Here is a 109,534-nt window from a genome sequence, read left to right on the forward strand (position 1 = left end):
CAGTAGTGAAACGACGCATCGCCGATGGTAGTGTGGGGTTTCCCCATGTGAGAGTAGGTCATCGTCAAGCTTCTATCCCCAAACCCCCATCCGCTCACGCGGGTGGGGGTTTGGCCTTTCTGGGCGAGAGAAAAATCACAGGCTCTGGTTACGCAGGCATGCGAACAACAAGTGCATGCGTTAGGCTTGCGCCTGCTGTTCGCCACGTTGTCGATGAACTAGCTTGATAGCGGGCGCTGACCTTGCTGCCGTGCAAGGACGCCTCGCCCTGCTGTGAGGAATGGAGCTTTCCTGCATGACCGAGCTGAGCACAGCCAAGACCCGCCGCACCACCAACTGGTCTGCCATCTGGATATTGCCGCTGATCGCATTGCTGATCGGCGGCTGGCTGGGCTGGAGGGCTTACAGCCAGGCCGGTATCGAGATCGAGATATTCTTCCCGTCCGGCGATGGTATCCAAGTCGGCAAGACCGAGGTCATCTACAAGGGCATGTCGATCGGTAAGGTCGTCGACATGGTACTGGATGACCATGCGCAAGAGCGCGGCGTCAAAGTCACGGTTGAGATGGATAAGCAGGTGGAGAAGCACCTGCGCAGCAACACGCGCTTCTGGCTGGTCAAGCCCAGCGTGACTTTGGCCGGTATCACCGGATTGGAGACCCTGGTTTCGGGCAACTACATCACCGCCAGCCCCGGCGATGGCACGCCAACCCGCAAGTTCGTCGCCCTCACGGAGCAGCCACCGCTGGCCGACACAGTGCCAGGGCTGCATCTGACCCTTAAGGCCGAGCGCCTGGGTTCGCTGAATCGCGATAGTCCGGTGTTCTACAAGCAACTCCAGGTCGGGCGGGTGAAGAGTTACCGCCTCGCCGAGGATCAAAGCACGGTCGAGATCAGGGTGTATATCGAGCCCGAGTTCGCCAGCCTGGTGCGTAAACACACGCGCTTCTGGAATGCCAGTGGTGTGACCATCGATGCCGGCCTGTCCGGAGTCAAGTTGCGTACCGAGTCGCTGGCCAGCATAGTCGCCGGCGGCATCGCCTTCGCCACTCCGGAGCACCGCAAGGATAGCCCTGCCACCGACCCGAGTATTCCTTTCCGTCTTTACGAGGACTTCGATGCCGCTCAGGCCGGCATCAAGGTCGCGCTGAAGCTGCAGGACTTCGAAGGCGTCGAGCCTGGGCGCACCCCGGTGATGTACAAAGGCATTCAGGTCGGCTCCCTGAAGACCATCAAGATCAACGAGGATCTGTCCAGCGCCTCGGTCGACCTGATGCTCGATCCGCGTACCGAGGACTACCTGACCGAGGGCGCCGAGTTCTGGATGGTCAAGCCATCCATTTCCCTGGCCGGGATCACCGGCCTGGAGGCGCTGGTCAAGGGTAACTACATCGCCATCAAACCGGGTGAGAAGGGCAAGCCGCCGCTACGTGAGTTCGTCTCTCGGGCCAAGGCGCCACCGCTGGACATCGATGCTCCTGGCCTGCACCTGGTGCTGTTCGCCGATACCCTGGGCTCGCTGGAGGTCGGTAGCCCCATCCTCTATCGCCAGGTCAAGGTCGGCACCATCCAGAGTTTTCAGTTTTCCCGTGATCGCAAGCGCGTAGTTCTTGGTGCCCATATCGAGCCGGAGTACGCCAGCCTGGTAAACAGCTCCACACGCTTCTGGAACGCCAGCGGTATCACGCTGAAGGGTGGGATCTCCTCTGGTATCGAGGTCAAGAGTGAGTCGTTGCAGACCCTGCTGGCAGGTGGGGTGACTTTCGAGACGCCGGATCTACAGGCGCCGGTCAATCGCAAGATTCAGCGCTTCACTCTGCACGACAGCCGCGAGATGGCCATGCAGGAAGGCGTTGCCATCCAGATCAAGGTGCCGAGCGGCGATGGTATCAGCCCGGGAACGGCGATCCGTTTCAAGGGCATCGATGTCGGCAAGGTGGAAAGCGTCGAGCTGACCGATGACCTGCAGGCCGTCCTGCTCAATGCGCGTATCACCAAGGCCAGCGGCCGTATCGCAACGGTCGGGACCGAGTTCTGGGTGGTCAAACCCGAACTGGGACTGGTGCGCACTGCCAATCTCGAGACCCTGGTCAGTGGCCAGTATCTGGAGGCATTGCCGGCGTCCAAGGCCGGCAAGCCGCAGCACTATTTTGAGATTCGCCCGCAGGCGCCGGTTGCCGAGGTGCGCGAAGAAGGGTTGCGGATCACCCTCAGCACGGCGCGGCGCGGCTCGATCAAGCCTGGAGTGGTGGTCAGCTATCGCGAGGTGCCGGTGGGCAAGGTCAGCCACTTCGAACTGGGGCCAACCTCCGATCGGGTTCTGATCCATGTGCTGATCGAGCCGCGCTATGCACCTCTGGTGCGCAGCGGCAGCCGCTTCTGGAACGCCAGCGGTATCGGTGTCGACGCCGGCTTGTTCAAGGGGCTCAAAGTGCGCACCGAATCCCTGGAGGCACTGCTCGAGGGCGGGATCGCCTTCGCCACGCCGGACAACGCCGTGATGGGCGGTCCGGCGCAGCCCGGCCAGACTTTCGCCCTCAATGACGAGGTCAACGAGGAATGGCTGAAGTGGGCGCCGAAGATAGTACTGGAGCAGTAGAGTGATTCAGCTTGGGTTAAGTCGGCTTGGCTATCGTGGCTCCCGTCGAAACCAATCACTCCCGACGGAGAATCAAGATGAATAAGCTGACCGCCCTTTTCGCCATCACCACTCTCGCCGCCACTGCCGGCATCGCCCAGGCCCGTGACCTCGGTCCGGACGAAGCCCTCAAGCTGCGCGACGCCGGCACCATTCAGAGCTTCGACAAGCTCAACGCCGCTGCCCTGGCCAAGCACCCCGGCGGCCAGGTCAGCGAGACCGAGCTGGAAGAAGAGTACGGCCGCTACATCTACCAGGTAGAAGTACGCGACACCCAAGGCGTGAAGTGGGATCTGGAGCTGGACGCCAGCAATGGCCAGGTGCTGCAGGATCACCAGGACGATTGATCCCATCCCCAAGAAAAAGGGCCGCATCAGCGGCCCTTTTCGTTTGCGCGAAGGAATCAGGCCAGCTCGGCCTGCTGCTCCTCGGTGACCTTGGTAGTCTCGCGACGCCTGATGAACTTCCAGTCCGCCTCGTCGATGTAGATGCCGTTCGGCCCGCTGCCGCCTTCCAGGTCGATGGCCACGTGGGCCGAGACCTGCGGTTTCACCGAGGCCAGGATCGGCACGAAGCCGAGCTGCAGGCTGGTCTCGATCAGCGCCTGCTGGTTGCGCTCGTCGATGTCCGCCGCCTCGTCGAGGTAGTAGGGCAGGCGCACCTTGCCGGCCTGCTCGCGGTCCATCAGGTGCAGCAGCAGGTACATGTTGGTCAGCGCCTTGATGGTCATGGTGGTGCCGTTGGAGGCGGCACCATCGATGTCGGTGTGCATCACCGGCTGACCGCCGACCTTGGTGATCTCGAAGGCCAGCTCGAACAGGTCCTTGAGGCCCAGCTGGTTGCCGTTGGCCGCCACCAGGCGCGACAGGTAGTCCTTGGCCTCTTCGTTCTTCGCATCCTGCTCGGCGCTCTGGCTCAGGTCGAACACCGACAGGGTCTCGCCTTCCTCGTACTGGCCGGCGCTGTGGATGATCTGGTCGATGTGCTTGAGCGCGTCGCGGTTGGGTGCCAGGACGATGCGGAAGCTCTCCAGGTTGGAGACCTGACGCTTGTTGATCTCGCGGTTGAACAGCGCCAGCTGGTGTTCCAGGTTGTCGTAGTCGCTGCGGATGTTGCGCAGGGTCCGGGCGATATCGGTGACCGCGGCTCGACGGGCCTTGGCCAGGGTCAGCGCCTCGTCCTGGCGGTGCGCATAGGCGTTGACCAGCAGCTGCAGGCGGCGCTCCGGGTCATCCTCGCTGTCGAACTTGGCCACGCCCTTGAGGCGTACCTGCGCATACAGCGCGTCGATCTGGCCGTCGATGCGCTGCAGCGCCTGCCAGCTGTCCTGGTAGTCGTTGAGCAGCGGCAGCAGGTTGTCCAGGCTGTCGTCGACCGGCTCCATGAACGGCGTGCCGAAGGGCAGGTCAGCTGGCAGCAGCTGGCGACGGCGCAGGGCGTCTTCCAGGGTGCGTTCCTTGGCTTCCAGATCGGCCAGTTGGCGGCCGACCAGCTGCAGCTTGGCGGACAGCTGCTGCACGCGCTCGGTGAAGGCGTCCGATGCGCGCTTGAGTTCGTCCTGGGCGGCTTCGGCCTCGGCCAACTGCTCCAGCTTGGCCGGCTCCTCGGCGGCCAGGGTCTGGCTCTTGCGGAAGTCCTCCAGCGCTTTCTGGGCATCGAGCACGGCCTGGTACAGCTGCTCGGCCTGGGCCTTGCTGGCGGCGCGGTCGTTGGCCACCGCCTGCTGGGTCTTCAGTTGCTTCAGCTCGCGCTCCAGGCGGTCCTTCTGGTCGCGCAGGGCGGCGCGATCGGCCAGCGCCTGCAGGGCGGGCGGTTCGATGTGCGAGAGGTCGATGGACAGGCCCGGCACGGCGAAGGTGTCGCCCTTGAAGCGGTCCAGCACGGCCTCGACGGCCTTGACCCAGTCGTCGCCCTCGGCCTGGATGCCTTTCTCGCCCAGCGGCAGGCTGAACAGCTGGCCGTTGAACAGACGCATCAGGCGGTCGACGTCGGCCTGGCTGAACTCCTCGCGCAGTCGCGAGTAGCTGTTGTTGTCGGCATGGTCGAGCTGCTGCTTGACCGACTTCAGGCGCTTCTCCAGGTCGCGCAGGCGCTCGTCCAGGTCCTCGGCGGAGAACTGGCGCGATTGCGCCAGGGCGCCGGCCAGCTCGTCGTGGGCATCCTTGGCGGCGAGCAGCTGCTCCTCCAGCACCTTGGCGTCGGTGACGAGGGCGAAGCGGTTCTTCAGCACCGACAGCTCGCCGAGCCAGCGCTGGATCTCGCTGATTTCGCGCTCCAGGCGCATCAGCTCGGCGGTACCGCCGCGCTGCTCGTTCTGCAGGCCGTCCTGCTCGCGCTTGTAGTGCTCGGCCTGGATCACCAGCTCTTCCTTGCGCGCGCCGGAGTAGTCCTGCCAGGCGCCGAGCAGGTTATCCAGCAGCGGCGAGAGGCGGTGCAGCTTGCCGCGCAGCACTTCGCGCTGAGCCACGCCTCCAGACAGTGCCTCGACCAGCGGGCCGGCGGCGACCAGGGCCTGGTAGTCCTGCTCCATGCGCCGCACGTCGCGGAAGGCTTCCTCGGTCGCGGCGATATAGTCGACGCTGCCCGAGCGCAGGCTGTGCTCGAAGGCGTCGAGGAACAGCTGCTTGAGCTTGGCCGCGGTGATCTCGCGCATATGCAGCAGGTTGATGAACAGGGCGCGGAAGGTCTTCAGGCTCTGCTCGCTGGTGGAGCGCAGCGGGATCAGGGTCAGGTCCAGCGGGATGCTGGTGTGGCCGCCGACCAGCAGGCGGCGCAGTTCCTCGGGCTTCAGTTCATAGGGCGTGATGCCGGCCTGGCCGAGGTTCTTGAACAGCTCGCGCTGGCGCAGGCAGACGCCGTCCTGCTGGTAGTGCTCCAGGTGCAGCTCGCCCTGGTAGGCAAAGAATTGGTGGCCAAAGCCGCCGCCCGGGCCGCGGCCGGCTACGCCGATCACGTGCGGGCCGTGGGGCAGGGCGACCTCGACCAGGATGTAGCTGGTGTCGCTGGCGAAGTAGAACTTGCGCGAGGCCTCCAGGCTGTACTTGCCGAAGCTCATGTCGGACATGCGCGCGAGGATGGGGAACTGCAGCGCGTTGATCGACGCCGACTTGCCCAGGTTGTTGGCGCCGTAGACCGACAGCGGGTTCTCCAGCGGGAAGATGCCGAGGCTGTAGCCGGCGGTGTTCAGCAGGGCGAAGCGGCGGATGCCGTAGCGTTCCTGGCTCATGCGTCGATCTCCTGGGCGTCACGTTCCTCGGCCATGGCGCGGGCCAGGGCCTCTTCCTCGGATTCTTCGGCGGTCTCGGGTAGCGGCTCGATGCGCACGATGTCTTCTTCGGCGTCGTCGACCACCAGCTCCGGCGTCGGCAGCGGCAGGTTGCTGTGCAGGCTGGCGGCCAGGTCGCGGTCCTGCTGCACCGACAGGCACACATCGAGGAATCGGTGCATCGGTGCGAGGAAGCGGTACACGCCGTTGTCCTCGCTGGCGAAGCCGAGCTGGGCCAGGCGGCGCATGACCTTCTCTTCCAGCTCCTCCTGGGTGGTGACCTCGGCCTGCAGGAACAGGTCCTTGTACTTTTCCAGCAGCGGTGGCAGCTCGTCACGACCAAGGCTGCCGCCGTCGAGCACGGCCAGCGGGTCGCGGCCCTGGTCGGCCAGGTGCTCGACCAGGATGAAGGTGAACAGCGCCAGGCGCTGGGCGGTCTTGTTGACCTGCGCGCCCATCTGCTCGGGAACGAAGTAGTAGAAGCCGCGGCTGTCGCACACCAGCTCGTAGCCGAGTGACTTGAACAGCGCGCGGTAGGCGTCCTGCTGGTTGGACAGCTGGGTGTACAGCTCGGGGGCGGCACGGCTGATGTGGTAGCCCTTGAACAGCTCGCGGAAGATCGGCGCGAGCTGGGTGAGTTCTTTCAGATCGATATTCATGCGGAGGTCCCGGCCGGCTTGATCAGGGCATAGGAGCTCAGGCTGACCTGATGCTCGCGGGTGAGGTAGTCGCGGCGCTCGAGGCGTTCGCGCTGGAAGCGGCCGTCACGCGACAGCCGCGAGAACCAGTAGAGGAGTTCGTCGGTGGCGCCTTCCGGCTCCTGCTCCAGCAGCCAGACCATCAGGTCCGGCAGCGGCAGGGCCTGCTCGCAGCGCTCGATCATCTCGCGCGCGGTGCGTGGCGCCTTGGGCGGTACACCCTTGCGCGAGCCGCTGGCGCGCGGGAACTGGTTAGGCTTGGGCTGGAAGCGGGCCAGGGCGTAGACGTAGCTCTCGACCTGGCTGGCGGTGCCGAGGAAGGTGCTCTGCGGCCGGGTGAACAGCGGCATCGAGGCCTGCGGCAGGGCGTCCAGGCCCTTCTTGCGGATCACCGACAGGGCCAGCGCGGCTCCGCGGGTCACGGCGTTGTGCCGGCGTGCTTCCTCGCGCAGCGGTAGCAGCAACTCGCGGGCCTTGCGCAGGGTCAGCTGGGCGACGGTCTGCATCTCCAGGATGCGTGCGTGGGTGCGCAGCAGCAGGTCGTCGTCGACCAGTTGGCCGAGGCGCTGCTGTTCGCCGAGCAGGCGCAGCAGCACCTGCTCGACGCGGCGCACGCCTTGTTCGAAGGCGCCGTCGGCGGAGACCAGCTGGATCATCGGCTCGACGTATTCGTCCCAGGTCGCCAGCACCTCGGCGTAGCGCTGGCGCAGCGGAATCTGCCGGTCAGAGGTCTTGGCCCGCTCGGCCACGCCGACCAGGGCCTGCTCGTCGTTGGCCAGCTTCTTCAGTACGTCGCGCACGCGCATGTCGAGCAGGCGCAGCTGGCGCGCCAGGTCGTTGCCGTCGCGCACTTCGAAGGCGTCCTGGATATAGCCGGCCAGACGCTCCAGGTGGCGCAGGTAGGCCTCGATCTCCAGGCACAGGCCAAGGCGGTGCTCACGCCGCAGGTAGGCGAGGAAGTCGTGGATCTGTGCGTTCAGCTCGAAGCGGTTGGGGCTCTTGGCCACCGGCACCAGGATGTCCAGGCGGATCCACTGGTCGAGCAGGGCGGTGATGTCGGCGGGGCTGCCCTCGGGCAGCTGCGTGCCGAGCTGGTTGCGCAGCTCCACCAGGCTCAGGGTGCCGGTGTCGAAGCGCTCGCACAGCGGTTCGAGCAGCGTCCAGTGCTCGGCGAGGGCGCGCAACACGCGCTTGGGGTCGATCATGGGCGGGGTCGGTCCGTCGCAAAAGCCCGGATTGTACTGGAAAGGGCCTATGCATGACCGTCACTCCATCGGCCTTTTCCCGGGGGCCGATTCAGTCCACAATTCGCGCCTGATTCCGTCCGTCCTGGAAGCCACTCTTGATCGAAGAAGTCCGCCGCCGCGCCTATCTGACCGCCATGCAGGTGGCCAGCTGGTTGCCGCGCGTGGATCTGCCGTTCGCCGCGCCCTCGCGTGCAGAGTTGCTGCAGCCGTTACCCGAGCCGGAAGTCGCGCCGGTTGTGCCCGTCGCCGCGCCGGTGGTCGAGGGCAAGGCTGCGGCGGAGCCGTCGCGCCCGGTCATCGAAGTGCCGCGCCCGTCGGCCGCTTCCAAGGTGTTTGCCAAGCCGGAGGCCAAGGTTGAGCCGGAGCAAGCGCCGGTGGCCGAGGCCAAGCCGGTGCTGCCGCCGCCGCGCTTCGCCCTGCAGCTGCTGCGCGCTGGTGATTGCGCGTTGCTGGTCGAGTTGGCCACCGGCGAACCGTTCCAGAGCCGCGACCCCTCCTACCTGCTGCTCAAGGACCTGTTGCGTGCCGCCGGCCTGCCGGATGCCCCGCAGCAGGTCGGCGATGGCTCGCCGATTCGCTGGCCGTTGCTCACCCGCGGCAACCTCGACCAGGGTCCGGACGCCGCCCGCGACTACGTGCAGGGCGTGCTGGCCGGTCAGCTGGAGGCCGAGCCCTGCCGCTGTCTGTGGCTGATCGGCCTGCCCGCCGTGCGCTTCGCCGGGGAGGCGGATGCCGAGGCCTACAACCGCGAGCTGCAGGTCGAAGGTCTGGGCGCTGCCTGGGCGCTGCCGAGCCTGGAACTGCTGATGGACGAGCCCGAGCGCAAGGTCGAGGTCTGGCGTGCCATGCGCCGCATCATGCCGCGCTGGAAGCAGCCGTCGTGAGTGCCGCCATCCACTTCCGCCCGATGACCGAGGCGGACCTTGACCGCGTGGTGCAGATCGAGAATGCGGCCTTCAGTCATCCCTGGAGCCGCAACCTGTTCGCCGATGGCCTCAAGTCCTATGACTGCTGGCTGATGTTCGACGGGGATGAGCAGATCGGCCACGGCATCATCCAGATCATTCTCGACGAGGCGCACCTGCTCAACATCACCGTGCGTCCACAGAGCCAGGGCCGTGGGCTGGGGTTGCAGTTGCTGGAGCACTTGATGCAGCGCGCCCGCCAGCTCGGCGCGGGCGAGTGTTTCCTCGAAGTGCGTGCCAGCAACCAGAGTGCCTACCGCCTCTACGAGCGTTACGGCTTCAATGAAGTCGGTCGCCGGCGTGACTACTATCCGGCCGCCGGTGGGCGCGAGGATGCCCTGGTGATGGCCTGTACGCTGTTCGATTAGGCCCGGGCCGCCACATGCCCAGATGGCTTCGGCGCTTTTCCGCATGGCGTGATCGTTCATGAGTCGTGCCGCGCTGCTGGCCTGGGCCGGCCTGGCGCTGGCCAGCCTGTTCTGGGCTGGCAATTCGCTGGTGGCGCGCGCCTTCACCGGGGCGATTCCGCCGCTTTCGTTGGCCTTCTGGCGCTGGGCCATAGCCCTGGTCATCCTCCTGCCGCTGGTCGGTCCCTCGCTCTGGCAGCATCGTCAGGTGCTGCGCAGGGCCGGCTGGCGCCTGTGGCTGCTGGCGGCGCTGGCCATCACCGCCTACAACTGCCTGCTCTATACCGCCGCGCTCAGTACGGCGGCGATCAACCTGAGCCTGGTCAGCACCTGCCTGCCGCTGGCGACCTTCATCGGTGCCGGCTTGCTGCTCGGCGAGTGGCCGGTGCGCAGGGCCTGGGTTGGCCTGCTGCTGGCCCTGTTCGGCTTGCTGTGGCTGATCTGCCAGGGCGACTGGCGAGTGCTGGCCAGCCTGTCGTTTGCCGAGGGCGATCTGCTGATGGTGCTCGCCACCCTGGACTGGGCGCTCTATTCGCTGCTGTTGCGTCGCTGGAACGCCTACTTCCAGCTGCCACCCTTCACCCTGCTCGGCGCGCTGGTGTTGCTCGGCCTGCTCATGCTGGCACCGTTCTACGCCTGGGAGTTCTGGCAGGGGGCGCGCTTCGAACTCAGTCCGGCCAATCTCGCCGCCATCGGCTACACCGCTCTGTTCGCTTCGGTGGTTGCCTATCAGCTGTGGAACATCGGCCTGCGCGAGCTGGGCCCTTCACGCACCGCCATGAGCAACTACCTGATGCCGGTGTTCACCGCCATTCTCGGCTGGCTGCTTTTGGGCGAGAGCCTGCAGGGCTATCACTGGGTCGGTGGCGCGCTGATTGTCAGCGGGTTGTTGCTGGCAGGGAGAGGGCGCGGGCAATAGTAGAATTGCCCGGCCAGAAACGACAAAGGGCTAGCTTTCGCTAACCCTTTGTTTTGTATGGTGGCTACACCGGGACTTGAACCTGGGACATCAGCATTATGAATGCTGCGCTCTAACCGACTGAGCTATGTAGCCGAGTGGCGCGCATTATTCTCTTGTCGATGCCGGCTGTCAACCCCGTCTGGCGGATAAATTGATGCCTTATCAAGCGCTTAGGCGTGATGCCCGGGAGAATGAAAAGCCCCGCGCTGGCGGGGCTTTCGAGGGGGCTTAGACGTTGAAGCGGAAGTGCATCACGTCGCCGTCCTTGACGATGTAGTCCTTGCCTTCCAGGCGCCATTTGCCGGCTTCCTTGGCGCCGGCCTCGCCCTTGTACTGGATGAAGTCGTCGTAGGCCACTACTTCGGCGCGGATGAAGCCCTTCTCGAAGTCGGTGTGGATCACGGCGGCGGCCTGCGGGGCGGTGGCGCCGATGCGCACGGTCCAGGCGCGCACTTCCTTGACGCCGGCGGTGAAGTAGGTCTGCAGGTTGAGCAGCGAGTAACCGGCGCGGATCACGCGGTTCAGGCCCGGCTCTTCCATGCCCATGGATTCGAGGAACATCTGCTTTTCCTCGTCCTCGTCCAGCTCGGCGATCTCGGCCTCGATCTTGTTGCACACCGGCACCACGATGGCGCCTTCTTCCTCGGCGATGGCGCGGACCACGTCCAGGTGCGGGTTGTTGTCGAAGCCGTCCTCGGCGACGTTGGCGATGTACATCACCGGCTTGCTGGTGAGCAGGTGGAAGCCGCGGATGACCAGCTTTTCCTCGGGGCTCATGTTCTTCATCAGGCTGCGCGCCGGCTTGCCTTCGCTGAAGTGGGGGATGAGTTTCTCCAGGATGGCCTTCTGCGCCAGGGCCTCCTTGTCGCCGCCCTTGGCGTTGCGGGCGACCTTCTGCAGCTGCTTCTCGCAGCTGTCGAGGTCGGCGAAGATCAGCTCGAGGTCGATGATCTCGATGTCGCGCTTGGGGTCGACGCTGTTGGCCACGTGGATGACGTTCTCGTCCTCGAAGCAGCGCACCACGTGGGCGATGGCATCGGTCTCGCGGATATTGGCGAGGAACTTGTTACCCAGGCCCTCACCCTTGGAGGCGCCCGCCACCAGGCCGGCGATGTCGACGAATTCCATGGTGGTGGGGATCACGCGCTCGGGCTTGACGATGGCGGCCAGGGCGTCCAGGCGGCTGTCAGGCATGGGCACGATGCCGCTGTTCGGCTCGATGGTGCAGAAGGGGAAGTTCTCCGCGGCGATGCCGGATTTGGTCAGGGCGTTGAACAGGGTGGACTTGCCGACGTTGGGCAGGCCGACGATGCCGCAGTTGAATCCCATGGTGTATCCCTCGCGGAGATGAAGTCGTGAAAAGGGGTCAGGCTTTCTGGCTGTGCAGCTTCTGCATCGCCTTGGTCCAGTCGCCGGCGAGCATTTCGGGCAATACGCCGAGGGCATTGTCGATGCTCTTGTCCAGCAGCTCCTGCTCGCTGCGCGGGGCGCGGCCGAGGACGAAGCCGGAGACCAGGCTGGCGTGGCCGGGGTGGCCGATGCCCAGGCGCAGGCGGTGGAAGCCGTTCTGGTTGCCGCACTGCGCGATGATGTCGCGCAGGCCGTTGTGGCCGCCGTGGCCGCCGCCGGTCTTGAGTTTGGCGACGCCGGGAGGCATGTCGAGTTCGTCGTGGGCCACCAGCATGGCGTCGACCGGGATGCGGAAGAAATTCGCCAGCGCCGCCACGGCCTGGCCGCTGCGGTTCATGTAGGTGGTGGGGATGAGCAGACGAACGTCGCGACCCTGATGGCTGAACTTGCCCACCAGGCCGAAATACTTCTTGTCGAGGGCGAGGCTTATGCGTTGGCTGTCGGCCAGGCGCTCAACGAAAAGGGCCCCTGCGTTGTGCCGGGTCTGGTCGTATTCGGGGCCTGGATTACCCAGGCCGACGATCAGTTGGATGGCAGTCACGTCAGGAGCCCTTTTACCGGAAGGGGCGGGCGAGTATTACTCGGCGCCTTCTTCCTTCACGCGGGAAGCGTGGATGTTGGCGACTGCCAGGTCGTTGCCGTGGGCCAGGGCCACCAGCTCGACGCCCTTCGGCAGCTTGAGGTCGGACAGGTGAACGATCTGACCGACTTCAACCTTGGCCAGGTCGACTTCGATGAATTCCGGCAGGTCTTGCGGCTGGCAGGAAACTTCGACTTCGGAGATGGTGTGGGACACTTCACCGCCCTGCTGCTTGACACCAACGGAGCTGGCTTCGTTGATGAAGTGCAGCGGAACGTGAGCGCTCAGCTTCTGGCCGGCAACGACGCGGACGAAGTCGGCGTGCATCACGTAGCCTTTGGCCGGGTGGCGCTGCAGGGCCTTGATCACCACGTTCTCGGTGGCGCCGGCGATGTTCAGGGCCAGCACGTGGCTGAAGGCGGCTTCGTTTTCCAGCAGCTTGGCCACTTCTTTGGCCAGCAGGCTGATGGATTGCGGGGCTTTGTCGCCGCCGTAAACTACGGCAGGCACCATGGCGACGTTACGACGCAGGCGGCGGCTCGCACCTTTCCCCAGGTCGGAACGCACTTCGGCATTCAGGGCAAACTCAGTCATTGCATTTCTCCAAAATAACCAAACCGCCCTCAGCGCTTGCGACCAGCGTGTGGACGGTTGGGCAAAAAGCCCCGCACGCGGCGGGGCACTTGTCGCTCAGGCCTGTTCCGCTTAGCGGAACATCGCGCTGATCGATTCTTCGTTGCTGATGCGGCGAACCGCTTCGGCGATAACCGGGGCCATGTCCAGCTGGCGGATGCGCGGACAGGCCTGCGCCGCGGCGGACAGCGGGATGGTGTTGGTCACCACCAGGGCGTCCAGCACGGAATTTTCCAGATTCTCGATGGCGCGGCCCGACAGCACCGGGTGGGTGGCGTAGGCGTAGACCTTCGAGGCGCCGTGCTCCTTCAGCGCCTTGGCGGCGTGGCAGAGGGTGCCGGCGGTGTCGACCATGTCGTCGACCAGCACGCAGGTGCGGCCTTCGACATCGCCGATGATGTGCATGACTTCGGACTGGTTGGCCTTCTCGCGACGCTTGTCGATGATCGCCAGGTCGACGCCCAGGCTCTTGGCCACGGCACGGGCGCGAACCACGCCACCGATGTCCGGGGAGACGATCATCAGGTTCTCGAAGCGCTGATCCTGGATGTCGTCGGTCAGCACCGGCGAGCCGTAGATGTTGTCCACGGGGATGTCGAAGAAGCCTTGGATCTGGTCGGCGTGCAGGTCGACGGTGAGCACGCGGTCGATGCCGACCACGGTGAGCATGTCGGCCACCACCTTGGCGCTGATCGCCACGCGGGCGGAGCGCGGACGACGATCCTGGCGGGCATAGCCGAAGTAGGGGATGACCGCGGTGATACGAGTGGCCGAGGAGCGGCGGAAGGCGTCGGCCATCACCACCAGCTCCATCAGGTTGTCGTTGGTCGGTGCGCAGGTCGGCTGGATGATGAAGACATCCTTGCCGCGCACGTTCTCGTTGATCTCGGCGCTGATTTCGCCGTCGGAGAACTTGCCTACGGAAGCATCGCCCAGGGGGATATGCAGCTGGCGCACGATGCGCCGGGCCAGATCGGGGTTGGAGTTCCCCGTGAAGACCATCATCTTGGACACGCGCAGTACCTGCCTGGGAGTGGGCCCGATGAATTAAAAAGCTGTTCAAAAAGGCCGGCTTTCTGAACAGCTTTCGAGTGTATGGCAGGGGCGGCTGGATTCGAACCAACGCATGGCAGGATCAAAACCTGCTGCCTTACCGCTTGGCGACGCCCCTAGAGTATTAGTCGAATGCTGGGAGGTTAATGGCAGGGGCGGCTGGATTCGAACCAACGCATGGCAGGATCAAAACCTGCTGCCTTACCGCTTGGCGACGCCCCTGTATCGCGTCCCGCATTCACTTCCGAGTTACCGTTTCGAGCTGGCGATGCAACGGAGACCGATTGCAGCCGCGAGCGACGAAGCTCGGTAGGGTGGCCGGAAGTTGGCGCGAGACTTTATCAGCATCGGCCTGGTTTGGGAAGCTCCCAAACACGCAAGCTCCGGTTCCGGTCATCTTGGCTGCAACAAATTTGTTGAGCGTTTTCAGGGCGTTACGTACTTCTGGGTAACGCTTCTCGACAACCGGCTGACAGTCGTTACGACCGCCCCCCTCGGGAAGGCTGCGAACTGTAATGGCGGGGGTATCACGTGTCAACTCGGGGTCGGCAAAAACTTCCGCCGTGCTGATGCTGACCTGCGGCATGGCGACCAGGAACCAGGGTTCGGGCAGTTCCACCGGCTGCAGCTGCTCGCCGACGCCCTCGGCGAAGGCCGCGCGGCCGCGCACGAACACCGGCACGTCGGCGCCCAGGGCAAGGCCCAGCTCGGCCAGGCGCTCCTCGCCCAGGTCGGTGCGCCACAGGTGATCGAGGCCGACCAGGGTGGTGGCGGCATCCGAGCTGCCGCCGCCGATGCCGCCGCCCATGGGCAGGCGCTTGTCCAGCCAGATATCGGCGCCCAGGCGGGTGCCGGAAGCCTCCTGCAGGCGCCGTGCGGCGCGCACGATCAGGTTGGCGTCGTGCGGCACGCCGGGGATCTCGGTGTGCAGGCGGATCTCGCCGTCGGTGCGCAGGGCGAAGCCCAGCTCGTCGCCGTGGTCGAGGAACTGGAACAGGGTCTGCAGCAGGTGATAGCCGTCGGCGCGGCGGCCGAGGATATGCAGCATCAGGTTGAGCTTGGCCGGGGCAGGCAGGATCAGTTCGGCGTGGGCGGGGATGGCTTGGTTTGTCATATGCAGAGCTGGAATGCCGAGTGGGTGTTTCCCCTCTTCCGTCTACGGGAGAGGGGTAGGGGAGAGGGTTCTTGGCGCAGCCCCCTCTCCCTGGCCCTCTCCCCGAGGGCAGAGGGAATAATCGGTGCGAGCCTGGCGCTTACTGGCCCAGCTGGCGCGGCTGCCAGTCCTTGATCACTAGGGTGATGTCGAGATCCTTGCCATGTAGCTTGATGCGCTCGGGCAGGCGGTAGCCGTTCTGCTCGACATAGCTGAGGTACTGCAGCTGCCAGCCATCCTGCTCCAGGCGCGCCAGCTGGCTCTGCGTGTCGAGGGTGACGCGGCTGCGGCTGTCCGGCGCGGGCAGGCCGCGTACCCACCAGAACAGGTGGGAGACCGGCAGGCGCCAGCCCAGCTGTTCCTCTAGCAGGGCCTCGGGCGATGCGGCTTCGTAGCGGCCCTGGTTGGCCACCTCCAGCAGCACGGCGCCCTCGCGGCCGGTGAGGCGGGCGGCGCCGCGGCCTAGCGGGCCGGACAGGCGGATGTCGTAGTAGTCCTGGCGCTGCAGCCAGAACAGCGTGCCGCTGCCGGAGTCCTTGGGTGCGCGGATGCCGACCTTGCCGCTGATCTGCCAGCCGTCGAGGGCGGCGACCCGGGTCTTGTGCGCCTGCCAGCGCTTGGCGTCGCCCTGGCCCTCGACGGATTCGCGGCTGGTGAGGCCGGCGCAGCCGGCGAGGAGGGCGATCAGGCTGAAAACGATGAGGTGACGAAGCATGGATCAGAGTTTCTCGGAACCGGTCAGGCGTTGAATGGTGGAGCGCAGGATGGCGCTGTCGGGCTGCGCCTCGAGGGCGCTGGCCCAAACCTTGCGGGCTTCGCGTTGGCGGCCCTGGGCCCAGAGCACTTCGCCCAGGTGGGCGGCGACCTCGTGGTCGGGGAACTTGGCCAGGGCGGCGCGCAGGTAGCGCTCGGCTTCCTCCAGGTTGCCCAGGCGGTAGTTGACCCAGCCCAGGCTGTCGAGGGTGGCGGCGTCCTCCGGATTGAGGCGGTGGGCCTGCTCGATCAGCGCCTTGGCCTCGTCATAGCGGGTAGTGCGGTCGGCCAGGGTGTAGCCGAGGGCGTTGAGCGCGGTGGCGTTGTCCGGCTCGCGCGCGATGATGTCGCGCAGGTCGCGCTCCAGTCCGGCCAGGTCGCCGCGCTTTTCGGCCAGCATGGCGCGGGTGTAGAGCAGGTTGGTGTCGCCGGGGAACTGTTCCAGCGCCCTGGCTATTACCTGCCAGGCCTCCTCGTGGCGCTGGCGGTTGGCCAGGGCCTCGGACTCCAGTAGGTACAGCTGGATGGCGTAGTCGGGCTGGCTGTCGCGGCTGCGGCCCAGGCGGCTGCTGGCCTCGGCGGCGCGGCCCTGCTCGAAGAGGATCTCGGTCTGGCGTACCTGGGCGGCGAGGAAGTCGTCGCCGGGGCCGACCATGCCGTATTCGATCAGGGCGCTTTCGGCATCGCCGCGCTGTTCGTAGATGCGCCCCAGGTTGAAGTGCGCGGCATCGCTGTGGGCGCCGCGCTCGACCAGCTCCTCCAGGTAGACGGCGGCTTCGTCCCAGGCCTGGTCCTCCAGGCACACCAGGGCCAGGGAGTAGCGCAGGTCATCGTCGTCGGGGAAACGCTGGAGCAGGCCGGCGAATTCGCTCTTGGCCTCGTCCAGGCGACGCAGTTCGACCAGCTGGCGGGCGTAGGCCAGGCGCAGGCGCTTGTCCTCGGGGTGCTGCGCGATGCCGTTCTCCAGCAGCGGGATGGCCTCCTTGCCGCGGTCCAGGCCCTGCAGCAGGCGGGCGCGCAACAGCAGCGGGGGAATCTCCTCCTCGCTGGCGGCGTGCGCTTCGAGCAGCTCCAGGGCCTCCTCGGCGCGGCCGTCCTGGTGCAGCAGCAGGGCCTTGCCGAACAGCAGCTGGCCGTTTTCCGGGTACTTCCGCAGCAGGCGGTCGAAGCTCTGCAGCAGGCCGGCGCGGGTGTCCGGGTCGGTCTCGGCGGCGGACAGGGCGAGGAAGTCGAAGTGGGTGTCGCCCTGGCCCCGCAGGACCTTCTCCATATATTCCATGGCTTCGTCGTAGCGGCCGGCACGGGCCAGCTGCACGGCGGCGGCGCGCTGGGCGTCGAGGCTGTCCGGGGCGCTCTTCGACCAGATCAGCGCGCTGTCCAGGGCCGCCTGCTCGGCGCCCAGGTACTCGGCGATGCGGAAGGCGCGCTCCGCCACGCCGGGGTCTCCGGTGGCATTGGCCTGCTGCACGTAGTTGCCGAGGGCGATGTCGAAGCGGTTGCGCTGTCCGGCCAGCTCGGCGGCGAGCAGGGCGTACAGGGTCTCCTCGCTGAACGAGGCGTACTGCTTGGGCTTGGCCGGGGTCGGGGTGGTCGCCGCGTCTTCCACCGGCGGGGTGCCGTCCGGGACAGGCGCCAGGCTCTGGCAGCCAGCGAGCAGGAGGGAGGCGGTCAGCAACGCGAGGGATTTGTTCATGAGGGCAAGCTTGCGGTCCGTGGCGTGGCAGCATCATGACACAAGCGGCGGGCGCAAGCCCACCGCGGCGCCGGTGATTGGCCGGGGATGGCGGGCGGGTCAATTTGTCGCAACAGTTGTTCTCCCTCGGGTGACGTAGGACAATCGCCCGCTATCTCCGATTCCCCCTTAGCGACCCTGCATGGCCTTCCTCGCCCTCGGCATCAATCACAAGACCGCCTCGGTGGACGTCCGCGAACGCGTGGCCTTCACCCCCGAGCAGCTGGTCGAGGCCCTGCAGCAGCTCTGTCGCGTCACGCCCAGCCGCGAGGCGGCGATCCTCTCCACCTGCAACCGCAGCGAGCTGTACCTGGAGCAGGACCAGCTGTCCGCCGACGAAGTGCTGCGCTGGCTGGCCGAGTACCACCGCCTCAATCTCGATGAGCTGCGTGCCTGCGCCTACATCCACCAGGACAACGACGCCGTGCGCCACATGATGCGCGTGGCCGCCGGGCTGGATTCGATGATCCTCGGCGAGCCGCAGATCCTCGGCCAGATGAAGTCCGCCTACGCCGTGGCGCGCGAGGCCGGCACCGTCGGTCCGCTGCTCGGTCGTCTGTTCCAGGCCACGTTCAGCACTGCCAAGACCGTGCGTACCGATACCGCCATCGGCGAAAACCCGGTGTCGGTGGCTTTCGCCGCCGTCAGCCTGGCCAAGCAGATCTTCGCCGACCTGCACCGCAGCCAGGCGCTGCTGATCGGCGCCGGCGAGACCATCAGCCTGGTCGCCCGCCACCTGCATGACCAGGGCGTGAAGCGCATCGTGGTGGCCAACCGCACCCTCGAGCGCGCCAGCCAGCTGGCCGAGCAGTTCGGCGCCCACGCCGTGTTGCTGGCCGACATCCCGCAGGAGCTGGCGCACAGCGATATCGTCATCAGCTCAACCGCCAGCCAGTTGCCGATCCTCGGCAAGGGCGCGGTGGAACGCGCACTCAAGCAGCGCAAGCACAAGCCCATGTTCATGGTCGACATCGCCGTGCCGCGCGATATCGAGCCGGAGGTGGGCGAGCTGGACGACGTGTACCTCTATACGGTGGACGATCTGCACGAGGTCATCGAGGAAAACCTCAAGAGCCGCCAGGGCGCCGCCCAGGCCGCCGAGGAGCTGGTGGCCGCCGGCGCCGAGGAGTTCATGCAGCGCCTGCGCGAGCTGGCCGCGGTGGACGTGCTCAAGGCCTACCGCCAGCAGGCCGAGCGCCTGCGCGACGAGGAGCTGGCCAAGGCCCAGCGCCTGCTGGCCAACGGCAGCAGTGCCGAGGAAGTGCTGGCGCAGCTGGCCCGCGGCCTGACCAACAAGCTGCTGCACGCGCCCAGCGTGCAGCTGAAGAAAATCTCCGCCGACGGTCGCTTCGAAGCGCTGGCCGTGGCCCAGGAACTCTTTGCCCTCGACGAGGGCCCGAGCAAGACATGAAAGCCTCCCTGCTGAAGAAACTCGACATCCTCCACGACCGTTTCGAGGAGCTCACCGCGCTGCTCGGCGATGCCGAAGTGATCAGCGACCAGAACCGTTTCCGCGCCTATTCCAAGGAGTACGCCGAGGTCGAGCCGGTGATCGTTGCCTACCGCGAGTTCCGCAAGACCCAGGGCGACCTCGAGGGCGCCCAGGCGCTGCTCAAGGACGGCGACCCGGAAATGCGCGAGATGGCCGAGGAGGAAGTGGCCCAGGCCAAGGAGGCCCTGGTCGCGCTGGAAGACCGCCTGCAGCGCATGCTGCTGCCCAAGGACCCCAACGACGGCCGCAACGTGTTCCTGGAAATCCGCGCCGGCACCGGTGGCGACGAGGCGGCGATCTTCTCCGGCGACCTGTTCCGCATGTACTCGCGCTACGCCGAGCGCCAGGGCTGGCGGGTCGAGATTCTCTCGGAAAACCTCGGCGAGCACGGTGGCTATAAAGAAGTCATCAGCCGGGTGGAGGGCGACAACGTCTACGCCAAGCTCAAGTTCGAGTCCGGCGCCCACCGCGTGCAGCGCGTGCCGGAGACCGAGTCGCAGGGGCGCATCCACACCTCGGCCTGCACCGTCGCCGTGCTGCCGGAGCCGGACGAGCAGCAGGCCATCGAGATCAACCCGGCCGACCTGCGCGTGGACACCTACCGCGCCTCCGGTGCCGGCGGCCAGCATGTGAACAAGACCGACTCGGCGATCCGCATCACCCACCTGCCCACCGGCATCGTCGTCGAGTGCCAGGAGGAGCGTTCGCAGCACAAGAACCGCGCCAAGGCCATGGCCTGGCTGGCGGCCAAGCTGCAGGACCAGCAGGACGCCGCCGCGCACAAGGAAATCAGCGAGACCCGTCGCCTGCTGGTGGGCTCCGGCGACCGCTCCGAGCGCATCCGCACCTACAACTTCCCGCAGGGCCGGGTCACCGACCACCGCATCAACCTGACCCTGTATTCGCTGAACGAAGTGTTGGGCGGGGCGGTGGAGCAGGTGATCGAACCGCTGCTGCAGGAATACCAGGCCGACCAGCTGGCGGCCCTGGGCGACTGACCGCATGCCGAGCCTCGCCGCGCTGCTGGACCAGGCCGAACTGCCGGACTCGCCGACGGCGCGGCTGGATGCCGAGCTGCTGCTGGCCGCCGCCCTGGGCAAGCCGCGCAGCTACCTGCGCACCTGGCCCGAGCACGAGCCGGGCGCCGAACAGCTGGCCGCCTTCGCCGCCCTGCTCGAACGCCGCCGCGCCGGCGAGCCGGTGGCCTACATCCTCGGCCACCAGGGCTTCTGGAGCCTGGACCTGGAAGTCGCGCCGCACACCCTGATTCCCCGTCCCGATACCGAACTGCTGGTGGAGACCGCCCTGCAGCTGGCGCCGGCCACCCCGTTGCGGGTGCTCGACCTGGGCACCGGCAGCGGCGCCATCGCCCTGGCCCTGGCCAGCGAGCGCGGCGGCTGGCAGGTGACCGGGGTGGACCGCATCGCCGAGGCGGTGGCGCTGGCCGAGCGCAATCGCCAGCGCCTGGGGCTGACCAATGCCGTGTTCCGCCAGAGCAGCTGGTTCGACGGCCTGGCCGGCGAGCGCTTCGGCCTGATCCTGAGCAATCCGCCCTATATCGCCGCTAGCGACCGCCACCTGGGCGAGGGCGATGTGCGCTTCGAGCCGCTCAGTGCCCTGGTGGCCGGCGCCGACGGCCTGGACGATATCCGCCAGATCGTCACCCAGGCGCCGCAGCACCTGGAAGCCGGCAGCTGGCTGCTGCTGGAGCATGGCTACGATCAGGCCGCGGCGGTGCGCGGGTTGCTCGCCGCCGCCGGTTTCACCCGCGTGGACAGCCGTCGCGACCTGGGCGGTCACGAGCGCATTTCCCTGGGGCAATGGCCGGCATGACGATGGAACTCAACGACGACGAGCTGCTGCGCTACAGCCGGCAGATCCTCCTGCCGCAGATCGACGTGGCCGGGCAGCTCAGGCTGAAACAGAGCCGCGTGCTGATAGTCGGGCTCGGCGGCCTGGGTTCGCCGGTGGCCCTGTACCTGGCGGCCGCCGGGGTCGGCGAGCTGCACCTGGCGGACTTCGACAGCGTCGACCTGACCAACCTGCAGCGCCAGGTGCTGCACGACAGCACGCAGATCGGTGCCAGCAAAGTGGATTCGGCCATGGCCCGTCTGTCCGCCATCAATCCGCAGATCGCCCTGGTGCCGCACCGCACGGCGCTGGACGAGGATTCCCTGGCCGCCGCCGTTGCCGCGGTGGACCTGGTGCTGGACTGCTCGGACAACTTCACCACCCGCGAGGCGGTCAACGCCGCCTGCGTGGCCGCCGGCAAGCCGCTGGTGTCCGGCGCGGCGATCCGCCTGGAAGGCCAGCTCGCCGTGTTCGACCCGCGCGACGCGACCAGCCCCTGCTATCACTGCCTATATGGCCACGGCAGCGAGGCCGAACTGACCTGCAGCGAGGCCGGCGTGGTCGGGCCGCTGGTGGGCCTGGTCGGCAGCCTGCAGGCGCTGGAGGCGCTCAAGCTGCTGGCCGGTTTCGGCGAGCCGCTGGTGGGCCGCCTGCTGCTGATCGACGCCCTCGGTTCACGCTTTCGCGAGCTGCGGGTCAAGCGCGATCCGGCCTGCAGTGTGTGCGGAGCGCGGCCATGAGCCAGGCACCGATCGGCGTGTTCGACTCCGGCGTCGGTGGCCTCTCGGTGCTGCGCGAGATCCGCGCGCGGCTGCCGCACGAGTCGCTGCTGTACGTGGCCGACAGCGGCCATGTGCCCTACGGCGAGAAGAGCGCGGAGTTCATCCGCGAACGCAGCCAGCACATCGCCGAGTTTCTCCTGGGGCAGGGCGCCAAGGCGCTGGTGCTGGCCTGCAACACCGCCACCGCGGCGGCGGTGGCCGAGCTGCGCGCGCGCTACCCCGAGCTGCCCATCGTCGGCATGGAGCCGGCGGTGAAGCCGGCGGCGGCGGCTACCCGCAGCGGCGTGGTCGGCGTGCTGGCCACCACCGGCACCTTGAAGAGCGCCAAGTTCGCCGCCCTGCTGGATCGCTTCGCCAGCGACGTGCGGGTGATCACCCAGCCCTGCCCGGGGCTGGTCGAGCAGATCGAGGCTGGTGAGCTGGACAGCCCGCGCACCCGCGCACTGCTGCAGGGCTGGGTCGAGCCGCTGCTGGCCGAGGGCTGCGACACGCTGATCCTTGGCTGCACCCACTACCCCTTCATCAAGCCGTTGCTGCGCGAGCTGGTGCCGGATGCGGTCAGCCTGGTGGATACCGGCGCGGCGGTGGCGCGGCACCTGCAGCGCCTGCTGGAGCAGCGCCGCTTGCTGGCCGAGGAGGGCACGCGGGCCCGCGCGCGGTTCTGGTCCAGTGGCACGCCGCAGAGCCTGGCCGGCGTCCTGCCGCTGCTTTGGGGCGAAGCCTGCGCGGTGCAGCCGCTGCCCTGAATTTTGCTTTTGGTCGGCTTTCCCTGAGAACCCTGGGTTCTATACTCTCTGTACTGTCATAACGCCGTTACCTTCCAGTACAGGATGTAGAAGAATGCAGAAGATCCTTTCTCTGGCCGCCGCTGCGGCCCTGGCAATGGGGAGCCTGTCCGCCCAGGCCGTCGACTTCACCGCCGCCATCGGCCAGACCGGCGACTCGACCATGGTCTATCGCCTCGGTGCGCAATGGGACTGGAACACCAGCTGGTGGCAGAGCGACACCGGGCGCCTGACCGGCTACTGGGACGCCGGCTACAGCTACTGGGACGGCGACGAGACGGCCAGCAACCACAGCCTGTCGTTCAGCCCGGTGTTCGTCTACGAATTCGCCGGCGAGACGGTGCGCCCCTACATCGAGGCCGGTATCGGCGTGGCCTTCTTCGAGAGCACCGAACTGGAGGACAACGACCTCGGCTCCTCCTTCCAGTTCGAGGACCGCATCGGCGCTGGCCTGCGCTTCTCCGGGCAGGAAGTCGGCATCCGCGCCATCCACTACTCCAACCTCGGCATCAAGCAGCCCAACGACGGCGTCGAGGCCTATACCCTGCATTACCGCACCAGCTTCTAAGCGTGCTGTTCGCCAAAGCCGGGCCCGGGCCCGGCTTTTTCATGCCTGGCGCAGGCGTTTGCGGAAGGCGCCCGGTGTCTCGCCGCACAGCTGCTTGAACAGCTTGGCGAAGGTGGCGCGGTCGGCGTAGCCGACCTGCGCGGCGACCTGCTCCAGCGAGTGCGCGGGGTTGCGCAGGGCATGCTGCGCGGCGCCGATGCGCAGGCGCTGCAGGTAGTCGTTGGGCGTCAGCCCGGTGGCCGCCTTGAAGCGCCGCAGCAGGGTGCGGGTGGAGCAGTTGGCGCGTGCGGCGAGGCTCGCCAGGTCGATGGGCTCGGCGTGGTGCAGGGCCATCCAGCGCAAGAGCGGGGCCAGCTGGGCATCGTCCTGGCCATTGTCCGGCAGTAGCGGGGTGAAGCGCAGCTGGCTGCCGCGCTGGCGCTCTACCACCAGGGCATTGGCCACCTGTTGCGCCAGCCAGTCGCCGGCGTGCAGGGCGATCAGCTGCAGGCACAGGTCGAGCCCGGCCTGGGCGCCGCCGGAACAGAAGCGGTTGCCGTCCGCGGTGAACAGCGCGTCGATCTGCAAACGTACCCGCGGGTAGCGCTGGCGGAACTGCTGCGCCAGGGCCCAGTGGGTGGTGGCGAGGCGCCCGTCCAGCTGGCCGGCGGCGGCCAGCAGGCAGGCGCTGCTGCACAGGCTGGCCAGCTGCTGTTCCGGCGGCCGCGTGGCCAGCCAGGCGAGCAGGGCGGCGTTGCCCTCCAGGGTGCGCTGCAGCGCGCTGCCGGTGGCGGGGATCAGCAGCAGTGCGGCGCCCTCGGCCAGCTCCAGGCCGCCGTCCACCCGCACTTCGGCCAGGCCCAGATCCACCGGCCGGCCATCCGCGCTGACGCGCAGCAGTTCGAACAGCGTCGCGCCGGCCAGCTGGTTGGCCAGGCGAAAGGTATCCAGGGCCTGGCTCAGGCTGGACAGCACGGTCAGCGGGCAGACGTACAGGGCGATGCGAATCATGTGGCGATTATTGCCACAAAGTTGTCTTCATCGCCAATCGCTGTCGCTCACCCGCGCGGCCATACTCTGCCCATTCCCACCCGGAGCAGCGCCCCATGGCCCATCCCAATGCCGAACTGATCGACCGTTTCTACCAGGCCTTCCAGAGGCTCGATGCCGAGGCCATGGCCGCCTGCTACGCCGCCGACGTGCGCTTCTCCGACCCGGCCTTCCGCGACTTGCGTGGCCGCGACGCCGGCGACATGTGGCGCATGCTCTGCGCGCGCGCCAAGGACTTTTCGCTGAGCTACGAGGTGCTCGAGGCCGACGACCAGCAGGGCCGCGCGCGCTGGGTGGCGAACTACCTGTTCAGCGCCACCGGGCGCACGGTGGAGAACCATATCGAGGCGAGCTTCCGCTTCGCGGACGGCAAGATCGTCGAGCACCACGATCACTTCGACCTGTGGCGCTGGATGCGTCAGGCGCTGGGGGCCAAGGGCCTGCTGCTGGGCTGGCTGGCGCCGGTGCAGGCGGCGGTGGGCAAGCAGGCCATGGCCGGGCTGCGCGCCTGGCAGGCCGGGCGCTGACTGGGTAAGCTCGGCAGCCATCCATTGTGCCGCCGAGCCATGACCGATACTCCGCCCGCCAAACCCTGGTTCGTCTACCTGGTCCGCGCCGAAAGCGGTGCGCTCTACTGTGGCATCAGCGACGATCCGCAGCGGCGCTTCGAGCAGCATCGCAGCGGCAGAGGCGCGCGCTTTTTCCATTCCAGCCCGGCGCGGGCGCTGGTGTATGTCGAGGAATGCGCCGACAAGAGCGCCGCGCTGCGCCGCGAGATCGCCATTAAGCGCCTGAAGAAGGCGGCCAAGGAGGCCTTGATAGGTGCGCTGGATGGGCCGTCATCAGGTTGAAGGGGTAGGCCGTGGCGCCGCCTGCGGCTAAGCTGCGGCCTCGTCTTTTCAACTGCCGCGGAGTCCCGCCATGTCCGAACTCATCCTGCACCACTACGACGCCTCGCCCTTCGCCGAGAAGGCCCGCCTGATGTTGGGCTTCAAGCAGCTGTCGTGGCGCTCGGTGGAGATCCCGCGGATCATGCCCAAGCCGGATCTGACCGCGCTCACTGGCGGCTACCGCAAGACCCCGGTGCTGCAGGTCGGCGCCGACATCTACTGCGACACCGCGCTGATCGCCCGTCGCCTGGAGGCCGAGAAGGCCACGCCGAGCCTGTTCCCCGAAGGCCAGGAGTTCGTCGCCGCGAGCTTCGCCCAGTGGGCAGACGCGGTGGTGTTCCAACACGCGGTGACCCTGGTGTTCCAGCCGGAATCCATCGCCGTGCGCATGGGCAAGCTGCCGCCGGCGGCGCAGCAGGCCTTCGTCGCCGATCGTGCCGCGCTGTTCGCCGGTGGTAGCGCCAGCCGCCTGCCGGCCGCGCAGGCCAAGCTGCAGTGGCCGGTGCTGATGGCGCGCCTGCAACAGCAGCTGGCGCGCGAGGAGGGTGACTTCCTGTGCGGCGAGCCGTCGATCGCCGACTTCGCCATGGCCCATCCGCTGTGGTTCCTCAAGGGCACCCACGTCACCGCGCCGCTGGTCGACGACTACCCGGAAGTGGCGGCCTGGCTCGGCCGCGTGCTCGGCTTCGGGCATGGCGCGCACAGCCCGCTGAGCAGCGAGGAGGCCATCGCCATCGCCCGCGCGGCGACGCCTGCGGCGCTGCCGGAGGAAGACTGCAGCCAGGCGCTGGGCTTCCAGGTCGGCCAGCAGGTCAGCGTGGCGGCGACCGACTACGGCGTCGATCCGGTGCAGGGCGAGCTGCTCTGCGTGTCGGACGAGAGCATTATCCTGCGCCGTCAGGACGAGCGCGCCGGTACTGTGCATGTGCACTTCCCGCGCCTGGGCTTCAGCCTGACGGCGGTCTGAGGCTGCGCGAGCGCTGCACGAACGCCCGGCACCGCCGGGCGTTTTCGTTGGGGTGGCCAGATGGCGTAGCCCGGATGCAGTCCGGGAAGCAGGCGACTCCGCTCCCGGATTGCATCCGGGCTACAGCAGGTCGGCGGCGGAGAAGGGCGGCGGGTTGTCCGGCCAGCTGAGGTCGAGGCGTTCCAGCTCGCGGGCCAGCAGGCTGGCCACCAGCCAGTCGCGCAGCCAGCGCTGTTCGGCGGGGATCACATACCAGGGCGCGGCCGCCGTATGGCTGGCCGCCAGCAGCGCGCTCCAGCGCGCCTGGCGCAGGTCGAATTCGCGGTACGCCTGCAGGTCGCTGGGGTGCAGCTTCCAGCGCTTCTCCGGGCGCTGCAAACGGCTCAGAAGGCGCAGTCGCTGCTCGTCACGGGAGATGTGCAGGTAGCATTTGAGCGGATGCAGGTGACGCGCCGGCCACTCGGCCTCGAAGGCGCGCAGCTCGTGCAGGCGGCCGGGCAGTTCGTCTGCGCTGCATAGGCCATCGAGCGGGTCGCAGATCAGCGCCTCGTAGTGGCTGCGGTTGAACACGCCGAGCAGGCCGGGGCCGGGCAGGCGCTGGCGATAACGCAGCAGGAAGTGCTGGCGCTGCTCCTCGGCGCTCGGCTGGTGGAAGTCGTGGATGCTCAGGCCCTGCGGGTCGAAGGCATTGAGCACGCGGCGGATCAGGCTGTCCTTGCCGGAGCAGTCCGGGCCCTGCAACACCAGCAGCAGGGCCTCGCGACGATTGGCCCAGAGCATGCGCTGGCGCTCGTTGAGCCAAGGGCGCAAGGCGGCCAGGGCCTGTTGCCCCTGGAGCTTGTCCAGGCCGAAGTCGCGCGCCGGATCGCCCGCCAGCGGCGCGTCCACGTCGCACAGGCAGGCGTCGAGCACGGCATCGGCCAGGCGCATGGGCTCAGTCCTTGCGGCGCTTGAGCTGGTCCTTCAGCTGGGTCGGGACCTGGCGGATGATCAGCATGTCGCGCGCCTCGTCGTATTCGATCTTCGAGCCCAGCAGGTGCGCCTCGAAACTGATCGACAGGCCCTCGGCGCGCCCGGTGAAGCGGCGGAACTGGCTGAGGGTACGCTTGTCCGCCGGAAACTCCGGGGCCATGCCGTAGTCCTTGTTGCGGATATGTTCGAAGAAGGCGCGCGGGCGCTCCTCGTCGATCAGCCCGGACAGCTCCTCCAGGGTGATCGGCTCGCCCAGCCTGGCCTGGCTGGTAGCGTAGTCGACCAGCGCGTCGGTCTTCTCGCGGGCCTTCTCCTCGGCCAGGTCCTCGCTCTCGACGAAGTCGCTGAAGGCCTTGAGCAGGGTGCGCGTCTCGCTCGGCGCATCGACGCCTTCCTGGCAGCCGATGAAGTCGCGGAAGTAGTCCGAGACCTTCTTGCCGTTCTTGCCGCGGATGAAGGAGATGTACTGCTTGGACTGCTTGTTGTTCTGCCACTCGCTGATGTTGATGCGCGCGGCCAGGTGCAGCTGGCCGAGGTCCAGGTGCTTGGCCGGCGCCACGTCCAGCGCCTCGGTCACCGCCACGCCCTCGCTGTGGTGCAGCAGGGCGATGGCCAGGTAGTCGGTCATGCCCTGCTGGTAGTGGGCGAACAGCACGTGGCCACCGGTGGACAGGTTGGATTCCTCCATCAGCTTCTGCAGCTGCGTCACCGCCTGGCGGCTGAAGGTGGTGAAGTCCTGCTCGCCGTCCAGGTACTGCTTCAGCCAGCCGCTGAAGGGGTAGGCGCCGGACTCCTCGTGGAACAGGCCCCAGGCCTTGCCCTGCTTGGCGTTGTAGCTCTCGTTGAGGTCGGCCAGCAGGTTCTCCATGGCCTGCGAGGCGGCCAGTTCGCTGTCGCGGGCGTGCAGCACGGCGGGCGAGCCGTCGGGCTTCTTGTCGATCAGGTGGACGATGCAATGGCGGATCGGCATGGCAGTCTCGGGGGGTGGAAGCGGAAAGCGCGTATCTTACTCGACGGCGGTTGCGCCCGCTCGCCGCTGGTAGGCGCGCAGGCGCTCGATCATGTAGCGCAGGTGCATGTGCAGCTCGTACAGCTCGCTGGAGTAGGACAGCGGCACCTCGACCTTGGCCAGTTCGTCTTCCAGTTTCTCCAGGCGCGCGATCTCCGCGTCGATATCGCCGTTGAGCTTGCCGCTGTAGAGCTGCTGGTCGATCTCGCGCAGGTGCTTGTACCAGCGGTAGATGCGCGCGCGGATGCGCCACTGGTAGATCGGGCCGATGGCCTTGAACAGCGGGAACAGCAGGATCACCAGGGGAATGGCGAGGATGATGTAGCGGTCGGCCAGCGAGGCGATGCGGAACGGCAGGTAGCGCTGCAGGATCGGCAGGCCCTTGTCGTAGTAGTACTCGGCCTCGGCCAGGGTCTCCAGCGAGCGCGGCGGGCGCTGCGGGTAGCTGCCGGCCGGATCGAGCAGGCTGCCATCCTTGAGCACCTCGCGCGCGGCCTCGAGGATCAGCGGGGTGAGCGAGGGGTGGAAGTCCTCGCCGGCCACCAGGGTGGCCACCGGGCCGAGGGTAACGATGTCGCGGTCCGGGCTGTTGTTGGCCATGTCCAGCATGCCCTCGCCGACCTGCAGGCGGCTCAGGTATGGCAGGCGCGCCAGGTAGGCCTCGGTGCGGCGCAGGCTGACCAGGCGCACCCGGGGTTCGGCGGCCAGGCGCTGGACCAGCGGGTTCTCCGCCGGGCCGACGAAGAAGGCAGCGTCCAGCCGGCCCTCGACCAGCGCGTCGGCGGCGCGGCTGCCGCCCAGGCTCTGCCAGCCCTTGGGGTAGTCGGCCGGGGTGATGCGGTTGGCGGCAAACAGGGCGGCGGTGACCGCCTGGGTGCCGCTGTCCTCGGCGCCGATGGCCAGGCGCAGGCGCAGCAGGTCGGAGAGGCGTTCGAACTTCACCTTGCGGCCGGTGAACAGCCACAGCGGCTCGCGGTACATCACGCCGAGGCCGAGCAGCCGGGCGCGTGCCTCGGCGTCCAGGGTCAGCTCCTGGCCGCTCTGCACCAGGGCCAGCTCAACTTCGCCGGCGCCCAGCTTGGCCAGGTTGTCACGCGAGCCCTGGCTCGGCACCAGCTCCAGCTCGAAGCCCTGCTCGGCCAGCTCGGCGCGCAGGCGCTCGGCGAAGGCGTGGTAGCCGCCGCCCTCGGCGCCGGTGGCCAGGCGCGCGTGCATCGGCGGTGGCGGCGCGACGAAGTAGAACAGCGCGCCGACCAGGCCGGCCAGCACCGGCACCAGCCACAGGTTGGCGAGGATGAGGATTTTCAGGTCGCGGAGAATGCGGCGCATGGTCGGTCCTTGAGGCTATCCCAGTGGGCAGGATAGCCGGAACCGCCTCAGCTCTGCAGGCTGGCCTGTGTGCCGCGGCGCCCGCGCCAGTGATCCAGCAGGGCGATCACGGCCAGCAGGCCGAGGGCGTACAGCGCGTCGATGCCCAGCGCCAGCAGCACCAGCGCGCAAAGCAGGGCGCTGAACGCCGCGAGCCAGCGCCAGATGCCGCGCAGCAGCACCACGCCGGCGCCCATGCTGAGCAGGTAGACCAGGATGAAGTTGCCGTTGGCATAGCGGATCAGGTCGTCCACCGACAGCTGCAGCATGGCGGCCAGGCCTGCGCACAGGGCACAGATCGCCACCACCAGCAGCAGCGCCGGGCCGGGTACGCCGTGGCGGTTGCGCGCGGCCAGCGGCGCCGGCAGCTTGCCCTCGTCGGCCAGGCTCCAGATCAGCCGGGCGAAGCCCTGCACATAGACATTCATCGAGGCGAAACAGGCCAGGTAGCCGACCAGCGCCACCAGCCAGCCGGCGCGGTCGCCCAGCAGCAGGTGCATCAGGCGCGGCAGCGAGGCGGCGTCGCTGTGCTCGTCGCCGTACACGCCGAAGCTCAGCACCGCCACCGAGAAAGCCCAGTAGACCAGGCCGGCCAGCAGCACGCCGAGCAGCAGGGCCAGGGGGAAGTCGCGCTGCGGGCGGCGGAATTCCTCGCCCAGGTGGGTGAAGGCCTCGATGCCAACGAAGCACCAGAACATCACGCCCAGCGCGGCGGGAATCAGCGGCCAGGTGTCGCCGACCGGCGGCAGCAGCGGCTGGCTGGCCAGCGGCAGCTCGCCCACCCACCAGACCAGGGCGACGGTGCCGATGATCGCCAGGGCGATCAGCCCCTGCACCAGGCCGCTGGCGCGCGCCGGGCGCTGGCCGAGCAGGAGCATGGCAGCCAGGGTGGCGAGCTGGATCAGCAGCGCTTCGCCGCGGCCCACCGGCAGCACGGCCTGCCAGAAGCCGGTGGCGATGTTCAGCGCGGCGGGCAGGCCGACCGGCAGCACGGCGAGGAACAGGAAGGCGATCAGTCGCTCGCTGCGCGCGCCGAAGGCGCGGCCGATCAGGTGCGGCGCGCCGCCGGCGTGGGGGAAGCGGCGGCCCAGCTGGGCGAAGGTGAAGGCCACCGGCAGCACCAGGGCGATGAGGATCAGCCAGGCCCACAGCGAGGCCTGGCCGGCGGCGGTGGCGGCCAGCGCCGGCACCACGAAGATGCCGGTGCCCAGCAGTGAGGTGCTGAGCAGGCCGATGCCCTGCAGCAGGCCCAGTTCCTTGTTCAGACGGCTCATGAGGTATGCTCGTGCGATCCTTTTCGATCCCGCCATGTTAAGCGCGCCGCCGCGGCCAGGTTGCCGCCGATCGCCGGCAAACTGGCGGAATCGCCCGTCAGATCGCCGGAGCCTTCGTGGACAAGTTCGACCGCCAGATTCTCGCCCTGCTGCGCAGCGACGCGCGCACCTCCGTCAGCCAGATCGCCCGCGAGGTCAGCCTGTCGCGTTCGGCGGTGGGCGAGCGCATCCGCCAGCTGGAGCAGGCCGGGATCATCCGCGGCTACCACGCCCGCGTGGTGGAGGCGCAAGGCACGGCGGTGAAGGCCTTCCTCGAACTCTTCTACAGCAATGGCCGCTGCCAGGACTATGTCGAACGCATGCGCGCCCATCCGGAGATCCGCCAGTGTTGCGGCATCAGCGGCGAGACCGACATGCTGGTGCAGGTGGAGGCGGCGAGCATGGCGCGCCTGGCCGAGATCCGCGGCGAGATCGAGAACTACCCCGGCATGCAGCGGGTGAAGACCCACATGGTGGTCAACGAATGGCCGATGTGAGGCTGTAACCGAGTCTTCATCAACCTTTCACACGGCCCGTGGAGACTGCGGCGGTTCATCCGTCCAACCCGCACAAGGAACTCTCCACATGCTGCGTCTCCCCGCTCTCTGCGCACTGTTCGCCCTGAGCCCGCTGGCCTGCGCCCTCGAACTGAAACCGCTGGACCTGTACCAGAGCGGCTTTGCCGAGGGCACCGAGATCGTCAACGTCCAGGCCTCCAGCATGCGGGTGATCCTCACCAACAGCGCCGAGGGACTGGTCGACATCCTCCAGCTCGACCCAGCCGGCAAGCTGCAGCGCACGGCGCGGCAGAACCTAGTGGAGAAGGGCGCCGGCGAGATCACCGCGGCCGCCTTCCACCCCAGCGAGGATCTCTACGCCGTGTGCTTGCGCAGCAGCGACGGCATGGCCGCCGGCGAGGTGCAGCTGCGCTCGGCCGCCGACGGCAAGCTGCTGGCCAGCGTGCCGGTGGGCATCTGGCCGGACAGCCTGGCCTTCTCGCCGAACGGCGAGTTCCTGGTGGTGGCCAACGAGGGCGAGGCCTATGTCAAGGACGGCGCCGGTTACCGCAGCGGTGAGGGCTCGATCAGCGTGATCGACCTGCGCGCCGGGCTGGACCAGGCCGTGCATCACAAGGTCGAGCTGCCGGACCTGGCCCAGGTGCCGGGCACCGTGCAGGACGCGCACAAGCGCCTGGTCGAGCGCATGATCGACGGCGAGGAGCTGAAGGTACCGTTCGGCAGCACGCCCGAGCACATCGAGCCGGAGTACGTGACCTTCTCCAGGGACGGCAGCAAGGCCTACGTCAGCCTGCAGGAGAACAACGCCATCGCCGTGGTCGACGTGGCCGGCGCCAGGCTGCTCAAGGTGTTCGGCCTGGGCACCATCGAGCATGCCGCCGACATCGAGGACGACGGCCAGTACAAGCCCGAGGCCAGCCTGCTGGCGCTGCGCGAGCCGGATGGCATCAGCGTCAGCGCCGACGGCCGCTACCTGGTCACCGCCGATGAGGGGGATACCGATCCCAAGGCGTCCAAGACCAAGGCCGGCCTGCCCACCGGCGGCGGCCGCAGCGTCAGCCTGTTCGACGCCGAGAGCGGCGCGCTGGTCGGCGACACCGGCAGCCAGCTGGACGACATGGCGGCCCAGGCCGGCATCTACCCGGACTCGCGCAGCCCCAACAAGGGCAGCGAGCCGGAAGGCGTGGTGGCCTTCGCCGCATTCGGCAAGTCGCTGGCGGTGGCCGCGCTGGAGCGTGCCGATGGTCTGGCGCTGATCGACCTGAGCCAGCCGCAGCAGCCCAAGGTGCTGCAGGTGGTGCCGGTGGCCGCAGGGGCCGGCAAGGGTGAACTGGCCCCGGAAGGGCTGGCCCATGTCGAGCACCAGGGCCGCCACTTCCTGGTTGCCGGCCTGGAGAAGAACGGCAGCGTGGCACTGTTCGAACTGGTCGAGTAATGCAGCGGGCCTGCACGGGAGCCGCCCTTCGGGGCGGCTCTTGCGTTTACGCGCTCAGGGCAGGACCACGGCCTGCTCGGCGCCGTCCTCGGTGAGCATGTACTTGCCCGCCTGCAGGTCATGGAAGTAGCGGTCGTAGCGGCCGCTGCTGCGGAACTCGCGCAGGCGCTGGTTGAAGCGCTGCACCAGTGCCTCGCTGCCGGCCAGGCGCCTGGGCAGCATCAGGTAGCTCTGGTTGACCAGCAGCGGTTTGGGATGATGGGTGATGCGCGCCCGCTCGGCCGGGGTGAACTGGCTGCGCAGGGCGGCGTAGCCGACGTTGAGCTCCTGCGGGTAGAGCACGATGCGCTCCTTGAGCAGCTTCTCGAAGTTCTGCTGGTCGCTGGAGACCCGCTCCATGCGCACCTTGCCGCGTGCCAGGAAGGCATCGAAGGCCGGCCCGTAGCTGTATTCCAGGCCGCCGCCGAGGGTCATGCCGGTGAGGTCGTCGAAGCGCTGCCAGTCGAAGGGCATGGACTTGAGGTGGAAGAACACGAACTGCTCGTTCAGCAGCGGCTCGCTGAACAGGAAGTCGGCCTCGCGCTCGCCCTTGTGCATCCATACGCCGGTGGCGTCGAACTTGCCGGCGGCGGCCTCGGAATAGGCGCGCGGCCAGGGCAGGAAGCGGAAGTTGACCTTGTAGCCTTCCGCGGCGAACAGGTCGCTGATGATGTGGGCCATCACGCCATTGTGGCGCTGGTCGGTGGACAGGTAGGGCGGCCAGTCGCCGACGCTGATCTGCAGCTCGCGCGGCTGCGCCTGGGCGCTCAGCCCCCAGCACAGGCAGCAGATGGTCAGCAGCATTGTCCAGCGCATGGGCACTCCTCGGCTCCCGGCGGTCTCCGCTCTTACAGCCCTAGCATAGTCATCCCGCATTCGCGCTGGCGCAAGCACCCAGCCAGGTGCGACGGGCGGCGACCTCGTGGAAGGTCCAGGCGACGAAGCGGCTTTGCTTGTTGCCCTGGGCCATGTCCACCTGGCGCACTTCCAGCGCACCGGCCTGCTGCAGCGCCGCCTTCAGCAGCGCCAGGTTGGCGGCCTTGGACACCAGGCTGCTGAACCACAGCACCTGGCCGGCCACGGCCGCGCTCTCGCGCGCCATGCGGCGCAGGAAGGCCGCCTCGCCGCCTGCGCACCACAGCTCGTTGCTCTGCCCGCCGAAGTTGAGCACCGGCAGCTTGCGCCTGGGGTCGAGCTTGCCGAGGTTCCTCCACTTGCGCGTGCTGCCGCTGGCCGCCTCGGCGGCCGAGGCATGGAAAGGCGGGTTGCATAGGGTCAGGGCGAAGCGCTCGTCGGCTGCCAGCAGGCCCTGGAATATGTGCCGGTCATCGGCCTGCCGGCGCAGTTCGATGGCCTCGCCCAGGCCGTTGGCCTGGACGATGTGGCGCGCCGAATCGAGTGCCCGCGCGTCGATGTCCGAGCCGAGGAAGCGCCAGCCGTAGTCGCTGTGGCCGAGCAGCGGGTAGATGCAGTTGGCCCCGCAGCCCACGTCCAGCACGCGCACCCCGGCGCCACGCGGGATGACCCCGGCGTTGCCCTCGGCCAGCAGGTCGGCCAGGCCGTGCAGGTAGTCGGCGCGTCCGGGGATCGGCGGGCACAGGTAGCCCGGCGGGATGTCCCAGTGGCGGATGCCGTACAGCTGGCGCAGCAGGGCGCGGTTGAACACCCGCACCGCCTCGGGGTCGGCGAAGTCGATGCTCTGCTTGCCATAGGGGTTGAGGATGACGAAGCGGCCCAGCTCCGGGCTGCTCTCGATCAACCTGGGGAAGTCGTAGCGACCCTGGTGGCGGTTGCGCGGGTGCAGTTGGCCCTTGACGACTGCCTTGGGCTGGCGCGGCGGCGGGTTCTTCTGACGCATGGTGACTGCTTCGGCGGGCGAGGGGGCGGCATTGTCCGCTAGGCCCAGCCCATCCGCCAGCGCTCGCCATCTTCCAGCAGGCGCCAGTCGATGCGCTCGCTGCGCCGGGTCAGCACGGCCTGCAGCTCCACGGCCAGCACCTCGCCTTCCTCGTCGCAGTGCAGCTCGGTGACCAGGAAGTGCTTCTCGCGGTTGCGCGGCTGGCGCGCCGTCCACTTCGACAGCAGCAGCTTGCGCGGGTTGATCCGGCCCGGCGTCACTGGCGATGTTCCAGCAGCCGCCGCGCCACCTCCTGGCCGCTCAGCCAGGCGCCTTCCACGCGGCCGGACAGGCACCAGTCGCCGCAGGCGTACAGACCCAGGTCGGCGTCGGCCAGCGCGCCCCACTCGTGGGCGCTGGCCGGGCGGGCGTAGAGCCAGCGGTGCGCCAGGCTGACGGCCGGCGCCGGCAGGGCGCAACCGATCAGCTCGGCGAAGGCGCCGTGCAGGCGCTCGATCACTGCCTCCTTGGGCAGGTCCAGGTGCTGCTTGCTCCAGGTGCTGCTGGCGTGCAGCACCCAGGTGTCGAAGGTGCCGTCGCGGCCGGGCTTGCTGCGGTTGCGCGCCACCCAGTCGAGCGCGCTGCCCTGGGCGAAGCAGCCCTCCACGCGGGTATCGAGCGGCGTGGCGAAGGCCAGGGCGACCGCCCAGGTGGGCTCCATGATCACGCTGGCGGCGGCGCTGGCGAGTTTCGGCGCGGCGCTGAGCAGGCCGGTGGCCTGCGGCGCCGGGGTGGCGACTATCACCGCGCTGTAGGGACCGTGGCTGTTGCCCTCGCCATCCAGCAGCTCCCAGTGCTGCTCGCCGCGGAACACCTCGGTGATGCGGCAGGCGAAATGCACCGGCAGGGCGCCGAGCAGGGCGCGGGTGATGGCGCTCATGCGCGGCGTGCCGACCCAGCGCACCTGCTCGTCCGGCGAGGGTTGCAGGCCGTTCTGGTTGCTGTGGTAGAGCTGCGGGTCCCACTCGGCGACCCAGCCGCGCGCCTGCCACTGCTGCACCACTTCGACGAAGCGGCGGTCGCGGGCGGTGAAGTACTGGGCGCCGAGGTCCAGCGAGCCGGCGTCGCTGCGCTTGCTGGCCATGCGCCCGCCGCTGCCGCGGCTCTTGTCGAACAGTTCAACCTGCAGCCCGGCGGCGTGCAGCGCCTGCGCGGCGGAGAGGCCCGCCAGGCCGGTACCGATGATGGCGATGGGTGCGCTCATGGTCTACCTCGTTTGCCTTTACTACAGGCTACGCTCTCGACGAATTCTGTACAAACACTTGTCTTGTACAGCTATGTTCGGTTCCAATCGCGAACCTGCTGAAACTGCGACGTCAGGTCCGGGCGGACAAGGCACGTGCCTGCGTCATACTTCAGACTAGGGCGAGACTGGTGGTTAGCGCCATGCGAGGAGGATGCCATGCACATATTGCTGACCGGCGGTACGGGTCTGATCGGCCGCGCGCTGTGCCGGCACTGGCTGGCCGCGGGCCACAGCCTGTCCGTGTGGAGCCGCAGGCCGGAGCAGGTGAGTCAACTCTGTGGCGCAGCGGTGCGTGGCATCGCGCGGCTGGAGGAATATGGCGACGCCCCCCTGGACGCCGTGATCAACCTGGCCGGCGCGCCGATCGCCGACCGCCACTGGACGCACAAGCGCAAGGCCCTGCTGTGGGCCAGCCGGATCAGCCTCACCGAACAGCTGCTGGCCTGGTTGGAGGCGCGCGCGCAGCGCCCGCGGGTGCTGATCTCCGGCTCGGCCGTGGGCTGGTATGGCGACGGCGGCGAGCGCGAGCTGCACGAGAGCGATGCACCGGTCTGCGAGGACTTCGCCGCCCAGCTGTGCGGCGCCTGGGAGGAGACCGCGCAGCGCGCCGAGGCCCTCGGCATCCGCGTGGTGCTGCTGCGCACCGGACTGGTGCTGGCGCCCGATGGTGGCTTCCTCAAGCGCCTGCTGCTGCCCTTCCGCCTGGGCCTGGGCGGGCCGATCGGCAACGGCCGGCAGTGGATGCCGTGGATTCATTTGCAGGATGAAATCGGCCTGATCGATTTTCTCTTGCGGCGGGAGGGCGCCAGCGGTCCCTATAATGCCTGCGCGCCGCAGCCGGTGCGCAACCGCGACTTCGCCCGCGCCCTGGGCCGGGCGCTGCATCGCCCGGCCATCCTGCCGGTGCCGGCCCTGGCGCTCAAGCTGGGCTTGGGCGAGCTCTCCGAGCTGCTCCTGGGCGGGCAGAAGACCCTGCCGCAGCGCGCCCTGCAGGACGGCTACGCATTCCGCTTCACCGACATCGACTCGGCCCTGGCCGACATCCTCAAGGACACCGCATGACCGATCATGCCCTGCTGTTGCTCAACCTGGGTTCGCCGGCTTCCACCGAGGTGGCCGACGTGCGTCGCTACCTCAACCAGTTCCTCATGGACCCCTACGTGATCGACCTGCCTTGGCCGGTGCGGCGCCTGCTGGTATCGCTGATCCTGCTCAAGCGCCCGGCGCAGTCGGCACACGCCTACGCCTCGATCTGGTGGGAGGAGGGCTCGCCGCTGGTGGTGCTCAGCCGCCGCCTGCAGCAGGCCATGGCCCCGCACTGGCCGCATGGCCCGGTGGAGCTGGCCATGCGCTATGGCGAGCCGTCGATCGAGAAGGTGCTGGTTGGCCTGGCGGCCCGGGGTGTGAAGAAAGTCACCCTGGCACCGCTCTATCCGCAGTTCGCCGACAGCACCACCACCACCGCGCTGCAGGAAGTGCGGCGGGTTGTACGTGAGCGCGGCCTGGCCCTGCAATTCGCCGAGCTGGCGCCGTTCTACGCCCAGCCGGAGTACGTCGAGGCCCTGGTGGAGAGCGCCAAACCTTATATCGAGCAGGACTTCGACCACCTGCTGCTGAGCTTCCACGGCCTGCCGGAGCGCCACCTGCACAAGCTGGACCCCACCGGCCACTGCCTGAAAGGCGCCGATTGCTGCAAGAACGCCTCGCCGCAGGTGCTCGCCAACTGCTATCGCGCCCAGTGCCTGCGCAGCGCCGAACTGTTCGCCGATCGCGCCGGGCTGCCGGCCGGCAAGTGGTCGGTGGCTTTCCAGTCGCGCCTGGGCCGTGCCAAGTGGATCGAGCCCTACACCGAGGCGCGTCTGGACGAGCTGGCCAAGGCCGGGGTGAAGAAGCTGCTGGTGATGTGCCCGGCCTTCGTTGCCGACTGCATCGAGACCCTGGAGGAAATCGGCGACCGCGGCCGCGAGCAGTTCCGCGAGGCGGGCGGCGAGGACCTGGTGCTGGTGCCCTGCCTGAACGACCACCCGCAGTGGGTTCAGGCGCTCAAGGTGCTGTGCGAGCGGGCACCCGAGCAGCTGTGAAGGCAACTGCCGGGTTTGCATGAGTGGCGCCGCTGCGCGGCCGTCAGCTCGGGAAGTGCAGGCGGAAGAGGGTGCCGTCGCCATCGCTGCTGACGCTGACCTGGCCGCCGTGTGCCTGCATGATCGAACGCACGATTGCCAGGCCCAGGCCGCCGGAGTCGCCCGGCTGATGGCGTGAAGGGTCGCAGCGGTAGAAGCGCTCGAACAGATGCGGCAGGTGCTGTGCGCCGATCGGCTCGCCGAGGTTGTGCACGCTGAGGGTCACGCCCGTGGCCGTGCGGGTGCTGCCGAGGGTCACGCGGCTGTGTGGTGTGGCGTGGCGCAGGGCATTGGCCAGTAGGTTGGCCAGGGCGCGGCGCAGCAGTTGCGGTTCGGCCGCGAGCTGTCCGCTGGCCTGGTTGAGCAGGGTGAGGTCGCGCTCCTGGGCCATGCCCTCGAAGTAGTCGCACAGCTGCTCGCCCAACGCCTGCAGGTCGACTGCCTCGCGCTGGATCGCCGCCTTCGGCTGCTCGGTGCGGGCGAGGAACAGCATGCTGTCGATCATCCGCGCCAGGCGTTCGTATTCCTCCTGATTGGACACCAGCAGGTTCTGGTAGTCCTCGACCGAACGCGAGTGGCGCAGCGCCTGCTGGGTCTGGCCCATCAGGTTGCTCAGCGGTGTGCGCATCTCGTGGGCCAGGTCCTCGGAGAAGCGCGAGAGCTGGGCAAAGCCCTGCTCCAGGCGGTCGAGCATCTGGTTCAGGGCCTGGCTCAGGGCGCTCAGCTCGCCGACCTCGGCAAAGCCCTGCAGGCGCAGGTGCAGATGCTGCGTATCGATGCCGGCGGCCTGCCGGGCCAGCTGGCGCACCGGGCGCAGCCCGCGCTGGCTGACCAGGGCGCCGAGGGCGAAGGCCAGCAGCGCACCGACGCCCAGTGCCAGGCCGATCTTCAGGCGATAGGCGGCGAGCATCTGCTCGCGCTCGCTGGCCAGCTTGCCGGCGATCAGCCGCAGCGCGCCGCCCGGGCGTGGCACATCGAGCCAGGCCAGGCGCAAGCTCGGGTTGCCCGGTGCATCGGTCAGCCGGGGTTCGGTCGCAGCAGGCAGGCTTGGCAGGGGCAGGGCCGGCGGGTTCACCTCGATCAGTGGCTGGCCCTGGGCATCGACTATCCACAGCAGGTTGTCGCGGTTGCCCAGCATGTTCTCGTACAACTGCGGACGGCGGCGCAGCGCCTCGATGCTGGCGGCGTCATCGAGCAGGGCCTGCATGCGCTGCAGGCGGCCGAGCAGGGCCTGGTCGTCGCGCCAGGCGATTTCGCGCTGCAGCGACTGGTACAGGAAGAAGCCCAGGGCGCCGAGCAGCAGCACGCCGACCAGGGCGAACATCAGCGCCAGGCGCAGGCTCAAGGTGCGCGGCCAGAGCCTCACGGCTGCAGGTCCAGCAGGTAGCCGATGCCGCGCACGGTGTGGATCAGCTTGAGCGGGTAGGGATCGTCGACCTTGGCGCGCAGGCGGCGGATGGCCACGTCGACCACGTTGGTGTCGCTGTCGAAGTTCATCTGCCAGACATGCGAGGCGATCAGCGAGCGCGACAGCACTTCGCCCTGGCGGCTCAGCAGCAGGTGCAGCAGGGCGAATTCCTTGTTGGTCAGGTTTAGCCGCTCGCCACTGCGGGTGACCTTGCGCTTGAGCAGGTCGAGCTGCAGGTCGGCGACCTCGAAGTGCTCGGTTTCCCGCGGCGGACCCCGGCGTAGCAGACTGCGCACGCGCGCCAGCAGCTCGGCGTAGGAGAAGGGCTTGACCAGGTAGTCGTCGGCGCCCAGCTCCAGGCCGCGCACACGGTCCTCGACGGCATCACGGGCGGTGAGGAACAGCACCGGGGTCTGCAGCTGGCGGCGGATGATCTGCAGCAGCTGCCAGCCATCGATGCCCGGCAGCATGACGTCGAGGATGATCAGGTCGAACACCTCCTCCTGCGCCAGGTGCAGGCCGTCCAGGCCATTGCCGGCGACCTCTACCGCATAGCCGTCTTCGCTCAGGCCCTTGCGCAGGTAATCCGCCGTCTTCGCTTCGTCTTCAACCACCAGGATACGCATGCCGACCTCCACTGCAGACGCATAGCCTAGGTCGATCCGCGCTTCTCTCCCATTACAAATTGGTAATCCGCCGGCAATCGGTCTGTGCGGAAGGGCTGGGCAAGATGCCTGCCACTGGCTCAGCCGAGCCTTATCCGGGAGAACCGCATGACCATCCGAACCCCTACCGCACTGTCGCTGCTCGCCCTGGCCCTGGCGGCGAGCCCGGCCTGGGCCGAGACCCCGGCGGTGGCGCAGCGCGCCGATGTCAGCCTGGCCCTGGCCAACCAGTTGCTCGACGCCACCCTGGCCTCCTGCCATGCCGAAGGCCGCACTGCCGTGGCCGCCGTCGTCGACCGTGGCGGCAACCTGGTGGCAGTGCAGCGCGACGACAACGTCGGCCCGCACAACACCCTGGCCGCCCAGCGCAAGGCCTTCACCGCGCTGTCGACCAAGACCGCCACTGGCCTGCTGGCCGAGCGTGCGCGCAGCACCCCCGACGCGGAAAACCTCAACACCCTCGATGAACTGCTGCTGCTCGGCGGCGGCGTACCGCTGAAGGTGGCCGACCAGGTGATCGGCGCCATCGGCGTGGCCGGTGCCGGCGGCGCGCAATTCGACGAAGGCTGCGCGCTGCAGGCCATCGCTCAGGTTCTACCCACCCAACCCTGAACTGGAGATCCACCATGAAGATGCTGAAAAACCTGCTGCTCGGTAGCGCCCTGAGCGGCCTTTCCACCCTCGCCCTGGCCGCCGGCAACCCGCTCAGCGTGCACGTCCTCAACCTGCAGGACGGCCTGCCTTCGCCGGGGGTCGAGGTCAGCCTGGAGAAGCTCGACGGCGAGGGCTGGAACAAGCTGAACGAGGGTGCGACCAACGAGCAGGGCCGCATCACCGCGCTCTATCCCGAGGGCAGGAAGCTGGAAAGCGGCACCTACCGCGTCACCTTCGAAACCGGCGCCTGGTTCAAGCAGCACGCCACCGCGACCTTCTTCCCGGAAGTGCCGGTGATCTTCGAGGTCGACGGCAGCGTGGCGCACTACCACATCCCGCTGCTGCTGAGCCCGTACGGCTTCTCCACCTACCGCGGCAACTGAGTACCGCAGAAACGAAAACGCAGGCCGAAGCCTGCGTTTTCGCGTTTGCCGCACGGGGCTCAGAGCACCTCGAACAGCCCCGCCGCACCCATGCCGCCGCCGACGCACATGGTGATCACCACGTACTTCACACCACGGCGCTTACCTTCCAGCAGGGCGTGGCCGACCATGCGCGCGCCGCTCATGCCGTAGGGGTGGCCGATGGAGATGGCGCCGCCGTTGACGTTGAGTTTGGCCGGGTCGATGCCGAGCTTCTGCGCGCTGTACAGCACCTGGCAGGCAAAGGCTTCGTTGAGTTCCCACAGGCCGATGTCGTCGACGCTCAGGCCATGCTGCTTGAGCAGCTTGGGCACGGCGAACACCGGGCCGATGCCCATCTCTTCCGGGGCCAGGCCGGCCACGGCGATGCCACGGTACAGGCCGAGCGGGGCGATGCCACGCTGGGCGGCCAGGGTGCCGCTCATCAGTACGCTGGCGCTGGCGCCGTCGGACAGCTGGCTGGCGTTGCCGGCGGTGATGCAGCCGCCTTCGATGACCGGCTTGAGCCTGGTCAGGTCGTCCAGCACGGTCTGCGGGCGGTTGCCTTCGTCCAGGCTCAAGGTGACTTCCTCGAAGCTGACCGCGCCAGTTTCCTTGTCGACCAGCTTCTTGCGAGCGGTGACCGGGATGATTTCATTGGCGAACAGGCCGGCGGCCTGGGCGGCGGCGGTGCGCTGCTGCGATTGCAGGGAGTAGGCGTCCTGCGCTTCGCGGCTGATACCGTAGCGCTTGGCCACCAGCTCGGCGGTCTGCAGCATGGGCATATAGGCGTGCTCGGCCATTTTCACCACGGCCGGGTCGTAGTCGCTGGCGGTCCACTTCATGTGGGTGTTCTGCACCAGGCTGATCTGCTCCTGGCCGGCGCCGACGGTGACGGCCATGCCGTCGACCATGATCTGCTTGGCGGCAATGGAAATCGCCATCAGGCCGGAGGCGCACTGGCGGTCGATGGTCTGGCCGCTGACCGACAGCGGCAGGCCGGCGGCCAGCAGCGACAGGCGGCCGAGGTTGGTAGAGGCGGTGCCGCCCTGCATGGCGGTGCCCATCACCACGTCCTCGATTTCGCCCGGCTCGATGCCGGCACGCTCGACCGCGGCGCGCAGGGCGACGGCAGCCATGGACGGCGACTTGAGGTCGTTGAAGGCGCCGCGGAAGGCCTTGGCGATCGGCGTGCGGGCGGTGGAGACGATGACGGCGTCTTGCATGGCGGAATCCTCTGTTATGGCTGTTATCAGTCGCGCAGCAGGCGGGCGAGCGCCGTACGCAGGGTTTCGGGAATCGGCACCGGGCGGTTACTGGCGCGGTTGACGAACACATGGACGAAGCGCCCGGCAGCGCAGGCTTCGTCTTCGCCCTGTTTGAAAATGGCCAGCTCGTACTGCACCGAGCTGTTGCCCAGCTTGCCGACGCGCAGGCCGACCTCGATGCGCTCGGGAAAGGCGATGGAGGCGAAGTAGTCGCAGGACGAGCTGACCACGAAGCCGATCACCTCGCCCTCGTGGATATCCAGGCCGCCGACCTCGATCAGGTAGGTGTTCACCGCGCTGTCGAAGAAGCCGTAGTAGACGACGTTGTTGACGTGGCCGTAGAGGTCGTTGTCGTGCCAGCGGGTGGTGATCGGCTGGAAGTGGGCGTAGTCGCTACGCAGGTGTTCGGGCTGGCTCATGGGGCGGTTCTCGTCGTGCTTGCGTACCAGCCTAGGGCCTGGATGGTGCGCGGGGTAGTTAGATTCGTGGGCTGTATTTCGGTCTATTGGCCAGTCATAGCCCGGATGCAATCCGGGGGCGGAGTGGCGGGCTTCCCGGATTGCATCCGGGCTACGGTGCTGCTCCGAGTTGCCTGCTTTCCCTCTCCCCAGCCCTCTCCCATAAATGGGAGAGGGGGCGGTTCTGCGCGGGCTTTCGATCCCCAGTCACCCCTCTCCCGTTTACGGGAGAGGGGAGGGCGGCCCGCGTAGGGAGAGGGCTTTCCCATCCATTCAATACGCCGCCTGGTAGATGGCCAGCGCGTCGACCTCGCTGACCTCGCGCGGGTTATTCACCAGCAGGCGCTGCTGCAGCATGGTGTCGCGAGCCAGGGTCGGCAGCATGGCTTCCGGGACGCCGGCGTCGCGCAGGCGGCTGGGCAGGCCGCAGCGCTCGTTCAGCGCCGCCAGCTCGTTGATGAATTCGGCGCAGCGCTGCTCGGCGCTGCCCTCCCTGAAGCGCTCCCCGAGCAGCAGCGGCGCCAGCTCGGCATACAGCGGCGTGGCTGCCGGCGCGTTGAAGCGCAGCACCTGCGGTAGCACCAGGGCGTTGGACAGGCCGTGGGGAATATGAAAATGCCCGCCGAGCGGATAGGCCAGGGCGTGCACCGCCGCCACCGGCGCGTTGGCGAAGGCCTGGCCGGCCAGGCAGGCGCCCAGCAGCATGGCCTGGCGCGCCTCGCGGTTGTGCCCGTTGTGCACCGCCTCATCCAGATTGGCAGCCAGCAGGCGCAGGGCCTCGCGGGCCAGCAGGTCGGACAGCGGGTTCTTCTTGATCTTGCTGGTGTAGGCCTCGATGGCGTGGACCATGGCGTCGATGCCGGTGGCGGCGGTCACCGCCGGCGGCAGGCCGAGGGTCAGCTCGGCGTCGAGCAGCGCCAGATCCGGTAGCAGCAGTGGCGAAACCACGCCCATCTTGGTGGTTTCGCCGGTGGTGACGATGGAGATCGGCGTCACCTCCGAGCCGGTGCCGGCGGTGGTCGGCACCTGGATCAGCGGCAGGCGCTGGCCACGCGCGTTGCCCACACCGTAGATGTCCTGCAGCGCCTGCTGGCAGTTGGGATGGGCGAGCAGGGCGACCAGCTTGGCCACGTCCATCGAACTGCCGCCGCCGAAGCCGACCACCAGTTCGGCGCCCAGCGCGCGGGCGCGCTCCACGGCGTTGAGCACGATGGCCTCGGGCGGATCGGCGATCACCTGGTCGAACACTTCCACGGCCAGGCCGGCGCTGGCGAAGCCCGGCAGCACGCCGTCGAGCAGGCCGAAGCGGGTGATGCCGGGGTCGGTCACCAGCATCACGCGGCGAGCGCCGCGCTCGCGGCACAGTTCGGCGAGGCGCGTGGCGGCGCCGGATTCGCAGAGGATCTGCGCGGTGGTGGCGAAGCTGAAGGGTTGCATGGCGAATCCTCCTGACGATCAGGGCTGCGCCGGCGCGGGGCGCTGGCGGGCGAAGAAGTCCCAGATGGCCTGCGGGCCGTCGAAACCGGAAAGGGTCGGGCCGAGCAGGTGCGGCGCACGGAAGCCGGCCTGGGGTAGCAGATGACCGCCGCCGATCACGGCGAACAGGGCGACCTCGGCGCGCTCGGCGGCCTGCCAGCGGTCGAGCTCGACGCGCTGCGCCGGGTTGTCGCCGTTCTGCCACAGGTTCTCGCGCTGCATCTCGGCTGCCGCGTAACCGGCGCGCTCGGCGAAGAACAGCGTCGAGGCATAGGACGAGCGCACGTGACCGCGATCACCGAAGCCGAACAGGGTGACGCGGCCGCCGTTGTAGGGGTTGATCGGGTCGCGGGTGCCGTTCATCAGCAGCACCGGCGTGGCGCCGGCCATTGCCCGGCAGGCCAGGTTGTCGGGCGTCGGCAGGCTGGCCGCCACGGCGGCGACGCCGGCCAGCAGGTTCGGGCGCTCCAGGGCAATGCGCAGGCCCAGGTGGCCGCCGTTGGAGTAGCCGGCGAGGAAGGCGCGCTGCGGGTCGGCGCCGTGCTGTGCGGCGAAGCGCTGGATCAGCGCGGCGATCAGGCCGACGTCGTCGACGTTCTGTTGGCGTGCGGGGTAGTCGGCCGCGGCGCGGCAATCGTTCCAGTTGCGCTCGACGCCCTGCGGGTAGACGAGGATAAAGCCGTGCTCATCGGCCAGGCGTTCGAACTGGTAGGCGCTGAAGGTGCGCATGTCGTCGAGGGTCTGCAGCGAACCGTGCAGCACGAAGAGCAGCGGTGCCTTGGCCTGCAGCTTGGCGGGGAGGTAGTAGGCGTAGTCGCGCTGGCGGCCGCCGACTTCGAGGCTGCCCTGCTGCAGGGTGGCGCTCAGCTCAGGCGTCGCCGGTTTCGGCGCATACAGGAAATAGCCGTACAGGCCGGCCAGGATCAGGGCCAGCACCAGCAGAATTTTCAGCACAGTTCTTGTTGTTTTCATCCGTGCCTCTCGGTGAGGGGAAGGGGCTGCGTGCGGGGCTACCAGAGAACGATCATCGGGCAGCGCCGCACGCAGCGCCAATCAGAACGCGAAGCTGTTCTCCGGCATCGCCATCAGGCAGTCCGAGCCGCCCAGCAGGGCCTCGCGGTGGCTGCTGGCGCGTGGCAGCACACGGCGCAGGTAGAACTCGGCGCTGTGCAGCTTGGCCTGGTAGAAGGCTGCCTCGCCGCTGCCGGCGTCGAGCGCCTGCTGGGCGGTGGCGGCGGCCTGCAGCCAGAAACCGGCCAGCAACACATAGGCCGAGTACTGCAGGAAATCCACCGAGGCCGCGCCGATTTCCTCGGCGTCGCGCTGGCTGCGGGCGAGCACCTCGGCGCTCAGCTCGCGCCACTCGCCCAGGCGTGCCTGCAGCGTGTGCGCCATCTCTGCCAGCGCCGGTTGGCTGGCCTGCGCGTCGCACAGCTCGCTGAATTCGGCGATCAGCGCGCTGAGTTCGGCGCCGCCGTCACCGAGCAGCTTGCGGCGGATCAGGTCGAGCGCCTGGATACCGTTGGTGCCTTCATAGAGCTGGGTGATGCGGCTGTCGCGCATCAGCTGCTCCATGCCCCACTCGCGGATGAAGCCGTGGCCGCCGTAGACCTGCACCGCGTGGCTGGCGACTTCCTGGCCCATGTCGGTGAAGAAGGCTTTGACGATCGGGATCAGCAGCGCCGCGCGCCTGCCCGCGGCCTTGCGTGCGGCTGGCTCCTCGGCGCTGTGCTCCAGGTCGAGCTGGCGCGCGGTGTAGGCGGCGAGCATGCGGCAGCCTTCGACCAGGGTCTTCTGGGTCAGCAGCATGCGCCGCACGTCCGGGTGATTGATGATCGGGTCGGCCGCCTTGTCCGGCGCCGCGGCGCCTTTCAGGCCGCGCGACTGCAGGCGCTCTTTGGCATACCTCAGGGCGCCCTGGAAGGCCGCCTCGCCGATGCCGAGGCCCTGCAAGCCGACCTGGAAGCGCGCGTCGTTCATCATGGTGAACATGCAGGCGAGGCCCTGGTTGGCCTCGCCGACCAGCCAGCCGGTGGCGCCGTCGAAATTCATCACGCAGGTGGAGGCGCCCTTGATGCCCATCTTGTGCTCAATGGCGCCGCAGCTCAGGGCGTTGCGCGCGCCCAGCCCGCCCTCGGCGGTGGCGATGAACTTGGGCACCAGCAGCAGACTGATGCCCTTGACCCCGGCCGGAGCGTCCGGCAGGCGCGCCAGCACCAGGTGGACGATGTTCTCGGACAGGTCCTGCTCGCCGCCGCTGATAAATATCTTGTTGCCGGTGACCTTGTAGCTGCCATCGGCCTGGGGCTCGGCGCGGGTGCGCAGCAGGGCGAGGTCGGTGCCGGCCTGCGGCTCGGTCAGGCACATGGTGCCGGTCCACTGGCCGCCGACCATCTTGGCCAGGTAGGCGTCCTTCAGCTCGTTGCTGCCGTGCTTGTGCAGCGCCAGCACCGCGCCCTCGGTGAGGCCGGAGTAGATGCGGAACGACAGCGAGGCGCCCATCAGCATCTCGTGGAAGGCGAAGCTGACCAGCTGCGGGAAGCCCTGGCCGCCGAAGTCCAGCGGCCCGGTCATGCTCGCCCAGCCGTTGTCGACATACTGCTTGTAGGCGGCGCGGAAACCCTTGGGCGTGCTGACCTTGCCATCGACCAGCTGGCAGCCTTCTTCGTCGCTGTTGCGGTTGAGCGGGGCGATCTCGTTGGCGGTGAAGGCCGCGGCCTCTTCCAGCACGCCGTCGATCAGCTCGCGGTCGAGGCCGTTGCCCAGGTGCTCGCAGTGGCCGGCGACGTCGAACAGTTCGTGCAGGACGAAGCGCATGTCGCGCAGGGGGGCTTGATAGCTCATGCGCGGCCCTCCTGTACATCGGCGAATTTCTTGCCGTCGGCCACCAGGTGGTCGATCAGCCCGGCCGGTTGCCAGTGGGCGCCGAAGCGCTCGCTCAGTTGCAGCAGGCGCTCGCGGATCGCGGCCACGCCCTGGGCGTCGGCCCAGGCCATCGGCCCGCCCTTGTCGGCGGGGAAACCGTAGCCGTTGAGGTACACCAGGTCGATGTCGTGGGCGTTGGCGGCGATCTTCTCTTCGAGAATCTTCGCGCCCTCGTTGACCAGCGCCAGCAGGCAGCGCTCGAGGATCTCCTCCGGGCCGATGCGGCGACGGGCGAAGCCGAGGCGTTCGCTCTCGCGCTGCACCAGGGCGTCCACTTGCGGGTCGTGCTCGGCTTGGCGGCTGCCCGGCGCGTAGAGGTAGTAACCCTTGCCGGACTTCTGGCCGAAGCGGCCGAGTTCGCACAGGCGGTTGTCGACCTGCACCTGCGCCACGTCCTGGCCCTGGCCCGCCAGTTCGCGGGCGCGCCATTCCAGGTCGATGCCGACCACGTCGTACATGCGGAACGGGCCCATGGCGAAGCCGAAGCCCTGCAGGGCGGCGTCCACCTGGTGCGGGTAGGCGCCTTCGAGCAGCAGGCTGCGCGCCTCGAACACGTAGGTATGCAGCATGCGGTTGCCGATGAAACCGTCGCAGTTGCCGGCCACCACGCTGACCTTGCCGATGCGCTGGCCCAGGGCCAGGGCGGCGTCGAGCACGGCCGGCGCGGTGTGGGCGCCGCGCACGATCTCCAGCAGCTTCATGATGTGCGCCGGGCTGAAGAAGTGCAGGCCGAGCACCTCCTGCGGGCGCGCGGTGACGGCGGCGATAGCGTCGATATCCAGCGCCGAGGTGTTGCTGGCGAGGATCGCGCCCGGCTTCACGGTACGGTCCAGGGTGCGGAAAATTTCCTGCTTGAGTTCGAGGTTCTCGTACACCGCCTCGATCACCAGATCGACCCCGGCCAGCTCGGCGTAGTCGGCCACCGCCTGGATGCGCGCGCGGCGCAGGCTGGCCTCGCCGGTGCTGATGCGACCCTTGGCGACGTGCTGGGCCCAGGTGTCCTCGGCCATCTGCAGGCCGGCCGTGACCATCTGCGGGTTGTTGTCCAGCCACAGCACCGGGATGCCGGCGTTGGCCAGGCTGATGACGATGCCGCGGCCCATGGTGCCGGCACCGATCACGGCGGCCTGTTCGATTTTGTAGTTGTTGCTCATAGCCCTACCTCGGTCACGTAAAACACAACTGACGCACCTTAAGTACGGCTGTACTATTTGGGAAATTTTGACTTGTGATAAGCAGAATTCCCCTCGTGAATATATTGACCTTCGACCTCAACCTGCTGCGGGTGCTCGATGCCCTGTTGCGCGAGCGCAACGTGTCGCGCGCCGCCGAGCGCCTGGCGTTGAGCCAGCCGGCGGTGAGCAACGCGCTGAACCGCCTGCGCGACCTGCTCGACGACCCGCTGCTGGTGCGTGTCGGCCGCGCCATGCAGCCGACGCCGCGGGCCCTGGAGCTGGAGGCGCCGATCCGCGCGGCGCTGCGGCAGATCGAGGAGAGCCTGGGCGAGGGCAGCCGCTTCGAGCCAGCGCGCAGCCGCCAGCGTTTTCGCATCGCCCTGACCGACTACGCCGAGATGCTGCTGATGCCGCGCCTGCTGGCGCGCCTGGCCGAGCAGGCACCGGGCGTGCGCATCGACGTGCAGCACCTGTCGCCACGCCTGCCGGCCGAGGCCCTGGAGAAGGGTGAGATCGACCTCGCCCTGGGCCGCTTCGAGGCGTTGCCGCCGCGCTTCGCCGGGGTGCGCTGGATGAGCGAGACCCTGCAGCTGGTGGCCCGCCGTGACCACCCGCAGCTGCGCGCGGGGCTCGACCTGGAGACCTTCCTGCGCCTGCGCCACCTGTGGGTGCACGGCGGGCAGACCCGTGGCATGGTCGAGCAGTGGCTGGGCGAGCATGGCCTGACCCGCGAGATCGTCTACACCACGCCCAACTACCTGCAGGCGGCGCACATCGCCGCCGGCGGCAACCTGGTGGCGGTGCTGCCGACGCGCCTGGCGCGCTACTTCGCTGGCCTGCTGCCGCTGCAGCTGTTCGACCTGCCGTTCGCCCTGGGGCCCTTCCACCTGGAGATCGTCAGCCTCGACCTGCGCCGCCGCGACCAGGCGCTGCAGTGGCTGGTCGCGCGCATCCGCGAAATCGGTCTGGAATAGGGCTTCCTATACTCAAGCCATCGCAACTGGAGGGATGGCTATGGGCAGGCGGTACTGGGCGCTGGCGCTGGCGCTGGCGTGGCTGTGTTCGCCGCTGGCGGCGGCGACTCTGGAGGTGCAGTTGCGCGATGACCAGGGCCGGCCGCTGAGCGAGGCGGTGCTGTGGATCGAGCCGGGACCCGTGCAGGCGTTGCCACTCGCGGCCCATGTCGACCAGCGCAAGCGCCAGTTCGTGCCCTATATCCTCGCTGTACAGACCGGCACCCGGGTGAGTTTCCCCAACGCCGACCCGATCAACCACCACGTCTATTCCTTCTCCGCCGCCAAGCGCTTCGAGCTGCGCCTGCAGAAGAGCAGCGAGGCGCCGCAGGAGGTGCTGTTCGACAAGCCCGGCCTGGTCACCCTGGGCTGCAACATCCACGACTGGATGCTCGGCTTCGTGCTGGTGCTGGACAGCCCCTGGTTCGCCCAGACCGATGCCCGGGGGCTGGCGCGCATCGACTACACGCCCTCCGCCGGCCAGCGCCTGCACCTGTGGCACCCGCGCATCGCCGATGCCCCGGCGCAGCTGGTCCGCGCGCTGGACGGTGCAGGGCCGGTGAACTGGCAGCTGGTCGCGCCGCTCAGGCCAGACCCGCGGCCCAAGGAGCCCCAGGGGCGACCCAAGGGCAAGGGCGGCTACGCGCCATGAGCCTGCGCGGCAAGATCCTCGGTTTCTTCCTGCTGCTGCTGGTGGCGCTGATGCTGCTGCTGGCGCTACTGGTCTACCGCTCCACCTTCGGCCACAGCCTGCAGCAGGTGCAGGCGCAGCTGGGCTTCGCCCACCGCGTGCTGGCCAACGAGCTGCACAGCCGGCGCCAGGCGCAGAGCGCCATGGCCGAGCTGATCGCCAAGGACTTCACCCTGCTCGGCGAGATCGCCGACCTGGTGACCAGTCCGCAGCAGGAGGCGCAGTCGCTGTCCGCCGCGCTGGAGTCCTTCGCCTCGCGCAGCCAGGCCGGCTTCGCCCTGGTGCTGGCGCCGGACGGCCTGGTGCTGGCCGGCACCAGTACCGAGCTGGAGCCCGGCATGCGCCTGCCCTGGGCCGGGCTGCTGAACGCGGCCGAACCGGACAGCGCCGAGCGCCTGGTGGTGCTCGATGGTCGCGTGCTGCATATCAACCTGACGCCGATCTTCGCCCCGCGCCCCAACCTGATGGGCTGGCTGCTGATGGCCTTCGAGCTGGACGATGCGGCCGTCAGCCACCTGGCCGAGCTCAGCGGTGCCGACGTGGCGCTGCTCGACGGCGCGCCCGGCGCCTACCGGGTGCTAGCCAGCAACCTGGCCGATCTGCCACGCGCCGAGCTGGGCGGCAGCCATTTGCCGGACAGCGCCGAGGTCTTCCGTTTTCCCCTGCAGGGCCTGGAACAGCTGGCCCTGCGTGCACCGCTGGCCGGTACCGATGGCGACCTGCAGGTGCTGCTGATGCGCTCGCTGTCCGCCGAACTGGCCCACTACCGGCCATTGCAGTGGCAGCTGGCGGGCATCTTCGCCGCCGCCCTGCTGCTGGCCGGGCTCGGCGCCCTGTGGATCGCCAACACGGTGAGCCGGCCACTGGCGCAGATGGTGGAGAACGTGCGGCGTATCGCCGGCGGCGACTACCAGGCCAGCGTGGCCAGCCAGGCCGGTGGCGAGGTCGGCCTGCTGGCCCGCGAGTTCGTCGCCATGCAGCGCGGCATCGCCGAGCGCGAGGCCACCATCGGCTTCCTCGCCTACCGCGACCCGCTGACCCAGCTGGCCAATCGCAACCGTTTCGCCGCCGAGCTGCAGCAGGCCCTGGCCCAATGCCCGGCGGGGGAGGGCGTGGCGGTGCTGCTGATGGACCTGGACAACTTCAAGGACCTCAACGATACCCTCGGCCACGAGGCCGGCGACCAGTTGCTGTGCCTGCTCGCGCGGCGCCTGCAGGAGTTGCTGCGCGAGGGCGAGCAGCTGGCGCGCCTCGGCGGGGACGAGTTCGCTCTGCTGCTGCCGCGCTGCCACCCGGGCGACCTGATACCGGCCGCAGAGCACTACCGCGGCGCCCTGCAGCAGCCCTTCGTGGTACGCGGCATCGGCATGACCCTCAACGCCACCCTCGGCATCGCCCTGCATCCGGACCATGGCGAGAGTGCCGGCAGCCTGCTGCAGCATGCCGAGGTGGCCATGTACTGGGGCAAGGCGCAGCACGCGCCCTATGCGCTGTACCGCCCGGAGCTGGATCGTCACAGCCTGGTGCGCCTGGCGCTGATGAGCGAGCTAAAGGGCGCGGTGGAGCAGGGCCAGCTGAGCCTGTACTTCCAACCCAAGCTGGAGATTCGGGCGCGCCGCCTGCTCGGGGTGGAGTGCCTGGTGCGCTGGATTCATCCGGTGCACGGCTTCGTCCCCCCGGACGAGTTCATCCCCCTGGCCGAGCAGACCGGCAACGTCTGCGCGCTGACCCGCTGGGTGGTGCGTACCGCCCTGGCGCAGAGCCGCGCCTGGCATGACCAGGGGCTGGACCTGAAGGTAGCGGTCAACGTCTCCGCGCTGGACCTGGCCGATCCCGGCTTCGCCGGCTATATCGCCACCCAGCTGGCCGAGCACGGCGTGCCGCCGGCCGGCCTGGTGGTAGAAATCACCGAGAGCGCGGTGATGGCCGACCCCGAACTGGCCATGGGCCAGCTGCAGCAGCTGTGCGAGCTCGGCGTGCGCCTGTCGATCGACGACTACGGTACCGGCTACTCCAGCATGGCCCAGCTCAAGCGCCTGCCGGTGCACGAGCTGAAGATCGACAAGTCCTTCGTCCAGGACCTGCTGAGCAACCCGGACGACGACATCATCGTCCGCTCCACCGTCGAGCTGGGCCACAACATGGGGCTCAGGGTGGTGGCCGAGGGCGTGGAGACGGACGCCGTGCTGCAGCGCCTCGACCAGCTCGGCTGCGACATCGCCCAGGGCTACCTGCTGAGCAAGCCGCTGGCGCCGCAGGCCTTTGCCGACTGGCTGGCGCAGACCCACTGGGGCCTGCCGCGTCTCTAGGCTCCGGCGTTCGCCCCGACTTACAGCGGGGCTGCGAGCGGTTCGGCTGTCGCCGGCGAGGAGAACTGCAGGCAGCCATCCTCGAGGCGGGCGTAGCGCAGCAGGAGCAGGTCCAGCAGGTAGTTCTGGTACAGCTTCCAGGGCAGGCGGTCGCCCTGGCTTGGCAGCAGGTGGGCGGCGCGGCGGATGTAGCCGGACTGCAGGTCGAGGAAAGGCGTCGGGCGTACCCGGCCGCTGGGCTCGCGCGGGGTCACCTGGCGCATGCCGCTGGCCTCCATGTGGCGCAGCAGGCGGCACAGGTACTGGCAGGAGAGGTCGGCCTTGAGGGTCCAGCTGGCGTTGGTGTAGCCCAGTACCACGGCGGCATTGGGCAGGTCGCGCAGCATGATGCCGCGGTAGCCCATGCTTTGCGCGGCGTCGAAGGGCTGGCCGTCGACCGCCAGCTGCATGCCGCCGAACAGCTGCAGCTGCAGGCCGGTGGCGCTGACGATGGTGTCGGCGGCCAGCTCGCGGCCGGACTGCAGGCGGACGCCGCCGGCGGTGAGGCACTCGATCGGCTCGGTGACCATGTCCGCCTGGCCGCTGCGCAGCGCGGCGAACAGGTCGCCGTCCGGCACGGCGCAGACCCGCTCGTCCCAGGGCCGGTAGCGCGGGCTGAAGTGGCGCATGTCGAAGTCCGCATCCAGCTGCCGCCGCACCAGGCCCAGCAGCAGGCGCCGCACCAGGCCGGGGAAGCTCCTGGCCAGCTTGTGGAAGAGCATCTGCAGGGCCACGTTGCGGGTGCGCGCGATGCGGTACACCCAGGTTTCCGGCAGCAGCTTGCGCAGCCCGGCGAGCAGGCGGTCGTGCTGCGGCAGGTTGATCACGTAGCTCGGCGAGCGCTGCAGCAGGGTCACCTGCGCGCCGCGTGCCGCCAGCGCTGGCACCAGGGTCACGGCGGTGGCGCCGCTGCCGATCACCACGATGCGCCGGCCGGCCGGGTCATAGTCCTGCGGCCAGTGCTGCGGGTGGATGAAGGTGCCCCGGTAGTCCGCGCGCCCCGGGAAGTCCGGGGTGTAGCCGGCCTCGTAGCGGTAGTAGCCGGTGCACAGCAGCAGGAAGCGGCAACTCAGGTGCCGCGGCTCGGCCTCGTCGGCGCAGCGTACCTGCAGGGTCCAGGTGGCGCTGGCGCTGTCCCAGTCGGCGCGCAGCACCCGGTGGCGGTAGCGGATCAGCGTGTCGACGCCGTGTTCGCGGGCGGTGTCCGCGAGGTAGCGGCGGATCGCCGGGCCGTCGGCGATGGCCTGCGCATCGGTCCAGGGGCGGAAGCCGTAGCCCAGGGTGTACATGTCCGAGTCGGAGCGGATGCCCGGGTAGCGGAACAGGTCCCAGGTGCCGCCCAGCGCCTCGCGCCCCTCGAGGATGGCCAGGCGCTGGCCCGGCAGCTCGCGGCGCAGGTGGCAGGCGGCGCCGATGCCGGAAAGGCCGGCGCCGACGATCAGGACATCCAGGTGTTCGATGGACATGCGTGCTCCTCGTGGCGTGGCGTCGGATCAGCCTAGCGCGCCGTTGATCCGGCGCAAGGCAGCCTCGGCTCCAGGGTCTAGGCTGATAGCCATGACTGTCCACCCACAACAGGAGTTCGCCATGGCCAAAGCCAAGGACAAAAGCGTCAAGCCGCAGGTTGCTGCGCAGAAGCTCGGGCGCAAGGACTACGAGAAGGCCCTGGCGCAGCTGCACGTCGAGCTGGTCAAGCTGCAGCAGTGGGTGGTGGCCAGTGGGGCCAAGGTGGTGATCGTCTTCGAGGGGCGCGATGGCGCCGGCAAGGGCGGCACCATCAAGGCGCTCACCGAGCGGGTCAGTCCCAGGGTGTTCCGCGTGGTGGCGCTGCCGGCGCCGACCGAGCGGGAGAAGAGCCAGATGTATGTGCAGCGTTACCTGACGCAGATGCCGGCGGCCGGCGAGATCGTGATCTTCGACCGCAGCTGGTACAACCGCGCCGGCGTGGAGCGGGTCATGGGTTTCTGCAGCGAGGCGCAGGTGAAGAAGTTCCTCGCCCTGGCGCCGCTGTTCGAGCGCACCATGGTTGAGTCGGGGATCATCCTGCTCAAGTACTGGCTGGAGGTCAGCCCGGAAGAGCAGGAGCGGCGTCTGCACGCGCGCATCGACGACGGGCGCAAGGTGTGGAAGCTGTCGCCCATGGACATCAAGTCGTTCGACCGCTGGGACGACTACACCCGCGCCCGCGACGAGATGTTCGAGTCCACCGACACGCCCTGGGCGCCCTGGTTCGTCGCCCGCTCGGAGGACAAGAAACGGGTGCGCCTGAACCTGATCAGCCACCTGTTGCAGCAGATTCCCTACCAGCCGGTGGAGCAGCCCAAGGTCAAGCTGCCCAAGCGCAAGATCGGCAAGTACCAGCCGGCCAACTACCCGTTCAAGTACATCGCCGAGCCCTTCTGAGCGAGGCCACATCCGCGGTGGGATCGAACGCCGTCTTTCCCGAGAGCCATTGCCAGGCAGGCGCAGCGCGCCAAGGAGGCAGCCCATGGCAGAGCAGAAAGAGCGCCTGATCCTGCTGTTCGACGGCACCTGGAACGATCCGCAGGACCGCACCAACGTCTATCGCCTGTCGCGCTGCCTCGAGGATTTCGACGGCAAGCTGCGCCAGCGTTTCTTCTACGACCCCGGCGTGGGCACCACGCCGCTGACCCGCTTGGCCGGCGGGGCCTTCGGCAGCGGCCTGAGCCGCAACCTGCTGGAGGGCTACGACTGGCTGGTGCGGCGCTACCTGCAGGGCAGCGAGATCTTCGTCTTCGGCTTCAGCCGTGGCGCCTACACCGCGCGCAGCCTGGTCGGCATGCTGCGCAAGTGCGGCCTGCTGCACACTTCGACGCCCGTGCTGCTGAAGCAGGCCGAGGCGCTCTATCGCAACAAGGCGGTGGCGCCTGACGACAGCCTGGCCTGTGGCTTCCGGCAGAAGTACAGCCGCGATGTGGAAGTGGCCCTGGTCGGCGTGTGGGACACGGTCGGCGCGCTCGGCGTACCGGGCACCCGGGTCTCGGAGCGCGGCCTGTATGCCTGGCACGACACCCAGCTGTCGAAGATCGTGCGCCGCGCCTACCACGCGATGGCTCTGGACGAATTTCGCGCGGCCTACGATGTGGCGCCGTGGGCCGGCCAGCACAAGCCCGGGCAGCTGGAGGTGGAGCAGCGCTGGTTCATCGGCGCCCATGCCAACGTGGGCGGTGGTTACGAGCAGGACGCGCTGTGCGAACTGCCGCTGGCCTGGATGCTGCGCAAGGCCGCCGACGCCGGGCTCAGGCTGAAGCTGCCGCCGCTGGTCGAAGACGCCTGGATGGGGCGCCCGGCAGCGTCCTACGAGGACTTCATGGGGGGCGCTTATGCCGCCTGGCGCAGGGCCTGGCGCGGTGGCGACGGTCGTCACTACCGGCTGTTCGATCGGGACGACAGGGGCAACCGGGCGCTGGGGGTGACGGTCGATCCGTCGGTCTGGCGGCGCTGGCGACAGGATGCGGGCTATCGCCCGCGGACCCTGACCGACGCCGGGGTGCAGCCGCCGCACGACGCCTGAGGCAGCGTGCGGCGCATCCTCAGATTTCCGGATCGATCTGCGGGTGCTTGTGCCAGGCGCTGCCGCCGGGCAGCAACAGGTTCAGCGCCAAGGCGGCGATGGCGCACAGGGAGATGCCGGAAAGGGCGAATTCCTGGCCGCCGATGACCATGCCGCCGATGCCGAACACCAGGGTCACCGAGACGATGATCAGGTTGCGTGCCTCGGACAGGTCGACCTGGTGGCGGATCAGGGTGTTCAGGCCGACCACCGCGATGGAGCCGAACAGCAGGCAGAGGATGCCGCCCATCACCGGCACCGGGATGGCCTGCAGCGCCGCGCCGAACTTGCCGATGAAGGCCAGGGCGATGGCGAACACGGCGGCCCAGGTCATGATCTTCGGGTTGAAGTTCTTGGTCAGCATCACCGCGCCGGTCACCTCGGCGTAGGTGGTGTTGGGCGGGCCGCCGAACAGGCCGGCGGCCGAGGTGGCCAGGCCGTCGCCAAGCAGGGTGCGGTGCAGGCCGGGCTTCTTGATGAAGTTGTTGCCGGTGACGCTGCCGATGGCCACCACCCCGCCGATATGCTCGATGGCCGGAGCCAGGGCCACCGGCACTATGTAGAGGATGGCGCCCCAGTGCAGCTCGGGGGCGACGAAGGCCGGCAGCGCCAGCCAGGGCGCGGCGGCGATGGCGTCGGTCTTGATCACGCCGAAGAAGGCGGCCAGCAGGCAGCCCACGGCGATGCCGGCGAGGATCGGCACCAGGCGCAGCAGCCCCTTGCCGAGCACGGCCACCAGCAGGGTGGTGACCAGTGCCGGCATGGAGATCAGCATGGCGGTCTGGTAGGGCACCAGCTCCATGGCGCCGTCGCCGCTCTTGCCCATGGCCATGTTCACCGCCACCGGCGACAGGGCCAGGCCGATGGAGATGATCACCGGCGCGATCACCACCGGCGGCAGCAGGCGGTCGATGAAGCCGGCGCCACGCACCCGCACCAGCGCGCTGAGCACCACGTAGACCAGGCCGGCGGCGACTATGCCGCCGAGCACCGCGGGCAGGCCGAACTGGCCCTTGGCGGCGATGATCGGCGCGATGAAGGCGAAGCTCGACGCCAGGAACACCGGCACCTGGCGGCCGGTGACCAGCTGGAACAGCAGGGTGCCGACGCCGGCGGTGAACAGCGCCACGTTAGGGTCCATGCCGGTGATCAGCGGCATCAGCACCAGGGCACCGAAGGCCACGAAGAGCATCTGCGCGCCGGAGATCACCTGGCGCCAGAGGGGGTCGTTGAACTGCTGGGTCATGCTCAGGCGTCCTTCTGCTTGGTGCCGAAGATCTTGTCGCCGGCATCGCCCAGGCCGGGAATGATGTAGCCGTGTTCGTTGAGGCGCTGGTCGATGGAGGCGGTGTAGATCACCACGTCAGGGTGGGCGTCCTCGACCGCCTGGATGCCTTCCGGCGCGGCGACCAGGACCATGGCGCGGATTTCCTTGCAGCCGGCCTTCTTCAGCAGGTCGATGGTGGCGACCAGGGAGCCGCCGGTGGCCAGCATGGGGTCGACGATCAGCGCCAGGCGCTCGTCGATCTCCGGCGCCAGCTTCTCCAGGTAGGTGTGCGCCTGCAGGGTCTCCTCGTTGCGGGCGATGCCCACGGCGCTGACCTTGGCTCCCGGCACCAGGCTTAGCACGCCGTCGAGCATGCCGATGCCGGCACGCAGGATCGGCACCACGGTGATCTTCTTGCCGGCGATCTTCTCCACCTGCACCGGCCCGGCCCAGCCCTGGATCTCGTAACTTTCCAGCGGCAGGTCGTTGGTCGCCTCGTAGGTCAGCAGGGCGCCCACTTCCTGGGCCAGTTCGCGAAAATTCTTGGTACTGATGTCGGCGCGACGCATCAGGCCGAGCTTGTGGCGGATCAGCGGGTGGCGGATCTCACGGATGGGCATGCGGAGTTCTCCGGGCGGGCAAAAATTCTGGCTAGAGTAAAGCACTGCTGATGCCAGATAGAAGCCGCGCAGTTTACCGATTCGCCTGAGCGAATGGTCAGAAAATACGCCGCCAGGCTTGCCCTCCAGCGCTCATCTGAGTAACTTTGCCGGCCATTTTTTATGACCTACCATCCTTGGCGGTCACCCTTCGGGCCGTCGCTGGCGCGACGTTAAAAATTGCTCCCGGCAATTTTTTAACCAGCCCTCTTTCTACTTATCCGGAGTACGCCATGTCAGCCGATCTCGCCCATATCCGCCAAGTCATGGCCGAAGCCGATTGCCTGTTCACCGAGGCCCAGGTCGAGGCCGCCATCGAGCAGGTCGGCGCGACCATCAGCGCTGAGCTGGCCGAGAGCAATCCGGTGGTGTTCTGCGTGATGAACGGCGGCCTGATCTTCGCCGGCAAGCTGCTGCCCAAGCTGAACTTCCCGCTGGAACTGTCCTACCTGCACGCCACCCGCTACCGCAGCGAGACCACCGGCGGCGAGCTGTTCTGGAAGGCCAAGCCGGAAATCTCCTTCATCGACCGCGAAGTGCTGATCATCGACGACATCCTCGACGAGGGGCACACCCTGGCGGCCATCATCGAGTTCTGCAAGCACGCCGGCGCCCGCGCCGTGCACACCGCCGTGCTGATCGACAAGGATCACGACCGCAAGGCCCGCCCGGACCTCAAGGCCGACTACGTGGGGCTGTCCTGCGAGGATCGTTTCATCTTCGGCTACGGCATGGACTACAAGGGCTACTGGCGCAATGCCGCCGGCATCTACGCGGTGAAAGGCCTGTAAGTGCGCGCACCGGCCTTTCTCGACCGTACCCTGTTCGCCAAGCTGGCGGGCCAGGCCGGCCAGAGCCCGCGCCGGCGCGCCCACCACAACCTGCACGAGATGAGCGAGCCCTGCCATCGCCTGGCGGTGGGGCTGCAGCCGGACACCTATATCCCGCCCCATCGCCACCTGAGTGCCGACAAGGCCGAGACCCTGCTGGTGCTTCAGGGGTGCCTGGGCCTGCTGCTGTTCGGCGAGCAGGGCGAGCTGCAGCAGACCCGCCTGCTCGAAGCCGGCGGCGAATGCGTCGGGGTCGACCTGGCGCCCGGCCAGTTCCATGCCCTGGTGGTGCTGGAGGCGGACAGCATCCTCTTCGAATGCAAGGCCGGGCCCTACCGCCCGCTGGTCGAGGCCGAGCAGGCGGCCTGGGCGCCGCGCGAAGGCGAGCCCGGCGTAGCCGAGTACCTGGCCTGGATGCGCGCACAGTTCTAAACGCCTGCTCAGAGACTGCTGCGCGCTGAAGCCGCAGGTAGCCCGGATGCAATCCGGAAAAGCAGGCGACTCCGCGCCCGGAGTGCATCCGGGCTACGGACTGGCCTCCAGCCAGTCCAGCGCCTTGGCCCGCGCCTGCGCCAAGTCACGGGCGAAGGCCAGCACCCCGGGCTCGCGGCGGATGCCGGCGCGGCGCAGCTTCAGGCGCAGGTTGGCCGAGGCGCCGCTGAGCACCAGGCCGACCCCCTGCTGGCGGTAGTCGCGCAGCACATTCTCCAGCGCCGCCAGGGCGGTCATGTCCAGCAGCGGCACGGCGCTCATCTCCACCACCACCACCTTCACCCCGGGGTTGAAGCGGCGCAGCACGCTCAGCGCCTTCTCCGCCGCGCCGAAGAACAGCGGGCCGCGGATACTGTAGGCCAGCACCCCGTCCGGCAGCTCGCCGAGCAGCGCCAGCTGCTGGCGCGGCAACGGCTGGGCATCGGTCAGCTCGCTCATGCGCTTGATGAACAGGCCGGCGGCCAGCAGCAGGCCGACGCCGACGGCCAGCACCATGTCGAACAGCACAGTCAGCGCCAGGCAGGTCAGCAGTACCAGCACGTCGCTGCGCGGGGCGATGCGCAGGGTGTGCAGCACGTGGTGCGGCTCGCTCATGTTCCACGCCACCACCAGCAGCAGGGCGGCCAGCGAGGCCATCGGCAGGTAGCTGAACAGCGGCGCGAGCAGGAGCATGGCCAGCAGCACCACGCCGGCATGCACGATGGCCGCCAATGGCGAATAGGCGCCGGCCCGCACGTTGGCCGCCGAGCGGGCGATGGCGGCGGTGGCGGTGATGCCGCCGAACAGCGGGGCGACCAGGTTGCCCAGGCCCTGGCCGAGCAGCTCGCCGTTGGGGTCGTGCTTGCTGCCGGTCATGCCGTCGGCCACCACCGCGCACAGCAGCGACTCGATGGCACCGAGCATGGCGATGGCGAAGGCCGGCGCCAGCAGCTGGCGGATCAGCTCGAAGGACAGCACCAGCGGCTGGCCGTCCGGGCCCGGCAGCTGCCAGGGCCAGGCGAAGGCCGGCAGGAAGGGCGGGATGCCCGGCTGGCTGACGCCATCCAGGCTGTAGCTGAAGCGCTCGCCGAGGGTCGCCACCGGCAGGCCGGCGGCCTCCAGCAGCAACGCGGCCAGCACGCCGACCGCCAGCGCCACCAGGTGCCCCGGCACCCTGGGCGCCAGGCGCGGCCAGAGCAGCAGGGTGGCCAGGCTGACGGCGGCGGTCAGCGCGTCGCCGGGGCGGAAATCCGGCAGGGCCTGGCCGAGCAGGGCGAGCTGGTCGAGGAAGTGCTGCGGCGCACCGTCCAGGCGCAGGCCGAGCAGGTCCTTGATCTGCAGCACGGCGATGACGATGCCGATGCCGGCGGTGAAGCCCAGCGTCACCGGGTAGGGCACGAACTCGATCAGCCGGCCGGCGCGCAGCAGCCCCAGGGCGATCAGGATCAGCCCGGCCAGCATGCTGCACAGCAACAGGCCGCCGAGGCCGAACTGCTGGGTGATCGGCAGCAGGATGACGACGAAGGCGGCGGTGGGCCCGGAGATGTTGAAGCGCGAGCCGCCGCACAGGGCGATCAGCGGCGCGGCCACCAGCACGGTGTACAGGCCGTGCTGCGGCGCCACGCCGACGGCGATGGCCAGGGCCATGGCCAGCGGGATGGCGATGATGCCGACGGTGAGGCCGGCGGCCAGATCGCCGCGCAGGGCCTGCAGGGAATAACCGGCGGCCAGGACCTGGCGCCAGGCGGCGAACAGCGAAGGTAAGCGCATCGCGGACTCCAGCAAAGACCCTGCACATTATAGGGATAGCGGCTGCGCGCTTGGCGAGCCCCAGCCTCTGCTTTAGTCGCGTTGAGTGGCGCACGGGGCAAGGGTAAACTGCCGGCCCCGTGATATCCGCTAGCTGGAGTGCGTGATGCGTAAAGACAAGAAACAGGTGATCGGCGAAGAGATCAGCGAGGACTCCATCAAGCTGTTCCTCTCTGTCGAGCCGGCGGACGCCACGCCGCCGTCCCTGCACAAGCTGGTCAAGGCCTACCGTGGCCTGCGCATCGACGACTTCGAGCGCTTCCTGACCTTCTTCAAGGAGGCCGGCTACGACCTGGATGCCAAGGATGCCCGGGGCAACGACTTCATCGCCCTGATCGCCGACCAGCGCCTGGCCGAGCCCTATATAGAGGCGGTAAAAGCGGCGAAAGCCGGATTGGTCGTGGGAAAAATGACCGTCTGACCGGGCTCGTGCATTTTTTGCGACTGAATTCGCGGCATTAGTGGTATTGTGCGCGCCGAAAACTCCCGAGCCGGCGCCCCGACTGGCCTGGCGTACCCCGTGGTGCGCCCCGCGAGGGCCGCAGCAGAGCGGCCGAGGCCCTGCCGGGAGGGTGAAGAATTGAACGCGCGGGCTGCTAACAGGCGGCGCGCGCCGGACGAGGTTGCCCGCGTCGATCAGGCCAAGTCAGCGGCCACGATGTGAGCCCTCCGAAGCTCCAGGCACCCGTCTGGCTGCCAGTGATTAGACGTCGATGCGCGGCTCAAAAGGCCGATGTCAGCGACTTGGTACTGCAGATCTTGGAGAAGCGTTAAATGACGCAAGTCAATCACGAAACCGTGGATGTGCTGCTGGTCGGGGCCGGCATCATGAGCGCCACCCTGGCGGTGCTGCTCAAGGAGCTGGACCCCAGCCTCAAGCTGGAGATCGCCGAGCTGCGCTCCTCCGGCGCCATCGAGAGCTCCAACCCGTGGAACAACGCGGGTACCGGCCACGCCGGCCTGTGCGAGCTGAACTACACGCCGCAGGCGGCGGATGGCTCGGTGGACATCAAGAAGGCGGTGCAGATCAACACCCAGTTCGAGGTCTCCAAGCAGTTCTGGGCGTACCTGGCCGGCAAGAGCGCGTTCGGTTCGCCGAGGAACTTCATCAATCCGGTGCCGCACCTGAGCTTCGTGCGCGGCGACAAGGACATCGCCTTCCTCAAGAAGCGCCATGAGCTGCTCAGCCGTCACCATGCCTTCGAAAGCATGGAGTACACCGAAGACAAGGCCGCCATGGCCGAATGGATGCCGCTGATGATGCAGGGCCGCGATGCCAACGAGCGCATCGCCGCCACCCGCGCGCAGAACGGCACCGACGTCAACTTCGGCGCGCTGACCAACCAGCTGCTGCAGTACCTGGCCAGCCAGGGCGGCATCAGCGTCAGCTACAACCAGAAGGTCGTCGGCCTCAAGCGCACCAGCCAGGGCTGGAGCGTACAGGCCAAGAACACCAAGAACGGCGGGCAGCGCGAGATCCAGGCCAAGTTCGTCTTCCTTGGCGCCGGCGGCGGCGCCCTGCCGCTGCTGCAGATGTCCGGCATCCCGGAAGGCAAGGGCTTCGGCGGCTTCCCGGTGAGCGGCCAGTGGCTGCGCTGCGACAACCCGGAAGTGGTCAAGCTGCACCAGGCCAAGGTCTACAGCCAGGCCGAAGTCGGCGCGCCGCCGATGTCCGTGCCGCACCTGGACACCCGCGTGGTGGACGGCAAGACCTCGCTGCTGTTCGGCCCCTACGCCGGCTTCACCACCAAGTTCCTCAAGTACGGCTCGTTCCTCGACCTGCCGCTGTCGGTGCGCCCGAGCAACATCGGCCCGATGCTGGCGGTGGCCCGCGACAACATGGACCTGACTCGCTACCTGATCAAGGAAGTGCTGCAGTCCCAGGAACAGCGCCTGGAGTCCCTGCGCAAGTTCTACCCGCAGGCCAAGGCCGAGGACTGGAGCCTGGAAATCGCCGGCCAGCGCGTGCAGATCATCAAGAAGGACGCCAAGAAGGGCGGCATCCTGCAGTTCGGCACCGAACTGGTGGCGGCCGAGGACGGCACCATCGCCGCCCTGCTGGGTGCCTCGCCGGGCGCCTCGGTGACCGTGTCGATCATGCTCAACCTGATCGAGCGCTGCTTCGCCGAGCAGGCCCGCAGCGAGGCCTGGGCCAGCAAGCTGCGGGAGATCTTCCCGGCGCGCGAGAAGGTGCTGGAAGAGGACGCCGCGCTGTACCGCGAAGTGGCCGCCGCCAGCGCCAAGGCCCTGCAGCTCGCCTGAGCCGCCGTGCCATGAAAAAAGCCGCCCACGGGCGGCTTTTTCGTTTTCGCCTGGCTCAGGCCGCCAGGGCCAGGCGCGTGCCTCTGTCACGCGGGGCTGCTGCCAGCCGGGCGTCCTGCGGCAGCGGCCGGCCCAGCCAGCTGGCCCGCAGCTCGCGGACTTCCACCCAGCCCGCCTCGCTCGGCGGGGTATGCGCTTCGCGCAGGGCGCGGCACTGGCCCTGTGCGTCCAGCAGGACGAAGTAGCGGCGCTTCGGGCGCGGGGTAAGCAGGGACCACAGACTCAGCATGGGGACAATCCTCCTGGTTGCCGGATCCTTATGCCAGGCGGCGGTGACAGGGCGATGACAGGAACCGCCGGGGCCTGGCACGGGTCATACACGGCTGTCGGCAGGGCAGGGTGCTGGGTATACTGCCGGCCATTTTCCGCAGCCACCTTTCTGGAGATCGCCCATGAAGAAATACCTGCTGTTCGGTCTGCTTGCCGCGCTTGGCGTCAGCCTGGTCGGCTGTGCCCACAGCCCGCAGCAACTGCGTCCGCAGCCGCGCCTGACCGCGCAGCTGGCACCGGTCGGCCAGGGCCAGCCGGTGGTGGTGCGGGTGGTCGACGGTCGCCAGTCGCCGGTGCTCGGCACCCGCGGCGGCCTCTACCCGGAGACCAGTGCCATCAGCGTGCAGGGCCAGGACATCCTGCCGCGCCTGCAGACCGAGGCCGAGGCGGCCGTGCGCCTGCTCGGCTTCACTCCCAGCCAGAATGCCTACAACGCGCCGCAGCTGACCCTGACCCTGGTCGACCTGAAATACCAGTCGCCCAAGGACAGCACCTACGTGACCGAGGCCAACATCAGTGCCAGCTTCCGCGCCGACGTGCAGAACAGCAGCCGGCGCTACAGCGGCCGCTATGGTGCCTCGCTGAACCAGCGCTTCGGCATGGCGCCGAACCAGGAGACCAACACCAAGCTGGTGGCCGATGTGCTCAGCGATGCCCTGACCCGCACCTTCAAGGATCCGACCATCGGCCAGCTGCTCGGCCAGCCTTGAATCAGGCCCAGACATGAAAAAGCCCGGCATCTGCCGGGCTTTTTCATGTCTGGGCTTCAGGCCGCCTCGGCATACAGCTCCGGCAGGCTCAGGCCGGTGTGCTCGTCGATGTCCGGCAGGTCGTAGTGCTCGTGGCCGCCGAGGGAGCAGTAGATCAGCCAGTGATGGTCCTGCACGTTGATCGACAGTTCATCGACCACGGCCTCCACTTCGTCCAGCGAGTCGATCAGGTAGTCGTGGTCTACGGGTTGCGGGTTGAGCATGGCGGTTCCTCCGCTGTCATGGTGCGAAATCGGTCATGGCGTATGACTGATGGGTCACTGCGAGAGGATCAAACTCTAGGCCAGGTATATGACGGTTTTCAGACGAATTGGTGATGACCATTCACGCTCGTCGGAAACGGAACTTATAAGCAGCCACTTTCCAGTAGACTGCCGCCCGCCGCGACCCTGCTCGGCCCGTCCGGGCTGCCTGCTTTTGGTGCGCTGGTGGGCGCCGCCGAACGCTCTGCGTGGGGCCTTGCAGCCCGCCACGCCAGCTTCTGGTGCCGGCTTTTCCTGTTCATGGTGCATTCGAGGTGTTTTCGTGTCTCTGCAGTACCTCTGGAACCTGTTCTCCAACCACCCCGCCCAGGTGGTGAATGGCCTGGCCCTGTTCCTGGCCCTGGCCGGTGCCTGGCTGCTGCTGGCCACCCGGATCCGCGAGCAGCGCGCGGTGGCACGCCTGGCCGCCGCCAGCGACCTGGCCGACGACGCAGCCAGCTGGCTGGACGAGCCGACCCTGCGCATCAACCGTTTCTTCTTCCGCTTCGGCGGGGTCAGCCTGGCCGCGGCCCTGGCGCTGTCGTTCTACAGCACCGGCCTGTAGGGCGACGCGGATAGCAAAAAGGCAGCCCTCGGGCTGCCTTTTTCGTTAGCGCGCTGCCCTTACAGGGCCAGGCCGGCCTTGATCCGGTACTGGTTGCGCACCGGCGTGGCGTACTGGCGGATCAGCCAGGGGCGCTGCTGCGCGGGGCAGGCGTCGAGGCGGCGCTGCCATTCGCCACGGGCCTTGGCCAGTTCCTCGGCGGCGAACAGCTGCTCGGCGTCCGGCACCGGCAGTTCGGCGTCGCGCTCGTCCCACTGGGCATAGGCCAGGTAGTGCACCGGGAACAGGCGATAGCCGCCGAGGATGTGTCGGTCCATCAGGGCGGCCAGCTGCTTGGCATCCTCGAAGCCCTCGCGCACCGGCGCGCCGAAATGCACGTGGACGCGGCCCTTGTAGCCGGTGATGCCGAGGGCGATGCTGGCGTCATCCTCGCCCGGCGCCTTCTCGTAGTCGCCGGTGCTGGCGCGGATCTGCAGCTCGCGGGCCTTGGCCTGGTCACAGGGATCGTACTCGTAGCTGATCGACACCGGGATCAGGTTGAGCGCCGCCAGGGCCTCGGCAAACGGCTCGTCCTTGCGCGCCATGTGGAACATCTTGAGGATCGCCGAGTCGGTGCGGTCGTCGCCGTCCTTGGCCCGGCCCTCGGCCTGGGCGATCCAGATCGACTGGCCTTCCTCGCGGATCGAGTGGTTGATGTAGGCCGACAGCAGCTGGAAGGCCGCCAGCTTCTCGCGCCGCCCGGCGATGTTGCGGTGCACGATGAAGCTCTTGTTCAGGCGCATCAGGTCGCTGACGAAGGGGCGCTGCAGCAGGTTGTCGCCGATGGCGATGCGCGGCGTCGGCAGCCCGGCATGGAACACCGCGTAGTTGACGAAGGCCGGGTCCATCACGATGTCGCGGTGGTTGGCGAGGAACAGGTAGGGCGTGCCGGCCTTGAGCTGTTCCAGCCCGGAATAGCTGACGCCGTCGGTGGCGCGCTCCACGGTGCGGTCGATATAGGGCTCGATGCGCGCCTGCAGGGCGTCCACCGAAGCGATGCCGGCCGTCTCGCGTCGCAGCCGATGGGCTATAAGAGGTTTGAGCAGCCAGCCCATTGGCCCGGCCAGGCGCGGGAAGCGGAAGCGGGTGAGGGTGCCGAGGAAGGTATCGTCGCTCAACAGGCGCGCCAGTACGGCGGGGACTTCGTGGTCGGCGTAGGGTCGGATGGAATCGAATTCGCCCATCATGTTCTCGTTGTTCGGCTGCTCGGAACGCCCGCCAGGGGCGGCATGGCCCGCATGCAATGGGGCCAGCAATAGACCGGCGATTATACCGACAAGTCACACGGAGGCCGCGATGCTGGAATCACAGATGTACCAGTGCCCCTATTGCTGGGAGCAGGCCGAGGCCGTGCTCGACCTCTCGGCCGGTGACCAGGAGTACGTCGAGGACTGCCCGGTGTGCTGCCGGCCGATCGTCTTCGACCTGCGCACCGATGGCCAGGACTGGTCGCTGGACGTGCGCCGGGAGGACGACTGATGCAGCGCGTCTACGAGCCGCAGGACCTGCTGGAGGCCGAGTTGCTGCTCGGCATGCTGGCCAGTGAGGGCGTGGAGGCGCACCTGGCCGGGCGCCATCTGCTCGGCGCGATGGGCGAGCTGCCGGCGCTCGGGCTGCTCGGCCTGCTGGTGGAGGACGATGATGCCGAGCGCGCGCGCCGCCTGATCGCCGCGTACAATGCCGCCGCGCCGCTGTCCGGCGAGGAGCCCGAGGGCTGCCCCGGCGTGCTGCTCTGCTGATCCCTGCCGCCGGATGCCCGATACCTCATGAGTGGACGCTACGCCCTGTTCCGCTGGCCCCAGGCCATCGCCAACCTGCCGGGTTTTCCCGCCGAACATCCGCAGCGCTGGAACCTGTCGCCCGGCGCCCAGGTGCTGTTCGTCCACCAGCAGGGCGCCGAGCTGCGCGCCGCCAGCGGCCGCTGGGGGCTGACGCCAGCCTGGCTGACCGATTTCGCCAAGGCGCCGGCGCATGCCCGCGCCGAGACCCTGGCCGAGCAGGCGATGTTCCGCGAGGCCTTCGCCCAGCGCCGCTGCCTGTTGCCGGCCAACGGCTTCTACGAGTGGCGTGGCCAGGCCAACCGCAAGCGTCCCTACTGGCTGAGCGGCGAGGGCCTGCTGTATTTCGCCGGGCTATGGGAAATCTACCCGGCGGGGGGCGCCAACTACCTCAGCGTGGCCATGGTGACCCGCGAGGCGGCCTACCTGCGCCGCCCGCTGCTGCTGGACCAGGCCGCCAGCCGTGTCTGGCTCGATGCGCAAGCCTCGGCCGAGCAGCTGCAGGCGCTGCTGGCGGCGGCTCAGCCGTCGCTGCGCGAACGGGCGCTGGCGACCCTGATCAACGATCCGGCCTTCGAGGGGCCGGAGTGCCTCACCCCGGCGTAAGCGCCTCGCGGTATTCCGGGCGCTGCGCCAGGCCCTCCTTGAGCAGCTCCACCAGCAGGCGCACCTTGGGCGACAGGTGGCGTTGCTGCGGGTACAGCGCCCACACCGCGGTGTGCGGCGGACGCTGCTGCGGCAACAGGTCGAGCAGGGCGCCGCTGCGCAGGTGCGGCTGCACGTAGTAGTCCGGCAGCTGGCACAGGCCGAAGCCGCGCAGGGCGGCGTCGAGCACCGCCTCGCCGCTGTTGCAGCGCCAGTTGCCCTGCACCCTCAGGCTCAGCTCGCGGCCGTCCTGCTGAAAGTTCCAGTGGTCGCTGCTGCCGATCAGGCAGTTGTGCCGCGCCAGCTCCGACAGCGAGTGCGGCCGGCCATAGCGTTCCAGGTAGGCGGGCGCCGCGCACAGGTGCATGACCCGTGGCGCCAGGCGCGTGGCCACCAGGCGCGAGTCCTGCAGGCGGCCGAGGCGGATGGCCAGGTCCAGGCCGCCGTGCAGCAGGTCGAGGGTCTGGTTGCTCAGCTCGATCTCCACCCGCAGCTGCGGATGGCGCGCCATGAAGTCGTTGACCAGTGGCACGATGAAGCGCTCGCCGTAGGCCACCGCGCAGGTCATGCGCAGCAAACCCTTGGGCTCGTCGTTGAGGTCGCCGACCGCGCGCAGCGCCTCCTCGTGGGCGTCCTGCAGGCGCCGGCAGTGCTGCAGGAAGGTCTGCCCGGCCTCGGTCAGCGCCACCCGCCGGGTGCTGCGGTAGAACAGGCGGGTCTGCAGGCGTTCCTCCAGGCGCGCCACCTGGCGGCTGACCTGCGAGGTGGACAGCCCCAGGCGCCTGGCTGCGGCGGCGAACTGGCCGCTCTCGGCCACGGCGACGAACTCGTCCAGCCCTTCCCAGCGATTCATGGATTATCCCTGCATGGCAATAATGTTTTGCGAATGTGCTGATTATTCCCGAAATGGGGCTGTTCTACACTCTCGCCACTGTGCCCAACCGCTGGAGTGCGAATTCATGATCAAGTCCCGTGCCGCCGTGGCCTTCGGCCCCAACCAGCCGCTGCAGATCGTCGAGGTGGACGTGGCGCCGCCCAAGGCCGGTGAGGTGCTGGTGCGCATCGTCGCCAGCGGTGTGTGCCACACCGACGCCTACACCCTGTCCGGCCAGGACAGCGAGGGCGTGTTCCCCTGCATCCTCGGCCACGAGGGCGGCGGCATCGTCGAGGCGGTGGGCGAGGGCGTGACCTCGCTGGCGGTGGGCGACCACGTGATCCCGCTGTACACGGCCGAATGCCGCCAGTGCAAGTTCTGCACCTCGGGCAAGACCAACCTGTGCCAGGCGGTGCGCGCCACCCAGGGCAAGGGCCTGATGCCGGACGGCACCACGCGCTTCTCCTACCAGGGCCAGCCGGTCTACCACTACATGGGCTGCTCGACCTTCTCCGAATACACCGTGCTGCCGGAAATATCCCTGGCCAAGATCCCCAAGGAGGCGCCGCTGGAGAAGGTCTGCCTGCTCGGCTGCGGCGTCACCACCGGTATCGGCGCCGTACTCAACACCGCCAAGGTCGAGGAGGGCGCCACCGTGGCCATCTTCGGCCTGGGCGGCATCGGCCTGGCGGCGATCATAGGCGCCAAGATGGCCAAGGCCGCGCGCATCATCGCCATCGATATCAACCCGGCCAAGTTCGCGGTGGCCCGCGAGCTGGGTGCCACCGACTTCGTCAACCCGCAGGAGCACGCCAAGCCGATCCAGGAAGTGATAGTCGAGATGACCGACGGCGGCGTCGACTATTCCTTCGAATGCGTCGGCAACGTGCAGCTGATGCGCGCGGCGCTGGAGTGCTGCCACAAGGGCTGGGGCGAGTCGACCATCATCGGCGTGGCGCCGGCCGGCGCCGAGATCAGCACCCGGCCGTTCCAGCTGGTCACCGGGCGCGTCTGGCGCGGCAGCGCCTTCGGCGGCGTGAAGGGCCGCACCGAGCTGCCCGGCTATGTGGCCAAGGCGCAGAGCGGCGAGATCCCGCTGGACACCTTCATCACCCACACCATGGGCCTGGACGAGATCAACAGCGCCTTCGACCTGATGCACGAAGGCCAGAGCATCCGCACCGTCATCCACTTCTGAGGGCGCCGCGATGAGCCTGGAAATCGTCTCCGGCAACAAGAGCTTCGGTGGCTGGCACAAGCGCTACCGGCACCGCTCGACTGCGCTGAACTGCGACATGCAGTTCGCCGTCTACCTGCCGCCACAGGCGGAGCAGGAGGGTGCCCGCCTGCCGGTGCTGTACTGGCTGAGCGGCCTGACCTGCACCGACGAGAATTTCATGCAGAAGGCCGGCGCCCAGCGCCTGGCCGCCGAGCTGGGGCTGGTGCTGGTGGCGCCGGACACCAGTCCGCGCGGCGCAGGGGTACCGGACGACCCGGAGGGCGCCTGGGACTTCGGCCTCGGTGCCGGCTTCTACCTCAATGCCACCCAGGAGCCCTGGGCGCGGCACTACCGTATGTACGACTACGTGGTGCAGGAGTTGCCGGCGCTGATCGAGGCGAACTTCCCGGTCGGCGACCGGCGTGGCGTCGCCGGCCATTCCATGGGCGGGCATGGCGCGCTGATCTGCGCGCTGAAGAATCCCGGACGCTATCGCTCGGTCTCCGCCTTCGCGCCCATCGCCAACCCGCTGGACTGTCCCTGGGGCGAGAAGGCCTTCTCCCGCTATCTGGGTGAGGATCGTTCGCGCTGGCGCGAATGGGACGCCTGCGCGCTGCTGGCCGAGGCGCCAGAGAAGCTGCCGATCCTGGTCGACCAGGGCGACCGCGACGACTTCCTCGCCGTCCAGCTCAAGCCCCAGGCCCTGCAGGCCGCCGCCAGGGCCGCCGGGCATCCGCTGACCCTGCGGATGCAGCCGGGCTACGACCACAGCTACTACTTCATCGCCAGCTTTATCGACGACCATCTGCGCCATCATGCGGCAGCGCTACTCTCTAGCGGCGGGTAGTCGGCATTTGCAGTCGGGGCGCCGGTCTGACTAACCCGAGTGCCCTCAGCCAGAGGAGCCTGTCATGCATCCCTTCGAAGCCAAGCAGCCTCAGCAGTTGGCCATGCACCTAGGCTATGCCGGCCTGATTCCTTTCGTCAGCGGCGCGCTGGGCATCTGGGTCACTCCGAGCAGCTGGCAGCCTTTCGTGATGAGCGCGCTGCTGGATTATGCGGCCGTGATCCTGGCCTTCATGGGGGCCATCCACTGGGGCCTGGCGATGCGTGCCCAGGCCAACGACGAGCGTGCCAGGCTGCAGCTGGGCCTGTCGGTGATTCCGCCGTTGCTGGGCTGGGTTGCCGTAGCCAGCGGTATGCCCTTCGGACTGGCTCTGCCGATCTTCCTTTTCGCCTTCGTGCTGCTCTACTTCGCCGACCTGCGTGCGACCGCGCTGGGCCTGGCGCCGCAATGGTATCCGGCGCTGCGCCGGCCCCTGACCCTGGTGGTCAGCATCAGTCTGCTGCTGGCCTGGGCCAGCTTGCTGCGTGCATGAGTGCTGCTGTGGCGCACTCTTTGGCGATCCATTGCGCGAGCACGGCGCCCGCCTGGGGTAGAATCGCGGCCGGACTTTTCAAGGCATTTCCATCATGCGTATCGGTCACGGCTACGACGTTCATCGCTTTGGCGAGGGCGATTTCATCACCCTCGGCGGCGTGCGGATTCCCCACAGGTTCGGGCTGATCGCCCATTCCGACGGCGACGTGCTGCTGCATGCGCTCAGCGATGCGCTGCTCGGCGCCGCGGCCTTGGGCGATATCGGCAAGCACTTCCCCGATACCGACCCGAGCTTCAAGGGCGCCGACAGCCGTGCGCTGCTGCGCCACGTGCTCGGCCTGATCCGTGCCAAGGGCTATGTGGTCGGCAACGTCGACGCCACCATAGTGGCCCAGGCGCCGAAGATGGCGCCGCATATCGAGAGCATGCGCGCGCGCATCGCCGAGGACCTCGGCGTCGAGCTGGACGCGGTCAACGTCAAGGCCACCACCACCGAGAAGCTGGGTTTCACCGGCCGCGAGGAAGGGATCGCGGTGCATGCCGTGGCCCTGCTGCTCAGGGCATGAACGAAGCCGAACTGCTGGGCCCGCGCGCCCATGGCGAGGCCTGCGGCACGGCCGTGCTGAAGGCGGTGGCCGAGGACTTCCAGGTCGACGAGGTGCTCGACATCCCGCTGTCCGGCCAGGGTGAGCACCTCTGGCTATGGGTGGAGAAGCGCGGCCTCAACACCGAGGAGGCGGCCCGCCGCCTGGCCCGTGCCGCCGGCGTGTCGCAACGCCATATCAGCTACGCCGGGCTGAAGGATCGCCAGGCATTGACCCGCCAGTGGTTCAGTCTGCACCTGCCGGGCAAGGCCGATCCCGATCTGGGCGCCGCCACCGGCCCGGAACTGAGCATCCTCAGGAGCGCGCGCCACTCGCGCAAGCTGCAGCGCGGCGCCCACGCGGCCAACGGCTTCACCTTGCGCCTGACCGCGCTCGAGGCTGACCGCGCCGCGCTGGAGCAGCGCCTGCAGGCAATCCGGGCCGAAGGCGTACCCAACTACTTCGGCCTGCAGCGTTTCGGCCATGCCGGCGGCAATATCGTCGAGGCCCTGCACTTCGCCGCCGAGAGCGTGCTGCCGGAGCAGCGCAACCGCCGCTCGCGCCTGCTGTCGGCGGCACGCAGCCTGATCTTCAACCGCGTGCTGGCGGCGCGGGTCGCCGAGGGCAGCTGGAATCACGCGCAGGCCGGCGACCTGCTGGCCTTCACCGACAGCCGCAGCTTCTTCATGGCCGGCGAGGCGGAAACCCATGACCCGCGCCTGGCCGCACTGGACCTGCATCCGACCGGTCCGCTGTGGGGCGAAGGTCCGTCGCCGGCGGCCGGCGCCACGCACCTGCTGGAGCAGCGCCTGGCCGGCGAGCAGGCGGCGCTGGCCGGCTGGCTGGGCATGGCGGGCATGGCGCACGAACGGCGCATCCTGCGCCTCCCCATCGCCGACCTGTCGTGGCATTATCCCGAGCCTGACGTACTGCAACTGGCTTTCGTTCTGCCGGCCGGCTGCTTCGCCACCGTGGTGGTGCGCGAACTGGTCGACCTGCTACCGGCGGAACAGACGGATACTCCATGCGAATTCTGATCTCCAACGACGACGGGGTGATGGCACCCGGCATCGCCGCGCTGCACGACGCGTTGCACGACTACGCCGAGTGCGTGGTGATCGCCCCGAGCGAGGACAAGAGCGGTGCCAGCAGTGCGCTGACCCTCGACCGTCCGCTGCATCCGGCGACCCTGCCCAACGGCTTCATCGGCCTCAACGGCACGCCGACCGACTGCGTGCACCTGGGCCTCAACGCCCTGCTCGATCCGGTGCCGGACATGGTGGTGTCGGGCATCAACCTGGGCGCCAACCTGGGCGACGACGTGCTCTATTCCGGCACCGTCGCGGCGGCCCTGGAAGGGCGCTTCCTGAGCAAGCCGGCGTTCGCCTTCTCGCTGCTGTCGCGCCAGCCGACCAACCTGCCGACCGCCGCCTACTTCGCCCGCAAGCTGGTCGAGGCCCACGAGCGCCTCGCCCTGCCGCCACGCACCGTGCTCAACGTCAACGTGCCTAACCTGCCGCTGGAGCATATCCGTGGCGTGCAGCTGACCCGCCTCGGCCACCGCGCGCGCGCCGCCGCGCCGGTCAAGCAGGTCAATCCGCGTGGCAAGGAGGGCTACTGGATCTCGGTATCCGGCGATGCCGAGGACGGCGGGCCGGGTACCGACTTCCACGCAGTGATGCAGGGCTACGTGTCGATCACCCCGCTGCAGCTGGACCGGACCTTCCACGAGGCCTTCGATAGCCTTGGCGGCTGGCTGGAGGGGCTGCTGTGATGCGCGGCAACGATCACCTGCAGCGCCACGGCATCGGCATGACCTCGCAGCGCACCCGCGAGCGCCTGATCGAGCGCCTGTACGAGGAGGGCTTGTCCAACCCTCATGTGCTCGAGGTGATCCGCCGCACGCCGCGCCACCTGTTCGTCGACGAGGCCCTGGCCCATCGCGCCTACGAGGACACCGCGCTGCCCATCGGCCACAACCAGACCATCTCCCAGCCCTATATTGTCGGGCGCATGACCGAGCTGCTGCTCGCCGGCGGCCCTCTGGACAAGGTGCTGGAGATCGGCACCGGTTCCGGCTACCAGACCGCCGTGCTGGCACAGCTGGTGGAGCGAGTGTTCTCGGTGGAGCGCATCCAGAGCCTGCAGGACCGCGCCAAGGAGCGCCTGGCCGAGCTCAAGCTGCGCAACGTGGTGTTTCGCTGGGGTGATGGCTGGGAAGGCTGGAACGCCCTCGGTCCGTACCACGGCATCATGGTCACCGCCGCCGCTGCCGAGGTGCCGCAGGCGCTGCTGGACCAGCTGGCCATCGGCGGTCGCCTGGTGATTCCGGTGGGGGCGGGCGATGTGCAGGAACTGCTGCTGATCGTCCGCGAAGAGGACGGCTACTCCCGTCATGTGCTGGACCTGGTGCGCTTCGTGCCACTGCTCAACGGGCCCCTGGCCTGACCCTTCGCGCTACGGAAAGCCCAATGCAGAATCCCTTCCTGTTATTTGCCAAGGGCGTCGCCATGGGCGCCGCCGATGTCGTGCCCGGCGTGTCCGGCGGCACGGTTGCCTTCATCAGCGGCATCTACGACGAGCTGCTGCGCTCCATCGCAAGCATTCCCGAGGCGGCCCTGCAGCTGCTGCGCGGGCGTGTGGTCAAGGCCTGGCAGATGGCCAACGCGACCTTCCTGCTGGTGCTGCTGAGCGGCATCCTGACCAGCGTGTTCAGCCTGGCACGTCTGATCACCTGGCTGCTGGAACATCACCCGATCCCGGTATGGTCGTTCTTCTTCGGCCTGATCCTGGTCTCCAGCCACCTGGTGGCGCGCGAGATCGGACGCTGGAACTGGACCCGCGTGCTCAGCTTCGTGCTCGGCGGCGCCTTCGCCTGGTGGATCACCGTGGCTTCGCCCATCCAGTGGGGGCATGACCCGTTGAGCCTGTTCCTGGCCGGAGCCATCGCCATCTGCGCGATGATCCTGCCGGGCATTTCCGGCAGCTTCCTGCTGGTGCTGATGGGCCTGTACAGCCTGGTGCTGGGCGCGGTGAAGAGCCTCGATATCGCCGTGCTGGCGGTGTTCGCCGCCGGCTGCCTGGTCGGCATTCTCAGTTTCGCCCGTCTGCTCAGCTGGCTGCTGGCGCGTTTTCGCGACCTCACCCTGGCCTTCCTCACCGGCCTGATGCTGGGCTCGCTGAACAAGGTCTGGCCCTGGAAGCAGACCCTGACCTGGCGTGCCGACAGCCATGGCCAGCAGGTGCCGGTATTGCAGGAAAACCTCTGGCCGCTGCAGTTTGCCCAGCAGAGTGGCCAGGACGCCCAGTTGCTGGCAGCCATCCTGCTCGCCGTGGCCGGCGTGGTGCTGGTGCTCGGCCTGGAGTGGCTGGCCGGGCGCAAGCAACGGGCGGCTGGTGCCGGCGAATAAATCCGGCACAATGCGCGCACCAATTCATGCAGCACCGACACAGGAGCACGGGGTGAGTCTCACACAGCAGCGCAAGCGCCAGGCTCTGGCCGTTGCGGTTTTCGCCGCGTTACTGGCGGGCTGCAGCAGCAAGTCGTCGAACAGCGTACAGGTGGTGGATCGCACCCAGGGCAGTGCGCAGGCCACCCGCCCGCAGGCCACCAGCGGCCAGTACACGGTGCAGCGCGGCGATACCCTGTACTCCATCGCCTTTCGCTTCGGCTGGGACTGGAAAGCCCTGGCTGCGCGCAACAATATCCCCGCGCCCTACGTGATCCGCCCAGGGCAGCGCATCCGCTTCGACCTGCCCCAGCAGGGCGGTGCGCCGGTGGTCGCCCAGCCGAGCAGGCCTGCGGTGACCAGCGTGCCGCCGCCCGCCGCCCGCCCCCCGGTACAGGCGCAGCCGCCGCTGCAGAATGCGCCGCCGCAGCCGGCGAGCCGGCCTCCGGTGGCCAGTGGCACTCCCGCCGCGGCCGGCAAGGTGCAGTCGGTGCCACGCTCGGCCAAGGGCTGGGCCTGGCCTGCCAATGGCGTACTGATCGGCAAATTCTCCTCAAACGGGAGTTTGAATAAAGGAATTGATATCGCCGGAGAATTGGGCCAGCCTGTTTTGGCTGCGGCTGATGGTTCCGTTGTGTACGCCGGAAGTGGTTTACGGGGCTACGGTGAACTGGTGATCATCAAGCACAGCGATGCCTACGTAAGCGCCTACGGACATAACCGCAGGCTGCTGGTGCGGGAGGGACAGCAGGTCAAAGTCGGACAGCATATCGCCGAGATGGGTTCCACGGGAACCGACCGGGTGAAACTCCACTTCGAGATTCGCCGCCAGGGCAAACCTGTAGACCCCCTGCAATATCTGCCTCGTCGTTGACTCTGTGCCAGCCTGTTCCATGCGTGGCAGGAGCGGGCTTTGGTGTTGCCAGGGAGTCATCCAGCGATTCATCAGGTGCGCAATGATCGGCGGCAGGCCAGGGTTTCGACTGGTCTGGGGGGCCGGCTCTCCCTGATGTGGAACTGGAACGGGTGTCGCCAAGGCTTGTTGTCGAACTCAGCACAGGACAACAACAATGGCACTCAGCAAAGAAGCGCCGGAGTTTGACCTCGATGACGAAGTGCTTCTCATGGAGCCCGGCATCGTTCTGGAAGACCTGACAGAGGAAGCCGAGCTGTCGCTCTCCAGCAGCAAATCCAAGACCGCGACCAGCAATCTCAAGCAGCACAAGTACATCGACTACACGCGGGCGCTCGACGCGACCCAGCTGTATCTCAACGAAATCGGATTTTCCCCGCTGCTCACCCCGCAGGAAGAGGTGCACTTCGCGCGTCTGGCGCAGAAGGGCGACCCTGCCGGGCGCAAGCGCATGATCGAGAGCAACCTGCGCCTGGTGGTGAAGATCGCCCGCCGCTACGTCAATCGTGGCCTGTCCCTGCTGGACCTGATCGAAGAGGGCAACCTCGGCCTGATCCGTGCGGTGGAGAAGTTCGATCCGGAGCGCGGTTTCCGTTTCTCCACCTACGCCACCTGGTGGATCCGCCAGACCATCGAGCGGGCGATCATGAACCAGACCCGCACGATCCGCCTGCCGATCCATGTGGTGAAGGAGCTCAACGTCTATCTGCGCGCGGCCCGCGAGCTGACCCAGAAACTCGACCACGAACCCTCTGCCGAAGAGATCGCCAACCTGCTGGAGAAGCCGGTCGACGAGGTCAAGCGCATGCTCGGTCTCAACGAGCGGGTCACCTCGGTGGACGTTTCCCTCGGGCCGGACTCCGACAAGACCCTGCTCGACACCCTGACCGATGATCGTCCGAGCGACCCCTGCGACCTGCTGCAGGACGATGACCTGTCGGAGAGTATCGATCAGTGGCTGTCCGAACTCACCGACAAGCAGCGCGAGGTGGTGGTGCGCCGCTTCGGCCTGCGTGGCCACGAGAGCTGCACCCTGGAGGAGGTCGGCCAGGAGATCGGCCTGACCCGCGAGCGGGTGCGGCAGATCCAGGTCGAGGCGCTCAAGCGGCTGCGGGAAATCCTGGAGAAGAACGGACTGTCCAGCGACGCCCTGTTCCAGTAGGCGTAGCCCTTCACCTGAAAGCCCGGCGCTGGCCGGGCTTTTTATTGTCCGGCCATGTAAGCGATCGCTTACATGGCATGTAGGACATCTCAGGATATTTGCGCTGGCTGTGATCCATTCTTTGCGGTCTTAATATGGCAAGTATCTGATATTTAATAACTTATTCTTGTGGCTTGGGTCCGCGGGCGCGGCGCGGCGGCCGGGTGGCGGCCTTGTTCGGCCGCGGCGAGACGCTAATATGAAGCTGTGCCTAGGGAGAAGGCACGGTCGCCAGGACGGTGATCGAGGAACCACTGCAGGATGCAGTTCATCAGGAAGATGAAAGGATTCTCAGGGAGTAGGGAAGAAAGAGCGGGCGGTTAATCACCGCCCCTTTTTTTGCCCGCAGGAAAGGCAGAAACGAAAAGGCCCGCAGATGCGGGCCTTTTGCGTGGCGGGCGCTTAGCGCTCGAGGTGCTGCAGCTTGTCCTTCACACCGTCCCACTCCTCGGCGTCCGGCAGCGCTTCCTTCTTCTCGGTGATGTTCGGCCAGACTTCCGCCAGGTCGGCGTTCAGTTCGATGAATTCCTGCATGTCCTCGGGCACCTCGTCCTCGGAGAAGATTGCCTGGGCCGGGCACTCCGGCTCGCACAGGGCGCAGTCGATGCACTCGTCCGGGTGGATCACCAGGAAGTTCGGGCCTTCGTAGAAGCAGTCCACCGGGCAGACTTCCACGCAGTCGGTGTATTTGCACTTGATGCAGTTGTCGGTGACGACGAAGGTCATGCTGATTGTCTCCTCGGGCGGCAGCCTGAGCCCCATCTGTGCGGGGCTTGCAGGTGCTCGATAATGGCCGCGGCTCAGGCTGTAAACCGGGCAGTCGTAAAAATGCGCGCGATTCTACCAGTTTGATCGGGCCGGCGTTAGATGCGCGTCTTCCATGTATATAACAGTTCCAGGGCGCGGCGCGGGGTCAGATCATCGGGATTGATCTTGCCCAATTCCTCCAGCACCGGGTGCGGCAGGCTGGCGAACAGGTCGTTCTGCAGCGGAGCGGCCGGCTGGCCAGGCTCGCTGCGCGGCACCTCGTGCGGCAGGCTGGTGGTCTCCAGGCGCGCCAGGTGCTCGCGGGCGCGGGTGATCACCGGGGCGGGCACGCCGGCCAGCTGCGCCACCGCCAGGCCATAGCTCTGGCTGGCCGGGCCGGGCAGCACGTGATGCAGGAAGACGATGCGCTCGTTGTGCTCGGTGGCGTTGAGGTGCACGTTGGCCACCACCGGCTCGCTTTCCGGCAGTACGGTCAGCTCGAAGTAATGGGTGGCGAACAGGGTCCAGGCGCGCAGCTTGGCCAGGTGTTCGGCGGCCGACCAGGCCAGCGACAGGCCATCGAAGGTGCTGGTGCCGCGGCCCACCTCGTCCATCAGTACCAGGCTGCGGTCGCTGGCGTTGTGCAGGATGTTGGCGGTCTCGCTCATCTCCACCATGAAGGTCGAGCGGCCGCCGGCCAGGTCATCGCTGGAGCCGATGCGGGTGAAGATGCGGTCCACCAGCGACAGCTCGCAGCGGGTTGCCGGCACGTAGCTACCGATGTGGGCGAGCAGCACGATCAGCGCGGTCTGGCGCATGTAGGTGGACTTACCGCCCATGTTCGGGCCGGTGATGATCAGCATGCGGGTGCTGTCGTCGAGGCTCAGGTCGTTGGCCACGAAGGGCGTGTCGAGCACCTGCTCGACCACCGGGTGACGGCCCTGGTCGATACGCAGGCAGGGCTCCTCGACGAAGCGTGGACGATTGAGGTCGAGGTTCAGCGCGCGCTCGGCCAGGTTGGCCAGCACGTCCAGCTCGGCCAGGGCGGCGGCGGTGTCCTGCAGCGGTGCCAGCTGGGCGATGAGCAGTTCCAGCAGCTCCTCGTACAGCTGCTTCTCACGGGCCAGGGCGCGGCTCTTGGCCGACAGCGCCTTGTCCTCGAAGGCCTTCAGTTCCGGGGTGATGAAGCGCTCGGCGCCTTTCAGGGTCTGCCGGCGGATGTAGTCGGCCGGCGCCGACTCGGCCTGCTTGCTGGGCAGTTCGATGAAGTAGCCATGCACCCGGTTGTAGCCGACCTTGAGGTTGGCCAGGCCGGTGCGCTCCTTCTCGCGCGCCTCCAGGTCCATCAGGTACTGGCCGGCGTTCTCGCTGATCGACTGCAGCTCGTCCAGCTCGGCGTCGTAGCCGGTCTTGAGCACCCCGCCGTCGCGGATCACCGCCGGCGGGTTGTCGATGATCGCCCGTTGCAGCAGGTCGGCCAGCTCCGGGTAGGTGCGGATGTTCACTGCCAGCTCGGCCAGGTGCGGGGCGTCCAGCTCGGCCATCGCGCCTTGCAGCTGCGGCAGCGCGGCGAGGGCGTCGCGCAGGCGCGCCAGGTCACGTGGGCGGGCGTTGCGCAGGCCGATGCGGGCAAGGATGCGCTCGACGTCGCCGATGTCCTTGAGCTGCGGCTGCAGCAGCTCGAAGCGGTAGCGCTCCAGCAGGCAGGCGATGGCCTCCTGGCGCGCCTCCAGCACGCTGCGGTCGCGCAGCGGACGGTTCAGCCAGCGGGTCAGCAGGCGCGAGCCCATGGCGGTCTGGCAGCGGTCGACCACCGATTGCAGGGTGTTGTCGCGGCCGCCAGCGAGGTTGGTGTCCAGCTCCAGGTTGCGGCGGCTGGCGCCGTCGAGGATGACGGTGTCGTCCAGGCGTTCGTGGCGCAGGCTGCGCAGGTGCGGCAGGGCAGTGCGCTGGGTCTCCTTGGCATAGGCCAGCAGGCAGCCGGCGGCGCCGATGGCCAGAGTCAGGCCTTCGCAGCCGAAGCCCTTGAGGTCCTGCACGGCGAACTGCTGGCACAGGCTCTTGCGCGCGCTGTCCAGCTCGAAGTCCCAGGGCGCGCGGCGGCGCACGCCGCGGCGTTTCTCCAGCGGCAGGCCCTGGGGCCAGTCGTCGGGGATCAACAGCTCGGCCGGGGCCAGGCGCTCCAGCTCGGCCAGCAGGTTCTCCCAGCCTTTCAGTTCCTGCACGCTGAAGCGGCCGCTGGTGATGTCGAGCATGGCCAGGCCGAACAGCTTCTCGTCGCCCAGCACGGCGCCGACCAGGTTGTCGCGGCGCTCGTCGAGCAGCGCCTCGTCGCTGATGGTGCCCGGGGTGATGATGCGCACCACCTGGCGTTCCACCGGGCCCTTGCTGGTGGCCGGGTCACCGATCTGTTCGCAGATCGCCACCGATTCGCCGAACTTCACCAGACGTGCCAGGTAGCCCTCTGCCGAGTGGAAGGGGATGCCGGCCATGGGAATGGCCTGGCCGGCCGACTGGCCACGGGCGGTAAGGGTGATGTCGAGCAGGGCCGCGGCCTTCTTGGCATCCTCGTAGAACAGCTCGTAGAAGTCGCCCATGCGGTAGAACATCAGCATGTCCGGATGCTGGTTCTTCAGCTTCCAGTACTGCTGCATCATCGGTGTGTGTGCTGAAACATCCATAAATCAATGACTTAGCTTAAGTTGTCTAATTGGGCGGGGCATCGCTGTCCAAGACTTTTGCCCCGAGCCGGCACTGTTGGCCGCAATCCTGGCCAGGGCGGGCCCTGTGCACCGTCGATAGTGCGCAGGCCGATCTACCGCGAGGCTGGCCAGTTGCCATGGCGAGCCTGCGCTGGGGCATCGCTGATCGACTGCGCGCGGAGGTCGTGCAGGGTAGCGTCTTTCACGCCAGCGCGCTCGCATGCCTTGTGGCGGTGTTGCCTCAGCAGCGCTTGAGAGCGACGGGAAGGCGTCTTTCACGCGCCTGGCATGGCAGCCTGTTGGGCTACAGGCGGTGTCCAACCGCGCCGCTGCCGTCTCACTCCTTGCGATCGAAACGATTCAGCAGCTCATCCAGGATGCCCAGTCTGAACTGACGCTGCAGGGTCACGGCGAAGAACTGCTCGGCGATATCCGGCACTTCGGCATACAGCTGCAGGGCGCCGCTGCGCAGCTCGTCCTGCACCACCACGGCCGGCAGCAGGGCCAGGTCGCCGGAGTCGCGCGCCAGCAGGCGCAGCATGGCCATGTCGTCGACCTCGGCACAGATGATCGGGTTCAGGCCATGGCTGTGGCAGTAGACCTCGAACTGGCTGCGTACATCGCTGCTGCGCCCCGGCACGATCAGGCGGGCCTGCTGCAGGTCGCGGCGCAGGTCGAAGGGCTGTGCGTCGGCACGTGGCGGGCCGATCAGGCACACCGCCTGGCGGTCGAGCAGGCGGCATTGCCAGGGGCGCAGGCTGTCGGCGCTGACCGCCCGGTTGGTCAGCACCACGTCCAGCTTGTGCAGGGCCAGGCGCTCCAGCAGCTCGTCCAGGCTGCCGGATTCGAGGGTGATGCGCAGGTCGTCGCGGCCGAGGAAGGGGCGCAGCAGGTTTTCCTGGAAGTTGCGCGACAGCGTGGCCACCGCGCCGATGCGCAGCGTCTGGCTGACCTGGCGGGTGCTCAGCAGGGTGGTTTGCAGTTCGTTGCCGAGGGCGAAGATGGTCTCGGCGTAGTCCAGCACCAGGCGTCCCGCCTCGGTCAGCTGCAGGCTGCGGCCGGCGCGGATGAACAGCGGGTGGCCGAGCTGTTCTTCGAGCACGCGGATCTGCGTGGACAGGGCCGACTGCGACACGTGCAGCGCCTCGGCGGCGCGGGTCAGGTTGCCTTCCTTGGCCACGGCCCAGAAGTAGTGCAGGTGATGGAAATTCAGCCGGCGCATATTTCGTTCTTCTAAAGTGAACGAACAATTCTTATCTATCTATTTTTAATAGTTCAAGCGCTCCATGAGACTAGCGCCATCGCGCCCCCATGGAGATCGCCTCATGTTCAGCCTGTCCTTCCCTCTGGCTCAGGGGATGCCCTGGCTCTTCGCCCTGGCGCTGTTGCTGGCAGCATGGCTGCGCGGGTTCTGGTGGCCCGCGCGCATCGCTGGCGGCCTGGGCCTGGCCCTGGTGCTGGGCGCCTGGCTGCAGGCGGCGCTGGACGGCCAGGACAACGACCGCCTGGGGCTGGCCATGCTCGGCCTGGTCGGCCTGCTGGCCTGGGTGATCATCGAGTACTCGTGGCGTTACCTGGAGGGCGAGCCCGGCCAGCGCCGCTACGTGCTGGCCCTGTTGGTCACCCTGGCCGCCGTGGCCACGGTGGTGACCAGCACCGACCTGATCCTGCTGGTGGGCGCCTGGATACTCTCCAGCCTGAGCCTGCACCAGTTGCTGACCTTCTACCGCGACCGCCCTCAGGCGCTGGTGGTGGCGCACAAGAAATTCCTCGCCAGCCGCCTGGCCGATGTCGGCCTGATTCTCGCCGCGCTGCTGCTGATCCGCGCGAGTGGCGACAGCAATATCGCGATCATTCTGGAGAGCCTGAACACCCGCCTGCAGGCCAGCGGCCAGCTGGGCTGGGACCTGCAGCTGGCCGCGCTGCTGCTGGCCCTGGCGGTGATCCTCAAGTCGGCGCAGCTGCCGGTGCACGGCTGGCTGATCCAGGTGATGGAGGCGCCGACGCCGGTGTCGGCGCTGCTGCATGCCGGGCTGGTCAACCTCGGCGGCTTCCTGCTGCTGCGCTTCGCTCCGCTGTTCTCCGCCGCCGTGCCGGCGCAGAGCCTGCTGGTGGTGGTCGGCGGGCTGACCGCGGTGATCGCCGCGCTGGTGATGATGACGCGCATCAGCATCAAGGTGCGCCTGGCCTGGTCGACCTGCGCGCAGATGGGCCTGATGCTGCTGGAATGCGGCCTGGGCCTGTATGAACTGGCGCTGGTGCACCTGCTCGCCCACTCGCTGTACAAGGCCCACGCCTTCCTCGCCGCTGGCGAGACCGTGGCCCAGGCACGGCAGCACGCGCTGCAGCCCCAGGCGCCTGCGCCCGGTCTTGCTGGCCTGCTGCTGGCCCTGTTGCTGGCCGGTATGACTCTGGCACTACTGCAGGGGCTGTGGGTCTGGCTGCTGCCGTCCCAGGCGCTACCGCTGGTGGCTCTGGCCATTCTCGCCGTCGGCCTGGCGCCCTGGTGCCTGCACCGTGGCCAGGTGCTCTACGGGCTGGCGATGTTCGTCCTGCTGCTCGGCGCCTACCTGCTCTGGCACCAGGCCGCGGCCTGGATACTGCAGCAGCCGGGAAGCGCCGCATCCTGGCCGCTGAGCGCGCTGGCGCTGCTGCTGTTCCTCGGCCTCTACCTGCTGCAGGCGCTGATTCTCGCCCGCCCCCAGGGCGCCCTGGCGCGGCGCCTATATCCGCTGGCCTTCGCCGGCTTCTACCTGGATGAGCACTTCACCCGCCTCACCTTCCGCCTGTGGCCGGTCCGCGCGCCGCAGGTTTCGCCCCGCGCCACAGGAGATCGCCCATGACCGCGCACGAACACTTCCCCGGCCTCGACCGGGACGCCCTGCACGGCGCTGCCCGGCAGGCCTGTGAACGCATCGCGCCGACCTGGCCGCTGGATCGCATGATCGCCGTCAGCCCCCTGTGGGAGCGTCGCGACCTGCCCTGGCAGACCGTCGCCGCGCAGCTCTGGCAGCGCGCCGGCAGCCGCCTGAGCCTGGCCGCCGCGGACTACCGGCAAGCCTGGCAGGCCGGCCGCATCGGCGCGCGCCACCTGCAGCAGGCCCTGGCCGAGCAGGACCAGGCCTGGACAGTCGAGCAGTTGCTGACCGCCCTGGATGCCGAGCCGGAGCACACCAGCGGCCTGCCGCTGCTGGAAGACCTGGCCGACCCGGGCATCGCCCTGCCTGGCTGGCCGACACTGATCACCCAGCAGATCGGCCAGTGCTGCGCCGCCTGGTTCGACCACGAGCAGGCCGACTGGCGCCCGGATGCCGGCGTCGGGCTGTACCAGGCCTGGCGCAGCAGCATGCTGGCGGATCGCGGGCTCAGCGTGCTCAGTGCCTGTGCCGACCTGCACGGGCGCATCAGCGAACTGCCGCTGCAGCCGCAGGCGGCGCTGGAAGCGGCGGTGCAGCGCCTGGGCCTGGCCCGTGATGACTGGGAGCCCTGGTTCGACTGCCTGCTGCTGCGCAGCCTGGGCTGGGCCTCCTGGTGCGCCTACCGGCGCTGGCAGGCACGCCTGCAGGGCGGCGACGACCAGACCCTGGTGGAACTGCTGGCCATTCGCGCGGCCTGGGAATGGCTGGTGGATGACCGCCAGCGCGATGCGCAGAGCCGCTGGCAGCGTTGGCGCACGGCCTGGCAGGCCGGCCTGCAGCAATCACCCTCGGCCACCTGGCAGGCCCTGCAGCTGTGGCAGCGGGCCGATGAGCTGGCCTGGCAGGAACAACTGCAGCGCCGGCTCGGCCAGGCGCCTGCGGCCACCCCGGCGCAGGTGCCGCTGGCCAAACTGTTCTTCTGCATCGATGTGCGTTCCGAGCCGCTGCGCCGGGCCCTGGAGCAGGTCTGCCCGGAACTCGAGACCGGCGGCTTCGCCGGCTTCTTCGGCCTGCCCATCGCCTACACGCCGCTGGGCACCTGCGCTACCCGCCCGCAGCTGCCGGGCCTGCTGGCGCCGCAGCTGCAGGTCAGCGACAGCAGCGGCGACGCCGCGCAGGACCGGCAACTCGCTCAGGTGCGCCAGCAGCGACTGGCGCGCCAGGGTCGCTGGCGCCTGTTCGAGCGCCTGCCGGCCTCCACCTTCAGCCTGGTCGAGAGCATCGGCCTGGGCTATGCCGGCACCCTGGTCGGGCGCACCAGCGGTTTGCTCGGCGGCACGCCGGAGGTCCACCGCAGCGCCTGGCGCGATGCCGAGTGGCAACGCCTGAGCCCGCAATTGCCGACCATGAGCCTGGCGCAGAAGGCCGAGCTGGCCACGCGCATCCTCCAGGCCATGGGCCTCAGCGGCCAAGTGCCGGAATTGCTGGTGCTGATCGGCCATGGCAGCCAGAGTGCCAACAACCCCCAGGCGGCTGGCCTCGATTGCGGCGCCTGCTGCGGGCAGAGCGGCGAGGTCAATGCGCGCCTGCTGGCCAGCCTGCTCAACGACGCTGAAGTGAGGGCCGAGCTGCGCAGCCGCGGGCATGAGCTGCCGGCGCACTGCCAGGTGCTGGCCGGCCTGCACAACACCAGCACCGACGAGGTGCGGATTTTCGGCCAGCAGAATCTGCCGGCCGCCCTGCAGCCCGCCTGGCAGCGCCTGCGCCAGGCCCTCGACCAGGCCACCGTGCGGGTGCGCCAGGAGCGTGCCGATGCGCTGGGCCTGGCGGCGGCGCGCGAGCAGCCGGGCAAGCTGCTCGACCTGCTGCGCCGGCGCGCCCGCGACTGGGCGCAGACCCGCCCCGAATGGGGCCTGGCCGGCAACGCCGCGTTCATCGCCGCGCCGCGTGCGCGCACCCGTGACGTCGACCTGCAGGGCCGCGCCTTCCTGCACGACTACGACTGGCGCCAGGACCGCGAGGGCAGAGTGCTGGAGCTGATCATGACCGCGCCCATGGTGGTGGCGCACTGGATCAACCTGCAGTACTTCACCTCCACCACCGACAACCTGCGTTTCGGCAGTGGCAACAAGCTGCTGCACAACGTGGTGGGCGGCCATATCGGCGTGTTCGAGGGCAACGGCGGCGATTTGCGCATCGGCCTGGCCCGCCAGTCGCTGCACGACGGGCAGCAGTGGCTACACCGGCCGCTGCGCCTGCACGTGGTCATCGAAGCGCCGCAGGCGATGATCGACCGGGTGATCGAGGCCCACACGGTGGTCCGCGACCTGGTGCAGCACGGCTGGCTGCACCTGCTGCGCCTGGACGGCCAGCCGGCGCGCCTGGAGCGGCGCACCGCCAGCGGCTGGCAAGCCCTGCCGGACGCCTGAAAACGCCGAGGCCGCGTTCGGATGACGCGGCCTCGGCTGTGGCAACAGGCGCTGGAGTGGCTAGAAGTAACCCTCGATTTTCTTCTTCTCCATCGAGCCTTCCTGGTCATGGTCGATGACCCGCCCCTGGCGCTCGGACGTGCGGGTCAGCAGCATCTCCTGGATGATCTCCGGCAGCGATTGCGCCTGCGACTCCACCGCACCGGTCAGCGGGTAGCAGCCGAGGGTGCGGAAACGTACCCAGCGCGTCTGGATGCCGGCGCGCTGCTCGGGCGTGAGGTGCTCCAGCAGCCGCTCGTCGTCCACGCAGATCAATGTGCCGTGCAGCTCCACCACCGGGCGCGGCGCCGCGCGGTAGAGGTCGACGATCTCGATGTTCTCCAGGTGGATGTACTGCCAGATATCCAGCTCGGTCCAGTTCGACAGCGGGAACACCCGCAGGCTTTCGCCGGCGTTGATCCGGGTGTTGTACAACTGCCACAGCTCGGGGCGCTGCTGCTTGGGGTCCCAGCGCTGGTGCGGATCGCGGAAGGAGCACACACGCTCCTTGGCCCGCGACTTTTCCTCGTCGCGCCGGGCGCCACCGAAGCAGGCGTCGAAACCGTACTGCGCCAGCGCCTGCTTGAGCGCCTCGGTCTTCATGATGTCGGTGTACTTGGCCGAGCCCACGGAGAACGGCGTGATGTTCAGCCGCGCGCCGTCGGGGTTGATGTGCACGCGCATGTCCAGGCCCAGGCGCGCGGCCAGGCGGTCGCGGAACCGGCCCATCTCGTGGAATTCCCAGCCGGTGTCGACATGCAGCAGCGGAAACGGCAGCGGGCCGGGAAAGAACGCCTTGCGCGCCAGGTGCAGCAGCACGGTGGAGTCCTTGCCGATCGAATAGAACAGGCAGGGGTTGCGCATCACCGCCACCACCTCGCGCAGGATGTGGATGGCCTCGGCCTCGAGGGCACGCAGGTGGGTCAGACGGGAAACGCTGGGGGCGAAGGCATTCATGGATTGCATTGCTCGCAGTGGCCGGCACTGGCCAGTTGGCTGACGGGGCGGCGTTCCTCGTGCTGGCAGGCCGGGCAGGCCCAGATGTGCGCCGCCGCCAGCGGCGTGCCCAGGCCACAGTCGGCACAGAGCAGGCCGGGCTCGCTGCGCACCACGGCAAAACCAGGGGCCGCGCAATGCGGACAGAGACTGGCCAGACGTTGCGCCAACTGCGTAGCCGCCTCACGGATCACTGCCTGGCGCAGGGGGTTGAGGTGGGCACGCATATCGGTTTCCAGCCAGACGCTCGGCTCGCGCGCCAGCAACCATTCCAGCTGCCCGAGCAACCAATCGCGCTGGCGAATGCCCTTGCGGAACCAGGCCTCGCCGGGGCGCCCGAGGATCAGCGCATGCTCGGGAAAGCGCGCACGCTGCATGAAGGCCTCGGCGGCCTGCAGGCTGTCGACCTCGGCCTGGGCGTAGTTGGTCGCCCCCGAGCCGGCCAGGGCGAACACCGGGTACTGCAGCTGGGCATCCCACAGGCAGAGGATCTCGTAGTCCCAGGGCATCCAGCCCAGGTGCGGGTCGCGGGCGAAGCTGCCCTCGCTGCCCAGGCCGTAGCGCATTCCGCTCAGCGAGCAGGCCAGCCTGGCCTTGGCCAGCGCCGTGTCATGGGCGCTGCCGCTGCGCGGCACCTCGCGGCTGAAGGTGCCGAAGTGGTCGGTGTCGTAGCTGCTGACCGCTTCGATGGCGAAGCCCAGCGGTGCCAGCGCCTCGACCACCAGGCGGGTCTTGTCATGGCAGGTGAGGAAGGCGACACACCGCGCCAGGGACTGGGCGGCATGATGCCCATGGGGGGCAAGAGCGGCAGACATGGCGATGATTCCTGCTGAGGGAGACGCAGGCATTTTCACCAGCCGAAGCTATAGTCAAAAATAGATTATCAATTACAAAACCATCGCTTATTGACTATGAAAAGACCGCGCTTTCACACCCGCCAGACCACCTTTCGCCAACTGGAAACCTTCCTCGCCGTGGCCGAGCGCCTCAGCGTGACGGAGGCGGCGCGCGCCCTGCACCTGGCCCAGCCCTCGGTGTCGACGCAGATCACCAAGCTGGAGCAGGCCCTGGGCATGAACCTGTTCGAGCAGCTGGGCAAGCGCCTGCACCTGACCGATGCCGGACGCGAGGTGCAGGCCGGGGCAAGGGAGATCTTCGATGCCCTCGATCATCTGGAGATGCGCCTGGCCCAGCTCAATGGCCTGACCGCCGGACAGCTGCGCCTCGGCGCGGTGACCACCGCCAAGTACCTGGTGCCGCGCCTGCTCGGCCCGTTCTGCCGGCAGTACCCGCAGGTCGAGGTGGAGCTGAACATCGCCAACCGCTCGGAAGTGATCCGCCGCCTGGAGGACAACCGCGACGACCTCTATGTATTCAGCCAGCCGCCGCGGCACCTGGACCTGGACGTGGTGCCCTTGGCCGACAACCCGCTGGTGGTGATCGCCCCGGCCGGGCATCGCCTCGCCGGCCAGTGCCTGCGCTGGGAGCAACTGGCGGCGGAACCCTTCCTCAGCCGCGAACCGGGCTCCGGCACGCGCCTGGCCATCGAGGAGCACTTCGCCCGCTTTGGCTGGAGCCTCAGGCCGCAGATGACCATCGAGAGCAACGAGGCGATCAAGGAGTCGGTCGCCGCCGGCCTGGGCATCGCCATCCTGTCGCGGCACACGCTGATCCACACCGCGCCGGGCAATCTGGTGGAGCTGGATGTGGAAGGCTTCCCCATTCCTAACCGCTGGTACCTGGTGCGCTGGCGCACCAAGAATCCATCGCCGGCCGCGCTGGCCTTCAGCCGTTTCGCCGAGATACCGCTGGAGACCCCGACGCTGCCGGCTTGAGCCTCTCAGTCCAGGCGCTGGCTGGCGCGACTCAGACGGTCGTGCACCGCGGCCCAGGCGTCCTGCAGCGGCGGTAGCTGGATATACAGGCGCTCCAGGCCCAACGCATCGAGCTGGTAGAGCGCGGCATACAGGCGTGCGGCATAGGCCTGCGGCTCATCGCCCAGGTCCAGGGCCGGCCCCTGGCTGGGCTGCGCGCGCCCACACCAGAGCCAGCCGCAGCGCGGCGAGGCAAGGGCCTCGGCAGGTGCCTTCACGAAGGCCAGGGTCGTGGTGCTGGGCGCGTAGTGGCGATGGTGCTGGCCGGGCGCGCGCACGGCGCCGGCCTTGCCTTCCAGCGGCTCGCCAAGCAACGCCTCCAGCCGATCCTGGCCGAGCATGCCGCGGCGCAGCAGGCGCGGGCTGTCGCCCGGCAACAGGCTGACGATGCTCGACTCGAGGCCCACCTGGCAGGGACCGCCGTCGAGAATCCACAGGTCGCTGCCGGCGAACTGCTGCGCCACATGCTCGGCGCTGGTCGGGCTGATCGACATGTAGCGGTTGGCCGAGGGCGCCACCAGGCCTCCACCGAAGGCCGCGAGCAGCGCCTGCGCGCTCGGGTGCGCCGGCACGCGCAGGGCCACGCTGTCCTGGCCGGCGGTGACGCTGCGCGAGACTTCGTCACGGGCCGGCAGCACCAGGGTCAGCGGCCCCGGCCAGCAGGCGTCCATCAGCCGTCGCGCGGCCGGTGGAACCTCGGCGGCCCACTGGCCGACCTGCTCGGCGCTGGCCAGGTGCACGATCAGCGGGTTGCTGCTCGGCCGCCCCTTCAGGGCGAAGACCTGCTCCACCGCCGCCGGCTGGCAGGCATCGGCGGCCAGGCCGTAGACGGTTTCCGTGGGCATGGCGACGAGGCTGCCGCCGCGCAGGCGGGTGGCGCACTGTTGAATATCGGTGGTGATCAGGGGCATGGCGGGTTATGTGCGGGGCTGCTGTCAGTTGCTGCGACCATAGCGCCTGGCGGCTCGATCATCCATAGCGAGGTTCGGGTAGACACAGAGAAAGTAGCGGGCGCTGATTGATCTATGCCCCGGCGACAAGTGACAGAGCCTTGCGGGAGAAAACTGCCTGGGGTCGGTTGATGTTGCCCAGGTTCCGAGCGTTGTCGTACACACTCAGGCTTCGTCAGCTTCAAGGCTGGCAACTTATCATGCCGTTGCTCCTGGCTTCGGTAGCCTCTGGACTCCACCCCAAGTCTCATTGAGGGGCCTGGAATGGATTTCTGTTTAACGAATCAAGTCCGGTCTCTTATTCTCGCTTTCATGAGTGGAGCTGCATCATTGGGCCTGAAAGGCCATTCATATCGATCTGCCCCGCTGCAATCGCCAGGCCGCCTGGTGTAGGGTAGCCAGCCTGCCCGAACCTCCCGGAGAGCACATGGACTCCATCACGTCGTTGGCCGAGCAGCTGGGGGCTCGGCTCAAGGCCCTGAGCGCCCAGGTCAGCACCGCCGAGTCCTGTACCGGCGGCGGCATCGCCGAGGCCATCACCCGCATCGCGGGTAGCTCGGCCTGGTTCGAGGCCGGCTACGTCACCTATTCCAATGCCCAGAAGACTGCCCAGCTCGGCGTGCCCGCGCAGCTGTTCCCGCGTGTCGGTGCGGTCAGTCGCGAAGTGGTGGAGGCCATGGTCGCCGGTGCCCGACGCCACAGCGGCGCGCGCTTCGCCGTGGCGGTCAGCGGCATCGCCGGCCCCGACGGCGGCTCGGCGGAAAAGCCGGTGGGCACGGTGTGGCTGGCCTGGGCCGACGGCGAGCGCAGCTTCGCCGAGCGCTGCCAGTTCGCCGGGGACCGCGAGGCGGTGCGCCGGCAGACGGTCGAACGGGCGCTGCAGGGCTTGCTCCGACTGGCGGCAGGAGAAAATCCGGTTCAGGGGTAGGCGAGCGATTTGCCTTATGGAATACTACTGTCTACTTATACAGTTGTTGGCGAGCGTACGGCTCCCTTTGATCACGTGAGGATGGAAATGGACGAGAACAAGAAGCGCGCGTTGGCGGCCGCCCTGGGCCAGATCGAGAAGCAGTTCGGCAAGGGTGCCGTGATGCGCATGGGCGACCACGAGCGCCAGGCCATCCCGGCCATCTCCACCGGCTCCCTCGGCCTCGACATCGCGCTCGGCATCGGCGGCCTGCCCAAGGGCCGGATCGTCGAGATCTACGGTCCGGAATCCTCGGGCAAGACCACCCTGACCCTGTCGGTCATCGCCGAAGCCCAGAAAGCGGGCGCCACCTGCGCCTTCGTCGACGCCGAGCACGCGCTGGACCCGGACTACGCCGGCAAGCTGGGCGTCAACGTCGACGACCTGCTGGTGTCGCAGCCGGACACCGGCGAGCAGGCCCTGGAGATCACCGACATGCTGGTGCGCTCCAATGCGGTGGATGTGATCATCGTCGACTCCGTGGCCGCGCTGGTGCCCAAGGCCGAGATCGAGGGCGAGATGGGGGATTCCCACGTCGGCCTGCAGGCCCGCCTGATGAGCCAGGCGCTGCGCAAGATCACCGGCAACATCAAGAACGCCAACTGCCTGGTCATCTTCATCAACCAGATCCGCATGAAGATCGGCGTGATGTTCGGCAACCCGGAAACCACCACCGGTGGCAACGCCCTCAAGTTCTACGCCTCGGTGCGCCTGGACATCCGTCGCACCGGCGCGGTGAAGGAAGGCGACGAGGTGGTCGGCAGCGAAACCCGCGTCAAGGTGGTGAAGAACAAGGTGGCCCCGCCGTTCCGCCAGGCCGAGTTCCAGATCATGTACGGCAAGGGCATCTACCGCACCGGCGAGATCATCGACCTGGGCGTGCAGCTGGGTCTGGTCGAGAAGTCCGGCGCCTGGTACAGCTACCAGGGCAACAAGATCGGCCAGGGCAAGGCCAACGCCGCCAAGTACCTGGAAGACAACCCGGAAGTGGGTGGCGCCATCGAGAAGATCATCCGCGACAAGCTGCTGGTGGATTCCGCTGCGGCGCGCGGTGCGGTCGAGGAAGACGCCGACGAGATGGCCGATCTGGACGTCTGAGTCGACGGCCATGGGCGCTGTGCTGGATACGCCGGTCGCCGTGCGCCGCGCCGCCATGGACCTGCTGGCCAGGCGTGAGCATGGCCGGGTCGAACTGACCCGCAAGCTGCGCCAGCGCGGCGCGCCGGATGAGCTGATCGCGGCCGCCCTCGAGCGTCTGGCCGAGGAGGGCCTGTTGTCCGAGGCGCGCTACCTGGAGTCCTTCGTGGCCAGCCGTGCACGGGCCGGTTACGGGCCCATGCGCATTCGCGAGGAACTGGCCCAGCGCGGCCTGCCCAGACCGGCCATCGAGCAGGCGCTGAGCGAGGCCGAGGTGGATTGGGGCGAGCAGCTGCGCGAACTGTGGCAGCGCAAGTTCGCCGGCCAGTTGCCGCAGGACATGCGCGAGAAGGCCAAGCAGGCGCGTTTTCTCGGCTACCGCGGTTTTTCCCAGGAGCAGATAGGTCGTCTGCTGCGCGGCGCCAGCCTGGATTGATTTCCCCTTAGAGCCCGAAGCGTCCCCTCTTCGGGCTCCGTTTTTTCAGCGTCTGTGCCAGGTCGTGCCGGCTAGGCGTTCTGCGCCCAGTTCTGCGGCAGGTTGATGAAGTCCACCAACTCACGCAGGCGACCGTGGTCGCGGGCGTTGAAGCGGAAGGCCAGGCGCGTCAGTTCGCACAGCTCCGGCTCGTCGCTCTCCGCCTCGCAGTAGGGTTGCTGCAGGTAGCCGCCGTCCAGGCAGAGGTCGGCGAATTCCTTGTTGAGGGTTGCCAGCGCGGCCTGGTTGAGCGGGTGGTTCATGCGTACCACGAAGCTGTCCTTGAGCCAGCGCGAGGAGTGGAAGTTGCGATAGAAGCGGGCGATCTCCTGGCCGGCCTCTTCGGCACTGTGCACCAGACGCACCAGCTGCAGGTCGCTGGGCAGTATGTAGCGGCGTTCCTGCAGCTGCATGCGCAGGAAGTCCTGGAAGTGCTCCCAGTAGCTGCTACCCGGTTCGTCCAGCAGCACGATGGGCACCAGTGGACTCTTGCCGGTCTGGATCAGGGTCATCACCTCCAGCGCCTCGTCCAGGGTGCCGAAACCGCCGGGGCAGAGCACCAGGGCATCGGCTTCCTTGACGAAGAACAGCTTGCGCAGGAAGAAGAAGTGGAACGACAGCAGGTGGGCACTGCCGTTGACCACGTCGTTGGCGCCCTGCTCAAAGGGCAGGGTGATGTTGAAGCCCAGGCTGTTTTCCAGGCCGGCGCCTTCGTGGGCGGCAGCCATGATGCCGCCGCCGGCGCCGGTGATCACCATCAGGTCGAGGCGGGCCAGGGTCTGGCCCAGTTCGCGGGCCAGGCGGTAGGTCGGATGGTCGGCGGGCGTGCGCGCCGAGCCGAATACCGTGACCTTGCGCCGGCGCTTGAACTGTTCGAGGGTGCTGAAGGCCAGCTCCATCTCGCGCAGGGTCTGCAACATGATCTTGGCGTCCCAGCGGTTGCGGTCGGCCTGGGCCATGCGGATCACGGTGGTGAGCATTTCGCGGTACAGCGGCAGGTTGGGGCTGGCAGGCGGGACGACCAGGGCGGTGAGTTGCTCGATGTGGCTGCTGAGGTCGACTCCGCTGGTCTGGAAGTGCCGGGACAGGTAATCGTCCGGTTCGTAAGGCATAGACTTCTCCTTCTTCTGATGCAGGTCCGGTCGCGGCCACGTCCTGTGGCGCCAGACCCTGTCTGAGAGTATGGCCCGGACCATGACGTTATGACGGACAAAAGACGCCCCGGGTTGCAGGGCAACCCAGGGGCTTTTGTAACCGGATGACTCGGGGCTCAGGCGCCGTGCGGCGTCACAGGGCGATCTGCTCGCCCGGTTCGGGGATGTTGGCGATCCAGTTCAGGCGCTGGCGCAGGGCCTGTTGCAGGGTCTGCATCTTCTCCAGCTCGCCATGTACCAGGTACAGCTCGGGGCGGTGCTCGAAGTGGGCGACCCAGTCCAGCAGCTGCGATTGCCCGGCATGCGCCGAGAAGCCGCCGAGGGTGTGAACCTGGGCCCTCACGGCGATGCGCTGGTGCAGCAGCTTCACCGTGCTGGCGCCGTCGACGATGGCGCGGCCGAGGGTGCCACGGGCCTGGAAGCCGGGGAACACCAGGTGGCATTCGCTGCGCCAGAGGTTGTGCTTGAAGTGATGGACGATGCGTCCGCCGGTGCACATGCCGCTGCCGGCGATGATGACGGCACCGCTCTTGACCCGGTTGATCGCCATCGACTCTTCCGGCGACTCGGTGCAGCGCAGCACCGGCAGCCAGTCCTCGACGCGCCTGACCCCCTTGGCCTGCAGGGCGGCGCGATCGACCGGGTTGAACTGCTCGTGGAAGCGCGAGTAGATGGCGTTGGCGCGGATCGCCATGGGGCTGTCGAGGAACACCGCCTGCTGTGGCAGGCGTCCCTCCTGATAGAAACGGCCCAGGTAGTAGATCAGGTCCTGGGTGCGACCGACGGCGAAGGAGGGAATCAGCACATTACCGCCGTCGCGATGGGCCTGCTGCAGGATGCCGGCCAGCTCGTCGAGGGTGTCCTCGCTGCGGCGGTGGTCGCGGTCGCCGTAGGTGGACTCGAGCAGCACCACGTCGGCGCGGTCGAGGATGGCCGGGTCGTGCATCAGTGGCGAACAGGTGTTGCCGAGGTCGCCGGAGAACACCAGGCGGCGCTGCAGATGGTGGTCCTGCACCTCCACCTCGACGATGGCCGAGCCGAGGATGTGGCCGGCATCGTGGTAGGTCACCTGCACGCCCTTGGCCACTTCGGTGGCCCGGCCATAGGGCAGAGGGCGGCGCAGCTGCAGGGCCCGCTCGGTATCGCGGGTGGTGTAGAGCGGCTCGATCGCCGCCTTGCCCAGGCGTGCGCGCCATTTGTTCTCCCACTCGGCGTCCTTCTCCTGCAGGTGCGCGGCGTCCAGCAGCATCAGTTCCATCAGCGCGCAGGAGGCTTCGGTGGCGAAGATCGGCCCGCGGTAGCCGTCCTTCACCAGCTTGGGTAGCAGGCCGGTGTGGTCCAGGTGGGCGTGGGAAACCACCACCGCGTCCAGCGTCAGCGGGTCGAAGGGGAAGGGCTGGCGGTTGCCTTCCTCATCCTCGCGGCGCCCCTGACGCAGGCCGCATTCGAGCAGCACCCGCGCGCCGTCGCGGCTTTCGATCAGGTAGCGGGAGCCGGTGACTTGCTGGATGGCGCCGAGAAAGCTGAGCAGAGCCATGGAGAGTCCTTCTTCACGATGATGGCTGGCAGGTTGCACCCTGGCGCGTCAGCGCGTCTTGATGCAGGTCAGCACTCGGGCACGGTGGCCTGCCTAGACTGGCAGCAGACACGAGGAGCCGAGCCATGTCCCAGCTATTGCCCAGCCTGCAGGAACTCAACGCTCACGCCCAGGCCGAGCCCGCCTTCGCCCTCTGGCAGCAGGGGCGGGGACCCGTTCAGCATAGTCCGGAAACCCGCGCGGCGGTCTTCCGCTTGGCCCACCAGCTGGTCCAGGCCGGCCTGCAGCCCAGTCTGGAGGCGGTCTACCGACGCCTGCGCGCGCTCGACCTGCTGACCTGCGCCGGCCTCTGGCTGGTGGTGCACATGACCTATGCGCAGCGGGTGCGCCTGGATGGCGCGGCGCTGGCGGCAGAGGACTTCAAGCCGGTGCCCGAGGGGCATACCGGCGGCGCCCTGAACATGGTGCCGGCCTATGCCGGATACCTGGCGCTCAACGCCCTGAGCGGGCGTACCCGCGCCTGGCTGATGGGGCAGGGCCACTGCGTGGCGGCCATCGAGGCGCTCAACCTGCTGAGCGCCAACCAGCACGCCGAGCAGGCGCAGCGCTACGGCCGCGACGAGGCCGGCATGAGCCGCTTGGTCGCCGACTTCTACGGCTACGCCCAGGCCGCCGACGGCAGCGTCGCGGTGCCGCTCGGCAGCCATGTCAACCCGCACACCGCCGGCGGCATCACCGAGGGGGGCTACCTCGGCTTCGCCGAGCTGATGTATGCGCACATGCCGCAGCCCGGTGAAACCCTGGTGGCTTTCCTCTCCGACGGTGCCGCCGAGGAGCAGCGCGGCAGCGACTGGATGCCCCGCTGGTGGCGTGCCGAGGACTGCGGTGCGGCCCTGCCGGTGATGATCGCCAACGGCCGGCGCATCGAACAGCGCACCGAGCTGGGCACCCTGGAGGGGTTGCAAGGTTTTCGCCAGCACCTGCGCCTGTGCGGCTTCGATCCGCTGCTGTTCGACGGTCGCGACCCGGCCGCCTTCGTCTGCGCCCTGTGGGAAATGGAGCAGCGCCTGAGCCATCGGGTGCAGGAGCTGCGCAACGGGGTGCTCGACTATCCGCTGCCGATGCCCTACGGCATCGCCGAGACGGTGAAGGGCTTCGGCTTTCCCGGCGCCGGCAGCAACGCCGCGCACAACCTGCCGCTGGCGGCCTGTCCGCGGCTCGACGAAGACGCCCGCGGCCAGTTCAACCAGGCCGCCGCCGCGCTCTGGGTGGCGCCGGACGAACTGTTCGCCGCCGCCGACCTGCTGCGCCAGGGCGAGCGGCCGCTGGAGCGCGATACCGCCCTGGCCTGCCGCCACCCCGAGCTGCCGCGTCTGCCGCCGCTCGCCTACCGCGCGGCGCCGGCCTCGCCGATGGCCGCCTTGGATGGTTTCTTCGTCGACCTGGTGGCGGCCAACCCCGAGCTGCGGCCGCGGGTGGGCAACCCCGACGAGCTGGCCAGCAATCGCCTCGGCGGTGTGCTCAAGGCGCTGCGCCATCGGGTCAGCCAGCCGGAGAGCGAGCTGGAATCGGTGCATGGCGCGGTGATCACCGCGCTCAACGAGGAGGCGGTGGTGTCCGCCTGCCTGGCCAACCAGGGGGGGCTGAACCTGGTGGCCAGCTACGAGGCGTTCTGCGTGAAGATGCTCGGTGCGGTCCGCCAGAGCCTGATCTTCGCCCGCTTGCAGAAGGAGGCCGGGCGACCGGCCGGCTGGCTCGGTTGGCCGCTGGTGGCCACCTCGCACACCTGGGAGAACGGCAAGAACCAGCAGTCGCACCAGGACACCGGCTTCTGCGAGGCGCTGCTGGGCGAGATGAGCGACATGGTGCGGGTGCTGTTCCCCGCCGATCACAATGCCCTGCTGGCCCTGCTGCCCGGCATCTACCGGGCGCGCGGCCAGCTGGCCTGCCTGGTCGTGCCCAAGCGCGAGCGGCCCTGTGAGATGAGCCCGGCGCAGGCCGAGCAGCTGGCGCGCGACGGCGCCCTGGAGCTGGACCGCCATGAGGGCGAGGACCCGCTGCTGCTGATCGCCACCGGCAGCTACCAGCTGGCCGAGCTGCGCCGCGCCGCCGTTCGTCTGAGCGAGGCGGGGCGCGCCTGGCGTCTGATTTACTTGCAGGAACCGGGGCGCTTCCGTGCGCCGCGCGATACCTGGGAAGCACAGGTGGTGGCGCCGCAGTCGCTGGTGGAAACGCTGTTCCCGGCCGGCTGCAAGCGTCTGTTGCTGACCCACATGCGTGGCGAGGTGGCGCGGGGGCACCTGTGGCCGATCCTGGCCCAGGCCGAGCGCTGCGCCGTGCTGGGCTATCGCAACCGCGGCGGCACCCTGGACGAGGCGGGCATGCTGTTCGCCAATGCCTGTAGCTGGGCGCACGTGTTGCGTGCGGCGAGCCGCCTGCTGGGGCTGCCACCGTCAGCCCTGCTGCGTGGCGAGGAGCTGGCCGCGGTGGAGGGCAGGGGCGACCCGCATTGCCTGCGCTGAGGGTCATGGACGGGAGGGGCAGGTATGCCCAAGTTGACGCTGGAGCTGGACCTGGAGCTGTATCGCCTGCTGGTGCAGGCCGCACGGAGCAACGGCCTGAGCCTGGAGGATGAATGCCTGCGGCGCCTCGAGGGTGGCGTGCGTCGCTCGCGCTACATGGAGGCGCTGCTCGCCGAGTTGCGTGCCGACGACGAACAGCGCCGCACCGGCGAGAGCTGAGCGCTACTGCAGGCCGCAGTCGGCCTTGGCGAAGCGCTCGTCGGCCACCGGCTGGTTGCCCGGATATTCGCTGAACTGGTAGCGCAGCACGGCGCCCCGGCTGAGCAGCTGGCGGTAGCCGGGGTTGCCGCAGACGCTGGCGGCCAGCTGGTCGCGCACGCTGGCCGGGTTGGCGCGCATCTGCGCGGCATGGGCCGCGCGCACGCTGAGCTGGTTGATCAGCATGCCGCCCTCCACCGTGTAGCCCTGGTCGAGGATGTCGGCATTGATCGCCCGTGGCGTGCCGACATTGCTCTGCTTGGCCACTTCCTCGAGCATCAGGTTCAGCTCGTACTCGCCCAGCGAGGCGGCCTGGGTGGCGGGCAGGAACAGGGCGAGAGCGAGCAGGGTGACGAGACGCGGCATGAGGATCTCCAGAAGGTGCGGTGCGGCCTTCGACCGCTTGGCGTCGGTCGGGTTCGCCGGTGTTCCATCTTACCCGGTGGCGGAGGCAAGGGTAGACTGCGCGCCTTTTACCCGGAGTCCGTCATGAGCCATGCCGTCGCCCGCCTGCGTGCCGAGCGCCTGGCGCGCAGCCTCAAGCCCTTCGTGTCGCGGGGCTCGCGCTCCGAGCGCTGCCCGGACTGCCGGGTGATCCCCGCCTACTGCCTGTGTGCCTGGCGTCCGCGGGTCGAGGCGCGGGCGGCGATGTGCCTGCTGATGTACGACGTGGAGGCGCTCAAGCCGAGCAATACCGGCTGGCTGATCGCCGATCTGGTGGCCGACACCCACGCCTTCGGCTGGCAGCGCACCGCGGTCGACCCACACCTGCTGGCATTGCTGGACGACCCGCAGTACGCCCCCTGCGTGGTGTTCCCCGGTGAATACGCCGAGCCCGAACGGGTGATCGAGGAACTACCGCCCCTGGCGCCGGGCCAGCGTCCGCTGTTCATCCTGCTCGACGCCACCTGGACCGAGGCGCGCAAGATGTTCCGCAAGAGTCCCTACCTGAACCGCTTCCCGGTGCTCAGCCTGAAGCCCGAGCAGCTGTCGCGCTATCGCCTGCGCCGCTCCAAGCGCGACGAGCACCTGTGCACCGCCGAAGTGGCGGCGCTGTGCCTGGAGCTGGCCGGCGAGCGCCGTGTCGCCGGAGCCCTGGATGCCTGGCTGGACCTGTTCACCGAGCGCTATCTGGGTGCCAAGCACCGTCGCGTGCTGGACGAGCAGAGCCCGGCGCACCAGGCGCTCAAGCCTTTCCTCTGAGACCTCTGCGCCGCGCTCTATTCGGCGGCGCAGGCGCTCAGGCCTTCTTCGGCCAGAGTTGGGCGAGCAGCATGCCGGCGAACATCAGCGCACAGCCGAAGTAGCCCTTGAGCGCCAGGGCCTCGCCCAGCAGCAGGGCGCCGGCGATGGCGGCGAACACCGCCTCCAGCGACAGGATGATGGCGGCATGCGAGGCGATCGCATGCTTCTGCGCCACCACCTGCAGGGTGAAGCCGACGGCCACGCCGAACAGGCCGCCATAGAGGATGGCCGGGCCGGCGGCGAGGATGGCCTCCAGGCGGATTTCCTCCAGCACCAGCGCCAGCAGCAGGCTGATCAGCGCGCAGGTGGCGAACTGCAGCAGGGCCAGGCGCAGCGGGTCGTGGCGGCTGGCGAAGAAGCTCACCAGCAGTACGTGCACGCCCCAGACGAAGGCACCGGCCAGCTGCAGCCAGTCGCCGGAGGCGACCTGGAAGCCCTCGCCGACACTGAGCAGGAACATGCCCACCACCGCCAGGCCGGCGCCCAGCCAGGTGCCCATGCCGGTGCGCTGGCCGATGACCAGGCCGAGCAGCGGGACTACGATGACATACAGGCCGGTGATGAAGCCGGAGTTGGTCACGCTGGTGAACAGCAGGCCGACCTGTTGCAGGTTGATCCCCAGCGCCAGCGCCAGGCCCATGGTCAGACCGCCGAGCAGCAGGCCGCGGTTGACTGGCTCGCGCTTCTGTCCCTGCTCGCGACGGCCCAGCCAGAGCACCAGCGGCAACAGGGCCAGGCAGGCCAGGGTGAAGCGCAGGCCGGTGTAGAGGAAGGGGCCGATGGCGTCCATGCCCAGGCGCTGGGCGACGAAGGCGGAGCCCCAGATCATCGCGGTCAGCAGCATCAACAGGTCGGCGCGCAGGGCTTGGCTTCGCATGGCGGATCTCGCTCGGAAAAACTGGCGACTTTGCCGCAAAGCGCGGAACTTGACCACCCCGTCATGGCTCGGCATGCTTGGCGCCGCTTGCTGATCCGGCCCACAACAACAACGGGGAACGCCCATGGCCGCATACGAGATTCTCATCGCCGACGACCACCCGTTGTTCCGCAGCGCCCTGCACCAGGCGCTGACCCTGGGCCTGGGGCCGGACGTGCGCCTGGTGGAAGCGGCCAGCATCGCCGAGCTGGAGGCCCGCCTGGCCGAGAAGGCCGACTGGGACCTGGTCCTGCTCGACCTCAACATGCCTGGCGCCTATGGCTTTTCCGGCCTGGTGCTGCTGCGCGGGCAGTATCCGCAGATCCCCGTGGTGATGATTTCCGCCCAGGAGGAGGCCGCCGTGGTGGCGCGTGCCCGTGAGTTCGGCGCCAGCGGCTTCATTCCCAAGTCCAGCCCGCTGGAAACCCTCCAGCAGGCCGTGCGCCAGGTGCTCGATGGCGAGGTCTGGTGGCCGCCGCAGGCCTTCGAAGCGGTCAGCGTGTCGGCCGAGGCCAAGGCCGCCAGCGCCGGCCTGGCCAGCCTGACGCCGCAGCAGTTCCGCGTCCTGACCATGGTCTGCGAGGGCCTGCTGAACAAGCAGATCGCCTTCGAGCTGAGTGTCTCGGAGGCCACCATCAAGGCCCATGTCACCGCCATCTTCCGCAAGCTCGGCGTGCGCACCCGCACCCAGGCGGCGCTGCTGCTGCAGCAGATGGAGTCGGTGCCGGCCCAGCAGTAGGCCCCTTGTGGGCCGCTCGCCGCTACAATGCGCGGCGAGTCATTCACGGATTGCCTTCCCCATGTCGCCATTCAAGGGCCAGACCGGCCTGAAACGTATCCTCAATGCCGCCGGCTATTCGCTGGACGGCCTGCGCGCCGCCTTCACCGGCGAAGCTGCCTTCCGCCAGCTGGTGCTGCTCAACGCGGTGCTGATTCCGCTGGCCTTCTGGCTCGACGTCAGTCCGGTGGAGCGCGCGCTGATGGTGGCGGCGGGCTTGCTGTCGCTGATCGTCGAGTTGCTCAACTCGGCGGTGGAGGCGGCCATCGACCGCATCTCCCTGGAGCGCCACCCGCTGTCGAAGAACGCCAAGGACATGGGCAGTGCCGCCCAGCTGACCTCACTGGTGCTGATCGCCCTGGTCTGGTCGATCATCCTGCTCGGCTGAGCGACCCGCGCCTACAGCACCCCGGCCTTCTTCCAGGCCAGGTAGCGGCTGACCAGCTCCGGCCCCAGCTCCTTCGGCCGCGCATCCAGCACCGGCACGCCGTGGGCCAGCAGGCGCTCGTGCAGGCCGGCGCGCGCATTCAGGTAATCGACCGTGCCGCAGTAGGCCAGGGCCTGCTCGTAGTCCTGCACCTGGCTGTGACGCAGGCGATCGAGCACTTCCTCGCGCAGGCTGGCGACCAGCACCCGGTGCTGGCGGCCCAGGCGCCTGACCGCGCCGAGCAGCTCCTCGTCGTCCTCGTCGCGCAGGTTGGTCACCAGCACCACCAGGGCGCGACGGCGCTGGCGGGCGAGCAGGGCGTTGATCGCCGCCGCGTAGTCGGCCGGCCGGCGGGTGCTGTCGAGGGCATACACGGCGTTGAGCAGGGTGCCGATGTGGGCCTGGCCCTTGAGCGGCGGCACGTACTGGTCCTGGTTGCCGGCGAAGGTCGCCAGGCCCACCGCGTCGCCCTGGCGCAGGGCCACGTAGCTGAGCAGCAGGCAGGCGTTGAGGGCGTGGTCGAAGTGCGCCAGCTCGTCGTCCTGGCTGCGCATGCGGCGGCCGCAGTCGAGCAGGAAGACGATCTGCTGGTCGCGCTCGTCCTGGTACTCGCGGGCGATCGGCGTGCGCTTGCGCGCGGTGGCCTTCCAGTCGATCTGGCGCAGCGTGTCGCCGTCGCGGAACTCGCGCAGCTGGTGGAACTCCAGGCCCAGGCCGCGGCGCTGGCGCTGGCGTACGCCGAGCTGGCTGAGCCAGTCGTCCACCGCCATCAGCTGGGCACCGTAGAGGCGGGCGAAGTCGGGGTAGACACGGGTCTCGCTGGCCTGCTCGACGAAGCGCCGTGCCTGCCACAGGCGCAGCGGGCTGGGCAGCAGCAGTTCGCAGCGGGGGAATCGGAAGTGGCCGCGCCTGAGCGGGCGCACCCGGTAGCCGAACTCGGTCTGCTCGCCCGGATGCAGCGCCACCGACTGGGGCAGGAACTCGAAGTCCATGTGCTCCGGCAGATGGTCGAAGGCCTGTATGACCAGCGGCTGGCGATAGTCGTGGTGCAGGGTCAGGCGCACCTCGCTCCAGCGCCCTAGCGGCAGGTTGCCGGGCAGCTGGCGCTGCAGGCGCGGGGTGGGCTGCCGGCGCAGCCACAGGGCGTCCAGACCAGCGAGCAGCAGCAGGGCCAGCAGCAGGCCCCACCACAGCGGCTGCAGGGTCTGCGGCAGCCTGATGCCGAGCAGCGGCAGGCTGCCGAGAGCGATGGCCAGAACCAGCAGGCCGCCGAGCAGGCCGAGGAGCAGGCGGGATGGTTTCATGCGCGGGCGATCGTCACAGGCGCGGCGCCGGAACCTGGTCGAGCAGCTGCTGCAGCACCTGGTCCACCGACAGGCCCTCGATGTCCAGCTCCGGCGCCAGGCGCACGCGATGACGCAGCACGGCCAGGGCGCAGGCCTTGATGTCGTCCGGCAGCACGAAGTCGCCGCCGCGCAGCAGGGCGCGGGCGCGGCCGCCACGCACCAGGGCGATCGAGGCGCGCGGCCCGGCACCCATGGCCAGGCCCGGCCAGCTGCGGGTGGCACGGGCCAGGCGCACGGCGTAGTCGAGCACCTGGTCGTCGATCGGCAGTTCGCTGGCGATCTTCTGCAGGGCCAGCACGTCCTTGGCCTGCAGCAGGGTGCGCAGCGGCGCCACCTCGAGCATGTCGGCCTTGGCCGAGCGGGTCACCTGGCGTACCAGGCTCAGTTCCTCGTCGGCCTGCGGGTAGTCCATGCGCAGCTTGAGCATGAAGCGGTCCAGCTCGGCCTCCGGCAGCGGGTAGGTGCCTTCCTGCTCGATGGGGTTCTGCGTGGCCAGCACCAGGAACGGCTGCGGCACCGGCAGGGCGCGGCCTTCCAGGGTGATCTGGCGCTCCTGCATGACCTCCAGCAGGGCCGCCTGAGTCTTGGCCGGGGCGCGGTTGATCTCGTCGGCCAGCAGCAGGTTGGTGAAGGCCGGGCCCTTGCGCAGCTTGAACTGCTCGGACTGCAGGTCGTACACGGCGTGGCCGGTGACGTCGCTGGGCATCAGGTCCGGGGTGAACTGGATGCGCGCGAACTCGCCGCCGAAGCACTTGGCCAGGGCGCGCACCAGCAGGGTCTTGCCCAGGCCCGGCACGCCCTCGACCAGCACGTGGCCGCCGGCGATCAGCGCGGTGAGCACGTCGTCGACCACCTCGCGCTGGCCGACCACGGCCTTCTGCAGTTCCAGGCGCAGGGCCTGGAGCATCTGGCTGGCGCGCTGGCGCTGCTGGCCGGCCGGGTTGGCCGCGGGTGCCGCGGCGGCGGGGGCGGCGCTAGTGGTGCTGGGTTGTTCCGGCGTGTGTTCGCTCATAGGGCATTCCTGAGGGTTTGCAGGTTGGCGACCTGGCGGGTGAAGTCGGCGGCGGACAGCCGCTGCGCCGGCAGCGGGCGCATGGCCTGGCTGATGGCGGCGGTGGGTAAGCGGGTGAGGCGGCCGAGCACCTGCCACTGCTCGGCCACCGGCAGGCGTTCGAAGCCGGGGTGGCGATGGCGGGCGCGGCGCTGGATGTCGCGTTGCAGGTTGGCCAGCAGGTGCTGCTGGCCGGCACGCCGCAGGAGGAAGTCGGCGCCGGCGCGCAGGTGCTCCTCCAGCTGCCGGCGCGCCGGCGCGGGTTGCCCCTGCAGCGGGCCGTGGCGCAGGCCGACATGCCACAGCAGCAGGCCGATGAGCAGGGCCAGCGCCGCCAGCGCGGCGGGATAGTGCTTGAGCAGCAGGCTGAACAGGTCGTCGCGCTGGGCGTTGTAGATCAGGGTCACGACGCTGTCCTGGGTCAGGTACCAGAGCAGCCAGGCATTGTCGTGGTCGCCGATCCTGTCGTTCTGCCACAGCCAGGCGTCGGTCAGCACGGTGACCAGCCCCTTGCCGTGCTCGAGCTGCAGCATGTGGGTGGCGTCGCCGCTGTTGGCCCAGGCGTAGGCGCGGTTCTCGGCATCGAACAGGTGGTACTCGGTGTCGAATTCGACGTAGGCCGGCGCTTCCTCGTTCTCCAGATAGATCTTGGTCAGCTCCGGATAGCGGTCCTCTTCCGTGTCTTGCGCAGCCGTCGCCTCGGCGCCGGACTCAGGTGTGGGCTCGGCCGCTTCCTCATTCTCGGCAGCGGATTCCTGGTCGTCTTCCTCGTCCAGCTCGTAGGTGCTGAACTGCTGCACGCCAAGGGCGTCCAGCAGCAGGTCGCCGCTGCGCTCCTCTTCCTCGTCCCACAGCTCCTCGGCGACGAACACCAGATGGCCGCCCCGGGCGGTCCAGTCCAGCACCTGCTCGGCCTGGCGCGGCGTCATGTTGCGGCGCGGTGCCAGCAGCATGAGGGTGTGTCCGGCGGGCGGTAGGTCGCGCAGCACCTCCAGACCCTCGGCACGCGTGGCGGCTATCTTCTGCTGGCGCAGGAACAGCTCGGCGGCCAGGTAGTCGTTGGCGCGCGCCTCGGGCGAGGGACCGTGCTTGATGGTTTCCTCGTAGGGCTGCAGGCGCGCCAGGGCATGCAGGCCGAGCCAGACCAGGGCGATCAGCAGCACGCCGCCGAGGGCGAGTTTCAGCGGCCGGCTCATGCCCGTGCCCCCGGGGCGAACAGGCGCCGCCAGCCGTCGGCGAGGGCGCGGCCGAGGTTGGCCGGCGGCAGGCGGTGGCCGTAGGCGAGGTTCTGCCAGTGGCGGGTCAGCACCAGGCTGAAGCGTTGCAGGTCCTCGCGCTGCAGGGTCTCGACCAGGCGCAGTACCTCGCCCTCGGTGTGCGAGCCCTTCAGCGGCAGACGGAAGTCATGCAGCAGGCGGCTGAGCAGGGCGCGGTAGAGCAGGCCGAGGGCTTCGCGCGGCTGCTCTGCCCAGAGCCGCTCGGCCTCGCCGGCGACGTCCGCGGGCAGGCTCTCCGGAGCCAGCTCCAGGCCGAACAGCTGGCTCGGCATCTCGCGCGCGGGGCGCTGCGGCAGGCCCAGGCGTGCGGCGAAGGTGCTCAGCCATTCGCGGTAGCGCCACAGCAGCAGGGCGACCAGCAGGGCCAGGGCGGCCCACAGCAGCACCTCAAAGAACAGCGCCAGCAGGTCGAGGCTGCCCCAGAACTTGCCGAGCTCGAACAGCTTCTCGATCAGCTCGATCAGGTTCTCGATCTCCTCCTCGCTCGGCTCCTCGGCGCTGTCGTCGCCGAAACGCCAACCCCGCACCACCTCGCGGTTTTCGAAGGGCGGTGCATCGAGCAGCTGGGTGATGCCGTCGCGCGCTTCCTGGCTGGTCAGCGGCTGCAGCAGCAGGCGAGCGGCATCCGGGCCCATGGGATCGTCGAAGGGTACCGGGCAGCTGGCGCTCGGCTTGGCCGCCAGGGCCTCGCCGCTCGGCAGCAGGGCCAGGCTGGCGCAGCAGACCAGCAGCAGGGCATAGGCGCTGCCGGTGAGACGCTGGCGCAGGCGGCGGAAAGTCAGCTCGATGTCCCAGGCTTCCAGCTCGGTGCGGCGATTCAGGTAGAGGGTGAAGCCGCAGGCCACGTAGATCGGTTCCCAGAACACCAGGACCAGAGCGTAGAGCAGGTTGGACAGGTGCTCCAGCCATAGCCACTCGCCGCTGCTGGCGTCGAGCAGCATCTGCCAGCTCCAGTCGATCTGTACCTGCTGCGGGATCAGCAGGTAGAGCAGGGTGATCAGGCCCAGCGACAGCAGGGCCTCCAGATGAACGCCGAGCACGGTCAGCCAGGTGGCGCCACCGGCGTAGCGTTGCCCCAGAACCACCAGGCGCTTGCTGCGTGCCTCGCCGGCCAGGCCTTCCAGCTGCAGCACCGGCAGGTCGAAGCTGCGTGTCGGGCTCAGGCGGCGCCAGGTCAGGCTGGCGATCAGTTGCGGTCTGAGCAGGCGCGGCAGGGCCCGGAAGGCCTCCTTGAGGGTCGGTGTGTCGCCGAACAGGGCGCGCGACAGGATGTGCAGCGGCAGGCGCTCCCAGGCCGGCTTGAGCCACCAGAACAGCAGCACGGCGACGGTCGGGTACTGCCAGAGCAGGGCGCTGAGCAGGACGAACAGCGGCAAGGTGAGCAGCGCCCAGCTGGCCATCAGCAGGCCCAGGTGGCGGCGCGCCAGCAGCACGCCGAGGTCGATGGCTTCCCAGGCGCTGCGCGGGCGGATGGCGACGCTGGCGTCAGTCAGGCGCATGGCGGGTGCGTCCGGCGAGCAGGAAATAGGCGATCACCAGCAGCCACAGGCCGGCCCCGACCCAGTACTTGGTCAGCGGGCTGGCGTAGGTCATGGACGACCAGTAGGCCTCGACGAAGGCGGCGATCAGGAGGAACAGGATGACCCCGGCGACCAGTTGGATGGCCTGGCCGGCCGCCTGGCGCAGGGCTTCGCCACGGCGCAGGCGGCCGGGGGCGAGCAGCGCCCAGCCGAGCTTGAGCCCGGCGGCGCCGGCCAGGGCGATGGCGGTCAGCTCGAAGGCACCGTGGCCGATGACGAAGGACCAGAAGGTCTCGCTGTAGCCGATGCGCGTCAGGTGGCCGGCGATGGCGCCGATCACCAGGCCGTTGTAGAGCAGGAAGAACAGGCTGCCGAGGCCGAACAGCAGGCCACTGGCGAAGGTCTGAAAGGCGATGCCGATGTTGTTCATGATGTAGAAGCCGAACATCATCCAGTCGTCGCCGGAGTCGCGTTCGGCGAAGCGGCCGATGCGCCGCGCGCCCGGGTCGTACATCTCCTCCATCTGGCCGACCTGCTCGGCCGGCATCAGGCTGTAGATCACTTCGGGGAACTGCCAGGTGAGCAGGCCCATGCCGAGCAGGCTGCCGAAGAACAGCAGGCAGCCGGCCAGCACGGCGCGCCATTCGCGGCGCACCAGCTGCGGGAAGCCGGCGATGACGAAGCCGATGACCTGTGCGCCCAGGTGGCTGCGGTGGCGATAGAACTGCTGGTGACCGCGCTTGGCCAGTTGCTGCAGGCGGTCGATCAGGTGGCTGCTGTAGCCGCGCTCCTCGGCCAGGGCCAGGTGTTGGCAGAGGTGGCGGTAGTCGATGGCGAAGCTCTCGCAGTCGCGCCGCTCGGCCTTGCCGCGTTCCAGTGCCTGCAGGCGTTGCTCGAAGGCCTGCCAGTCGGCTGCGTGGCGTTGCTCGAAAAGATGCTGCTTCATGCCGACCCCAACAGGCTGCGGGCGATGCCGTTGAGGCGCGCCTCGGCGTGTTCCGGCAGGCTGTCCAGTGGCTCGGCGAGGATCGCCGCCAGCTCGGTGCGGCGCGCGGTGGAGAGACTGGTGCGGCGTTCGGCGAAGTCCAGCACGGCGCGTTGCTCGGCCAGGCTGAGCGGGAAGGGCGCGCGCTCGGCCTCCGCCTCGGGCGGCTGCGGCTGTTTCGGTTCCTCGTCGCGATACACCACCAGGGTGCCGGCGGCCAGGTCGCCGAGGCGTTTGAACTGGCTGTGGCTCAGGCAGCTTATCGCGCCCAGGCAGTAGGCGAACGGCAGCATGTCCACCGCGCGCAGCAGGTTACGGGTCAGCGAGGCAGCCCAGCCCACCGGGGTGCCGTCGTCATGCACCACGTGCAGGCCCATGGCCTTCTTGCCGGGGGTGCGGCCCTGGTACAGCACTTCGAACAGCACCGGGTACCACCAGTTGACCAGGAAGTAGAGGATGGTGCCCAGGCCAGCGCCGAACTGACCGAGCAGGCCGAGTAGCACGAAGGCCGCCAGCAGGATGGCGCCACGGATCAACAGGTCGATGCCGAAGGCCAGCGCGCGCGGCATCAGGCCGGCGGGACGGAGGATCAGATCGATGCCCTCGGGCGTCTCAACCAGCAGGCGGGTATCCAGCAGGGGCAGGCCTGGGGCAGCGGACTGGGCGGTGGCGGGCGTGAACGGCATCGGGGTACTGCATCGAAGAAAGGCCTGATGCTAGCCAGCAGCAGGGTGCCAAGGCAATCGGGCCGCCGCGCGGCGGCCCGAACTTCCGGGTGAAATCAGTTGGCCGGCGGCAGTACGCCGAAGATGGTGCGGTACAGCACGCCCATGCTGATGATGAACAGCGGCATGCTCCAGATCAGGCCGATGCCCAGCGGAATCATGCTCAGCGCCATGATCAGGCCGAGCACCAGGAACAGGCCGAAGACCTTGAACCAGTGCTGGCTGATGGCCTTGCGCGAGGTTTCCAGGGCCTGCCAGGGTGACAGGCCGCGCTCGATCACCAGCGGCATCGCCAGCATGTAGGCCACGCCTAGGTAGATGCCGGGCAGCAGCAGGAGCAGCGAGCCGATGTAGATCAGGACGGTCATCACCACGGCGGTAATCAGCAGTGGCACGAACAGGCCGAGGCCGCTGAACACCTCGTTGAAACTGACAGGCTGGTTGGCGGCGCGACGGATACCGACCATGTTGACCCCTGCCAGGAAGGGGTAGGTCAGGGCCGAGGCCAGTACCGAGATCACGAACTGGCCGACCAGGATGGCGCTGAGGCTGGCCTCGCTGAGCAGGCCGATGGCGCCAAAGAGGGCGCCCAGCACGCTGGTGGCGACGAACATGACCACATAGAAGATGACCAGGCCACCGAAGATGATGCCCTTGGTGCCTTTGACCAGGCGCCAGGACTCGCCGATGACGTCGCCGATGCGGAAGTCATAGCCACGGTTGAGGGCTTCGGCAATGGTCGGGGTCTGGCTGCTGGAGACTTCCTGCAGGTTGCTGACCGGTGCCGCGTAGGGGTTGGGTGCGGTGGAATCGTGCATGGCGTGACTGTCCTTGTGGTTGGTTTTCCTGATCGGGCCATCCTATCGGTTGAGGCATGCCGGCTACAAGGCAGGCAGCGTGAGAGACATCATGCTTTGCTTGCCGCGGCCCGTGCGGCTTGCAGTGATAGACTGGCTGCGTTGCCACCCATGAGGAACCATCTTGTCTGCGAGTATCTTCTGGTACGACTACGAAACCACCGGCATCAACCCACGCTGCGATCGCCCATTGCAGGTGGCCGGCATCCGTACCGACGAGCAACTGAACGAGATCGGGGCGCCGCTCAACCTCTACTGTCGTCCGTCCGACGACATCCTGCCGCACCCGGCGGCCTGTCGCATCACCGGCATCACGCCGCAGGTGCTCGAGGAAAAGGGGCTGGTGGAGGCCGAGTTCATGGCCCGGGTGCATGCCGAACTGGCCCTGCCCGGCACCTGTGGCGCCGGCTACAACAGCCTGCGCTTCGATGACGAGGTGACCCGCTACAGCCTGTACCGCAACTTCTACGACCCCTATGCCCGCGAGTGGCAGGGCGGCAACAGTCGCTGGGATTTGATCGATCTGGTTCGTGCGGCCTATGCCCTGCGTCCCGAGGGCATCGAATGGCCGCGGGACGCGGATGGACGGGTTTCGCTCAAGCTAGAGGGGCTGACCCTGGCCAACGGCATCGAGCATGGCCA

The 109,534-nt window shown here is 68.3% G+C and carries 108 protein-coding genes and 3 tRNA genes (1 of these 111 cut by a window edge); 56 read left to right on the forward strand and 55 right to left on the reverse strand.

Going from position 1 to position 109,534, the window contains the following annotated elements:
* Positions 1–295: 295 nt before the first annotated feature.
* Both DMO17_RS05230 and DMO17_RS05235 read left to right on the forward strand, forming a co-directional pair.
* Positions 296–2,599 carry a PqiB family protein gene (locus DMO17_RS05230; RefSeq protein WP_110681388.1) on the forward strand — a complete coding sequence of 768 codons (2,304 nt, stop codon included), beginning with the start codon at positions 296–298 and terminating at the stop codon, positions 2,597–2,599.
* A 77-nt stretch (positions 2,600–2,676) separates the two neighbouring features.
* The gene (locus tag DMO17_RS05235) at positions 2,677–2,985 is read left to right on the forward strand and encodes a PepSY domain-containing protein (protein WP_110681390.1); all 309 of its coding nucleotides are present in this window, start codon (positions 2,677–2,679) and stop codon (positions 2,983–2,985) included.
* A gap of 56 nt (positions 2,986–3,041) precedes the next feature.
* Here the strand turns inward: DMO17_RS05235 and mksF are convergent, their stop codons facing one another.
* The 3 genes from mksF to mksB are packed head-to-tail and all read right to left on the reverse strand — an operon-like array spanning position 3,042 to position 7,806.
* Positions 3,042–5,864, reverse strand: a complete 2,823-nt coding sequence (gene mksF, locus DMO17_RS05240; protein ID WP_110681392.1) for an Mks condensin complex protein MksF — start codon at positions 5,862–5,864, stop codon at positions 3,042–3,044.
* Positions 5,861–6,562, reverse strand: a complete 702-nt coding sequence (gene mksE / locus DMO17_RS05245) for an Mks condensin complex protein MksE (protein ID WP_110681394.1) — start codon at positions 6,560–6,562, stop codon at positions 5,861–5,863. The genes mksF and mksE overlap by 4 nt, the downstream gene beginning before the upstream one ends.
* Positions 6,559–7,806 carry an Mks condensin complex protein MksB gene (gene mksB / locus DMO17_RS05250; protein WP_110681396.1) on the reverse strand — a complete coding sequence of 416 codons (1,248 nt, stop codon included), beginning with the start codon at positions 7,804–7,806 and terminating at the stop codon, positions 6,559–6,561. The genes mksE and mksB overlap by 4 nt, the downstream gene beginning before the upstream one ends.
* 137 nt (positions 7,807–7,943) lie before the next feature.
* On the opposite strand from mksB, the gene DMO17_RS05255 reads away from it, so the two are divergent.
* Genes DMO17_RS05255 through DMO17_RS05265 form a run of 3 tightly spaced genes read left to right on the forward strand, consistent with a single transcriptional unit; the run spans position 7,944 to position 10,139 of the window.
* A complete protein-coding gene (locus DMO17_RS05255) occupies positions 7,944–8,732 on the forward strand; it encodes an energy transducer TonB (RefSeq protein WP_110681398.1) in 789 nt (262 codons plus the stop codon).
* Positions 8,729–9,181 carry a ribosomal protein S18-alanine N-acetyltransferase gene (rimI, locus tag DMO17_RS05260; protein WP_021701510.1) on the forward strand — a complete coding sequence of 151 codons (453 nt, stop codon included), beginning with the start codon at positions 8,729–8,731 and terminating at the stop codon, positions 9,179–9,181. Before DMO17_RS05255 ends, rimI begins: the two co-directional genes overlap by 4 nt.
* A gap of 58 nt (positions 9,182–9,239) precedes the next feature.
* Positions 9,240–10,139 (forward strand): DMT family transporter, encoded by a 900-nt coding sequence (locus DMO17_RS05265; RefSeq protein ID WP_110681400.1) that lies wholly within the window; start codon positions 9,240–9,242, stop codon positions 10,137–10,139.
* A gap of 58 nt (positions 10,140–10,197) precedes the next feature.
* Here the strand turns inward: DMO17_RS05265 and DMO17_RS05270 are convergent.
* From DMO17_RS05270 to DMO17_RS05315, 10 genes are all read right to left on the reverse strand, one after another.
* A tRNA-Met gene (locus DMO17_RS05270) sits at positions 10,198–10,274 on the reverse strand.
* Positions 10,275–10,409: 135 nt separating this feature from the next.
* A complete protein-coding gene (ychF, locus tag DMO17_RS05275; RefSeq protein ID WP_110681402.1) occupies positions 10,410–11,510 on the reverse strand; it encodes a redox-regulated ATPase YchF in 1,101 nt (366 codons plus the stop codon).
* Between the two features lie 37 nt (positions 11,511–11,547).
* The gene (gene pth, locus DMO17_RS05280) at positions 11,548–12,132 is read right to left on the reverse strand and encodes an aminoacyl-tRNA hydrolase (protein WP_110681404.1); all 585 of its coding nucleotides are present in this window, start codon (positions 12,130–12,132) and stop codon (positions 11,548–11,550) included.
* A gap of 36 nt (positions 12,133–12,168) precedes the next feature.
* Complete coding sequence (locus DMO17_RS05285) at positions 12,169–12,765, reverse strand: 50S ribosomal protein L25/general stress protein Ctc (RefSeq protein WP_110681406.1); 597 nt, start codon at positions 12,763–12,765, stop codon at positions 12,169–12,171.
* Positions 12,766–12,876: 111 nt separating this feature from the next.
* Positions 12,877–13,818 (reverse strand): ribose-phosphate pyrophosphokinase, encoded by a 942-nt coding sequence (locus DMO17_RS05290; protein WP_110681408.1) that lies wholly within the window; start codon positions 13,816–13,818, stop codon positions 12,877–12,879.
* An 82-nt stretch (positions 13,819–13,900) separates the two neighbouring features.
* Positions 13,901–13,975, reverse strand: a tRNA-Gln gene (locus DMO17_RS05295).
* Between the two features lie 29 nt (positions 13,976–14,004).
* A tRNA-Gln gene (locus tag DMO17_RS05300) sits at positions 14,005–14,079 on the reverse strand.
* Between the two features lie 16 nt (positions 14,080–14,095).
* Positions 14,096–14,971, reverse strand: coding sequence for a 4-(cytidine 5'-diphospho)-2-C-methyl-D-erythritol kinase (gene ispE / locus DMO17_RS05305; protein ID WP_110681410.1), 876 nt, complete (start codon positions 14,969–14,971; stop codon positions 14,096–14,098).
* Positions 14,972–15,110: 139 nt separating this feature from the next.
* Complete coding sequence (gene lolB / locus DMO17_RS05310) at positions 15,111–15,725, reverse strand: lipoprotein insertase outer membrane protein LolB (RefSeq protein ID WP_110681412.1); 615 nt, start codon at positions 15,723–15,725, stop codon at positions 15,111–15,113.
* Positions 15,726–15,728: 3 nt separating this feature from the next.
* Positions 15,729–17,456 carry a tetratricopeptide repeat protein gene (locus DMO17_RS05315; RefSeq protein WP_110681414.1) on the reverse strand — a complete coding sequence of 576 codons (1,728 nt, stop codon included), beginning with the start codon at positions 17,454–17,456 and terminating at the stop codon, positions 15,729–15,731.
* 181 nt (positions 17,457–17,637) lie between these two features.
* On the opposite strand from DMO17_RS05315, the gene hemA reads away from it, so the two are divergent.
* The 6 genes from hemA (at position 17,638) to DMO17_RS05345 (ending at position 22,973) form a co-directional block, all read left to right on the forward strand.
* Entirely contained in the window at positions 17,638–18,906 is a 1,269-nt protein-coding gene (gene hemA, locus DMO17_RS05320; RefSeq protein WP_110681416.1) for a glutamyl-tRNA reductase, read from the forward strand.
* Complete coding sequence (prfA, locus tag DMO17_RS05325; RefSeq protein ID WP_110681418.1) at positions 18,903–19,985, forward strand: peptide chain release factor 1; 1,083 nt, start codon at positions 18,903–18,905, stop codon at positions 19,983–19,985. The genes hemA and prfA overlap by 4 nt, the downstream gene beginning before the upstream one ends.
* Positions 19,986–19,989: 4 nt before the next feature.
* Positions 19,990–20,820: a peptide chain release factor N(5)-glutamine methyltransferase gene (gene prmC, locus DMO17_RS05330; protein ID WP_110681420.1), complete on the forward strand. Its 831-nt coding sequence runs from the start codon at positions 19,990–19,992 to the stop codon at positions 20,818–20,820.
* Between the two features lie 2 nt (positions 20,821–20,822).
* Entirely contained in the window at positions 20,823–21,578 is a 756-nt protein-coding gene (locus tag DMO17_RS05335; RefSeq protein WP_258371499.1) for a molybdopterin-synthase adenylyltransferase MoeB, read from the forward strand.
* Complete coding sequence (gene murI, locus DMO17_RS05340) at positions 21,575–22,366, forward strand: glutamate racemase (RefSeq protein WP_110681422.1); 792 nt, start codon at positions 21,575–21,577, stop codon at positions 22,364–22,366. The genes DMO17_RS05335 and murI overlap by 4 nt, the downstream gene beginning before the upstream one ends.
* A 94-nt stretch (positions 22,367–22,460) precedes the next feature.
* Positions 22,461–22,973 carry an acyloxyacyl hydrolase gene (locus DMO17_RS05345; RefSeq protein ID WP_110681423.1) on the forward strand — a complete coding sequence of 171 codons (513 nt, stop codon included), beginning with the start codon at positions 22,461–22,463 and terminating at the stop codon, positions 22,971–22,973.
* Between the two features lie 39 nt (positions 22,974–23,012).
* Here the strand turns inward: DMO17_RS05345 and DMO17_RS05350 are convergent, their stop codons facing one another.
* Positions 23,013–23,963, reverse strand: coding sequence for a GlxA family transcriptional regulator (locus DMO17_RS05350; RefSeq protein WP_110681425.1), 951 nt, complete (start codon positions 23,961–23,963; stop codon positions 23,013–23,015).
* A 95-nt stretch (positions 23,964–24,058) separates the two neighbouring features.
* On the opposite strand from DMO17_RS05350, the gene DMO17_RS05355 reads away from it, so the two are divergent.
* From DMO17_RS05355 to DMO17_RS05365, 3 genes are all read left to right on the forward strand, one after another.
* Positions 24,059–24,529 (forward strand): nuclear transport factor 2 family protein, encoded by a 471-nt coding sequence (locus DMO17_RS05355; RefSeq protein WP_110681427.1) that lies wholly within the window; start codon positions 24,059–24,061, stop codon positions 24,527–24,529.
* 39 nt (positions 24,530–24,568) lie between these two features.
* Positions 24,569–24,853: a GIY-YIG nuclease family protein gene (locus DMO17_RS05360; protein WP_110681429.1), complete on the forward strand. Its 285-nt coding sequence runs from the start codon at positions 24,569–24,571 to the stop codon at positions 24,851–24,853.
* A 70-nt stretch (positions 24,854–24,923) separates the two neighbouring features.
* The gene (locus DMO17_RS05365) at positions 24,924–25,859 is read left to right on the forward strand and encodes a glutathione S-transferase family protein (protein WP_110681431.1); all 936 of its coding nucleotides are present in this window, start codon (positions 24,924–24,926) and stop codon (positions 25,857–25,859) included.
* A 120-nt stretch (positions 25,860–25,979) separates the two neighbouring features.
* On the opposite strand, the gene DMO17_RS05370 is transcribed toward DMO17_RS05365, so the two are convergent.
* From DMO17_RS05370 to yjeH, 4 genes are read right to left on the reverse strand one after another with little or no spacing between them, the layout of a single operon-like run.
* Complete coding sequence (locus tag DMO17_RS05370; RefSeq protein WP_110681433.1) at positions 25,980–26,789, reverse strand: polyphosphate kinase 2 family protein; 810 nt, start codon at positions 26,787–26,789, stop codon at positions 25,980–25,982.
* 4 nt (positions 26,790–26,793) lie between these two features.
* Positions 26,794–27,801, reverse strand: a complete 1,008-nt coding sequence (gene yejK / locus DMO17_RS05375; RefSeq protein ID WP_110681435.1) for a nucleoid-associated protein YejK — start codon at positions 27,799–27,801, stop codon at positions 26,794–26,796.
* A gap of 36 nt (positions 27,802–27,837) precedes the next feature.
* Positions 27,838–29,169: a TAXI family TRAP transporter solute-binding subunit gene (locus DMO17_RS05380; RefSeq protein WP_110681437.1), complete on the reverse strand. Its 1,332-nt coding sequence runs from the start codon at positions 29,167–29,169 to the stop codon at positions 27,838–27,840.
* A 47-nt stretch (positions 29,170–29,216) separates the two neighbouring features.
* Positions 29,217–30,482, reverse strand: a complete 1,266-nt coding sequence (yjeH, locus tag DMO17_RS05385) for an L-methionine/branched-chain amino acid transporter (RefSeq protein ID WP_110681439.1) — start codon at positions 30,480–30,482, stop codon at positions 29,217–29,219.
* A 116-nt stretch (positions 30,483–30,598) separates the two neighbouring features.
* Between yjeH and DMO17_RS05390 the strand changes: the two genes are divergently transcribed.
* Both DMO17_RS05390 and DMO17_RS05395 read left to right on the forward strand, forming a co-directional pair.
* Positions 30,599–31,018 (forward strand): Lrp/AsnC family transcriptional regulator, encoded by a 420-nt coding sequence (locus DMO17_RS05390; protein ID WP_349681693.1) that lies wholly within the window; start codon positions 30,599–30,601, stop codon positions 31,016–31,018.
* Positions 31,019–31,106: 88 nt separating this feature from the next.
* Positions 31,107–32,474 carry a choice-of-anchor I domain-containing protein gene (locus DMO17_RS05395; protein ID WP_110681444.1) on the forward strand — a complete coding sequence of 456 codons (1,368 nt, stop codon included), beginning with the start codon at positions 31,107–31,109 and terminating at the stop codon, positions 32,472–32,474.
* A 54-nt stretch (positions 32,475–32,528) separates the two neighbouring features.
* Here the strand turns inward: DMO17_RS05395 and DMO17_RS05400 are convergent, their stop codons facing one another.
* From DMO17_RS05400 to DMO17_RS05415, 4 genes are read right to left on the reverse strand one after another with little or no spacing between them, the layout of a single operon-like run.
* The gene (locus tag DMO17_RS05400; RefSeq protein ID WP_110681446.1) at positions 32,529–33,329 is read right to left on the reverse strand and encodes a substrate-binding periplasmic protein; all 801 of its coding nucleotides are present in this window, start codon (positions 33,327–33,329) and stop codon (positions 32,529–32,531) included.
* A gap of 49 nt (positions 33,330–33,378) precedes the next feature.
* On the reverse strand, positions 33,379–34,371 hold the full coding sequence (gene rlmF, locus DMO17_RS05405; RefSeq protein WP_110681447.1) for a 23S rRNA (adenine(1618)-N(6))-methyltransferase RlmF: 993 nt from the start codon (positions 34,369–34,371) through the stop codon (positions 33,379–33,381).
* Between the two features lie 38 nt (positions 34,372–34,409).
* Positions 34,410–34,631 carry a TIGR02450 family Trp-rich protein gene (locus DMO17_RS05410; protein WP_110681449.1) on the reverse strand — a complete coding sequence of 74 codons (222 nt, stop codon included), beginning with the start codon at positions 34,629–34,631 and terminating at the stop codon, positions 34,410–34,412.
* Entirely contained in the window at positions 34,628–35,614 is a 987-nt protein-coding gene (locus DMO17_RS05415; protein ID WP_110681452.1) for an NAD(P)/FAD-dependent oxidoreductase, read from the reverse strand. Before DMO17_RS05415 ends, DMO17_RS05410 begins: the two co-directional genes overlap by 4 nt.
* Positions 35,615–35,812: 198 nt before the next feature.
* Here DMO17_RS05415 and DMO17_RS05420 point away from each other — a divergent pair, with 198 nt between their 5' ends.
* On the forward strand, positions 35,813–36,718 hold the full coding sequence (locus tag DMO17_RS05420) for a TIGR01777 family oxidoreductase (protein WP_110681454.1): 906 nt from the start codon (positions 35,813–35,815) through the stop codon (positions 36,716–36,718).
* Positions 36,715–37,737 (forward strand): ferrochelatase, encoded by a 1,023-nt coding sequence (gene hemH, locus DMO17_RS05425; protein WP_110681456.1) that lies wholly within the window; start codon positions 36,715–36,717, stop codon positions 37,735–37,737. Before DMO17_RS05420 ends, hemH begins: the two co-directional genes overlap by 4 nt.
* Positions 37,738–37,780: 43 nt before the next feature.
* Here the strand turns inward: hemH and DMO17_RS05430 are convergent, their stop codons facing one another.
* Positions 37,781–39,142: a heavy metal sensor histidine kinase gene (locus DMO17_RS05430; protein WP_110681458.1), complete on the reverse strand. Its 1,362-nt coding sequence runs from the start codon at positions 39,140–39,142 to the stop codon at positions 37,781–37,783.
* Positions 39,139–39,810, reverse strand: a complete 672-nt coding sequence (locus DMO17_RS05435; RefSeq protein WP_110681460.1) for a heavy metal response regulator transcription factor — start codon at positions 39,808–39,810, stop codon at positions 39,139–39,141. Before DMO17_RS05435 ends, DMO17_RS05430 begins: the two co-directional genes overlap by 4 nt.
* Positions 39,811–39,963: 153 nt before the next feature.
* Here DMO17_RS05435 and DMO17_RS05440 point away from each other — a divergent pair, with 153 nt between their 5' ends.
* Together DMO17_RS05440 and uraH are read left to right on the forward strand one after the other, a co-directional pair.
* Positions 39,964–40,461, forward strand: a complete 498-nt coding sequence (locus DMO17_RS05440) for a GlcG/HbpS family heme-binding protein (RefSeq protein ID WP_375538008.1) — start codon at positions 39,964–39,966, stop codon at positions 40,459–40,461.
* 14 nt (positions 40,462–40,475) lie between these two features.
* Entirely contained in the window at positions 40,476–40,886 is a 411-nt protein-coding gene (gene uraH / locus DMO17_RS05445; RefSeq protein WP_110681463.1) for a hydroxyisourate hydrolase, read from the forward strand.
* A gap of 59 nt (positions 40,887–40,945) precedes the next feature.
* On the opposite strand, the gene DMO17_RS05450 is transcribed toward uraH, so the two are convergent.
* The 6 genes from DMO17_RS05450 to DMO17_RS05475 all read right to left on the reverse strand — a co-directional run bounded on the left by DMO17_RS05450 (position 40,946) and on the right by DMO17_RS05475 (position 48,185).
* Positions 40,946–42,130 carry an acetyl-CoA C-acyltransferase gene (locus DMO17_RS05450; RefSeq protein WP_110681465.1) on the reverse strand — a complete coding sequence of 395 codons (1,185 nt, stop codon included), beginning with the start codon at positions 42,128–42,130 and terminating at the stop codon, positions 40,946–40,948.
* Between the two features lie 26 nt (positions 42,131–42,156).
* Positions 42,157–42,591, reverse strand: coding sequence for an acyl-CoA thioesterase (locus DMO17_RS05455; RefSeq protein ID WP_110681467.1), 435 nt, complete (start codon positions 42,589–42,591; stop codon positions 42,157–42,159).
* Positions 42,592–42,903: 312 nt separating this feature from the next.
* Complete coding sequence (locus DMO17_RS05460; protein WP_110681469.1) at positions 42,904–44,067, reverse strand: iron-containing alcohol dehydrogenase; 1,164 nt, start codon at positions 44,065–44,067, stop codon at positions 42,904–42,906.
* 18 nt (positions 44,068–44,085) lie between these two features.
* Complete coding sequence (locus DMO17_RS05465; protein ID WP_181418737.1) at positions 44,086–45,060, reverse strand: CE1 family esterase; 975 nt, start codon at positions 45,058–45,060, stop codon at positions 44,086–44,088.
* A 99-nt stretch (positions 45,061–45,159) separates the two neighbouring features.
* The gene (locus DMO17_RS05470; protein WP_110681473.1) at positions 45,160–46,950 is read right to left on the reverse strand and encodes an acyl-CoA dehydrogenase C-terminal domain-containing protein; all 1,791 of its coding nucleotides are present in this window, start codon (positions 46,948–46,950) and stop codon (positions 45,160–45,162) included.
* Positions 46,947–48,185: a 3-hydroxyacyl-CoA dehydrogenase gene (locus DMO17_RS05475; protein ID WP_110681475.1), complete on the reverse strand. Its 1,239-nt coding sequence runs from the start codon at positions 48,183–48,185 to the stop codon at positions 46,947–46,949. Before DMO17_RS05475 ends, DMO17_RS05470 begins: the two co-directional genes overlap by 4 nt.
* Before the next feature lie 95 nt (positions 48,186–48,280).
* On the opposite strand from DMO17_RS05475, the gene DMO17_RS05480 reads away from it, so the two are divergent.
* Genes DMO17_RS05480 through DMO17_RS05490 form a run of 3 tightly spaced genes read left to right on the forward strand, consistent with a single transcriptional unit; the run spans position 48,281 to position 52,219 of the window.
* Complete coding sequence (locus tag DMO17_RS05480; protein WP_110681477.1) at positions 48,281–49,180, forward strand: LysR family transcriptional regulator; 900 nt, start codon at positions 48,281–48,283, stop codon at positions 49,178–49,180.
* A gap of 40 nt (positions 49,181–49,220) precedes the next feature.
* Complete coding sequence (locus DMO17_RS05485; RefSeq protein ID WP_110681483.1) at positions 49,221–49,871, forward strand: methylamine utilization protein; 651 nt, start codon at positions 49,221–49,223, stop codon at positions 49,869–49,871.
* Positions 49,868–52,219: a putative bifunctional diguanylate cyclase/phosphodiesterase gene (locus DMO17_RS05490; protein ID WP_110681485.1), complete on the forward strand. Its 2,352-nt coding sequence runs from the start codon at positions 49,868–49,870 to the stop codon at positions 52,217–52,219. The genes DMO17_RS05485 and DMO17_RS05490 overlap by 4 nt, the downstream gene beginning before the upstream one ends.
* A gap of 20 nt (positions 52,220–52,239) precedes the next feature.
* Here DMO17_RS05490 and DMO17_RS05495 read toward each other — a convergent pair whose 3' ends face one another.
* Positions 52,240–53,724, reverse strand: coding sequence for a flavin-containing monooxygenase (locus DMO17_RS05495; protein ID WP_110681487.1), 1,485 nt, complete (start codon positions 53,722–53,724; stop codon positions 52,240–52,242).
* A 121-nt stretch (positions 53,725–53,845) separates the two neighbouring features.
* Between DMO17_RS05495 and ppk2 the strand changes: the two genes are divergently transcribed.
* Both ppk2 and DMO17_RS05505 read left to right on the forward strand, forming a co-directional pair.
* Entirely contained in the window at positions 53,846–54,661 is an 816-nt protein-coding gene (gene ppk2, locus DMO17_RS05500) for a polyphosphate kinase 2 (protein ID WP_110681489.1), read from the forward strand.
* 85 nt (positions 54,662–54,746) lie between these two features.
* Positions 54,747–55,793, forward strand: a complete 1,047-nt coding sequence (locus DMO17_RS05505; protein ID WP_110681491.1) for a DUF2235 domain-containing protein — start codon at positions 54,747–54,749, stop codon at positions 55,791–55,793.
* A gap of 19 nt (positions 55,794–55,812) precedes the next feature.
* On the opposite strand, the gene DMO17_RS05510 is transcribed toward DMO17_RS05505, so the two are convergent.
* Together DMO17_RS05510 and upp are read right to left on the reverse strand one after the other, a co-directional pair.
* The gene (locus DMO17_RS05510; protein ID WP_110681493.1) at positions 55,813–57,078 is read right to left on the reverse strand and encodes a uracil-xanthine permease family protein; all 1,266 of its coding nucleotides are present in this window, start codon (positions 57,076–57,078) and stop codon (positions 55,813–55,815) included.
* A 2-nt stretch (positions 57,079–57,080) separates the two neighbouring features.
* On the reverse strand, positions 57,081–57,719 hold the full coding sequence (upp, locus tag DMO17_RS05515) for a uracil phosphoribosyltransferase (RefSeq protein ID WP_110681494.1): 639 nt from the start codon (positions 57,717–57,719) through the stop codon (positions 57,081–57,083).
* A gap of 272 nt (positions 57,720–57,991) precedes the next feature.
* Here upp and DMO17_RS05520 point away from each other — a divergent pair, with 272 nt between their 5' ends.
* Positions 57,992–58,549, forward strand: coding sequence for a hypoxanthine-guanine phosphoribosyltransferase (locus DMO17_RS05520; protein WP_110681496.1), 558 nt, complete (start codon positions 57,992–57,994; stop codon positions 58,547–58,549).
* Positions 58,550–59,020, forward strand: coding sequence for a WbuC family cupin fold metalloprotein (locus DMO17_RS05525; protein WP_110681498.1), 471 nt, complete (start codon positions 58,550–58,552; stop codon positions 59,018–59,020).
* A 93-nt stretch (positions 59,021–59,113) separates the two neighbouring features.
* On the opposite strand, the gene dauA is transcribed toward DMO17_RS05525, so the two are convergent.
* Complete coding sequence (gene dauA, locus DMO17_RS05530) at positions 59,114–60,829, reverse strand: C4-dicarboxylic acid transporter DauA (protein WP_110681500.1); 1,716 nt, start codon at positions 60,827–60,829, stop codon at positions 59,114–59,116.
* Positions 60,830–60,974: 145 nt separating this feature from the next.
* Between dauA and DMO17_RS05535 the strand changes: the two genes are divergently transcribed.
* Together DMO17_RS05535 and mqo are read left to right on the forward strand one after the other, a co-directional pair.
* The gene (locus DMO17_RS05535; protein WP_110681501.1) at positions 60,975–61,289 is read left to right on the forward strand and encodes a PA4642 family protein; all 315 of its coding nucleotides are present in this window, start codon (positions 60,975–60,977) and stop codon (positions 61,287–61,289) included.
* Between the two features lie 353 nt (positions 61,290–61,642).
* On the forward strand, positions 61,643–63,130 hold the full coding sequence (mqo, locus tag DMO17_RS05540; RefSeq protein ID WP_110681503.1) for a malate dehydrogenase (quinone): 1,488 nt from the start codon (positions 61,643–61,645) through the stop codon (positions 63,128–63,130).
* A 55-nt stretch (positions 63,131–63,185) separates the two neighbouring features.
* Here mqo and DMO17_RS05545 read toward each other — a convergent pair whose 3' ends face one another.
* Positions 63,186–63,419, reverse strand: coding sequence for a hypothetical protein (locus DMO17_RS05545; RefSeq protein ID WP_110681505.1), 234 nt, complete (start codon positions 63,417–63,419; stop codon positions 63,186–63,188).
* A 163-nt stretch (positions 63,420–63,582) separates the two neighbouring features.
* Here DMO17_RS05545 and DMO17_RS05550 point away from each other — a divergent pair, with 163 nt between their 5' ends.
* On the forward strand, positions 63,583–64,170 hold the full coding sequence (locus DMO17_RS05550; protein ID WP_110681507.1) for a YajG family lipoprotein: 588 nt from the start codon (positions 63,583–63,585) through the stop codon (positions 64,168–64,170).
* Positions 64,171–64,226: 56 nt separating this feature from the next.
* Here the strand turns inward: DMO17_RS05550 and DMO17_RS05555 are convergent, their stop codons facing one another.
* On the reverse strand, positions 64,227–64,433 hold the full coding sequence (locus tag DMO17_RS05555) for a hypothetical protein (protein WP_110681509.1): 207 nt from the start codon (positions 64,431–64,433) through the stop codon (positions 64,227–64,229).
* A 322-nt stretch (positions 64,434–64,755) separates the two neighbouring features.
* Here DMO17_RS05555 and DMO17_RS05560 point away from each other — a divergent pair, with 322 nt between their 5' ends.
* Complete coding sequence (locus tag DMO17_RS05560) at positions 64,756–65,037, forward strand: hypothetical protein (RefSeq protein ID WP_110681511.1); 282 nt, start codon at positions 64,756–64,758, stop codon at positions 65,035–65,037.
* Between the two features lie 59 nt (positions 65,038–65,096).
* On the opposite strand, the gene DMO17_RS05565 is transcribed toward DMO17_RS05560, so the two are convergent.
* The gene (locus DMO17_RS05565; protein WP_110681513.1) at positions 65,097–66,263 is read right to left on the reverse strand and encodes a 1-acyl-sn-glycerol-3-phosphate acyltransferase; all 1,167 of its coding nucleotides are present in this window, start codon (positions 66,261–66,263) and stop codon (positions 65,097–65,099) included.
* A 109-nt stretch (positions 66,264–66,372) separates the two neighbouring features.
* On the opposite strand from DMO17_RS05565, the gene DMO17_RS05570 reads away from it, so the two are divergent.
* Genes DMO17_RS05570 through DMO17_RS05580 form a run of 3 tightly spaced genes read left to right on the forward strand, consistent with a single transcriptional unit; the run spans position 66,373 to position 67,460 of the window.
* Positions 66,373–66,555, forward strand: coding sequence for a CPXCG motif-containing cysteine-rich protein (locus DMO17_RS05570; RefSeq protein ID WP_110681514.1), 183 nt, complete (start codon positions 66,373–66,375; stop codon positions 66,553–66,555).
* The gene (locus tag DMO17_RS05575) at positions 66,555–66,815 is read left to right on the forward strand and encodes a putative signal transducing protein (RefSeq protein ID WP_110681515.1); all 261 of its coding nucleotides are present in this window, start codon (positions 66,555–66,557) and stop codon (positions 66,813–66,815) included. The genes DMO17_RS05570 and DMO17_RS05575 overlap by 1 nt, the downstream gene beginning before the upstream one ends.
* 27 nt (positions 66,816–66,842) lie before the next feature.
* Positions 66,843–67,460 (forward strand): SOS response-associated peptidase, encoded by a 618-nt coding sequence (locus tag DMO17_RS05580; RefSeq protein ID WP_110681516.1) that lies wholly within the window; start codon positions 66,843–66,845, stop codon positions 67,458–67,460.
* On the opposite strand, the gene DMO17_RS05585 is transcribed toward DMO17_RS05580, so the two are convergent.
* Positions 67,447–68,352 (reverse strand): LysR family transcriptional regulator, encoded by a 906-nt coding sequence (locus DMO17_RS05585; RefSeq protein ID WP_110681517.1) that lies wholly within the window; start codon positions 68,350–68,352, stop codon positions 67,447–67,449. The genes DMO17_RS05580 and DMO17_RS05585 overlap by 14 nt on opposite strands.
* 106 nt (positions 68,353–68,458) lie before the next feature.
* Between DMO17_RS05585 and DMO17_RS05590 the strand changes: the two genes are divergently transcribed.
* From DMO17_RS05590 to rpoS, 10 genes are all read left to right on the forward strand, one after another.
* Positions 68,459–69,571, forward strand: a complete 1,113-nt coding sequence (locus DMO17_RS05590; RefSeq protein ID WP_110681518.1) for an S-(hydroxymethyl)glutathione dehydrogenase/class III alcohol dehydrogenase — start codon at positions 68,459–68,461, stop codon at positions 69,569–69,571.
* A gap of 10 nt (positions 69,572–69,581) precedes the next feature.
* The gene (gene fghA, locus DMO17_RS05595; protein ID WP_110681519.1) at positions 69,582–70,439 is read left to right on the forward strand and encodes an S-formylglutathione hydrolase; all 858 of its coding nucleotides are present in this window, start codon (positions 69,582–69,584) and stop codon (positions 70,437–70,439) included.
* Positions 70,440–70,503: 64 nt separating this feature from the next.
* Entirely contained in the window at positions 70,504–70,971 is a 468-nt protein-coding gene (locus DMO17_RS05600; protein ID WP_110681520.1) for a DUF3429 domain-containing protein, read from the forward strand.
* A gap of 94 nt (positions 70,972–71,065) precedes the next feature.
* Positions 71,066–71,539 (forward strand): 2-C-methyl-D-erythritol 2,4-cyclodiphosphate synthase, encoded by a 474-nt coding sequence (gene ispF, locus DMO17_RS05605; RefSeq protein WP_110681521.1) that lies wholly within the window; start codon positions 71,066–71,068, stop codon positions 71,537–71,539.
* Complete coding sequence (truD, locus tag DMO17_RS05610; protein ID WP_110681522.1) at positions 71,536–72,594, forward strand: tRNA pseudouridine(13) synthase TruD; 1,059 nt, start codon at positions 71,536–71,538, stop codon at positions 72,592–72,594. The genes ispF and truD overlap by 4 nt, the downstream gene beginning before the upstream one ends.
* Complete coding sequence (gene surE, locus DMO17_RS05615; protein WP_110681523.1) at positions 72,582–73,331, forward strand: 5'/3'-nucleotidase SurE; 750 nt, start codon at positions 72,582–72,584, stop codon at positions 73,329–73,331. The genes truD and surE overlap by 13 nt, the downstream gene beginning before the upstream one ends.
* A complete protein-coding gene (locus DMO17_RS05620) occupies positions 73,331–74,005 on the forward strand; it encodes a protein-L-isoaspartate(D-aspartate) O-methyltransferase (RefSeq protein WP_110681524.1) in 675 nt (224 codons plus the stop codon). Before surE ends, DMO17_RS05620 begins: the two co-directional genes overlap by 1 nt.
* A 23-nt stretch (positions 74,006–74,028) precedes the next feature.
* Complete coding sequence (locus DMO17_RS05625) at positions 74,029–74,967, forward strand: polyprenyl-phosphate transporter (protein ID WP_110681525.1); 939 nt, start codon at positions 74,029–74,031, stop codon at positions 74,965–74,967.
* A gap of 52 nt (positions 74,968–75,019) precedes the next feature.
* The gene (locus tag DMO17_RS05630) at positions 75,020–75,880 is read left to right on the forward strand and encodes a peptidoglycan DD-metalloendopeptidase family protein (protein ID WP_258371473.1); all 861 of its coding nucleotides are present in this window, start codon (positions 75,020–75,022) and stop codon (positions 75,878–75,880) included.
* 196 nt (positions 75,881–76,076) lie between these two features.
* The gene (gene rpoS / locus DMO17_RS05635) at positions 76,077–77,081 is read left to right on the forward strand and encodes an RNA polymerase sigma factor RpoS (protein WP_110681527.1); all 1,005 of its coding nucleotides are present in this window, start codon (positions 76,077–76,079) and stop codon (positions 77,079–77,081) included.
* Between the two features lie 441 nt (positions 77,082–77,522).
* On the opposite strand, the gene fdxA is transcribed toward rpoS, so the two are convergent.
* The 3 genes from fdxA to DMO17_RS05650 form a co-directional block, all read right to left on the reverse strand.
* Positions 77,523–77,846, reverse strand: coding sequence for a ferredoxin FdxA (gene fdxA / locus DMO17_RS05640; protein ID WP_110681528.1), 324 nt, complete (start codon positions 77,844–77,846; stop codon positions 77,523–77,525).
* Between the two features lie 137 nt (positions 77,847–77,983).
* A complete protein-coding gene (gene mutS / locus DMO17_RS05645) occupies positions 77,984–80,548 on the reverse strand; it encodes a DNA mismatch repair protein MutS (protein WP_110681529.1) in 2,565 nt (854 codons plus the stop codon).
* A gap of 358 nt (positions 80,549–80,906) precedes the next feature.
* Positions 80,907–81,791 (reverse strand): LysR family transcriptional regulator, encoded by an 885-nt coding sequence (locus DMO17_RS05650; RefSeq protein ID WP_110681530.1) that lies wholly within the window; start codon positions 81,789–81,791, stop codon positions 80,907–80,909.
* Positions 81,792–81,894: 103 nt separating this feature from the next.
* Here DMO17_RS05650 and DMO17_RS05655 point away from each other — a divergent pair, with 103 nt between their 5' ends.
* Together DMO17_RS05655 and DMO17_RS05660 are read left to right on the forward strand one after the other, a co-directional pair.
* Positions 81,895–83,412: an NADH-quinone oxidoreductase subunit L gene (locus DMO17_RS05655; RefSeq protein ID WP_110681531.1), complete on the forward strand. Its 1,518-nt coding sequence runs from the start codon at positions 81,895–81,897 to the stop codon at positions 83,410–83,412.
* Positions 83,409–85,856 (forward strand): YbcC family protein, encoded by a 2,448-nt coding sequence (locus tag DMO17_RS05660; RefSeq protein WP_110681532.1) that lies wholly within the window; start codon positions 83,409–83,411, stop codon positions 85,854–85,856. The genes DMO17_RS05655 and DMO17_RS05660 overlap by 4 nt, the downstream gene beginning before the upstream one ends.
* A 60-nt stretch (positions 85,857–85,916) precedes the next feature.
* On the opposite strand, the gene cysD is transcribed toward DMO17_RS05660, so the two are convergent.
* Both cysD and DMO17_RS05670 read right to left on the reverse strand, forming a co-directional pair.
* Positions 85,917–86,852, reverse strand: a complete 936-nt coding sequence (gene cysD / locus DMO17_RS05665; protein ID WP_110681533.1) for a sulfate adenylyltransferase subunit CysD — start codon at positions 86,850–86,852, stop codon at positions 85,917–85,919.
* Positions 86,849–87,706, reverse strand: a complete 858-nt coding sequence (locus tag DMO17_RS05670; protein WP_110681534.1) for a DUF6671 family protein — start codon at positions 87,704–87,706, stop codon at positions 86,849–86,851. The genes cysD and DMO17_RS05670 overlap by 4 nt, the downstream gene beginning before the upstream one ends.
* A 96-nt stretch (positions 87,707–87,802) precedes the next feature.
* On the opposite strand from DMO17_RS05670, the gene DMO17_RS05675 reads away from it, so the two are divergent.
* On the forward strand, positions 87,803–88,726 hold the full coding sequence (locus tag DMO17_RS05675; RefSeq protein WP_110681535.1) for a LysR family transcriptional regulator: 924 nt from the start codon (positions 87,803–87,805) through the stop codon (positions 88,724–88,726).
* 5 nt (positions 88,727–88,731) lie between these two features.
* On the opposite strand, the gene DMO17_RS05680 is transcribed toward DMO17_RS05675, so the two are convergent.
* The gene (locus DMO17_RS05680; RefSeq protein ID WP_110681536.1) at positions 88,732–89,676 is read right to left on the reverse strand and encodes an L-threonylcarbamoyladenylate synthase; all 945 of its coding nucleotides are present in this window, start codon (positions 89,674–89,676) and stop codon (positions 88,732–88,734) included.
* A gap of 466 nt (positions 89,677–90,142) precedes the next feature.
* Between DMO17_RS05680 and DMO17_RS05685 the strand changes: the two genes are divergently transcribed.
* The 3 genes from DMO17_RS05685 (at position 90,143) to recX (ending at position 92,255) form a co-directional block, all read left to right on the forward strand.
* Positions 90,143–90,643, forward strand: coding sequence for a CinA family protein (locus DMO17_RS05685; RefSeq protein WP_110681537.1), 501 nt, complete (start codon positions 90,143–90,145; stop codon positions 90,641–90,643).
* Positions 90,644–90,730: 87 nt separating this feature from the next.
* The gene (gene recA / locus DMO17_RS05690) at positions 90,731–91,780 is read left to right on the forward strand and encodes a recombinase RecA (RefSeq protein WP_110681538.1); all 1,050 of its coding nucleotides are present in this window, start codon (positions 90,731–90,733) and stop codon (positions 91,778–91,780) included.
* 10 nt (positions 91,781–91,790) lie between these two features.
* Entirely contained in the window at positions 91,791–92,255 is a 465-nt protein-coding gene (recX, locus tag DMO17_RS05695) for a recombination regulator RecX (protein ID WP_110681539.1), read from the forward strand.
* Positions 92,256–92,326: 71 nt separating this feature from the next.
* On the opposite strand, the gene DMO17_RS05700 is transcribed toward recX, so the two are convergent.
* Both DMO17_RS05700 and DMO17_RS05705 read right to left on the reverse strand, forming a co-directional pair.
* Positions 92,327–93,406 (reverse strand): LOG family protein, encoded by a 1,080-nt coding sequence (locus DMO17_RS05700; protein ID WP_110681540.1) that lies wholly within the window; start codon positions 93,404–93,406, stop codon positions 92,327–92,329.
* Between the two features lie 175 nt (positions 93,407–93,581).
* Complete coding sequence (locus tag DMO17_RS05705; RefSeq protein ID WP_110681541.1) at positions 93,582–94,985, reverse strand: MBL fold metallo-hydrolase RNA specificity domain-containing protein; 1,404 nt, start codon at positions 94,983–94,985, stop codon at positions 93,582–93,584.
* A gap of 125 nt (positions 94,986–95,110) precedes the next feature.
* On the opposite strand from DMO17_RS05705, the gene DMO17_RS05710 reads away from it, so the two are divergent.
* Both DMO17_RS05710 and DMO17_RS05715 read left to right on the forward strand, forming a co-directional pair.
* Positions 95,111–97,507: a phosphoketolase family protein gene (locus DMO17_RS05710; protein WP_110681542.1), complete on the forward strand. Its 2,397-nt coding sequence runs from the start codon at positions 95,111–95,113 to the stop codon at positions 97,505–97,507.
* Positions 97,508–97,531: 24 nt separating this feature from the next.
* Complete coding sequence (locus tag DMO17_RS05715; protein ID WP_110681543.1) at positions 97,532–97,726, forward strand: hypothetical protein; 195 nt, start codon at positions 97,532–97,534, stop codon at positions 97,724–97,726.
* 3 nt (positions 97,727–97,729) lie between these two features.
* On the opposite strand, the gene DMO17_RS05720 is transcribed toward DMO17_RS05715, so the two are convergent.
* Positions 97,730–98,131 (reverse strand): quorum-sensing-regulated virulence factor family protein, encoded by a 402-nt coding sequence (locus DMO17_RS05720; RefSeq protein ID WP_110681544.1) that lies wholly within the window; start codon positions 98,129–98,131, stop codon positions 97,730–97,732.
* 123 nt (positions 98,132–98,254) lie between these two features.
* Between DMO17_RS05720 and DMO17_RS05725 the strand changes: the two genes are divergently transcribed.
* The gene (locus DMO17_RS05725; RefSeq protein WP_110681545.1) at positions 98,255–98,968 is read left to right on the forward strand and encodes a tRNA-uridine aminocarboxypropyltransferase; all 714 of its coding nucleotides are present in this window, start codon (positions 98,255–98,257) and stop codon (positions 98,966–98,968) included.
* Between the two features lie 37 nt (positions 98,969–99,005).
* Here DMO17_RS05725 and DMO17_RS05730 read toward each other — a convergent pair whose 3' ends face one another.
* A complete protein-coding gene (locus tag DMO17_RS05730) occupies positions 99,006–99,887 on the reverse strand; it encodes a DMT family transporter (RefSeq protein WP_110681546.1) in 882 nt (293 codons plus the stop codon).
* Positions 99,888–100,011: 124 nt separating this feature from the next.
* Here DMO17_RS05730 and erdR point away from each other — a divergent pair, with 124 nt between their 5' ends.
* Entirely contained in the window at positions 100,012–100,665 is a 654-nt protein-coding gene (gene erdR / locus DMO17_RS05735) for a response regulator transcription factor ErdR (protein ID WP_110681547.1), read from the forward strand.
* A gap of 61 nt (positions 100,666–100,726) precedes the next feature.
* Complete coding sequence (locus DMO17_RS05740; RefSeq protein WP_110681548.1) at positions 100,727–101,092, forward strand: diacylglycerol kinase; 366 nt, start codon at positions 100,727–100,729, stop codon at positions 101,090–101,092.
* Between the two features lie 11 nt (positions 101,093–101,103).
* Here DMO17_RS05740 and DMO17_RS05745 read toward each other — a convergent pair whose 3' ends face one another.
* The 7 genes from DMO17_RS05745 to DMO17_RS05775 all read right to left on the reverse strand — a co-directional run bounded on the left by DMO17_RS05745 (position 101,104) and on the right by DMO17_RS05775 (position 108,853).
* Positions 101,104–102,435 carry a DUF58 domain-containing protein gene (locus DMO17_RS05745; RefSeq protein ID WP_110681549.1) on the reverse strand — a complete coding sequence of 444 codons (1,332 nt, stop codon included), beginning with the start codon at positions 102,433–102,435 and terminating at the stop codon, positions 101,104–101,106.
* A 13-nt stretch (positions 102,436–102,448) separates the two neighbouring features.
* Positions 102,449–103,489 (reverse strand): AAA family ATPase, encoded by a 1,041-nt coding sequence (locus DMO17_RS05750; protein WP_110681550.1) that lies wholly within the window; start codon positions 103,487–103,489, stop codon positions 102,449–102,451.
* Positions 103,486–104,724: a DUF4350 domain-containing protein gene (locus tag DMO17_RS05755; protein WP_110681551.1), complete on the reverse strand. Its 1,239-nt coding sequence runs from the start codon at positions 104,722–104,724 to the stop codon at positions 103,486–103,488. Before DMO17_RS05755 ends, DMO17_RS05750 begins: the two co-directional genes overlap by 4 nt.
* Positions 104,721–106,304, reverse strand: coding sequence for a DUF4129 domain-containing protein (locus tag DMO17_RS05760; RefSeq protein WP_110681552.1), 1,584 nt, complete (start codon positions 106,302–106,304; stop codon positions 104,721–104,723). Before DMO17_RS05760 ends, DMO17_RS05755 begins: the two co-directional genes overlap by 4 nt.
* Positions 106,291–107,271 carry a stage II sporulation protein M gene (locus tag DMO17_RS05765; protein WP_110681553.1) on the reverse strand — a complete coding sequence of 327 codons (981 nt, stop codon included), beginning with the start codon at positions 107,269–107,271 and terminating at the stop codon, positions 106,291–106,293. The genes DMO17_RS05760 and DMO17_RS05765 overlap by 14 nt, the downstream gene beginning before the upstream one ends.
* Positions 107,268–107,996, reverse strand: coding sequence for an RDD family protein (locus DMO17_RS05770; protein ID WP_110681554.1), 729 nt, complete (start codon positions 107,994–107,996; stop codon positions 107,268–107,270). Before DMO17_RS05770 ends, DMO17_RS05765 begins: the two co-directional genes overlap by 4 nt.
* A 95-nt stretch (positions 107,997–108,091) precedes the next feature.
* Positions 108,092–108,853: a hypothetical protein gene (locus DMO17_RS05775; protein WP_110681555.1), complete on the reverse strand. Its 762-nt coding sequence runs from the start codon at positions 108,851–108,853 to the stop codon at positions 108,092–108,094.
* Positions 108,854–109,016: 163 nt separating this feature from the next.
* Here DMO17_RS05775 and sbcB point away from each other — a divergent pair, with 163 nt between their 5' ends.
* Positions 109,017–109,534, forward strand: the 5' end (the start) of a protein-coding gene (gene sbcB / locus DMO17_RS05780; protein ID WP_110681556.1) for an exodeoxyribonuclease I. The gene runs 916 nt beyond the window's last position; only the first 518 of its 1,434 coding nucleotides appear in the window; the start codon lies at positions 109,017–109,019; its stop codon lies off the right edge, out of view.

Source organism: Aquipseudomonas alcaligenes (assembly GCF_003205495.1).
In the GTDB taxonomy this organism is placed as follows: domain Bacteria; phylum Pseudomonadota; class Gammaproteobacteria; order Pseudomonadales; family Pseudomonadaceae; genus Aquipseudomonas; species Aquipseudomonas alcaligenes_B.

Bases quoted from the DNA above. Each gene is read 5' to 3' on its own strand.
- DMO17_RS05230 (WP_110681388.1), top strand. From the start codon at position 296: ATGACCGAGCTGAGCACAGCCAAGACCCGCCGCACCACCAACTGGTCT.
- DMO17_RS05235 (WP_110681390.1), top strand. From the start codon at position 2,677: ATGAATAAGCTGACCGCCCTTTTCGCCATCACCACTCTCGCCGCCACT.
- mksF (WP_110681392.1), bottom strand. From the start codon at position 5,864: ATGAGCCAGGAACGCTACGGCATCCGCCGCTTCGCCCTGCTGAACACC.
- mksE (WP_110681394.1), bottom strand. From the start codon at position 6,562: ATGAATATCGATCTGAAAGAACTCACCCAGCTCGCGCCGATCTTCCGC.
- mksB (WP_110681396.1), bottom strand. From the start codon at position 7,806: ATGATCGACCCCAAGCGCGTGTTGCGCGCCCTCGCCGAGCACTGGACG.
- DMO17_RS05265 (WP_110681400.1), top strand. From the start codon at position 9,240: ATGAGTCGTGCCGCGCTGCTGGCCTGGGCCGGCCTGGCGCTGGCCAGC.
- ychF (WP_110681402.1), bottom strand. From the start codon at position 11,510: ATGGGATTCAACTGCGGCATCGTCGGCCTGCCCAACGTCGGCAAGTCC.
- DMO17_RS05285 (WP_110681406.1), bottom strand. From the start codon at position 12,765: ATGACTGAGTTTGCCCTGAATGCCGAAGTGCGTTCCGACCTGGGGAAA.
- ispE (WP_110681410.1), bottom strand. From the start codon at position 14,971: ATGACAAACCAAGCCATCCCCGCCCACGCCGAACTGATCCTGCCTGCC.
- lolB (WP_110681412.1), bottom strand. From the start codon at position 15,725: ATGCTTCGTCACCTCATCGTTTTCAGCCTGATCGCCCTCCTCGCCGGC.
- DMO17_RS05315 (WP_110681414.1), bottom strand. From the start codon at position 17,456: ATGAACAAATCCCTCGCGTTGCTGACCGCCTCCCTCCTGCTCGCTGGC.
- hemA (WP_110681416.1), top strand. From the start codon at position 17,638: ATGGCCTTCCTCGCCCTCGGCATCAATCACAAGACCGCCTCGGTGGAC.
- prfA (WP_110681418.1), top strand. From the start codon at position 18,903: ATGAAAGCCTCCCTGCTGAAGAAACTCGACATCCTCCACGACCGTTTC.
- prmC (WP_110681420.1), top strand. From the start codon at position 19,990: ATGCCGAGCCTCGCCGCGCTGCTGGACCAGGCCGAACTGCCGGACTCG.
- DMO17_RS05335 (WP_258371499.1), top strand. From the start codon at position 20,823: ATGGAACTCAACGACGACGAGCTGCTGCGCTACAGCCGGCAGATCCTC.
- murI (WP_110681422.1), top strand. From the start codon at position 21,575: ATGAGCCAGGCACCGATCGGCGTGTTCGACTCCGGCGTCGGTGGCCTC.
- DMO17_RS05345 (WP_110681423.1), top strand. From the start codon at position 22,461: ATGCAGAAGATCCTTTCTCTGGCCGCCGCTGCGGCCCTGGCAATGGGG.
- DMO17_RS05350 (WP_110681425.1), bottom strand. From the start codon at position 23,963: ATGATTCGCATCGCCCTGTACGTCTGCCCGCTGACCGTGCTGTCCAGC.
- DMO17_RS05355 (WP_110681427.1), top strand. From the start codon at position 24,059: ATGGCCCATCCCAATGCCGAACTGATCGACCGTTTCTACCAGGCCTTC.
- DMO17_RS05360 (WP_110681429.1), top strand. From the start codon at position 24,569: ATGACCGATACTCCGCCCGCCAAACCCTGGTTCGTCTACCTGGTCCGC.
- DMO17_RS05365 (WP_110681431.1), top strand. From the start codon at position 24,924: ATGTCCGAACTCATCCTGCACCACTACGACGCCTCGCCCTTCGCCGAG.
- DMO17_RS05370 (WP_110681433.1), bottom strand. From the start codon at position 26,789: ATGCGCCTGGCCGATGCCGTGCTCGACGCCTGCCTGTGCGACGTGGAC.
- yejK (WP_110681435.1), bottom strand. From the start codon at position 27,801: ATGCCGATCCGCCATTGCATCGTCCACCTGATCGACAAGAAGCCCGAC.
- DMO17_RS05380 (WP_110681437.1), bottom strand. From the start codon at position 29,169: ATGCGCCGCATTCTCCGCGACCTGAAAATCCTCATCCTCGCCAACCTG.
- yjeH (WP_110681439.1), bottom strand. From the start codon at position 30,482: ATGAGCCGTCTGAACAAGGAACTGGGCCTGCTGCAGGGCATCGGCCTG.
- DMO17_RS05395 (WP_110681444.1), top strand. From the start codon at position 31,107: ATGCTGCGTCTCCCCGCTCTCTGCGCACTGTTCGCCCTGAGCCCGCTG.
- DMO17_RS05400 (WP_110681446.1), bottom strand. From the start codon at position 33,329: ATGCGCTGGACAATGCTGCTGACCATCTGCTGCCTGTGCTGGGGGCTG.
- rlmF (WP_110681447.1), bottom strand. From the start codon at position 34,371: ATGCGTCAGAAGAACCCGCCGCCGCGCCAGCCCAAGGCAGTCGTCAAG.
- DMO17_RS05415 (WP_110681452.1), bottom strand. From the start codon at position 35,614: ATGAGCGCACCCATCGCCATCATCGGTACCGGCCTGGCGGGCCTCTCC.
- DMO17_RS05420 (WP_110681454.1), top strand. From the start codon at position 35,813: ATGCACATATTGCTGACCGGCGGTACGGGTCTGATCGGCCGCGCGCTG.
- hemH (WP_110681456.1), top strand. From the start codon at position 36,715: ATGACCGATCATGCCCTGCTGTTGCTCAACCTGGGTTCGCCGGCTTCC.
- DMO17_RS05435 (WP_110681460.1), bottom strand. From the start codon at position 39,810: ATGCGTATCCTGGTGGTTGAAGACGAAGCGAAGACGGCGGATTACCTG.
- uraH (WP_110681463.1), top strand. From the start codon at position 40,476: ATGAAGATGCTGAAAAACCTGCTGCTCGGTAGCGCCCTGAGCGGCCTT.
- DMO17_RS05450 (WP_110681465.1), bottom strand. From the start codon at position 42,130: ATGCAAGACGCCGTCATCGTCTCCACCGCCCGCACGCCGATCGCCAAG.
- DMO17_RS05455 (WP_110681467.1), bottom strand. From the start codon at position 42,591: ATGAGCCAGCCCGAACACCTGCGTAGCGACTACGCCCACTTCCAGCCG.
- DMO17_RS05460 (WP_110681469.1), bottom strand. From the start codon at position 44,067: ATGCAACCCTTCAGCTTCGCCACCACCGCGCAGATCCTCTGCGAATCC.
- DMO17_RS05470 (WP_110681473.1), bottom strand. From the start codon at position 46,950: ATGAGCTATCAAGCCCCCCTGCGCGACATGCGCTTCGTCCTGCACGAA.
- DMO17_RS05475 (WP_110681475.1), bottom strand. From the start codon at position 48,185: ATGAGCAACAACTACAAAATCGAACAGGCCGCCGTGATCGGTGCCGGC.
- DMO17_RS05485 (WP_110681483.1), top strand. From the start codon at position 49,221: ATGGGCAGGCGGTACTGGGCGCTGGCGCTGGCGCTGGCGTGGCTGTGT.
- DMO17_RS05490 (WP_110681485.1), top strand. From the start codon at position 49,868: ATGAGCCTGCGCGGCAAGATCCTCGGTTTCTTCCTGCTGCTGCTGGTG.
- DMO17_RS05495 (WP_110681487.1), bottom strand. From the start codon at position 53,724: ATGTCCATCGAACACCTGGATGTCCTGATCGTCGGCGCCGGCCTTTCC.
- ppk2 (WP_110681489.1), top strand. From the start codon at position 53,846: ATGGCCAAAGCCAAGGACAAAAGCGTCAAGCCGCAGGTTGCTGCGCAG.
- DMO17_RS05505 (WP_110681491.1), top strand. From the start codon at position 54,747: ATGGCAGAGCAGAAAGAGCGCCTGATCCTGCTGTTCGACGGCACCTGG.
- DMO17_RS05510 (WP_110681493.1), bottom strand. From the start codon at position 57,078: ATGACCCAGCAGTTCAACGACCCCCTCTGGCGCCAGGTGATCTCCGGC.
- upp (WP_110681494.1), bottom strand. From the start codon at position 57,719: ATGCCCATCCGTGAGATCCGCCACCCGCTGATCCGCCACAAGCTCGGC.
- DMO17_RS05520 (WP_110681496.1), top strand. From the start codon at position 57,992: ATGTCAGCCGATCTCGCCCATATCCGCCAAGTCATGGCCGAAGCCGAT.
- dauA (WP_110681500.1), bottom strand. From the start codon at position 60,829: ATGCGCTTACCTTCGCTGTTCGCCGCCTGGCGCCAGGTCCTGGCCGCC.
- DMO17_RS05535 (WP_110681501.1), top strand. From the start codon at position 60,975: ATGCGTAAAGACAAGAAACAGGTGATCGGCGAAGAGATCAGCGAGGAC.
- mqo (WP_110681503.1), top strand. From the start codon at position 61,643: ATGACGCAAGTCAATCACGAAACCGTGGATGTGCTGCTGGTCGGGGCC.
- DMO17_RS05545 (WP_110681505.1), bottom strand. From the start codon at position 63,419: ATGCTGAGTCTGTGGTCCCTGCTTACCCCGCGCCCGAAGCGCCGCTAC.
- DMO17_RS05550 (WP_110681507.1), top strand. From the start codon at position 63,583: ATGAAGAAATACCTGCTGTTCGGTCTGCTTGCCGCGCTTGGCGTCAGC.
- DMO17_RS05555 (WP_110681509.1), bottom strand. From the start codon at position 64,433: ATGCTCAACCCGCAACCCGTAGACCACGACTACCTGATCGACTCGCTG.
- DMO17_RS05565 (WP_110681513.1), bottom strand. From the start codon at position 66,263: ATGATGGGCGAATTCGATTCCATCCGACCCTACGCCGACCACGAAGTC.
- DMO17_RS05570 (WP_110681514.1), top strand. From the start codon at position 66,373: ATGCTGGAATCACAGATGTACCAGTGCCCCTATTGCTGGGAGCAGGCC.
- DMO17_RS05575 (WP_110681515.1), top strand. From the start codon at position 66,555: ATGCAGCGCGTCTACGAGCCGCAGGACCTGCTGGAGGCCGAGTTGCTG.
- DMO17_RS05580 (WP_110681516.1), top strand. From the start codon at position 66,843: ATGAGTGGACGCTACGCCCTGTTCCGCTGGCCCCAGGCCATCGCCAAC.
- DMO17_RS05585 (WP_110681517.1), bottom strand. From the start codon at position 68,352: ATGAATCGCTGGGAAGGGCTGGACGAGTTCGTCGCCGTGGCCGAGAGC.
- DMO17_RS05590 (WP_110681518.1), top strand. From the start codon at position 68,459: ATGATCAAGTCCCGTGCCGCCGTGGCCTTCGGCCCCAACCAGCCGCTG.
- fghA (WP_110681519.1), top strand. From the start codon at position 69,582: ATGAGCCTGGAAATCGTCTCCGGCAACAAGAGCTTCGGTGGCTGGCAC.
- DMO17_RS05600 (WP_110681520.1), top strand. From the start codon at position 70,504: ATGCATCCCTTCGAAGCCAAGCAGCCTCAGCAGTTGGCCATGCACCTA.
- ispF (WP_110681521.1), top strand. From the start codon at position 71,066: ATGCGTATCGGTCACGGCTACGACGTTCATCGCTTTGGCGAGGGCGAT.
- truD (WP_110681522.1), top strand. From the start codon at position 71,536: ATGAACGAAGCCGAACTGCTGGGCCCGCGCGCCCATGGCGAGGCCTGC.
- surE (WP_110681523.1), top strand. From the start codon at position 72,582: ATGCGAATTCTGATCTCCAACGACGACGGGGTGATGGCACCCGGCATC.
- DMO17_RS05620 (WP_110681524.1), top strand. From the start codon at position 73,331: ATGCGCGGCAACGATCACCTGCAGCGCCACGGCATCGGCATGACCTCG.
- DMO17_RS05625 (WP_110681525.1), top strand. From the start codon at position 74,029: ATGCAGAATCCCTTCCTGTTATTTGCCAAGGGCGTCGCCATGGGCGCC.
- rpoS (WP_110681527.1), top strand. From the start codon at position 76,077: ATGGCACTCAGCAAAGAAGCGCCGGAGTTTGACCTCGATGACGAAGTG.
- fdxA (WP_110681528.1), bottom strand. From the start codon at position 77,846: ATGACCTTCGTCGTCACCGACAACTGCATCAAGTGCAAATACACCGAC.
- mutS (WP_110681529.1), bottom strand. From the start codon at position 80,548: ATGGATGTTTCAGCACACACACCGATGATGCAGCAGTACTGGAAGCTG.
- DMO17_RS05650 (WP_110681530.1), bottom strand. From the start codon at position 81,791: ATGCGCCGGCTGAATTTCCATCACCTGCACTACTTCTGGGCCGTGGCC.
- DMO17_RS05655 (WP_110681531.1), top strand. From the start codon at position 81,895: ATGTTCAGCCTGTCCTTCCCTCTGGCTCAGGGGATGCCCTGGCTCTTC.
- DMO17_RS05660 (WP_110681532.1), top strand. From the start codon at position 83,409: ATGACCGCGCACGAACACTTCCCCGGCCTCGACCGGGACGCCCTGCAC.
- cysD (WP_110681533.1), bottom strand. From the start codon at position 86,852: ATGAATGCCTTCGCCCCCAGCGTTTCCCGTCTGACCCACCTGCGTGCC.
- DMO17_RS05670 (WP_110681534.1), bottom strand. From the start codon at position 87,706: ATGTCTGCCGCTCTTGCCCCCCATGGGCATCATGCCGCCCAGTCCCTG.
- DMO17_RS05675 (WP_110681535.1), top strand. From the start codon at position 87,803: ATGAAAAGACCGCGCTTTCACACCCGCCAGACCACCTTTCGCCAACTG.
- DMO17_RS05680 (WP_110681536.1), bottom strand. From the start codon at position 89,676: ATGCCCCTGATCACCACCGATATTCAACAGTGCGCCACCCGCCTGCGC.
- DMO17_RS05685 (WP_110681537.1), top strand. From the start codon at position 90,143: ATGGACTCCATCACGTCGTTGGCCGAGCAGCTGGGGGCTCGGCTCAAG.
- recA (WP_110681538.1), top strand. From the start codon at position 90,731: ATGGACGAGAACAAGAAGCGCGCGTTGGCGGCCGCCCTGGGCCAGATC.
- recX (WP_110681539.1), top strand. From the start codon at position 91,791: ATGGGCGCTGTGCTGGATACGCCGGTCGCCGTGCGCCGCGCCGCCATG.
- DMO17_RS05700 (WP_110681540.1), bottom strand. From the start codon at position 93,406: ATGCCTTACGAACCGGACGATTACCTGTCCCGGCACTTCCAGACCAGC.
- DMO17_RS05705 (WP_110681541.1), bottom strand. From the start codon at position 94,985: ATGGCTCTGCTCAGCTTTCTCGGCGCCATCCAGCAAGTCACCGGCTCC.
- DMO17_RS05710 (WP_110681542.1), top strand. From the start codon at position 95,111: ATGTCCCAGCTATTGCCCAGCCTGCAGGAACTCAACGCTCACGCCCAG.
- DMO17_RS05715 (WP_110681543.1), top strand. From the start codon at position 97,532: ATGCCCAAGTTGACGCTGGAGCTGGACCTGGAGCTGTATCGCCTGCTG.
- DMO17_RS05720 (WP_110681544.1), bottom strand. From the start codon at position 98,131: ATGCCGCGTCTCGTCACCCTGCTCGCTCTCGCCCTGTTCCTGCCCGCC.
- DMO17_RS05725 (WP_110681545.1), top strand. From the start codon at position 98,255: ATGAGCCATGCCGTCGCCCGCCTGCGTGCCGAGCGCCTGGCGCGCAGC.
- DMO17_RS05730 (WP_110681546.1), bottom strand. From the start codon at position 99,887: ATGCGAAGCCAAGCCCTGCGCGCCGACCTGTTGATGCTGCTGACCGCG.
- erdR (WP_110681547.1), top strand. From the start codon at position 100,012: ATGGCCGCATACGAGATTCTCATCGCCGACGACCACCCGTTGTTCCGC.
- DMO17_RS05740 (WP_110681548.1), top strand. From the start codon at position 100,727: ATGTCGCCATTCAAGGGCCAGACCGGCCTGAAACGTATCCTCAATGCC.
- DMO17_RS05745 (WP_110681549.1), bottom strand. From the start codon at position 102,435: ATGAAACCATCCCGCCTGCTCCTCGGCCTGCTCGGCGGCCTGCTGGTT.
- DMO17_RS05750 (WP_110681550.1), bottom strand. From the start codon at position 103,489: ATGAGCGAACACACGCCGGAACAACCCAGCACCACTAGCGCCGCCCCC.
- DMO17_RS05755 (WP_110681551.1), bottom strand. From the start codon at position 104,724: ATGAGCCGGCCGCTGAAACTCGCCCTCGGCGGCGTGCTGCTGATCGCC.
- DMO17_RS05760 (WP_110681552.1), bottom strand. From the start codon at position 106,304: ATGCGCCTGACTGACGCCAGCGTCGCCATCCGCCCGCGCAGCGCCTGG.
- DMO17_RS05765 (WP_110681553.1), bottom strand. From the start codon at position 107,271: ATGAAGCAGCATCTTTTCGAGCAACGCCACGCAGCCGACTGGCAGGCC.
- DMO17_RS05770 (WP_110681554.1), bottom strand. From the start codon at position 107,996: ATGCCGTTCACGCCCGCCACCGCCCAGTCCGCTGCCCCAGGCCTGCCC.
- DMO17_RS05775 (WP_110681555.1), bottom strand. From the start codon at position 108,853: ATGCACGATTCCACCGCACCCAACCCCTACGCGGCACCGGTCAGCAAC.